This is a genomic window from Pseudomonas sp. MIS38 (assembly GCF_019891575.1).
Taxonomy (GTDB): Bacteria; Pseudomonadota; Gammaproteobacteria; order Pseudomonadales; family Pseudomonadaceae; genus Aquipseudomonas; species Aquipseudomonas putida_A.
Window position 1 is genome coordinate 230,012 of record NZ_JAFLXF010000002.1, and the last position, 115,343, is coordinate 345,354.

A 115,343-nucleotide genomic window follows, 5' to 3' on the forward strand; every position below is an offset into this window, starting at 1 on the left:
GAGTACCGCCATGCGTCGGTCGACACTGTTGATCGGACGTCCCGGCCCCTTCAGGCGGCTGACGGAGGCGTCATCGTTGATCGCCACGATCAGACGGTCGCCCTGGGCGCGCGCCTGCTCGAGGTAGGTCACGTGCCCGGCATGCAGAATGTCAAAGCAGCCGTTGGTGAAGACGATGCGCTCGTTATGCGCACGGGCATCGGCCACTGCCAGCACCAGCTGTTCCAGACCTAGCACCCCACGCTCCGAACCTTCTTCACGCTGAATCGCGCGGCGCAGTTCCGGGGCGCTGATCGCCGCAGTACCGAGTTTGCCGACCACGATGCCCGCCGCCAGATTGGCCAGCGCCACCGCGTGCGGCAGTTCTTCACCGGCAGCGATCGCCGCCGCCAGGGTGGAAATCACCGTGTCGCCGGCACCGGTCACGTCGAACACTTCGCGGGCACGGGCCGGCAAGTGCAGCGCCGGATGCTCCGGACGCAGCAGGGTCATGCCGTGTTCACCACGGGTGACCAGCAGCGCGCCGAGCTCGAGATCGTGCATCAGGGTCGCGCCCTTGCTCACCAGTTCGTGCTCATCGGCGCAACCGCCGACGATGGCTTCGAATTCGCTGAGGTTCGGCGTGATCAGACTGGCGCCACGGTAGATCGAAAAATCCTTGCCCTTGGGATCGGCCAGCACCGGAATGCCTTTGGCACGGGCCGCCTGAATCAGGGCCTGATGGTTCTTCAGCGCGCCTTTGCCGTAGTCCGACAGCACCAGCACCTTGATGCCTTCGAGCAGATCATCGACCTGCGAGGCCAGGGCCAGCGCATCGGTGGCAAACGGTTCTTCAAAGTCGATACGCAGCAACTGCTGGTGCCGGCTCATGACCCGCAGTTTGACGATGGTCGGCTGGTGCGCGATGCGCTGGAACAGGGCACGCACGCCCGCGCCCTTGAGACTGTTGCTCAGGCTGTCGGCGGCTTCATCGTCGCCGGTCACACCGACCAGTGACGCCGGCGCGCCCAGCGCGGCAATGTTCAAGGCAACGTTGGCAGCACCGCCCGGGCGGTCTTCGATTTGCTCGACTTTTACGACCGGTACCGGTGCCTCAGGGGAAATCCGTGAGGTTCCACCATGCCAGTAACGGTCGAGCATGACATCGCCGACCACCAAGACTGGGGCTTGATCGAATCGCGGCATGGACAACTTCATGGAGCAACCCACATACAAAATGAACAGGGGCGCGATATTAACACAGGGTTGGCGCAGGCTTGCGTGCAGCCTGCAACAGGATGAAACAGTCCGTTACTTTGCTCATTTTTTGAGCACCAGTGCCGCCAGTTGTCCACAGGCTTCGGACAATTCCAGCGCCTCGGTGTCGATTTGCCACTCGGCTGCCAATGGCGCTTCGTAAGGACTGTCCACGCCCGTAAAGTGCGTGATCCGGCCTTCCCGTACGGCCTGATACAGACCTTTCGGATCGCGCCGGGCGCAGACTTCCAGCGAAGTGCTGACGTGCACTTCAATGAATTCATCCTGGGCAAACAGCCTGCGCGCGGCGTCGCGTTCGGCGCGGAACGGCGAAATGGCCGCAACGATCACAATCAGCCCGGCGTCGACCATCAACCGCGCCACCTCGGCCATACGCCGGATGTTTTCCCGGCGGCAGAGGTCGCTCATGCCCAGGTCGCGGCACAGGCCATTGCGCACATTGTCGCCATCGAGCAAAAACGTGTGCAGACCCGACGCATGCAGGTGCAGTTCGAGGGCATTGGCCAGGGTTGACTTGCCGGCGCCGGAAAATCCGGTCAACCACAGGCAGCGTGGGTGTTGTGCCTTGAGCGCTGCCCGGGCCTGGTGCGAGAGCGCCAGACCGTAAGGCCGAATGGCGAGCTTCTGTAGCGGCAGTGACAGGGACTCATTCATACCCGAGCAACTCGTAATCACGCTGATAAACCCGACGTACCAGACGCCGGGTGCGCACCGAACAGAACTCGCGCGCCGGCATCGATTGCCGTTCCCGCGAGCCGTTGACGTGAGGCAACTCGCCAGTCAGCCCCAACTGTTCGCAAACCAGACGAAAATCCCGCGTCAAGTGTTCCTGATAACCGATGAAGTCCAGCGCCAGATGCCCCAGCGAGTCCGTCAGAAAGTCGGTCTGCGCCGCAAAGTGCAATTGCCGGGCAATCGTTTCCGGATGCAGCCAGCGCGCGACAAAATCGTCGAAATCCCGGTACTGCCGCACCAGCCGTTGCGCCATATGGTCACGCGCGCTCAACTCGTTGCCACGCAAAAAGGCGTAGGCCGAATAGGCACGTTCCAGCGGGTCGCGAACAAAAGCGAACTTGAAGGCGTTGGCGAACTGCTCGGGAAACTGCTCTTCATACCAATACAGCGGCAAGTGCCCGGGTCGCCAGCCGTCGAACAGCGCCGTGCAAACGCTGCTGCCGGCGCATTTCGGAACATGGATAAACAGGCAGGAGCGCTGCTGGAAGGCCTGAGGAAACGTCAGGTTGGCCGACATCGACTTGTTCACCACCTGCCGATCGACCACCGACAGGCGCCCGAGCAGAAAAGCCCGCTGTGGCTTGGGCAGCAGTTTCCAGAGATAGCGTTGCAGCATGAAAGCACCCGCGCGACGGGGATGGCCCCCTCGATGGAAGTCAGAGTTCGTTGAGGAACCTTAACAAGCGCGGTGCCCGGTTTTATTCCGGTTTGGTCAAGAAGGGTAAAGGTCTGGATACAAACGACTGTGGGAGCGAGCAGGCTCGCTCCCACAGGGCAGGGCCTGGAGTCAGGCGATATCTTCGGCCGGGGCATCGAGGCCCATGGCGTTGAGGCGCGCGTAGTAACCATTTTGCGCCAGCAACTGGTCGTGGGTGCCGCGCTCGACGATGCGCCCCTGATCCATGACCAGAATCAGGTCGGCCTTCTCGATGGTCGACAGACGGTGAGCGATCACCAGCGTGGTACGCCCCTTCATCACCTGATCCAGTGCCGCCTGAATGTGCCGTTCGGACTCGGTGTCGAGTGCCGAGGTGGCCTCGTCGAGAATCAGCAGCGGTGCATTCTTCAGCAACGCACGGGCAATCGCCAGACGCTGGCGCTGGCCACCGGAAAGCAAGACGCCGTTCTCGCCGACCTGAGTGTCCAGGCCTTGCGGCAACTGCGAAATGAAGTCCATCGCGTAGGCATCACGCGCGGCTTTTTCAATGTCTTCACGCGGCGCACCGGCCAGATCGCCATAAGCGATGTTGTTGGCCACGGTGTCACTGAACAAAGTGACGTGCTGAGTCACCTGAGCGATGTGACGACGCAGGTTGAGCAGTTTGTACTGTTCGACTTCCACATCGTCGATGAGGATTTCGCCCTTGTCGTGGTGATAGAAACGCGGAATCAGGTTGGCCAGCGTCGACTTGCCGCTGCCCGAACGCCCGACCAGTGCGACCATCTGCCCTGGCTGGACCGAGAAACTGATGTCGTCCAGCACCTGGCGTTCGGTGCCAGGGTAGGTGAAGCTGAGGTTGCGCACGTCCAGACGGCCACTCACCGCATCGCGCTCGACGGTGCCGGTATCGACTTCCGGCTCGACATCCAGCTGCTCGAAAATGCTCTCGGCACCGGCCACGCCTTTCTGAATGGTCGAGCTGACTTCGGACAATTGACGGATCGGCTTGGGCAGCAGGCCCGCCAGCGTGATGTAGGCGACCATGTCACCGGCCGAGGCGTCACCGCGCAGGTACAGCACCAGGAACATCAGCACGGCCATGGCGGTGTAGATCACCAGTTGCAGCATCGGCGTATAGATCGCACCCGTGCGAGTCATGCGCAGTTGCTTGTCGGTGTTGCCCTGGCTGGCATCGAGGAAGCGCTTTTCTTCATAGGCCTCGCCGCCGAAGCTGCGAACCACGCGATAACCCTGGATGGTTTCCGAGGCCACATGCGTGACATCGCCCATCGCCAGCTGGATCTTCTTGCTCTGCTTGCGGAATTTTTTGCTGGCGGTGCGCACCATTACGGCGATCAGCGGCAGGATCGCCACCATCACCAGGGTCAGCTTCCAGTTCATGAACAACAGCGAGGCAAACAGGAAGATCACCGTCATGCCTTCACGGATTACGACCTTGATCGCATCTGTTGCCGCCCCCGTGACCATCGTCACGTTGAAGGTGATACGCGAAATCAGATGACCGGAGTTATGCTTGTCGAAATAGCGGTTAGGCAGCACCAACAGGTTGTTGAACAACTGCACACGCAAGTCATGCACCAGCCCGAGAGAAACCTTGGCCAGGAAATAGTTGCCCAGATAGGAGCCCAGTCCCTGCCACGCGGCGATCAGGATGATCAACAGCGGCACGGCCTGCAGCAGCTGCAGGTCACGCAGATAGGGCACGGAGGGAAACAGCACCGCTTCAGGGTTGGACAGGCCATCGACAAAGTACTTGAGGATGTAGCCAAGCATCGGTTGCGTCGAGGCGAAAATCAGAAAGCCGACGATGCTGATCAGGAACAGACTGATGTACGGCCGGACATAGCCGAGCAGGCGGAAGTAGATTTTCAAGCTCGATGGGCTTGCGGCGGGACTGGAATCGGTCATATCACGCGAAAGTCGATAAAAAGGACGCTGACTTTAGCACAGCTTCTTCAGGGTTCTGGCAATCGGCGAAAGGCTGTTATTGTTATGCACCTCTTCTGCATCAAATAGCCATCACTCGAATGGTCGATCAACCTCAGGAATGAATCTCACAGCATGCAACTTCGCGGCTTCAGCAGTACGTCCAATCGGATTTTCGATTTCATTAGCCTGTGGATTCTTCCCACCGGTTATTTCCTGCTCCTGTGCGCGCTGTTCTTCTTGCCGGGTCGAAGTCTGCATCACAAGTTGTTCTATGGCCTGTTCAGCATTCCGACACTGATCGCGCTGTGCGTGCGCCCGCGCGAACTCAAGGAGCTGCTGCGCGAGCCGATTTTCATCGCGGTTCTGCTGTTCGCCGCCTGGGCATTGCTCAGCCTCGCCTGGGGGCCGGGCGGGGAGCCGCTCGGCGGAATGTTCAAGCCGCCACTGCATACCTTGCTGCTGTTTGCCGGCTGCTACCTGCTGGTGCGCTACCGCAGCGACATCCTGCAACCCTTGCTGTTCGGCGCCGCGTTGGTCGCGCTGATTGCCACGACCATTTTCCTGTTCATGTTCGCCCGGGTTTATGAGCCGGGCATGCGCCTGATCGGCGGTGGTGCCTTCGATAACCCGTTGCTCAGCTCGCACCTGTTCGGCTTCTTCAGTGCCTACTGGCTGAGCGTGACCATGACCTGCAAACGTCGCCAGATGATGTGGCTCAGCTTGCCGGCGATGGCAATCATGTTCATGGCCGTGATCGGCACCGGTTCCCGGACGCCGTTGGTGGCACTGACCATGGCGGCGCTGTGGCTGTGTTTCATCTGCTGGAACAAGCGCTCGGTGGGGTTACTGATCGCGCTGGTCCTGAGCGGCGTAGCAGTCATTACGCAGTTTTCGCAGATGATCACCGAACGTGGCGACTCCTATCGTCTGGAAATCTGGCAGAAGGTACTGCACATGATTGCCGATCATCCATGGATCGGTCATGGCTACAGCGCCAGCCTTGCCGTAGACCCCGGTAACGGCATCAGCTTTCAGGAGCCGCACAGCTTTATCCTGGGTGTGCTGTATTACGTCGGCATCATCGGCTTGCTGCCCTGGCTGTTCTTTCTGCTGTGGGGCCTGCTGAGCAGTTGGCGCCAGCGTGTGCAGCCACTGCTGATCATTGCCTCGACCTGGCTGGTATTCGGTATCGGCGCCGGGCTGACCGAAGGCGGCGGAATAATCTCGCGGCCCAAGGAGCACTGGTTCCTGTTGTGGATCCCGCTGGCACTGATCGCAGCGTTGAGCATCAATCAACGCGCGCGGCGCCTGTTGACCCAGCCGGTGCAAAAGCTTGCGACCGCTGACCTGGAGCACATGAGCAGCACGGCCCAGATCATTGAAGAAGATGGCCTCGGACCGAAAGTCCTGCGCCTGACCGACGGCAGTTTCCTCAAGCTGTTCCGCCGTCGCCGCTGGTACACCTCCGGCAGTTTCAATCCCTACTCCGAACGTTTCGCGGTCAACAGCGAACAACTGCGTCAGATGGGCATCCCGACCCCGCAAATATTGAATCTGTACCGTCTCGACGATGGCAGCAGCGCTGTGCATTACGCGCCGTTGCCGGGGCACACGCTGCGTCAGGTGCTGCAGAGCATTACGGCTCCGGCGGTGCGCCAGGCGCTGGTGGAGCGCTTTGGCAAATTCATGGCGCAACTGCACGAGAAAGGCGTTTATTTCCGCTCGCTGCACCTGGGCAACGTACTGGTACTGGAAGACGGCGAGTTCGGCTTGATCGATCTGGCCGACCTGCGCATCTACCCTACCCCGCTCAGTCTTTCCCTGCGCCAACGCAATTTGCGTCATATGCAACGTTACACTGTCGACAAACGCTGGCTGTTCGAGGATCACCTCGATGCGTTGCTCCAGGGGTACGCCATGACGGCGTCCAAATCCGCGGTTGAAAATCTGCACAGGCAAGTGCTGGCCGGCAACACCCCGGTCCGGGTTCATTGATGATCGAAACCAATCCGCTTATCGCGCTGGCAGCCTATCTGCTGGCCATCATCACTTCCGCCCTGCTGTTGCGTGCGGTGCCGAAAATCGCTCGGCACCTGCAGCATTCCGGCGAAAGTCGATATGCCAGCATCGACGGCCTGCGTGGCTATCTGGCGTTTGGTGTGTTCGTGCACCACTCGGTCATTACCTGGATCTTCTTGCGCACCGGGGTGATCGACTTTCCGCCGAGCAACTTCTATTCGATGCTCGGTCAGGGCAGCGTCGCGCTGTTCTTCATGATCACCGGTTTTCTGTTCTGGAGCCGCCTGCTCGCGCAGGGACGCAACCATGACTGGCTGGCGTTCGGCGTGTCACGGGTATTTCGCCTGTATCCGCTTTATCTGCCACTGATGCTGCTGGTGTTCGTCTCGATCTTCCACTTGCAGGGCTGGCAAATGAAGGAGCCTGGCCTGGAGCTGTTCAAACAGATCCTCGCCTGGCTGACGTTCGACCGCCCGGACATCAACCAGTACCGCCACTCCGGCATGCTGATATCCAACGTCACCTGGACGCTGGCCTATGAGGTGTTTTTCTACATGGCGCTGCCATTGGCCGGGCTGGTGTTCATCTACCGCGGCAGCTGGTTGCAGGTGGTGCTGTGCCTGATCGGCATCTACACGCTGTACCAGGTCATCGGCTGGGAACATTCGCTGAAGAAACACTTTCTGGCGAGCTTCCTCGGTGGCATCGCCGCCGCCTACTGGATTCGCCGGCCGGCGCTCGTGGCGTGGAGCCAGTCGCGTCTGGCGAGCATCATCGCCGTGCTCGCGCTGTTGATCGCGTTCACCGCGTTCAGTCGGGCGTTCAAGACTGCACCGCTGTTTTTGCTGGGGTTGTTTTTCGTGATCGTGGCGTCCGGCAATAATCTGTTCGGCGCGCTGAAACCACGCAGCATTCGCTGGCTCGGCGAAATTAGCTACAGCACCTATCTGCTGCACGGGTTCGTGCTGTGGCTGATGGTGCAACGGCTGCCGCTATTGCTGAATATCGATGCGCGGGAAACGGCGGTGTACCTGCCCCTGGTGGCCGTCTGCACCTGCTTGCTGATTCTGATCAGCAGCGCGACGTTCCTCTATATCGAGCAGCCGGGCATGGCTGCCGGCAAGAAGGTTGTGCATTGGCTGCGCCAGCGTCAGAAGGGCGAAAAGCGCCTGCCGGAGAAGGTCGCCCGCTGAGCGCGAGCGACCGCTGCCTCAGTCCTTTTCCAGCGGGGAAAAGAGTAAACGCCCCAGTCCGCGCCAGGTCTTCTTGTTCCAGGCCTTGAACGGGATCTGCGCCAGCAGCTCCCTTGCCAGTTTGCGATTGCGGTTGGCGGTCTTGAGGAACATCGAGTTCAGCGCCTTGAAGCGCACTTCGTCGTACAGCGGATGATCGCTGAACAGCGCATAGGTGCGCAGGATGTTCTCGATCATGAAGCGATGATTCTTGTACGAGTTGGTGGCGTGCTTGCGGTAGCGCGCCATCACCACGTTCAAACCGTCGATGAAGTAGCCAGCACGGGTCACCTTGAGCTCGATGTACAGGTCTTCAAGACGAATCGTCGGATCGAACCCTCCCACCTTTTCCAGCGCCTCACGACGGATCATCAACGTCGGTGCTGGCGGATACGGCTTGCGTTCAAGAAACATGTCGTCGAAATCGAGGCGGCGAAACGGCACGTCGCGGCGCTGACGTTTCTCCGGGTAAAGACTGCCGTCGGCGTGCATCAGCTCGATATTGCCGGCACAGATCCCGACTTCAGGCTTGCCGTCCATGTACGCCACCTGGGTGGCAATACGTTCGGGGTACATGATGTCGTCGGAGCCGAACGGCACAATCAGGCTGCCCTTCGAACGGGCGATCGCGCCGTTGAGGGTATTGGTCAGGCCCTGATTCTGCTGCACACGGAAATCGAAGCCGTACTGCGCCTGCAACGCGCTGATGCGCTCGACGCTGTCGTCCTTCGAACCGTCGTCGACCACCAGCAACTCGATGTTCTTGTAGCTCTGGTTGAGGACACTGAGGATGCTTTCCTCAATGTACGGGCCGTGGTTGTACGAGGCGATGATCACGGTGACGAGGGCGTTGGCTTCGCTCATGACTCTTTCTTCGCTCACGGTTTTCTCTTCGCTCACGGCTGCTCCTTGCGGGCCTGCTCCAGGCCGGAATCGATCAGGTCCAGATACTCATGACGGAACACCTCGATGTCGTGCTGTTCCTGCAGATAACGGTAGGCCTGTTCGCCCTTGGCCTTGAGCTCGTCGTCCGACAGCGCCAGATAGTGATCCAGCGCGGCGACCAGACTCGGCACGTCCTTGGGCGTGATCGCCAGACCACCGGCACCTTCGATCAGCGGCAACATCGCCGGCACGTTCGAAGCGATCACCGGCAAATGGCCGCTCATGCCTTCGAGCAAGGCCAGGCCCAGGCCTTCGGCCAGCGACGGCATGGTCCAGATGTCGAACGCACGCACGTATTGCAGAGCGTTTTCCTTGAAGCCCAGCAGGTGCGCGCGACCGCTCAGGCCCAGTTGCTCGATCTCGGCCGCCAGCGGCGCTTGCAGGCGCCCGGCACCGATGATCGCCAACTGGGTGTTCGGGTATTTGTCCTTCAATGCGGCAAAGGCTTGCAGCAGATAGGTGTGGCCCTTGACCGACACCAGCCGCCCCAACGCACCGATCAAACGCACATTCGGATCGAGGCCCAACAACTCGCGAGCTTTTTCGCGGCTGTGCTGCAAGCCCTCGGCCTGCTCGATGTCGATGGCATTGGTAATGGCGTAGGTGTTCTGGTCGGTAAAGCCGCAATCGCAATCGAGCAGGTACTGTTTGACCGCCGGCGACACGCCGACGAAGCGCCAGTGCCGATCGATCAGACGCTGGGTCTGGCGTCGTCGGTAAAAGCGATCGTACTCACCGAAACCATGGGAGATGCCAATGCACAGCGGCACCTTCAACCAGCGGTTGAGCGCGAGCATCATGTTCACCGGCTTGAAGCGGTTGCAGATCACCACGTCGAACTTTTCCCGGCGGCAGAACTTGTACAACTGCCACATCGCCCGCAGGCGCATGCCCTTGAGCGACTTGTCGGAAAACTCGAAGTACACCGAATGGTCGGCGCGGCTCACCGGCTCGCCCGGCCCCGGTTTGCCGCGCAGGAAAGCGGCGGTGATCTCATAGCGCTCGCTCGGCAATGCCTTGACGATCTGCTCGGCGAGGTCGGCAAAGTCATGGGCTTTGACGTTGTAGTCGGGTTGCAGCTGCAACACCTTGAACCGTTGACTCATGACTCTCCCCGCTGGACGCCTGTCTCACCGTGCTTCAGTAGCCAGAACAACTCCTGGCGCCTGACTGCTTTTCGAAAAAATTCGTTTTCGCCGTACACCGACCCAGCCCGCCCGGCGAGCACACGCTGGATAACCCGGCGCAGGCGACGCTTGAACGGTGCCGGCGGCTGCAGGTCATGCATCATGCCCAGCGCCATGGCCTTGTCCCGTTGCAGCTCGATGGACAACGGCAGGCACAGCGGCTGCATCGGCACCGCCGCATCGAAGGCCGGCGGCAAGGCAATGCCCTGCCCGGTGTTGCCCATCGGCCAGCGGTCGTTGTCGTGCAAGTGGTTGGCGTAACCGAGCAGCGTCGGCTGCCAGTCGAGACCCTGGAGCGCCTGCAAAACCGCTTGCTGCGCGCAGATATGGTCAGGGTGGGGATCGAGGGTCGGATGCGGCAGCACGATCACCTCCGGACGCGCGCGCAGCAGCACTTCACGCAGGTCGGCCAGCAGGTTGTTCCAGGTCGGCGCACCATCGGCATCGCCCGGCAGAGTGAACGGATTCAACTGGCGAAACAGTCGCGTGTCGTTCAGGTCGGCTTCGCGCGAGCCCACCGCCTGATTCGGCGCGGCCTGCATCGCCGCCAGTTGCAGGCAAAAGTAACCGAGTTGCACGCAGTGTTCCTGCGGCACACCGGCCCAACGCGGCACGGCGAGGCTGTCCCAGGCGCGCAACCGGCCCTTGAGCCGTGCCGCCTCGACCTTGCTCATGCCCATCTGTTGATAGTGTTCGGGTTCGATCTCGCCAGCGGTCAGGGTGACGATCCAGGCTTCGTCGGCCTGACTGTACAAGCCATAGGCAGCCAACTCGGCATCGTCGGCGTGCGGGGCGATCACCATCACCCGCTGACGGCGGTAGTCCGGCTGCTCCAATGCCCACAGCACCGGCTCGCCGGAGACCCGGCAGAAGCGTCCGCGCAGACGCAACTGGCCTTGCGACAGGGCTTGCGCCTGACCGCTGAGGTTCAGGTAACGCAGGCCATTGACCCCGCGTTCGAAGGTTTGTGCATCAGGATGCGTCCCGCCGAGCAGTTCCACGCGCGGATCGAGAAAACGTCCCAGCCAGGTGCTTTTGACCTTTACCGCGAGGATCAACGTCGCTTCGTCGACCAGCATCACACCCTCGTCCAGGCGCAATTGCTCGCCGCTCAAATGCACCTTCGGCTGCGGCGTGAACGGCGGGAAGCTGTACTGATAATCGTCTTTCGGCGAATAGAACAGGTGATCGGCAAACCACGCTTCATGGGCGACCCAGCCAACCACCGCGAGCACCAGCGGCAACCACCACGCCACCAGGACCCCGAGCACGATCAACACGATCAACACGATCAACAGCGTGATGCGTTTATTGCGACGATGACGCTTGAGCAGTTGCTGTTTGCGGCTCATGGGCTGACTCATACGGTGAACACCGGCACAGGATTGCACCAGCGATCCTTGTATTCACGGTCGGCGCGACCGAAGGAAAACCGCAATGGCTTGTCCAGTGCTCGCGCATGCTCCCAGGCGCTTTGCGTATTGAGGAAGCTCAACACGCTGCCGGGGCTGAACTCGCGGGTTTCGGGATCGACGCCGCCGTTGATGTACTCGACGCTGATCCACTCTGGGGCCTCAACGCGGTACACCAGTTGAATGGCGATTGGCGCGTCGTTGAGGAAAATCACCGAGCCAATCAGCAGTTCGCGCAGCAGCTCGATGACTTCGGCCATGCGCGCCGCGCCGGTGGCCGGGAAGCCCCAGCGGCGCTGGAACAGATCACAGTAGATCGCCGCCAGTTCGGCACTGGAGAACTCGGCAACCGGACGCACCACGCCACCCGCCTCCTCCAGCAGGCGCAGTTCGCGGCGCTGGTTGTAGCGGAACTTCTTCGACAGTTCTTCGGGGGTGCGGGCCATGGCCAGTTGTTCGGTCTGCAACTTGAGGCCGCTGAAGCGGTTTTCGTTGAGCGCCGACAGATAGCGTGCGCGATGGCGCAGGGGTGCCTGGGCATCGACCGCGGCCGGCAGGATCAGCTCGGCATTGCCGAGGTCGAACAGGCCTTTCTTGCCGTTACGCTTGAGCACGTCTTTGGACAGCGCCAGATCGCGGCCCCAGGTCGGGATCGCCGCTTTGACGTCACCGCCCTGCTCCCAGGCCAGATAGCGCACCGGGATGCCGGCCAGATCGGCCAGACGCTCGACCACCATAGGATGCGTCGCGACGCTGCCGCCAAAACGCTGCCAGACGGTGGCATAGGTGGAGGCGTCAACGGGCGACCAGCCACGTTCGCGCCAGCCTTGAAATCGGTTGAGCATCAGCCCCTCGGTGCCAGATCGGTAACTTGCGGCAGACGCCAGAAGGTGTCGCGCACCGCACGGTCGGAGAAACGCTCACGCAGGCGATCGAGCATCAGCTCGGCGCACTGCCGGCGTTGCTGATCATCCATACCGGCCAAATGTTGCAGGCCTTGTGCAAGGTGTTCGGCATCGCCCAGCGGGAACAGAATCCCCACGCCTTCGACCACTTCCTTGGCCCCGCCACAGGCCGTGGCGAGCAACGGCACGCCGGCGGCCATGGCTTCGAGCAGCACCATGCCGAACGGTTCGTGATCGGAGCTCAGGGCAAACACGTCGAAGGCGCGGAAGTAATTGCGCGCGTCCGGCACCTGGCCGAGAAACAGCACCCGGTCACCGATGCCCAGTTCGCGCGCCAGCTCCTTGAGGTCCTGTTCCAGACGGCCCTTGCCGAGAATCACCAGCTGACTGTTGCCCGGCAGACCGGGCAATGCCGCGGCAAAACCGTGCAGCAACGTCGCCTGATCCTTGTCCGGGTGCAGCCGTCCGACGTTGCCGACAATGAACGCATCCGCCGCCAGCCCCAGGGTCTCGCGCGCTTCGCGGGCTGACACCTGACTGGCCTGCAAGGCCGGCACATCGATGCGGTTGTACAAGGTCTGGATGCGAGTGGACGGCCATTTCGGCAGGCAGCGCCGCATGTCGTCGCGCACGGCATCGGAGACACCGAGCAGGCTCAGACGCTTGCGGAAAATATGCGCGAACAGCTTGCGCGTGCCGCGTTTGTAATCGTCAAACGCGTGGTGCACGCCAATCACCGGCAGCGACGTGCCGAGCAAGGCGATGTAGATCGGCTTGAAGCGATGGGCGATGCAAAAACTGAAATTGCGTGAAGCGGCGATCTTGCGCAGATCACCGATGGCGCCCAGCTTCAGGCCACGAATGGCCTTGGAGCTGTATTCCATGAACAACACTTCATCGGAAGCACACGCTGCAGCCACCTCGCTATCGGCGGCCCCGGTCAGAAAGACCGTGGTCACCCGATAACCGGTGCCCGCGAACAGGCTGGCGTACTGCCGTGCGCAGTCGAGGAACGGCCCGTCATAGCCGTGACAGAACTGCAGCACATGGCGTTCAGCCGAGCGAGTCATAAGCGTTTGCGCCCTCTTTGACCACCAGAATGTCTTCCATGATCAGGTACTGCAGATCGGAGCCGAAGAACATGTTCAGGGCGTCGGTCGGCGAGCAGATCATCGGTTCACCACGACGGTTCAGCGAAGTGTTCAGCGACACGCCGTTGCCGGTGAGGTTTTCCAGCGCCTTCATCATGTCGTAGTAGCGCGGGTTGTATTCGCGCTTGAGGACCTGGGCACGGGAAGTGCCGTCTTCGTGGACGACTTCCGGCACGCGGGTCTTCCACTCTTCCGCCACTTCGAAAGTGAAGGTCATGAACGGCGCCGGGTGATCGATCTTGATCATCTGCGGTGCAACGGTGTCGAGCATCGACGGGCAGAAAGGCCTCCAGCGCTCGCGGAACTTGATCTGGTGGTTGATCCGGTCAGCCACACCGGCCACGCTCGGGCAACCGATGATCGAACGACCACCGAGCGCACGCGGACCGAATTCCATGCGGCCCTGGAACCAGGCCACCGGGTTACCATCGACCATGATTTTGGCGATCTGCTCCGGCATGTTGTCGAGCTTGCGCCAGGTCGGCTTGTTCTCGTGACGGGCGCACGCGGCGATCACGTCTTCGTTGCTGTACGACGGGCCGAGGTAGACGTGTTCCATCTTCTCGACCGGCACGCCACGGGCGTGAGACACATAGGCCGCTGCGCCCACCGCGGTGCCGGCATCGCCGGACGCCGGTTGCACGAACAGTTCCTTGATGTCATCGCGGGCGATGATTTTCTGGTTCAGCTTGACGTTCAACGCACAGCCACCGGCGAAGGCCAGCTTGCCGGTTTCCTTGAGCACGTCGCCCAGGTAGTAGTCGATCATCTGCAACGCCAGTTTCTCGAACAGCGCTTGCATGCTCGCGGCGTAGTGGATGTACGGCTCGTCGGCGATGTCGCCCTCACGCTTCGGACCCAGCCACTCGATCAGCTTCGGCGAGAAGTAGAAGCCTTTACCCTTCTCTTTGTAGCGACGCAGGCCGATCACGTTGGCGTAGTCGGTGTTGATCACCAGTTCGCCGTTCTCGAACGAGGCCAGACGCGAGAAGTCATATTTGCTGGCGTCGCCGTACGGCGCCATGCCCATGACCTTGAACTCACCGTCGAGCATCTCGAAACCGAGGAACTCGGTGATCGCGCCGTACAGGCCGCCGAGGGAGTCCGGATCGAAGAATTCCTTGATCTTGTGGATCTTGCCGTTTTCGCCATAACCGAAGAAGGTCGTGGCGTACTCGCCCTTGCCGTCGATGCCGAGGATCGCGGTTTTCTCTTTGAAACCCGAGCAGTGGTAGGCGCTGGAGGCGTGAGCGAGGTGGTGCTCGACCGGCTCGATCTTGATCTTCTTCGGATCAAAACCCAGCTGCTCCAGGCACCAGACGATCTTGTTGCGATAGCGCTTGTAGCGACGGTTGCCCATCAGGATCGCATCGAGGGCGCGATCCGGTGCGTACCAGTAACGCTTGGCATAGTGCCAGCGGGCCTTGCCGAACAGGCTGATCGGGGCGAACGGAATCGCCACCACGTCAACGTCGGACGGCTTGATACCGGCCTGTTCCAGGCAGAACTTCGCCGATTCGTAGGGCATGCGGTTCTTTGCATGCTTATCGCGGACGAAGCGCTCTTCTTCAGCCGCCGCCACCAGCTTGCCGTCGATGTACAAGGCGGCTGAAGGGTCATGGCTAAGGGCGCCGGACAGGCCAAGAATCGTCAATGCCACAGGGTCTAGCCTCTTTAGTCTGCATTCAGGCGCGATGCGCCTCGAAAATTGATGTGCCCTCGCACCGGGCGAGAGACAGCTAAAGGGCGGGATTATAGCGTAAAAGCGCCGACAAGCCTCTAGCGGAACTGGCCGGCCTTTGCGTTGACACTCCCGAGCCTCTCAACATAGACTTCCGTGCAAATGGGCTGGGGGATCCCGGTCGGCGCTAATGCCTCGGTGAGATCACCGGGGCTTTTCGCTTTCTGGGGGAGGGAAAACCTTCAACCCCCAGTTCTCGAAACCTTTCCCAACTTTATTCCGCCCACCGCTGCAATAGAACTTGCGCCTGAGCACATCAAACGCGCGATTTTCCTGACCCACCCTCAAAACACTCATGCCGATCGGCCTTGCAACAAGATCAGCCAGCTGCAATCCGGTGGAATTGACTTGTTTTGTGGCGAAGACGATGTCAAACGGCAGTTGAACCCCCAGTCGGTTAGACCCGCCACAAACCCTGCGAAACTCCAACTCAAGCTCGTTATCCTCCCGCTTGCCTCGCCGCTCGAAAATCACATGCGTTAACACTTTATGTTGATGCTTTTCCTGCAAAAACTCATGCAGCGTTTCCAGACAGAAACCGAGAGCCAAGTGGTAGGGGTTGTCAGCAGATGCCTGCTTTTCACGCAGCAAGACCTTGTCGATGACACAACTGATCAGGACGAAATTGATGGCCTCGATAATGCCGGTCAATTCGTCGAGAAAGGCATGCTTGTGCACTCTCGAAGTGAACAGGCTGGAGAAAGCTCCTTTTTCTTTTCGAATCTCCAGCTCATGCAGCACGATCAGATCGTGCCCCATATGGTTGAACTTGAATTTCTGGACAGCCGGAATGACCTTTTCGCAGTAATGCCTTTTTTGAAAGACGCAAAAAGCAAGCACGAATATCGGGTAATAGGGATCCAGCTTCTGCATCCCTTGATCACCGCTTTCATCAACATAGACGATGTAGTCGCTGTATCTCCCGGACGGATACAAGAGCGCTGCCGCTTCAACAATTGCTTGCGACTCGCTCTGGTTTTCAAACAGAGAAAATTGCAAAAAAAGTTACCCGCGATCTGTTCGCCAATAGATGCCGATATTGCCATCCACGACCTGTTGATAAATCGTATACGGCAACACCACCGTATCCAGCACCCCGGACAACGGCAGGTCCAGCAGCACAAATGGCAGCAGCACACCGGTAGGGTCAGGCGGGGCATTCAGTACGCAGAAATCGAACGCCAGACCGCTGTAGATCCGTGGAATCGATTGGCAGTAGGTTTTCTGTTTGCGCATGTCGCGGGCGACGTCGGCGTCCATTTGCAGGACCGAGGCGGCGGTGCCGCAGCCGGATAAAAGCCATGCGCAGGTGCTGAGTGTTACGGCGTTTTTGATGGTCAAGTCTTGCCCTCCGAAGTGGTCAGGGCAAGCTAGCATCGGGGTTGGAGCGGGCACAGTTCATGGCTTCTGGAGAAGCTGTAGGACAAATCAGTGGAGTTTGTCCGCTATTGCTCATCGGGAGTTTTTTGGGGCTTTAAAGCCCTATCGCGAGCAGGCTCACTCCTACAGGGGAATGCATTTCCATGTAGGGGTGAGCCTGCTGGGGAAGGCGGCTCAGGCCGCGCTGGAGATGTCCTTGGGCAACCGCTGATCGATCACCTGATACAGCGCGCTGCTCTCGGGCCAGTTGCGCATGAACCGTGCCCGATCCCGCGCATAGGCCGCTGCGAAACTTCCGACAGAACTGTGCTGACACATCGAATCCAGGTCGATCAACGCCCAGCGATCCTCCTGCCAGAACAGGTTATGGCCCTTGAAGTCGCCATGGCTGATGCGCTCGGCAATCAATCGTGCGAACAGTTGATCCAGCGCCAGCAATTCGGATTCCGGCGCCGCACCGTTTTCAACATAGGGCGCAAAGCGCTCGATGATGTCCGGCCCCGGCAGGAACTCGGTCACCAGATAAGCACGGCTGCGCAACCATAAAAAACGCTTTTCCAGCACCGCCAGCGGTTTCGGCGTGGCGATGCCGAGGAACGCCAGGCGATTGCCTTCACGCCACGAGTGCCACGCGCGGCTCGGGCGCCAGAAGCGCTTGAGCCAGTGCGCAAAGCCTTTGATGTTGTAGCGCTTGATCACCAGCGTACGCCCGGCCACTTCGACCTTGCCGACGCTCGCCGCGCCGCCGGTCTTGTACAGATGGCCCTGATCGAGCAATGCATCGGCCTGATCCAGCACCGGCAGCATCGCCGCTTCTTCCTCGCGACGGATCGCCCGCAGACCGAACGCACCGCGCTGCACACTGAACAACGTGCACTCGCGGCCCACCTTGATCAGGTAATCCTTCAGGCGCCAGGCGCGCACCTTGGCGATCTGCTTCTGCAAGGCTTCCAGCGGCAACGCGTGTTCGCTGTTGCTCAGCAGGTAATACACCAGCAATTCTTCGGTGAACGGCTCCAGCGACTTGGGCAACTGGGCGAAAAACACCCCGAGGTTTTCCAGCACTTTCTGCCGCGACAACGGCTGGCCAGCGGTCTCGGCGCAGATCCCGGCGCCATCGATCAGGTACAACTGACCGCCCTGGCGCAGCAGGTTGTCGAGGTGCAGATCTTCCTGCCACAGTCCTTTGCCATGCAGTTGGCCAATCGCGCCCAGCGCCTCGGCGAGTACCGCCGATTGCTCGTCCGCCAGCACCGGCAGTGATTCGACTTTCTGCCAGGCATCACCGAGGCTTTCAGCACCTTCGAGGAACTCGAACAGCAGCCAGCCGCCCTCGCCATCCTTCAGGCCATCAGCCAACAACAGCGGCGTGGTCAGACCTTGTTCGGCGAGCAACTTGACGCCCGCCAGTTCGCGCTGAAAATGCCGCGCAGCCTTGCTGCCCACCAGTAATTTGGCCAGCACCGGCCGCCCGCGCCAGACCCCGGCACCGACATAGCGCTGCCCGGGCAACACCCGCAGCAGATTCAGCAGTTGCAGATCCGCTGGGCCTGCCGCATCAGCGAGGCTGATCGTCAGCGGCAGACTCGGCGCACGTCCGGCGTTTTTCAGTTCGGACAAGCGCATCAACGGGTCTCCTTGCGACTGCGCCGTGCAGTCAGGCGCGTCACCCAGCTGTCGACCAGCGAACTGTCGACTGGCTGATCGAGATAGGCCGCGAGCAATTCGCGTAATTGCGCCTCGCTCCATTCCGGGGCGCGACGCAGCAGCGGCTCCAGATCCTTGACCCGGTCGCGCATGCCGAACAGCAGGGGCCGGGTCTTTTCCAGGTCGATCAGTTGCGCCCGATAGGCGTCGCCATCAGCCTGCAAAAAGATGTGTTTCGGATAAAAGCAGCCGTGCACCTGACGCACGCCGTGCAGCCGGCGCGCCAGCTGTCCACAGGCTTTGAGAATGGCCGATTGCTGCGCGGTGCTCAGCTCGGACCAGCGTTGCAGCAACGAGTCGAGATCATCCCAGCCGTCGAGGGCACGGGTCAGCAGGATCGCCCGGACATCGCCCTTGACCTTGCGCTCACCGAAGAACGCCGCTTGCAGCGCCGGGATCCCCAACTTGTTGTAGCGGCTGATGTTGCGAAACTCGCGGGCGAAACTCGGCTCGCCGAACGGCGCATGCAGGGTGCGGGTCAGGTAGTTGCTCTGGCGCTTGAGGTAGTAGGCCTGCCCTTCCAGCTCCAGGCGAAACACGCTGCTCCAGCCACCGCCATCGGTGTTCGGTTCGTCCACGGCTTCGAGCTGTTTGGCCCAGAGCGCGTCGAAAGTGCCGAGGCCATGACGCTCAAGCAGCGCCCGGTCTTCAGCGGCCAGGAAATCAGTCATTCGCGTCCCTCGAAAAATCTCACCACGTGGCGAATCCGTTTCTTGTCGGCGGCATTCAGCCGATCACGTCCGCGGTATTGCAGGTAGAACCGCAGGCGCTGGGTGTTCGACAGGTGATACTTGGCCACCTTGTCGAGACAGGCCAGATCCTTGGTGATCCGGTATTTGAGCCAGAAGCCGCGCCAGAAATCGCCGTTCGGGCAGTCGATCAGAAACAGCTGCGCCTGATCGTCGATCAGCAGATTGCGCCACTTCAGATCGTTATGGGTAAAGCGGTGGTCGTGCATGGTTCGGGTGTAGCCGGCCAACTGCCGGCTGATGCCATCGACCCACAGGCGATCCTTGAGTTTCGGATCGTTGCGTTCGGCCAGCGCCGACAGGTCTTCGGTGCGCGGCAGCTCGCGGGTGATCATCGCCCCACGGGCATAGGCCGCGCCACGTCGCTCCAGACCCCAGGCCACCACTTCGGCGGTGGGAATGCCCCATTTGGCGAAGCGTTTGAGGTTCTGCCACTCCATCTTCACCCGTGGCTTACCCAGGTAACGGCGCAAGCCTTTACCGGCGCCGACGTAGCGTTTGACGTAGTAATTCACGCCGTTGCGCTGCACGCGAATGACTTCGGACAGCGGATCACGGGTCAGACGTTCGCCCTGCAGGGCAAACACCGCTTCGAGGCTGCCGAAATCTTCGGCCAGTTCGCTGTATTGCGGTTCAAGCGTCCAACCCGCCATCAGAGCGCATCCCCGTAACGCTGTTTGCGCGCATAGAGCTTGTTGGCCTTGCCCTCGAGCCAGCTCAGCAACGGCGCTTCTTCGGCGAGGATCTGCCGTAGCGGCTGCTGGAAGTAGCCTTTGAGGAAACGCAGCTTGTCGCGTCGGGTCAGGCCGATGTCCAGTGCCGAGAAATACAGCGCGGCCAGATCCTTGTTGCGCCAGCGTTGAGTGATCCGAGGACGGGTCTGGGCGCGGTGCAGGTCGATCACCGAGAGTTTGAAATCGTCCGGGGTGATCGGCTTGTCGGTGTGCAGCAGAAAGTGGCAGATGTAGCAGTCGCGGTGGTTGACCCCGGCGCGGTGCATCATGCCGGTCATGCGCGCCACTTCAGCGATCAGCGCGCGCTTGAGTTTCGGCTGCGGCGGGTTCTTGACCCAATCGATGCTGAAGTCTTCGAGGCTGATGGTCGGCGCCAGCTCTTCGGTGACGATGAACGAATGCTGATCCGCCGGGTTGCTGCCCTTCTCGCCGTAAGCCACGGCGGTCATGGTCGGCACGCCGACCTCCTGCAGACGCTGGATTGCCTTCCACTCCTGACCTGCGCCAAGCACCGGCAGCTTGGCGGTCAGCAGGTTTTTGAAAATCTCGCCCCAGCCGATGCCCCGGTGAATCTTGACGAAAAATCCGTTGCCGTCGACTTCCGTGCGCAGAGTCCGTCGAGCTTCCAGCTCGCGGTAGACCTCGCCCTGCAAGCCTTCGACTTCGGCGAACGGGTCGCGCCCGGCCCAAAGGCTCTTGAACGGTTCAGCCAGCATCAACTTCATTTAAGCGTGCTCCGCCAGAATCACATCGGCCGCGTGCTGCGGCATGCTGTAGAGGTCGGCCGTCTCGGCAAAGGCCAGACCATTGCGGCTCCAGGCCGCGCGTGCAGCGTCGTCATTCAACATGTCAGTCAGGTACTGCGTCAGTTGCGCCTGATCGAACGGCTCGTCCAGCACTCGCCCGGCGTCCGCCTCGGCGATGTAATGGGCGTAACCGCAGACCGCGCTGACCAGCACCGGCAACCCGGCGACCAGCGCTTCGAGCAATACGGTGCCGGTGTTTTCGTTGTACGCCGGGTGGATCAACAGGTCGGCGCCAAGCAGGAAGCGCGGGATATCGCTGCGACCCTTGAGGAAGGTCACGTTGTCGCCCAGGCCCAAAGTCGTACTCTGCATCTGGAACAATTTGGGGTCATCCTGGCCGATTACAAACAGCCGGGTGCGTTTCTTCAGCTCGGCGGGCAATGCGGCCAGTGCCTTGAGGCTGCGATCGACGCCCTTGGTCTTGAACCCGGAACCGATCTGCACCAGCAGCAGTTCATCGTCCTTGAGGCTGAATTCGGCGCGGAAACCGGCGCGAATCTCGTCGGCATCCGCCGGCCGGCGACGGTCCTGGGCGATACCCGGCGGCAGCAGGTGGAAGCGCTCCAGCGGCGTGTCGTAGTGCTTGATGAACAGCGGCTGCTGCACTTCGGAAATCATCAGCACTTCGGTTTTCGCGTCTTTGGCGAACACCGCGCGCTCGTACTCGGCGAAGTGGCGGTAGCGGCCCCAGCGGCGGTACAACGAATGGCGCAGGTTCTGCGCCTTGTCTTCGAAGCAGCCGTCGGCGGCGTAGTAGACGTCCAGCCCCGGCATCTTGTTGAAGCCGATCAAGCGGTCCACCGGACGCTTGGCCAGATCCGCTTCCATCCACGCCGTGAGTTTCTCGTTGCGCCGATGATTGAAGAACGCCTTGACCGGCGCCACCAGCACTTCGAAACCGGGCGGCACGTCGCCTTCCCAGATCAGCGTATAGACACGGATCTGATGGCCGCGCTTCTGGCATTCGAGGGCGATGCGCATGAAGTCGCGCTGCAAGCCACCGAACGGGAAATATTTGTACAGAACAAAAGCCAATTGCATCAGCGCAGCTCCTCAGCCATTAACAACGTGCTCAGTCGGCTGGCGACACGCTCGGGATTCAGACGCGTGAAGCACAGGGGCTGCTCGCGTTTCAGGTCAAACTGACGGGCATCCTGCGCGGTCGGTTGGTAAGTGCATTTCTTTTGCAGGCAAGGGGCGCAGGGGAAATCACTGGCCATGTGAATCTGCACCTTGCCGTAGGCGCCGGTCAGGCCCGGGTTGGTCGGGCCGAACAGGGAAATCGTCGGCACATCCAGCGCGGCGGCGAGGTGACCGAGACCGGTGTCCACCGCGACGCAAGCCTGGGCGCCGGCCAGCACTTTGCCGACCCCGGCCAGATTCAGCTTCGGCAACACTTCGGCGTGTTTGAAACCGGCGGCAATCCGTTCGGCACGGGCCTTCTCCAGCGGGTTGCCCCACGGCAGTTTGACCCCGACGCCCAGATAGCCGACCCGCTCGGTCAGCTCGCGCCAGTAGGCTTCCGGCCAGTGTTTGGTGTCCCACGTGGTGCCGTGCAGGAACACCACGAACGCGCTCTTGCGCGGCAATTCCACCAGACGCTCGACGTTGAGGCCGTAGTCGCCCAACCCTTTGGGCAGGTCATAACCAAGGGCGATGGCGAACAGCTGACGCACCCGTTCGACCGCATGCTGCCCACGGGCCACCGCCAGTTTGCGGTCATAGAAACGTGCAGCGATCGGCTCGCGCGCCGAGCCTTTGTCGAGGCCGGCCACCGGGGCCTTGACGTAGCGCGTCAGCCAGGCGCTTTTCAGCAGGCCCTGAGCGTCGATCACCAGATCGTATTGGCTGGCACGCACGCTTTGCTTGAAGCGCTTCCACTCGCCACTCTTGATGGTCTGCCAGAGGTTCTTGCGCCAGCGACGGATCGCCACGGGAATCACCTTGCCGACGGCCGGGTGCCAGGTCGGGATCTCGGCGAAGCCTTCTTCCACCACCCAGTCGAACTTGATCCCGGGGATGGCCCGGGCCGCGTCGGTCAGCGCCGGCAACGCGTGAATCACGTCGCCCAGCGATGAAGTCTTGATCAGCAATACCCGCAACTTAATGAACCTCGACCACGGAGCCCTGCAGTTTCTGCAAGGCATCGTTGACCGCGTCCGGCATCAGCTGGCGCAGGCAGTTGTAATGGCCGAACCGGCAGGTACGGTCGAAGCACGGGCTGCAATCGAGGCCCAGACGCACGACTTCGACGTGTTCGGCCAACGGCGGCGTGAAGCCCGGCGAGGTCGAGCCATACACCGCCACCAACGGGCGATTCAGCGCAGCGGCGACGTGCATCAGACCAGAGTCGTTGGACACCACCGAATCGGCGCACGACAGCAGGTCGATGGCTTCGGCCAGCGAGGTGCCGCCGCTGAGGTTGACCGATTCTTCACGCAGGCCGGGAATCAGCCGTGCGCGAATGTCTTCGCCTACCGCGTGGTCGTTTTTCGAGCCGAACAGCCACACCTGCCAGCCTTCGCGAATCCGCGCTTCGGCGACCTTGGCGTAGTGCTCGGACGGCCAGCGCTTGGATTCGCCGAACTCGGCGCCGGGACACAGGGCCAACACCGGACGGTCCAGAGTCAGGCCGAACTTGGCCAGCGCCGCTTCGCGGGTCACCGGATCGATTTGCAGGCTCGGACGCGGATAAGGCGTTGGCAGCTCGGCGTTCGGCTCGTAAGCCAGCGCCATGAAGCGCTCGATCATCAGCGGATAACGTTCTTTATCCAGCGTGCGCACGTCATTGAGCAGGCCGTAGCGGAATTCGCCACGCCAGCCGGTACGCTGCTTGATGCCGGCGAAAAACGGCACCAGCGCCGATTTCAGCGAGTTCGGCAGCAGGATCGCCTGATCGTACTGGCCGGCCAGGGACTTGCCGATCCGCCGACGCGTCGCCAGTTCCAGCGCGCCATGGCCGAGCGGAAAGCTCAAGGCCTTGCGCACTTCAGGCATGCGCTCAAGGATCGGCCGGCTCCACTCGGGGGCCAGCACGTCGATTTCGCATTGCGGGTGGCGCTGCTTGAGACACTGAAACAGTGTCTGCGCCATCACCATGTCACCGACCCAACTGGGCCCAACGATCAGAATATTCATGTGGTTTCCATAAACGAACCGGGGAGGCATTTACGCCTCCCCGCCTCGAGAATTCTACAAACACTGTAGATCTGCTGTGGAAGCGCGCTTGCTCGCGAAAGGGTCTTCACATCCAACATTATTGTCGTCTGATACTCCGCTATCGCGAGCAGGCTCGCTCCCACAGGGTTTTGCATCCGGCCCTTAATCTGCAATCAACGCAAATCCAATGTGGGAGCGGGCTTGCTCGCGAAGGGGCCGTCACATCCTGCATCGAAGGTGACTGACACTGCGCATTCGCGAGCAAGCTCGCTCCCACAAGGTAATCGGTGCTTCAAATATCCGGTTTCAGCTTAGCCCCAACTCTTTCCAGATCCGCAATACCTGCCGGCGCTCCTCGACAAACTGGTCGCCTGCAATCACCCCGGCGTCCTTCTGCAAGGCCTGTCGGTGGGCGGCGGAGCGGTAGGCTTTATAGGCCTCGCGCAGCAGGCTGGCATCTTCGGCAGGCATCAGCCCTTCGTGTTCCAGCTCTTCCAGAATGCGGATGTTATCGGTCCAGCGCAGCAATGGCGGGTGGCTTTGCGACCACGCCAGGGCCGCGTATTGCACCATAAATTCAATATCGACGATACCTCCGGCGTCCTGCTTGAGGTCGAACGGCGCCGTGGCCTCGAAGGCATTTGCCGCGGTACCGGCCGCCGTGCTCTTGCTGCCGAGGTTATCGCGCATCTTGGCGCGCATCTCGCTGACTTCCTGTTGCAGCTTCGCCAGATCCCGCGCCTTGCCCAAAACCTGCGCGCGGACTTTCTCGAAGGCCTGGCCGACATCCTGACTGCCGACCAGCACCCGCGCCCGCACCAGGGCCTGATGCTCCCAGGTCCAGGCTTCATTTTCCTGATAGCGCTCAAACGCCCCGAGCGAGCTGACCAACAGCCCCGACGCGCCGGACGGGCGCAAACGCATGTCCACTTCATACAGCTGGCCGGAGTTGGTCTGCGCCGTCAGCAAGTGAATGATCCGCTGCCCCAGCCGGGTGAAGAACTGCGCGCCATCGATGGGCTTCGGCCCGTCGGTTTCCGCCTGCGGATCGCCGTCATGGATGAACACCAAGTCCAGGTCCGAACCATGCCCCAGTTCCAGCCCGCCGACTTTGCCATAACCGACAATAATGAAGCCGGGATCGCACAAACTGCCGTCAGTGCGCAGCGGCGTGCCGTATTTGGCCACCGTCTGACGCCAGGCCAGCGCCAGCACTTGCTCGAGAATCGCTTCGGCGAGCCAGGTCAGGTAATCACTGACTTTCATCAGCGGCAGGCTGCCGGCGATTTCCGAGGCAGCGACGCGCAAACGGTGAGCCAGTTTGAAGTGGCGCAGCGCTTCCATCTGCTGTTCGAGGTCGTCTTCGGGGATCCGCGTCAGGCGCTCGCGCAATTCGGCGGCCAGTTCCGGCGCCAGTGGCGGCTTGAACAGCCGGCCTTCGTTGAGCAATTCATCGAGCAGCAGCGGGAAACGGGTGATCTGCTCGGCGATCCACGGACTGGCCGCACACAGCGTCAGCAAGCGCCGCAGGGCGCCGGGGTTTTCCGTCAGCAACACTAAATAAGCCGAACGTCGCGCCACGGCTTCGACCAGTGGCAGCACCCGCTCCAGCACCAGATCCGGGTTGTCATGCTCCACCGCCTGGGCCAGCAGACGCGGGATAAACGCATCAAGACGCTCGCGACCCAGCCGCTGCATCGCGCGCAATTGCGGACTGCCACGCAGGCTCGCCAGCGCTTTCAGGGCCTTGGTCGCATCGGCGAAGCCGCCCTCTTCGAGCTGCCGGCAAGCGGCCTCTTCATCCTGCGCCTCTTCCCACAGCGGCAACCACTCACCGCCGACCACCACTTCGCAGTCGGCGCCCTCTTCTTCATCGGGATCGGCGATCACCTGCGCGAAGTGCCAGGCCACGCGACCGCGCCAGAACATCAGTTTTTCGTGGAAAGCTGCCCAATCGGCAAAACCGAGCATGAACGCGATACGCGCCTGATCCTGAGCGCCGTCCGGCAACATCTGGGTCTGGCGGTCGGCAATCGCCTGGATCGCGTGCTCGGTGTAGCGCAGGAATTCATAGCCTTCGCGCAGCTCGCTGATCACCGCCGGTGGCAGGTAGCCCTGCCCTTCCAGCGTGCTCAGCACCTTTAATAGAGGACGCTGTTGCAGGCTGAGGTCGCGCCCGCCGTGGATCAACTGGAAGGCCTGGGCGATGAACTCGACCTCGCGGATCCCGCCAGAGCCGAGCTTGATGTTGTCGGCCATGCCCTTGCGCCGCACTTCCTGCTGGATCAGCTGCTTCATGGTGCGCAGCGCTTCGATCGCCGAGAAATCCAGATAACGCCGGTAGACGAACGGCCGCAGCATATCGAGCAACTGCGCGCCAGCCGCTTGATCGCCAGCCACCACCCGCGCCTTGATCATCGCGTAGCGTTCCCAGTCGCGGCCCTGATCCTGGTAATACTGTTCCAGCGCATTGAAGCTCAGCACCAGCGCGCCGGATGAACCGTACGGACGCAGGCGCATGTCGACGCGGAACACGAAGCCGTCGACGGTCATCGGATCGAGGGCCTTGATCAGGCGCTGACCGAGACGAATGAAGAATTCCTGATTATCCAGCGCGCGTTTCACGCCGACGGTTTCGCCGCCCTCGGGGTAGGCGAAGATCAGGTCGATGTCCGACGACAGGTTCAGCTCGACCGCGCCGAGCTTGCCCATGCCGAGGATGACCATCTGCTGCGGCAAGCCGCTGCGCCGGCCGGTCGGCGTACCGAACTGCTGGCAATGGCGGCTGTACAGCCATTGGTAGGCTTGGTCGATGGTGGCGTCGGCCATGTCCGACAGGTCGCGACAGGTCTGTACCAGATCAGCCTGGCGGTTCAGGTCACGCCAGATGATCCGCACTTGATGGCGGGCACGCTGGCGACGCAGGACGCGACCGAGTTCGTCTTCGCTTTGCGCGGCAGCCACCGCTGCGGCAATCTGCGCGCAGAGTTCACCCGGCGCGAACGGCCGGTCGAGTTCACCGGACTGCACCAGTGACAACAACATCAAAGGGTCACGAACGCTCTGTTCAATGACGAAATCGCTGGCGGCACTGACGCGGGCGAATTGCGCCCAGCGTTCCGGCGTCCAGTTGGAGAAGCCATGATCGTCTTCCAGCGCGGCGACGGCCGTACGGAACGACTGCTCGGATCGAGTGACCAACGGCAGGAGAATGGCGGGGAGTTCAGCGAGCACGGGCAGGGTCATGGTCTATCCTTGATCGGCGTGTAAATGGCCGCTTGTAGTGTTTGATGAAAACCCGCTACGCGAAGGACTGTCGAACAAAAGTTAGAAATAGCTGAAATTTCTTCTTCTTTGGCATCCAGCATCAAACTTTCACCTTTTTCGGATGGTAATCGACCAACCTTAACGATTATTCTCACAACGCAGTCGGAGGCCACAAGCCTTTCCTCTGTAGTTTTACTACTCGTCTATACAGGCGAAAGGCTGAAATGCTCAAAGATTTGTAGTAAAACTACACGCCGCCGGAACAACCTGTCGGCAATCCAAGAATTTTAAATCGTCTGCCCACAAGGCCAGTCGCAAACTCAGGCAACCGATTCTGGAAGCCTTTCCGCCCTGGAGCAAGCCATGCAAGACCTCGATCCCGTCGAAACCCAGGAATGGCTGGACGCCCTGGAATCGGTTCTCGACAAAGAAGGCGAAGACCGTGCTCACTATCTGATGACCCGTATGGGTGAACTGGCGACCCGCAGCGGTTCGCAGCTCCCTTACGCCATCACCACGCCTTACCGCAACACCATCCCGGTAACCCACGAAGCACGCATGCCTGGCGACCTGTTCATGGAACGCCGCATTCGCTCGCTGGTGCGCTGGAACGCGATGGCCATGGTAATGCGTACGAACCTGAAAGATTCTGACCTGGGTGGTCACATCTCCAGCTTCGCTTCCAGCGCGACCCTGTATGACATCGGCTTCAACTACTTCTTCCAGGCCCCGACCGACGAACACGGCGGCGACCTGATCTACTTCCAGGGCCACACCTCGCCAGGCGTTTACGCCCGTGCATTCATGGAAGGCCGCATCACCGAAGACCAGATGAACAACTTCCGCCAGGAAGTCGACGGTCAGGGCCTGTCGTCCTACCCGCACCCTTGGCTGATGCCTGACTTCTGGCAGTTCCCGACCGTATCCATGGGTCTGGGTCCGATCCAGGCGATCTACCAGGCACGCTTCATGAAGTACCTGGAACACCGCGGTTTCATTCAGCCGGGCAAACAGAAAGTCTGGTGCTTCCTGGGCGACGGCGAGTGCGACGAGCCGGAATCCCTCGGTGCGATCTCCCTGGCCGGCCGCGAGAAGCTGGACAACCTGATCTTCGTCATCAACTGCAACCTGCAGCGCCTCGACGGCCCGGTTCGCGGCAACGGCAAGATCATCCAGGAACTCGAAGGCGTGTTCCGCGGTGCACAGTGGAACGTGACCAAAGTCATCTGGGGCCGTTTCTGGGACCCACTGCTGGCCAAAGACGTCGACGGCATCCTGCAACGTCGCATGGACGAAGTCATCGACGGCGAGTACCAGAACTACAAAGCCAAAGACGGCGCGTTCGTTCGCGAGCACTTCTTCAACACGCCTGAACTCAAGGCGATGGTTGCCGACCTGTCCGACGACGAGATCTGGAAACTCAACCGTGGCGGCCACGACCCGTACAAGGTCTATGCGGCGTACCACGAAGCGGTCAACCACAAAGAACAACCAACCGTCATCCTCGCCAAGACCATCAAGGGTTATGGCACCGGTGCCGGCGAAGCGAAAAACACTGCGCACAACACCAAGAAAGTCGACGTCGACAGCCTGAAGTTGTTCCGCGACCGCTTCGACATCCCGGTCAAGGACGAAGAGCTGGAGAACCTGCCGTTCTTCAAGCCAGAGCCAAACAGCGCCGAAGCCCGCTACCTGAGCGAGCGCCGTGCCGCACTGGGCGGTTTCGTACCGCAGCGCCGCGCGCAGAGCTTCAGCGTACCGACCCCGGACCTGGACACCCTGAAAGCCATCCTCGATGGTTCGGGCGACCGTGAAATTTCCACCACCATGGCCTTCGTGCGGATCCTCGCGCAACTGGTCAAGGACAAGGAAATCGGCCCGCGCATCGTGCCGATCATCCCGGACGAAGCCCGTACCTTCGGTATGGAAGGCATGTTCCGTCAGCTGGGCATCTACTCCTCCGTCGGCCAGCTCTACGAGCCAGTCGATAAAGACCAGGTGATGTTCTACAAGGAAGACCAGAAAGGTCAGATCCTTGAAGAAGGCATCAACGAAGCAGGCGCCATGAGTTCCTTCATCGCTGCCGGTACTTCGTACTCCAGCCACAACCAGCCGATGCTGCCGTTCTACATCTTCTACTCGATGTTCGGCTTCCAGCGTATCGGTGACCTGGCCTGGGCCGCTGGCGACAGCCGTACCCGTGGCTTCCTGATCGGCGGCACCGCCGGCCGTACCACCCTGAACGGTGAAGGTCTGCAGCACGAAGACGGTCACAGCCACCTGCTGGCCGCGACCATCCCGAACTGCCGCACCTACGATCCGACCTACGGCTACGAGCTGGCGGTGATCATTCAGGACGGCATGAAGAAGATGACCGAAGAGCAACAGGACATCTTCTACTACATCACCGTGATGAACGAGTCGTACCAGCAGCCAGCCATGCCGGCCGGTGCCGAAGAAGGCATCAAGAAAGGCATGTACCTGCTCGAAGAAGACACCCGCGATGCGGCGCATCACGTACAACTGATGGGCTCCGGCACCATCCTGCGTGAAGTGCGTGAAGCGGCGAAGATCCTGCGTGAAGAGTTCAACATCGGCGCCGACGTATGGAGCGTCACCAGCTTCAACGAACTGCGTCGCGACGGCCTGGCCGTAGAGCGCAGCAACCGTCTGAAGCCTGGCCAGAAGCCTAAGCAGAGCTACGTTGAAGAGTGCCTGAGCGGCCGTAAAGGTCCGGTCATCGCTTCTACCGACTACATGAAGCTGTTCGCCGAGCAGATCCGTCAGTGGGTACCGTCCAAGGAATTCAAAGTCCTGGGCACCGACGGTTTCGGCCGCAGCGACAGCCGCAAGAAACTGCGTCATTTCTTCGAAGTCGACCGTCATTTCGTGGTGTTGGCAGCCCTGGAAGCACTGGCTGACCGTGGTGATATCGAACCTAAAGTGGTGGCCGAGGCCATCGTCAAGTTCGGCATCGACCCGGAAAAACGCAACCCACTGGACTGCTGAGGAGACATTTTGTGAGCGAACTCATTCGCGTACCTGACATCGGCAGCGGTGAAGGTGAAGTAATTGAACTGTTTGTGAAGGTCGGCGACCGTATCGAAGCCGACCAGAGCATCCTGACCCTGGAATCGGACAAGGCCAGCATGGAAGTGCCGGCCCCGAAAGCCGGCGTCATCAAGAGCCTGAAAGTCAAGCTGGGCGACCGTCTGAAAGAAGGCGACGAGCTGCTTGAGCTGGAAGTCGAGGGCGCCGCGCAAGCGGCCCCTGCACCTGCTGCTGCACCGGCTGCAAAAGCTGAAGCCAAACCGGCTGCCGCTCCTGCTGCTGCGGCGCCAGCCGCTGCCCCTGCTGCCGCTTCGGTGCAGCAAGTGCACGTGCCGGACATCGGTTCGTCGGGCAAGGCGCAGATCATCGAGATCCAGGTCAAGGTCGGCGACACCGTCGAGGCTGATCAATCTTTGATCACCCTGGAATCCGACAAGGCCAGCATGGAAATCCCGTCGCCTGCCGCGGGCGTGGTCAAGGCCATCAGCGTCAAACTCAACGACGAAGTCGGCACGGGCGACCTGATTCTGGATCTGGAAGTGGCGGGTGCTGCGGCCCCTGCTGCGGCCGCTCCGGCTCAGGCCGCTGCGCCAGCCGCTGCTGCTGCGCCTGCTCCGGCTGCCGCCCCGGCTGCTCCGGTTGCCGACAGCGTTCAGGACATCCACGTTCCGGACATTGGTTCGGCCGGCAAGGCCAAGATCATCGAAGTCCTGGTCAAGGCTGGTGACAGCGTTGAAGCCGACCAGTCGCTGATCACCCTCGAATCCGACAAGGCAAGCATGGAAATCCCATCGCCTGCCGCTGGCGTGGTGGAAAGCATTTCCATCAAGCTGGACGACGAAGTCGGCACCGGCGACCTGATCCTCAAGCTGAAAGTCAAAGGCGCAGCCCCTGCTGCTGCCCCGGCTCCAGCTGCCGCCGCTGCGCCAAGCGCTCCGGCACCGGCCGCTGCTGCTCCGGCTGCCGCTGCACCTGCTGCTGCCGCTCCGGTTGCTGCTCCGGCCAAGCCTGGTGCCAAAGTTCACGCCGGCCCGGCCGTGCGTCAACTGGCCCGCGAGTTCGGCGTCGAGCTGAGCGCCGTTGGCGCCAGCGGTCCGCACGGTCGCATCCTCAAGGAAGACGTGCAGGTTTACGTCAAGGCGATGATGCAGAAGGCCAAGGAAGCACCGGCCGCTGGCGGCGCAACCGGTGGCGCGGGCATCCCGCCGATCCCGGTCGTGGACTTCAGCCGCTTCGGTGAAATCGAAGAAGTGCCGATGACCCGCCTGATGCAGGTCGGCGCTGCCAACCTGCACCGCAGCTGGCTGAACGTGCCGCACGTGACGCAATTCGACTCGGCGGATATCACCGAGCTGGAAGCCTTCCGCGTTGCGCAAAAAGCCGTCGCCGAGAAGGCCGGCGTCAAGCTGACCATCCTGCCGCTGCTGCTCAAGACCTGCGCGCACCTGCTCAAGGAGCTGCCGGACTTCAACAGTTCGCTGGCGCCAAGCGGCAAGGCGATCATTCGCAAGAAGTACGTCAACATCGGTTTCGCGGTCGACACTCCAGATGGCCTGCTGGTACCGGTCATCAAGAACGTCGACCAGAAGAGCCTGCTGCAACTGGCTGCAGAAGCTGCTTCGCTGGCTGAAAAAGCCCGCACCAAGAAGCTCTCTTCGGACGAGATGCAAGGCGCCTGCTTCACCATTTCCAGCCTCGGCCACATTGGCGGCACCGGCTTCACGCCGATCGTCAACGCGCCGGAAGTGGCGATCCTCGGTGTTTCCAAGGCAACCATCCAGCCAGTCTGGGACGGCAAAGCCTTCCAGCCGAAACTGATGCTGCCACTGTCGCTGTCCTACGATCACCGTGTGATCAACGGCGCCGCCGCTGCACGCTTCACCCAGCGTCTGGGCAGCCTGCTGGGCGACATCCGCACCATCCTGCTGTAAAGCGTTCGGCCCTCCGGCAACGGAGGGCCGATTGCGTCCCACGTTTTCGAGCGCCACACGCTCGTACCTCAACCCCGTCAGTTTGACGGGGCTTTTTTTGCCCGAAGAAAAGTCACAACGCTTTTATTCCTACAACTTCGGTCTACTTAAGCCACGAGTCCAGTCCACTTCGCGCCGATATTTTTTATCCGCCGACAACTAACCTTGGCGGCACAAGTTAAACGAATAACTTGCTAAACACTGACCGTTATTCAAGTATCAATTCGAACGGATTCGAACATGTTAAAACCAACTGTCGGCCCGATTATTGGCCATACAACAACTAATCACGCACGCATCTTCATGCGCGGCGACTTGCAAAACAACGCCACCACATTTGCCGGCCTGCGTTATCGAAAGCGCGACAGCAATCAATGGTCAAATAGCCTTTTTTCCCGTTTAAGTGCTTTGCGCGATTTTTGCCAGGTCTTTTCATTGAATGACCTGGAGAGCCATTGCGAATACGAATACCAGACGGGCTGGTTCAGCCCCATGAGCCCGGTGCATACCGTCGAAAGCATCGCCGAATTGCCTTTGCAATGGCCGCGCGAGATCTACCGCTTTAGCACCCGTGCCAGCGACGCCGCGCAGCCACGCGCTTATATCATCGGCTCCTGTCGCTACTTGCGCATGACCGCCGGCATTGCTTCCCTGCCCCAAATTGGCGACCGTATATTCGCCTCGATCAATCAGTTGATCGAAGGCGCCGAGCCGCCGATCAGCGCCACCCTGATGACCGGAGACCAGATCTATGTCGACGACCTCAACCTGATTGCCCCGGATCGCGAATACAAGGACATCCTCGATAAATATCGCGCGGCGTTCTCGCAACCGAATATTCAGCGGCTGATGTCCGGCACTTCGACTTACATGATCCTCGACGATCACGAAATTGAAGACAACTGGCCGGCGAACGCCAGCAAGTCCGATCATGAGTTATATCGCAATGCAATGGCGGCGTATGAGTTGTATCAAGCCAGTCATAGTCCGGCGCATGAACTAACAGTTGATGGCGAGATTGATCATTCAAAACTGGCGCATTACTGGTATCAGTTCAGCGATGGCGATATTGAATGGTTTGTCACTGATAGCCGCACTCGGCGCAACCTGGCTGCTGATGATCGACGCATCCTGGACAGCGAGCAGGAACAGGCCCTGGTCGCCTGGCTGAGCAACAGCAAGGCACGGGTCAAATTCGTGGTCACCAGCGTGATGTTCTATCCGGATCGCAAACTGCACGGCGACGATGCCTGGAAAGCCTTCCCGGAGCAGCGCCTGCGCCTGCTGGAAACCATCCGCACCCGACAGATCAGGAATGTCGTATTCGTCTCAGGCGATGTGCACGGCTCGCTGACCTCGCGCCTGACCCACAGCGAAGACCCGGAATTCGAAGTCCACACCATCGTTTCCTCGCCGCTGTGCAACAGCAAGCTGTTGCCCTATGCCAAGGCGTCGACGTTCATCCTCGATCAACCGCTGGCGCGCACGGCGGCGGGCGATTATCGGCATGAATTGACCAGCGCGGTGGTCAGTGAGGACAACTTCGCCCATGTGGTGGTCGAGGCTGATCAGATTTTGATCAATTACCATGATCGGGATGGCAAGAAGCTGCAATCGATCAGCATTAAATTGCGTTGAATTCTGAAAAGATCGCAGCCTGCGGCAGCTCCTGTAGGACTTCGTATTCCCTGTAGGAGTTGCCGCAAGCTGCGATCTTTTGCTCTTTTCAACCACCCACTGGAGAAATGCCCCGAGCGGCCGACACATTCTTATAGCACTTGGCCTTCATCTCTCTTGTCAGTCGGTGCCGCAATGATGCAACCTTGCCGCAGGCAACAGTAAAGAGGGCGCGAGCCCGGCGCGTTCAGCATATTTCCAAGCGAGTTCCTTCATGAAGAGCCAACCCGATGCCGCCAGCCGTATGGCGGCCGAGGTAGTGACGCAGTTGCCTGTGCCCTCGCGGCTCGGCATGCTGCGTTTCGAGCGCTTGAATGAAGCCAGTTGGGCGATGCTGTTTCTCGACCCCAATTGCGAACGTCAATTCGGCCAGCCGGCCGTTGAGCTCTGTGCACTGGTCGGTTCACCGTATGCCAGCCTGATGGAGCCTGAAGCGCGTTATCAGTTGCACGATGCGATCCAGCAGCAACTGCGCGACAGCCCGCATTATCTGGTGCGCTACACCCTGCACACCGCTGCGGGCGTGCTGAGCATCCTCGAACTGGGCGAAGCCTATAAACAGCACAATCGACACTTGCTGCGCGGTTATTTGCTGGCGGTCGATGACGTGTTCGACGAAGCGCCAACGCTGCCCTCCGTTGACCTCGAAACCCAGAACTCCCGCCTGCAGATCGCCCTCGAACTCAACCAGCGCGCCCAGCAGGAACAACTGCAGCACCTTGATCGGGTGCGCGCCCAGCAGGATCTGATTCTGCTGCTCGCCCGCCAGCGCTACAGCAGCCACAACTCGCTGCAGGAAGCCGCCGAACTGATCACCCGCTGCGCCTGCGATATCTATGAAATCGACTGCGCCAGCCTGTGGAACCTCGAAGGCAATCTGCTGGTGCCGATTTCGGCGTATCACCGCGCGACGCAGGAATACATTCTGCCGGAGGTGATCGACATCAGCGGCTTCCCCGACTACATGGAAGCGCTGCACGGCAGCCGCGCCATCGATGCGCATAATGCGATGCGCGACCCACGAACCCGTGAGATGGCCGAAGCCCTGCGTCCGCGCGACGTTAACGCGATGCTCGACGCCAGCATCCGGGTCGACGGCCAGGTGGTCGGCGTGCTCTGCCTGGAGCAGACCGGCGTCACCCGCGCCTGGCAGTCCGACGAAATCGCCTTTGCCGGTGAGCTGGCCGACCAGTTCGCCCAGGTCATCAACAACCACAACCGCCGCACCGCCACCAGCGCCCTGCACCTGTTCCAGCGTGCGGTCGAGCAAAGTGCCAACGCCTTTCTGCTGGTCAATTGCGACGGCGTGGTCGAGTACGTCAACCCGAGCTTCACCGCGATTACCCAGTACTCCACCGAGGAAGTCCACGGCCAGCGCCTGTCGGAGCTGCCGGCGCTGGAAAACCTCAGCGAGCTGCTGTTCGACGCACCCTCGGCGCTGGCCAAGAGCAACAGCTGGCAGGGCGAATTCAAGAGCCGGCGCAAAAACCTCGAACCGTACTGGGGCCAGTTGTCGATCTCCAAGGTGTATGGCGACAACCGTGAGCTGACGCACTACATCGGCATCTACGAAGACATCACCCAGACCAAACTGGCGCAGCAGCGCATCGAACGTCTGGCCTACACCGACAACCTGACGAACCTTGGCAACCGCCCGGCGTTTATCCGCAATCTGGACGAACGCTTCGCCCGCGACAGCGACACGCCGATCAGTCTGCTGCTGGTGGATATCGACAACTTCAAACGGATCAACGACAGCCTCGGCCACCAGACCGGCGACAAACTGCTGATCAGCCTCGCCCGGCGCCTGCGCAACAGCCTGAGCCCCAGCGGCAGCCTCGCCCGCTTCGCCAGTAACGAATTCGCCGTGCTGCTCGACGACACCGACCTCGCCACCGGCCAGCAGATCGCCAACCAGTTGCTGGCGACCCTCGACAAGCCGATGTTCGTCGACAACCAGTTGATCAGCGTCACCGGCTCGGTGGGCCTGGCCTGCGCGCCGCTGCACGGGCGCGATCCGCAGACCCTGATGCGCAACGCCGGCCTCGCCCTGCACAAGGCCAAGGCCAACGGCAAACACCAGGTGCAGGTCTTCACCGAAGCGCTGAACGCCGAGGCCAGCTACAAGCTGTTCGTCGAGAACAACCTGCGCCGCGCCCTGACCCAGAACGAGCTGGACGTGTTCTACCAGCCCAAGCTGTGCCTGCGCAGCGGTCGCCTGCTGGGCATGGAAGCGCTGCTGCGCTGGAATCACCCGGAACGCGGCATGATCCGCCCGGACCAGTTCATCAGCGTTGCCGAAGAGACCGGCCTGATCATCCCGATCGGCAAGTGGATTGCGCGTCAGGCCTGCCGCATGAGCAAGGCGCTGACCGCCGCCGGCCTGGGTAACCTGCAAGTGGCGATCAACCTTTCGCCGAAGCAGTTCTCCGACCCGGATCTGGTTGCCTCAATCGCCAATATCCTCAAGGAAGAAGCCCTGCCGGCCAATCTGCTCGAACTGGAGCTGACCGAAGGCCTGCTGCTGGAAGCCACCGAAGACACTCACTTGCAGCTCGATCAGCTCAAGCGTCTGGGCCTGACCCTGGCCATGGACGACTTCGGCACCGGTTACTCGTCGCTCAGCTACCTGAAGAAATTCCCGATCGACATCATCAAGATCGATCGCAGCTTCATCCACGAAATTCCCGACAATCAGGACGACATGGAAATCACCTCCGCGGTAATCGCCATGGCGCACAACCTGAAACTCAAAGTCGTGGCCGAAGGCATTGAGACCGCCGAACAACTGGCGTTCCTGCGTCGCCACCGCTGCGACGTCGGCCAGGGCTACCTGTTCGACCGGCCGATCCCCGGCGCCGAGCTGATCCAGGCGCTCAAGCGCTACCCGCGCGGCCCGCTCTGCCTCTAGCCCCCACCGATGTCCCTGTCGATGAACTCCCCTTGTGGGAGCGGGCTTGCTCGCGAATGCGGTTTGTCAGGCAATGTTGATGTCGACTGACACACCGCATTCGCGAGCAAGCCCGCTCCCACATTTGAATAGTGCGAAATCCGGCATCATTCGGCACACTGACGGTCTGACTTTTTACATCCCATCCTGACTGAGAGGAACGATCATGGTTCTGCGCTCGGAAATTCTGGTGAACAAAAACGTGCTACCGACCAAAGATCAAGCTCTGCCCGGCCGCGAAACCGCGATGACCCTGCCTGAAAAGCATTTCGTCTTCGAAGAAACTCCGCTGCTCGGCCCGTTTTTCCAGGACGTCGACTTTGCGATCTTCGGTCTGGGTTGCTTCTGGGGGGCGGAGCGCCGCTTCTGGCAGCGCGAAGGCGTGGTCAGCACCGTGGTCGGCTACGCCGGCGGCTACACGCCGAACCCGACCTACGAAGAAGTCTGCTCGGGCCTGACCGGCCACGCCGAAGTAGTGCTGGTGGTGTATGACAAAGCCAAGGTCAGCTACGAAGAGCTGCTGGCGATGTTCTGGGAGCTGCACAACCCGACGCAGGGCATGCGACAGGGCAACGACATCGGCACCCAGTACCGTTCGGTGATCTACGCCACCTCGCCAGAGCAACTGGACGCTGCGCTGAAGAGCAAAGCGGTGTATCAGGCTGAACTGTCGAAGGCGGGTCTGGGCGACATCAGCACCGAGATCGAGCAGGCGCCGACCGTGTACTTCGCCGAGGCGTATCACCAGCAATATCTGGCGAAGAACCCTGAGGGCTATTGCGGGATTGGCGGCACCGGCGTGTGCATGCCACCGAGCCTGGCGGGTAACTAAACCCCAAAGCATCGCGGGCAAGCCCGCTCCCACAGGTTTAGCGCCGACTTCAAAATGGCGCAGTACTTTGTGGGAGCGGGCTTGCCCGCGAAGGCGTCCGTTCAGACACCGCTAAAACAGTTGATCAGCTTTCAGCAATCAACCAATCCATCTGCCACCCACCCTGAGTCTGCCCAAGCTTCTTCGACAACCACGGCAGCAGCTCACGCAATTCTTCCTCCAGCCCCCACGGCGGATTGGCAATCGCCATCCCCGAGCCGTTGAGGCTGTTCGGCGTATCCAGCGGATGCACCAGCAGTTCCACGCGCAGCAACTTCGGCGCACCGGTACCAGCCAGATCCTGATAGAAACGTCGCAGCGCACGCTGGTCCTTTACCGGGTACCAGATCGCCGCCACGGTTTGGCGCATCCGGCCAATCGCTTCTTTCAGCGACGCCGCACACTTTTGCATCTCGTCGAGCTGCTCGAACGGCGGATCGATCAACATCACCGCACGCTTCTCCTGCACCGGCAGCATCGCCCGCGCCACATGCCAGCCCTCGCCCAGATGCACTTTCACCCGACGGTCACCGGCCATGTTCTCTTTGAGCTGCACGCCGTCTTCCGGGTGTTTCTCGTTGAGCATCACCCGATCCTGCGGCCGGGTCAGACGCCGCGCCAACTCCGGCGAACCCGGGTAGTAGCGCAACTGGCCATCCGGGTTCATCTCGTGCAGCACCTTCATGTAGTCGGCGGTCAGCGCCGGCAGATCCGGCTGATCCCACAAACGCGCAATGCCTTCCAGGTACTCGCCGGTACGGTTGGCCTGATCACCCTGCAAGTCATACAAACCGATACCGGCGTGCGTGTCGAGATAGGCAAACGGCTGCTCCTTGCGCGACATCAGCGCGATGAGGCGGGTCAAGGTCAGGTGTTTGAACACATCGGCGTGATTGCCGGCATGGAAGGCGTGACGATAATTCATGGCTGCTCCTGCGAAGGGCGCAAAGTTTACCTTTTACCGGGCGGCAAGTCAGGGGTTGGCGGCCGAGCGGACAAAAGCCGGCCCTCACCCTAACCCTCTCCCGGAGGCAGAGGGGACTGACGGTGGTGATCTTGCGAGTTACATCGACCTGAATGATCAGCGTGATCTCAGGCTTGGCCAACTGACGTTCACCACCGAAGGCGCAGGTCGGCGTACATCACCCAGACAACTCGGTCAGTCCCCTCTCCCTCTGGGAGAGGGCTAGGGTGAGGGGCTTTGCTTTTATGGCGTTAAACTGGCGAACCATGAACGACAGGAAGTCAAAAACTCATGCAATATCTGATCATCTGCTTATTCAGCCTGCTTAGCCCATACCTCGCCCTTGCCGACGAAACTCACATTGAACAGGCACGCCAGTCACTAAAAAACTACGGACTGAGCCACTGCATTCTGAAGCCATTCAACGAACGCTCCGCGCTGGAAAAAGACATCGCACTGTCCGCCAATGCCTATTCGTTCATGGGCAAAGGCATGCATACCATTTTGCAAAATGAAGACACGCTCCAGGTGCTGCACGATCCCTACAAAGAAACCCGAAACTACGTGTTGGCGGCTTACGAGCAGAAACCTTCAAACAGTAAATACTCGAATGAAAAAGTAGTGTTTTTTGGGTGCATGAAGGTCTACAACTCCGAGGCGTTCGACCGCTTTATCAAAACTCAGGATGCGTATATCGCTGATTGAGCCAAAGTCCAAAGATCGCAGCCGTCACGCAGCTCCTACACAGGATTGGCGCTCCCCCCTGTAGGAGCTGCCGAAGGCTGCGATCTTTTGCTCTTTTTTCAGGCCGGCAACGCGCTCAAACGTTTGCCGATGACATCCAGCACATCGCAGCCGTCACGCAGTGGAATGGCGCAGAGCATGACGAAGTCGCTGAGGATGATTGAGTCGCACTCGACCGAGCCGCGCATGCACATGTTTTCCAGCACTTGAATCACGGCGCGGATGCGGTGGTTGGCGGCGTCCATGAGGATATCGAGGGGGACTTGGGTGTCGATGAACAGGGTGGGCATGTCGCTGCAGTTGCCGGTCAGGGCCATGAAGCGGTTATCGGGATGGGGGATGATTTTTTCGTAGGGTGGGTCGGGTTTAAGCATCGTCATATTTTCTACCATGGATGTGAAAATGAACTGCCTCGCTCCTTCCTACGGGATCGGGTGGCAGCTGTGCACGGGAGTAGGAACCGACCCATGGAATTCGGCCACGCCAAAGCGTGCCCCGCACACAGCCGCCGCTAAAGATATTGCTGGCACAAGTTACATGTCGCAATTAAATCAACAGCGCTGATGCACCATAGGTAACGGGTTCCTACACCCTGTCACCACTCTCGCGGTGACAACGAAAAGACTATCCCCGCAACCCACCGCCCACCAGTTCATGAAATCCGCCGCAACTCGCGGGAAATTTCCGAAGCCTTCGCCCGGAAATTTCATTCTGCTTCGTCCTGCAAATACGCTAACAGCACCGATGGCGACGATTCTTCCGACGCCGAAACCTGAAAAAACTGCTGAACCTTGCAGCGCAACACAGCCTGCGGAAACGCCTCGTACAGCGCCGGATGCTCCTCGCTCAGCCACTGCAGCGCATTCCCGATCCGGACTGAATTCCCTGCTGAAGCCAGCACTGACTCAGGCACTTTCCACCAGGGAAACACCCGCCCTGAAACCTGCGCCCTGCCCCCGATATCCACGGCCTGTCCATTGATCAAGCCGCGCGAGATCACCGGTATCAACTGCGCCGATTGCACTTCATCGGACTGCAGGATCGGCAACAGAAACCGCCCATCCCAAAACCGGAAAAACACCGCTGTGCCGTCCGGCATCAGCACTTGAGTCAAACTGCGAAAATGCTCAACTACCACCTCAAGGCTCGCGGAAGACACCGCCAACCACCCCCAGTCGCGAGACTCGGTACTCGCCACCCAGTCGAGAAACTCACTGTCCTCCGCGACAATTCCCACGAAGGGCATCACCGCGTCCCACTCGGCGTAGATCGTCTCTGCCCAGATCGGGCTCGGTGCAACCAGTGGAGGCCTGGCGTCGCTAGCGTTACTGAAAATCGCGAACAGTTGCTCCGAAGGTTTCAGCGGCTCACGCGCCAGCCACGCTGAAGGCGTCAGGCACTCAGGCTGCACAGACACCGTCCTTGCAACGCTCGCATTCTTCGCAGAATGGTGCATCACCTTTAAAGCTCATGATTTGCGCAGCAGTGAGCATGGCCGCTGGTGCTGCTGCGAGTTTTACCGGCAACCCCGGCACACTCGGCGCCGCGCTCATCGCCGCCATTGGCGCCCCACCCACGACAATCGGCACGCTACTGAAAATCCCGCCGGGGCCGATGTTGATCCATTGCCCGCCGGCCTGAATCGTCGCGCTCGCGCCACCGTCGATCACCACTTGTTGCCCGGCACTGACGTGAATTTGTGCGCTCGCACTGGTTGCCTGACTACTCACCCGAATATGCCGATCACCAATAACCGTGAGGTGATCGTCCTGTTTCACTTCGGTCTGGCGCTGGCCGTGGGTGATGCGCTGCTCGTCAGCCTTGAGTTCATGGCTGGCAAGGCCAGTGACGACAATGCTGCGCTGGTTGTCGACCTGCACCTGCTGGTCGTGCAGGACATGCTGCGTCCAGTTGCGCTGGGCGCGCAGGTAGATTTCTTCGGCGCCCTTTTTGTCCTCGATGCGCAGCTCGTTGTAACCGCCACCACCGGGGCTGCTCTGGCTGCGGAAGATGCTGCGGGTCTGGTCGGCGGGCAGGTCCAGCGGCAGCGGAGTTGCGGCGTTTGGCAGGCAACCCATCACCAACGGTTTGTCGGCATCGGCATCGATGAAACCGACCAGCACTTCCATGCCGACCCGCGGGATCAGCACGCTGCCGTAATGATCATGCGCCCAACCCGTGGCAACGCGCAGCCAGCAACTGGAATGCTCGTTGAGCTCGCCGTCACGATCCCAGGCCAGTTGCACCTTGACCCGGCCGTACTCGTCGCAATGGATTTCCGTGTCTTGCGGCCCGGTGACCACGGCCGGTTGATAACCGGGCATGCGCGGTTTTTCCGGCCCCAACGCCGGACGAAAGAACACCTCCCACGGCGTGGCAAGAAAGGTATTACGGTAACCCTGGAATGTTTCCCCATCGCTGGTCACCGATTCCTCCAGCACTTGCGGCTGTCGGCCATGATGCTCGATGGCGGTGAGCAGCCACAGGTCATTCCAGTCCTGGCGCGGATGCTCGCTCAGTTGCAGGAAATGTCCGCAAACCAGTGCGGATACGTCGCTGATGCCCTCAGCCTGACGGTAGTCGGCGACATGCCTCTCCAGCGTACGTTGCGCCAGTTGCCTGCCGGTTTCTCGATCGTTGAATTGGCCGGGAAAGTGATAGTCCTCGAGCACAGGGCGCTGCTCACTGTCGCTGCGGCTGTGCAGTTGCAGTCGCGGCTTTTCGAAGTTGTAGTCGCGCCGGGTGACCACGCTGGTGCGAGTCTCCACCCGGACGTTGAAGCGCTTGATGGCCGGCGCTGTCGACGCCATGCCGCTGCCCGGCAGATACAGCGTCGGCTCGGCCAGGCGCGGAAACACCGTTTGATCGTCGCCGAACACCAACAGATGGCCTTCGGGACTGTGCTGAAAGTGGTAATGAATGCCGACCTCGGCACACAGGCGCTGGATGAACGCCAGATCGCTCTCGGCGTATTGCACGCAATATTCCCGCACCGGGTAATCGCTGCCGAGGCGGAACTCGAAGGCATCGCGCAGGATTGCGTGATCCTTGAGGATCTGCGCGACGATCTGCGGAACCGTCTGATGCTGAAAAATCCGCTGGTTGATGCGGTGACCGAGGTAGGTCAGACGCGACACCAGGCTCAGGTGATAGCGCGTCAGACGTTTCCCGGAATCGCCCTGCCCGACCTGATAAATCTGACCATGAATGCCGCTGCCATCTGCATCGAAGCCAAGAAACGCCTGACAGTGCAGCAGGCTTTCGAGATCCAGATCGGGGCGCTCACTGACCAGTTCCAGCTCGAAACGAAAGGGTTGGCTGATGGCTTCCTTGCCCGTGAACTCAAGGACTTTGAGATCAACTTGGGCGCCTTCGAGGGTCAACGTGAAACGCGGTTGATTGGCAGGCGCGAACATCCGATGTCTCTCTGCAGATTGAGGGCGGGCGATTCTGCATGAGGGGCAAGAGGTGTTGGGTGGGTGACGGGAAAATCAGATTTGCCCTACTTTTCCTGTCGAAAAAGCCTTCGAAAATCGGCGCATGCGACTACAGACAACCCTCTCAAACTCACCACCGATCTCCTGTGGGAGCGGGCTTGCTCGCGAATGCGGTGGGTCAAATGAAATCAATGTCGACTGGCACGACCCTTTCGCGAGCAAGCCCGCTCCCACAGGGGATCTATGCTGACTCAGGGATATTGCAGGCATAAAAAAACGGCCCGCCTCCTGTAGGAAGCGGGCCGTTTTCTGGTGAGCCGAAGCTCAATGCATCACTTGTTCAGGTGGAAATCTTTTTCCGCCGCTTCAAAGCGCTGCACCATGCCTTTGGTTGGCTCACCCATTTTGCTGACGATGTAGATGGCCAGACTGGCGAAGATGAAGCCCGGGATGATTTCGTACAGACCCAGCAGTTCGAAATGCTTCCAGACCACTACCGTGATCGCGCCGACCAGGATGCCGGCCAGTGCGCCGTTGCGGGTCATGTCCTTCCAGATCACCGAGATCAGCACCACCGGACCGAACGCGGCACCGAAACCGGCCCAGGCGTAGGACACCAGGCCCAGTACGCGGTTTTCCGGGTTGGCGGCCATGGCGATAGCGATCAGCGCCACCAGCAACACCATCGCGCGACCGACCCACACCAGTTCCACCTGGGAAGCGGATTTGCGCAGGAAGGTTTTGTAGAAGTCCTCGGTCAGAGCGCTCGAGCAAACCAGCAGCTGGCAGCTCAGGGTGCTCATCACAGCGGCGAGAATCGCCGACAGCAGGACACCGGCAACCCACGGGTTGAAAAGAATTTTTGCCAGCTCGATGAACACCCGCTCGTGGTTCTCGGTGACTGGACCGGCCACTTCCGGGTGCGCCGAGAAGTAGGCGATACCGAAGAAACCCACGGCGACGGTGCCGCCCAGGCACAGGATCATCCAGGTCATGGAGATGCGACGGGCGTTGGCAATCGACTTCACCGAGTCAGCGGCCATGAAACGCGCGAGGATGTGCGGCTGACCGAAGTAACCCAGACCCCAGCCCATCAGCGAGATGATGCCGATGAAGGTGGTGCCCTTGAGCATGTCGAAGTTGCTCGGGTCCTGGGCTTCGATGGCGAGGAACGTGGTATCGACGCCGCCGGTGGCCAGCAGCACGATGATCGGCGTCAGCAGCAGGGCGAAGATCATCAGCGTGGCTTGTACGGTGTCAGTCCAGCTCACCGCGAGGAAACCGCCGACGAAGGTGTAGGCAATCGTCGCCGCAGCACCGGCCCACAGCGCCGTCTCGTAGGACATGCCGAAGGTGCTTTCGAACAGACGGGCGCCGGCCACGATGCCGGAAGCGCAGTAAATGGTGAAGAACACCAGAATCACCACCGCCGAGATGATGCGCAGCAGGCCGCTTTTGTCTTCGAAACGGCTGGAGAAGTAGTCCGGCAGGGTCAGGGCATCGCCGTTGTGCTCGGTCTGCACGCGCAGACGGCCGGCGACGAACAGCCAGTTCAGGTAGGCGCCGACGATCAGGCCGATGGCGATCCAGCTTTCGGACAGACCGGACATGTAGATGGCACCCGGCAGGCCCATCAACAACCAGCCGCTCATGTCGGAAGCACCGGCAGACAGAGCCGTAACGACGCTGCCGAGGCTGCGGCCACCAAGAATGTAGTCGGAAAGGTTGTTGGTGGAGCGATAGGCCATGAAGCCGATCAGCACCATTGCTGCGATGTAGATCACGAACGTGATCAGTGTTGGATTGCTTACGCTCATTAAGTTACGCCCTGGCTTTGTTTTTATGTTGCAGCGGTGATTGATCGTCCACAAACGACGACGTTTGGCAGACGAAACGGGATCCCGCGCATTTAGGACTGATGTTTCCCCAGGAAAGCCACCAGCCGATGCACCGGGTATTCCCGGTTGCACCTTGGGCGCGAATGCTATGCAACAAAGTAAAAAAGGTGCAACCAGTTTCTGGCGATTAAGTTGCACCTAGTCGGATATACCGATAAATATGCCGTTTTTGCTCCTTTTTAGCGCAGTCACGGCGCTCCGCTAGAAGTAAAAGCACCAAGCAGGAGCGGCACTTCAGTACCAGAAAATAATTCCTGACGAAGCGTTTATTTTTCCGACAAAAAAAGGGTTGCACCCGGTTGCACCTCTTCCGGCGCACGGCTAATCTTGCCGCCAGCTGATGCCACGCAACTGTGGCAACCATGAGGATAAAAATATGGCTACCACCACCCTTGGGGTCAAACTCGATGACCCGACCCGCGAGCGCCTGAAGGCTGCCGCGACCTCGATTGATCGCACACCGCACTGGCTGATCAAGCAGGCAATTTTCAATTACCTGGAAAAACTCGAGGGTGGTGCAACCCTGACCGAGCTGAACGGTTTGACCGCCAAGGACAGCGATGACGCTGGCGAAGTGCAGACCGATCACGCCCACCAGTGCTTCCTCGAATTCGCTGAAAGCATCCTGCCGCAATCGGTACTGCGCGCATCGATCACCGCTGCTTACCGTCGCCCTGAGCCGGAAGTGGTGCCGATGCTGATCGAGCAGGCGCGCCTGCCGGCACCGATGGCCGAAGCCACCAACAAACTCGCTGCGACCATCGCGGAAAAACTGCGTAACCAGAAAAGTGCCGGCGGTCGTGCAGGCATTGTTCAGGGCCTGCTGCAGGAATTTTCCCTGTCGTCCCAGGAAGGCGTGGCCCTGATGTGCCTGGCCGAAGCACTGCTGCGTATCCCGGACAAAGGCACTCGCGATGCGCTGATCCGCGACAAGATCAGCACCGGCAACTGGCAGCCGCACCTGGGCAACAGCCCGTCGCTGTTCGTCAACGCCGCCACCTGGGGTCTGCTGCTGACAGGCAAACTGGTGTCGACCCACAACGAAGCCGGGCTGACTTCGTCGCTGAGCCGGATCATCGGCAAGAGCGGCGAGCCGATGATCCGCAAGGGCGTCGACATGGCCATGCGTCTGATGGGCGAGCAGTTCGTCACCGGCGAAACCATCGCCGAAGCGCTGGCCAACGCGAGCAAGTTCGAAGCCAAGGGCTTCCGCTATTCCTACGACATGCTCGGTGAAGCGGCACTCACCGAACACGACGCGCAGAAGTACCTGGCGTCGTACGAACAAGCCATTCACTCGATCGGCAAAGCCTCCCACGGCCGTGGGATTTATGAAGGCCCGGGCATTTCCATCAAGCTCTCGGCGCTGCACCCGCGTTACAGCCGTGCGCAGTACGAGCGGGTGATGGACGAGCTGTACCCGCGCCTGCTGTCGCTGACCCTGCTGGCCAAGCAATACGACATCGGCCTGAACATCGACGCCGAAGAAGCCGACCGCCTGGAGCTGTCGCTGGATCTGCTCGAGCGCCTGTGCTTCGAACCGCAACTGACCGGCTGGAACGGCATCGGCTTCGTGATTCAGGCTTACCAGAAGCGTTGCCCATACGTGATCGACTACGTGATCGATCTGGCCCGTCGCAGCCGTCATCGCCTGATGATCCGCCTGGTGAAAGGCGCGTACTGGGACAGCGAAATCAAGCGCGCCCAGGTCGAAGGCCTGGAAGGCTATCCGGTCTACACCCGCAAGGTGTACACCGACGTGTCCTACATCGCCTGCGCCCGCAAACTGCTGTCGGTGCCGGAAGTCATCTACCCGCAGTTCGCCACGCACAACGCCCACACCCTGTCGGCCATTTACCACATTGCCGGTCAGAACTATTACCCGGGCCAGTACGAATTCCAGTGCCTGCACGGCATGGGCGAACCGCTTTACGAGCAGGTTGTCGGCAAAGTGTCCGAAGGCAAGCTGAACCGTCCGTGCCGCGTGTACGCACCGGTCGGTACCCACGAAACCCTGCTGGCGTACCTCGTGCGTCGTCTGCTGGAAAACGGCGCCAACACTTCGTTCGTCAACCGCATTGCCGACCAGTCGATTTCGATTCAGGAACTGGTGGCCGATCCGGTGGCCCAGATCGAGCAGATGGCGACCGTGGAAGGTGGTTTCGGCCTGCCGCACCCACGCATTCCGCTGCCGCGTGACCTGTATGGCTCCGAGCGCGCCAACTCCGCCGGCATCGACATGGCCAACGAACATCGTCTGGCCTCGCTGTCCTGCGCCCTGCTCGCCACTGCGCACAACAACTGGAAAGCCGCACCGATGCTCGGTTGCGCTTCCAGCAACGAAGCCCCGGCGCCAGTGCTGAACCCGGCGGATCACCGCGATGTGGTCGGTCACGTGCAGGAAGCCACCGTCGAAGACGTCGACAACGCGATCCAGTGCGCCCTGAATGCTGCGCCAATCTGGCAGGCTACTCCGCCAGCCGAGCGCGCGGCGATTCTGGAGCGTGCCGCCGACCTGATGGAAGGCGAGATCCAGCCACTGATGGGCCTGCTGGCCCGTGAAGCCGGCAAGACCTTCGCCAACGCCATTGCCGAAGTGCGCGAAGCGGTCGACTTCCTGCGTTACTACGCGGTGCAGGCGCGCAACGATTTCAGCAATGACGCCCACCGCCCACTGGGCCCGGTGGTGTGCATCAGCCCGTGGAACTTCCCGCTGGCCATCTTCAGTGGCCAGGTCGCTGCCGCACTGGCCGCCGGTAACCCGGTACTGGCCAAACCGGCTGAGCAGACTCCGTTGGTTGCCGCGCAAGCCGTGCGCTTGCTGCTGGAAGCCGGGATTCCCGAAGGCGTGCTGCAACTGCTGCCGGGTCGCGGTGAAACCGTCGGCGCCGGTCTGGTCGGTGATGAGCGCGTCAAAGGCGTGATGTTCACCGGTTCCACCGAAGTGGCGCGCCTGCTGCAACGCAACATCGCAGGTCGTCTCGACAGCCAGGGCCGTCCGATTCCGCTGATCGCCGAAACCGGCGGGCAGAACGCGATGATCGTTGACTCCTCGGCGCTGACCGAACAAGTGGTGATCGACGTGGTGTCCTCGGCCTTCGACAGTGCCGGTCAGCGTTGCTCGGCCCTGCGCGTGCTGTGCCTGCAGGAAGACTCCGCCGACCGTGTCATCGAAATGCTCAAAGGCGCGATGGCTGAAAGCCGCCTCGGCAACCCTGAGCGTCTGTCCGTGGACATTGGCCCGGTGATCGACGCCGAAGCCAAGGCCGGCATCGACAAGCACATCCAGGGCATGCGCGATAAAGGTCGCAGCGTGTACCAGGTGGCTATCGCCGACAGCGAAGAAGTCAAACGCGGCACCTTCGTCATGCCGACCCTGATCGAATTGGAAAGCTTCGATGAACTGCAACGCGAGATCTTCGGCCCGGTGCTGCACGTGGTGCGCTACAAGCGCAAGGACATCGACCAGTTGATCGGCCAGATCAATGCCTCCGGTTATGGCCTGACCCTCGGCGTACACACCCGCATCGACGAGACCATCGCCAAGGTGATCGACAACGTCAACGCCGGTAACGTCTACGTCAACCGCAACATCGTCGGTGCCGTGGTCGGCGTGCAGCCATTCGGCGGCGAAGGCCTGTCGGGGACTGGCCCGAAAGCCGGTGGTCCGCTGTACCTGTACCGCCTGCTGTCGACCCGTCCTACTGACGCGATCGAACAATCCTTCGCTCGCGGTGATGCAGCCGTCGCCCCGGACGTGCGTCTGCGTGATGCCATGAGCAAACCGCTGAACGCCTTCAAGGCCTGGGCCGAGAGCAACCAGTACGCCGAACTGAGCACCCTGTGCGTGCAGTACGCCGCGCAATCGCAAAGCGGCATCACCCGCGTGCTGGCCGGCCCGACCGGCGAGAAGAACAGCTACGCGATCCTGCCGCGTGAACACGTGCTGTGCCTGGCCGACGTCGAAGGCGATCTGCTGACTCAACTGGCGGCGGTCTTGGCGGTCGGCGGTTCGGCGGTATGGCCGGAATCCGACATCAGCAAGGCATTGTTCACACGCCTGCCGAAGGACGTTCAGGCGCGGATCAAACGGGTTGCCGACTGGCACAAGGATGAAGTGGTGTTTGATGCCGTGCTGCATCACGGCCATTCCGACCAGTTGCGTGGTGTCTGCCAGCAGATTGCCAAGCGTGCCGGTGCGATCGTTGGCGTTCAGGGATTGTCCCAGGGCGAGACCAACATCGCGCTGGAGCGTCTGGTGATTGAGCGGGCATTGAGCGTTAACACCGCGGCGGCGGGGGGTAATGCCAGCCTGATGACCATCGGTTAAACCCGAGAAGTCAGGCAACCGCGATGGTTGCCTGACAATCAAATCCCATGTGGGAGCGGGCTTGCTCGCGAAGGCGTTGTGTCAGTCGACATCTCCAGTGACTGATCCACCGCATTCGCGAGCAAGCCCGCTCCCACAGTTGTTTCGGGGTGTTTGTTAAGTCGGTGCTCGGCCCTGACATCACCGTTATCAATCATCGTATTCAGCCTTTATCAGCAAGCCTAGACTCGGCCCAATCCCAATGTTCAGGTAGGCCGCCATGTCCGAGACGCTGCTCAGTTCCCGTAATCTGGCTTTCGAGCTGTACGAAGTCCTCGATGCCGAGGGCCTGACCCGGCGTGAGCGCTTCGCCGAACACAACCGCGAGACCTTCGACGCGGCCATCGGCACCGCGCGCAGCATCGCCGAGAAATACTTCGCACCGCACAACCGCAAGGGCGACGAGAACGAGCCGCGTTATGAGAACGGTCAGGCGATGCTGATTCCCGAAGTCAAACCGGCGGTGGACGCGTTCCTCGAGGCGGGCTTCCTCAATGCCGCGCGCAGCTTCGAAGCCGGCGGCATGCAACTGCCGACGCTGCTGTCGCAAGCCTGCTTTGCGCACTTTCAAGCGGCGAACGCGGCGACCACTTCCTACCCGTTCCTGACCATGGGCGCGGCCAATCTGATCGAAAGCTTCGGCACCGACGAGCAGAAACAGCGCTTCCTGCAACCGATGATCGACGGGCGCTTCTTCGGCACCATGGCCCTGACCGAACCGCACGCCGGCTCGTCGCTGTCGGATATTCGTACCCGCGCCGAGCCGGCGTCTGACGGCACTTATCGGCTCAAGGGCAACAAGATCTTCATTTCCGGCGGCGATCACCCGCTGTCGGAAAACATCGTGCACATGGTCCTGGCCAAGCTGCCGGACGCGCCGCCGGGGGTGAAGGGTATTTCGCTGTTCATCGTGCCGAAATTTCTGGTCAACGATGACGGCAGCCTCGGCGAGCGCAACGATGTGCTGCTGGCCGGGCTGTTCCACAAGATGGGCTGGCGCGGCACCACTTCCACCGCGCTGAACTTCGGCGATAACGGCGAATGCGTCGGCTATCTGGTGGGCAAGCCGCACCATGGTTTGAGCTACATGTTCCAGATGATGAACGAGGCGCGGATTGGCGTCGGCATGGGCGCGGTGATGCTCGGCTACGCCGGTTACCTGTACTCGCTGGAATACGCCCGCGAACGCCCGCAAGGCCGAGTCCCGGACAGCAAGGATCCGAGCACCGCGCCAGTGGCGATCATTCAGCACGCCGATGTAAGACGCATGCTGCTGACGCAAAAATCCTACGTCGAAGGGGCCTTTGACCTCGGTCTGTACGCGGCGCGGCTGTTCGATGACACCACCACGCTGGAAACCGAAGCAGAGCGCAAACAGGCCCACGAGCTGCTGGACTTGCTGACGCCGATCGTCAAATCCTGGCCGTCGGAGTTCTGCCTGAAGGCCAACGAACTGGCGATCCAGATTCTCGGCGGTCACGGTTACACCCGCGAATACCCGGTGGAACAGTACTACCGCGACAACCGCCTGAACCCGATCCACGAAGGCACCCACGGCATTCAGTCGCTGGACTTGCTCGGGCGCAAACTGGCGCAGAACGGCGGCGCTGGGCTCAAGCAACTGATCCGCCTGATCGCCAACACTGCCGAGCGCGCGACCGCGTACGAATCGTTGACCGCACTGCGTGAGCCACTGGAGCAATTGGTGGCTCGCCTGCAAACAGTCACCATCGGCCTGCTGACCGATCTGGCGCAGGGCAAGGTCAACAGCAGCCTGGCGAATTCGGCGCTGTACCTGAAGGTGTTCGGGCACACGGTGATTGGCTGGCGCTGGCTGGAGCAGGCGATTCGGGCTGAGGAAGGCTTGGCCAAAGGCAATGCGGCGGATGCTGACTTCTATAAGGGCAAGCTACAGGCGGCGCGGTATTTCCTGACGTGGGAAGTGCCGGGCTGTCACCATGAGCTGGCGTTGCTGGAGGCGCGGGATGATGCGTGCCTGGCGATGCAGGATGGGTGGTTCTGAGAGCCAACCCTCACCCCAGCCCTCTCCCGGAGGGAGAGGGGGCCGAACAGGGTATGCTTGAATACTCCATCGACCTGAAAGAGGTCTACCGAATCCATAATCGACTGGCGTTTTCAGGTCGATGTATAGCGAGAGACGGCTCGGTCAGTCCCCTCTCCCTCCGGGAGAGGGCTAGGGTGAGGGGCTTTCAGACTCAGCACTCAGCTCAACTTGAACCCACCCATCTGCCTTGCCAGATCATCCGCCAACCGCTGCAACATCTGACAATCCTCGCGACACGCCCTCACCTCTCCGGCCGTGGCCCGGGCCAGATCGGAAATTCCCTGCACGTTGCGGTTGATCTCTTCAGTCACCGCCGATTGCTCTTCGGTCGCCGTCGCAACCTGATGGTTCATGTCGCTGATGCGCTCGACCTGCCCAGTAATCGCGGTCAACGACGCGCCAGTACGCTGGCTCGACTCAACCCCGGTGCCGGTCGCCGCCTGCCCGGTGCGCATCGATGACACGGCATTCTCTGCGCCTTGTTTGAGGCTGCCGATCATTTGCTGGATTTCGTCGGTAGACGCCTGAGTCCTGCGCGCCAAGGTGCGCACTTCATCCGCCACCACGGCAAACCCGCGCCCCATATCTCCGGCGCGCGCCGCTTCAATCGCCGCGTTGAGCGCCAGCAAGTTGGTCTGCTCGGACACGCCGCGAATCACCGCCAGTACCGAATCGATCGACGCCACCTGATGCGCCAGCTCACCCACCGCGCCCGCCGCCACACCAATCTCATCGGACATGCTTTCGATATGACGGATCGAGCCACCGACCACTTCCCGCGCCTGCAGCGCTTCATCGCGAGCAGTTTGTGAAGCCAGCGCGGCGTTGCCGGCGTTCTGCGCGATTTCCTGCACGGTCAGGCCCATCTCATGCACCGCCGTGGCGACCATGTCGGTCATTTCCTGCTGGCGCCCGGAGCGTTCGGCGGTGTTTTCCACCACTTTCGCCACTTGGCCGACTGCTGTGCGCAGACGCTCGCTGGTGGTCAGCACTTCGCCGATCAGCCCGCGCTGGCTGTCGAGAAAGCGGTTGAAGCCGCGCGCGAGATCGCCCAGCTCATCGGCGCGGCTGGAATCTAACCGATGGGTCAAATCTCCACCGCCGCTACCGATCGCTACCAGCGCGGCTGTTACCTGACGAATCGGTCGCACCAGCCCTTGGGCCAGCCACACCACCAGCGCCAGGCACACCAGTGCCACCGCCAGACCGATGCCGCCGCTCATCCACATCGCCTTGCGGGCTTCGGCGTAGATCTGCGATTGCGGCACTTCGGCCACCAGCGTCCAGCCCAGATCGCGCAGCGGCAGGCTGAAGGCGAGGAAGTCTTCGCCATCGCGCTGGAAGGAACTGTTGGTGGCAACTTTTTGACCCATGACCGCTTGCGCCGCCGACGCACCGATCTGCTCCGTGAGGGTGCGCTTGCCACTGAACTGCGCTTCGGGATGAACCTGGATCAAACCGTCGGAACGCACGAGATAGACCTTGCCGCGCTCGCCAAAGCTGAAGTTGTGGATCAACTCCGACAGCTCTTTCATGCTTAGGCCGAGTCCCGCGACGCCGACAACTTTGCCGGCCTGCTCGACCTTCAAGTCGATGAACAGTGCCAATTCTCCGGTGGCGCCATCGTTGTCGATGTTCAGGGTGCGCGGCTGATGGCTGTCGAGGAAGGAATAAAACCAGGCATCGGCCGGTTTGGTCCGACTGAGGGTGCGATCCAGGCCCTTTTCGGTGATGTAGTGATTGGAGTCGGTGCCGATGATCAACGCGGTGAAAGCTTTATGTTCGGCGCGGATGCCTTCCAGATACTGCGCGAAGGCCGCCGTTTTGCTGCTGTCTTCACCCGAGGCCAGCCAATCGCGCACCATGCTGTTGCTGGCGATGTCTTTGGCGGCGGTCAGCGGCTGGACGAGGATGCGTTCGATGTCGTTGCGCGTCGCTTCGATGCTCGACGGCAGCGCTTGTTCGACCAGATAGCTCTGGGCGAGGCGGTTGACCACCAGGGTATAAATGCCAACCACGATCAGGATGCTGACCAGCAGGGCGGTGCCCATGCTGAGAATCAGCTGCCATTGAATACTGCGTCGCCACAACTGCATGGAGCACCCCCAAAGAATAAGTGGCCGAAACAATGCAACAGCCGTGCCGATTGTATACAACCTGATCGACAATTTATTCTTTGGTTGTGCGCAACCCCATCAGCCCTGATTGATGGTCTTGGCGATGGTGTCGACCGTGGCGCTGACTTGCTCTTGGTAACGGTCGAGTTCTGCCTGATGCTGCTTCTTCATTTCGATCTGCTGCGAGCACAGGTTCATCGCTGCCAGCACCAGCAAGCGGTCACCGATCAGCGTCGGGTATTTGCGTTTGGTGTCGGCCAGGGCGGCCTTGAGCATCAGTGCGGCGTCCAGCAGGGTCTGTTCTTCCCCGGCCGGTGCCTTGATCGAATAGTCCTCCCCGAGAATGGAGATGACTTTTACCCCTGCGGTGCCGTGGTTCATGCGCTGACAGGGCCTGCGTTGACGCGATCAACCAGAGCCTGGATGCGCGCTGCGGTGGCGCCGTGCTTCTCTTCCTGTTCCATCAGGCTCAGTTGCAGGCTTTCGTTTTCATCCTTGGCCTGGGCCAGTTCCGTGGACAGGGTCTGGTTGGTTTGCGTGAGGGTCTGGTTCTGTTGCACCAGGTCGCTGACGAGCTGTTCCAATTGGCTGAGGGATGCTTCCAACATTTTGATCTTCCAGGCGTTTTTCAAAGGGCGCGTACGATAAAGAAAAGTCACTGCGGATGCCAGGGTTATACCGGCGCAAGGCCTTGATTTTCCTGGCGGCCGACCGTTCTCGCGAGTTTAAAAGACTGTGATCTGCCGATCTGGTTCCTGCACTTCGTCGCTCAGGCCCATATGCGACAAATACGCACAGTGCCTCAAGACTTTAGTCGTATGACCGATAAGTCATCCATACAGCAGTCTCAGCCCGCATGGATGCGGCCCTTTTTGGTATCCGCACCATGTCCCTTCGCAATATGAATATCGCCCCCCGGGCGTTCACCGGCTTCGCCCTGATCGGCGGCCTGATGCTGATTCTAGGCGTGTTCGCCCTGAACCAGATGAGCAAAATCCGCGGCGCTGCCGAGGACATCACCAACAGCAGCGTGCCGAGCATCAAGAACCTCGACGAGTTCACCCAACTGACCTTGCGCCTGCGGGTGCTGTCCTACCGCTTGCTGGTCAATCGCGAGCCGGACGTACAGCAGAAGACCATGGAACTGCTGGACACCCGCAACCAGCAGATCCGCGCTGCCCAATCGGCCTATGAGCCGTTGATCAGCGGCCCGCAGGAACGCGCGGCCTACGATCAATATGTGCAGTTGCTCGGCCAGTACCGTCAGATCGAAGACCGGATGAAGAGCCTGTCGCGCAACAATCAGGTGGACGAGTTGCGCAACCTGCTCAACACCGAGTTGCTGAACAACTCCGAAGCGATGAACACCGTGCTCAACCGCCTGATGCAGATCAACGGCGAGCAGATCAGCCAGACCAATCAAGAGGCGGTCGACCAGTATTCCTCGGCGTTCAATCTGGTGGTCACCCTGCTGGTCGTGGCGACCGGCCTGACCTTCCTGTTCGCCTGGCTGCTGACCATCAGCATCACCAAGCCGATTTCCAAAGCGCTGGACGCGGCGGAAACCATCGCCGAAGGTAACTTGACCCAACCGATCCACGTCGACGGCACCGACGAAGCCGGGCGTCTGCTGGCTGCCATGGCCAAGATGCAATCGAGGTTGCGCGACACCTTGCAGCGCATTTCCGGCTCGGCCACCCAACTGGCTTCCGCCGCTGAAGAACTGAACAGCGTCACCGACGAAAGCGCCCGCGGCCTGACCCAGCAGAACAACGAAATCGAACAGGCCGCCACCGCGGTCAACGAGATGACCAGCGCCGTGGAAGAAGTCGCGCGCAATGCGGTGAGCACTTCGGAAGCCTCGAAGAACGCCACCACTTCGGCCGGCGACGGCCGTGACCTGGTACAGGAAACCGTCAGCGCCATCGAACGCATGAGCGCCGACGTACAGAGCACCGCGACCCTGATCGGCGATCTGGCGAATGAATCCCGTGACATCGGCAAGGTGCTGGACGTGATTCGTGGCCTGGCGGATCAGACCAACCTGTTGGCCCTGAACGCGGCGATTGAAGCGGCCCGTGCCGGTGAAGCCGGTCGCGGTTTTGCTGTGGTGGCGGACGAGGTTCGTGCCTTGGCCCATCGCACCCAGCAGTCGACCAGCGAAATCGAACGCATGATCGGCAGCATCCAGAGCGGCACCGAACACGCCGTGGATTCGATGCGCAACAGCACCGAGCGCGCCGAATCGACGCTGAACATCGCGCGGGGTGCCGGGATGTCGCTGGACACCATCAATACCGCGATCGTCGAGATCAACGAGCGCAATCTGGTGATCGCCAGCGCCGCTGAAGAACAGGCACAAGTGGCCCGCGAAGTGGATCGCAACCTGGTGAACATCCGCGACCTGTCGGTGCAATCGGCTACCGGCGCGAATCAGACCAGTGCGGCGAGCAACGAGCTGTCGCGCCTGGCGCTGGATCTGAACAACATGGTTGGGCGGTTCAGCCTATAAATTTTCAGATCAAGGTCAAAAGCCCCTCACCCCAGCCCTCTCCCAGAGGGAGAGGGGGAAAGGGAGCACATTGGGAGCTTTGCAGATTTTGAGTTCGGCTCGATATTGCAGGTCGGTGTAACTTGAACAAACCCCGCGGTCGGTCCCCTCTCCCTCCGGGAGAGGGCTAGGGTGAGGGTAGCGATCCCCAGCCGAACCCATACCTCAAATCCCATAGCGTAAAAAGCTTTTTGACAGCATCACATTTCAACAGGTTAGAATCGCTGGCACGCAGACTGCATGGTCAGTTTGTGCCCGTCTTTACGCTTCTGGAGTACTGCCTTTGAATGCGACGACCATCAACAGCCTGTTCTTGATCGGCGCGTTGCTGGTAGGTGCGAGCATTCTTGTCAGCTCACTTTCCTCCCGTCTCGGCATCCCGATTCTGGTCATTATTCTTGCGGTCGGCATGGCCGCCGGGGTCGATGGCGGCGGGATCATTTTCGATAACTACCCGACGGCCTATCTGGTCGGCAACCTCGCACTGGCGGTGATCCTCCTCGACGGCGGCTTGCGCACGCGGGTCTCGAGTTTCCGCGTGGCCCTGTGGCCGGCGCTGTCGCTGGCGACGGTCGGGGTGTTGATCACCACCGGGCTGACCGGTATGGCCGCGGCATGGCTGTTCGACCTGAACCTGATCCAGGGCCTGCTGATCGGCGCCATCGTCGGCTCCACGGACGCCGCCGCAGTGTTCTCGCTGCTCGGCGGCAAGGGCCTCAACGAACGGGTGACCGCCAGCCTGGAAATCGAATCCGGCAGCAACGACCCGATGGCGGTGTTTCTCACCGTGACCCTGATCGACATGCTCGCCAGCGGCCAGACCGGCCTGCACTGGAGCCTGTTGACCCACCTGATCCGCGAATTCGGTATCGGTGGCGTGATCGGTCTGGGCGGTGGCTGGCTGATGCTGCAACTGGTCAACCGGATCAACCTCGCTACCGGCCTGTACCCGATTCTGGTGATCGCCGGCGGCCTGGTGGTGTTCGCCCTGACCAACGCCCTGCACGGCAGCGGCTTCCTCGCGGTGTACCTGTGCGGTCTGGTGATCGGCAACCGCCCGGTGCGCAGCCGTCACGGCATTCTGCACATGCTCGACGGCATGGCGTGGCTGGCGCAGATCGGCATGTTCCTGGTGCTGGGGCTGCTGGTCACTCCGCATGACTTGCTGCCGATCGCCTTGCCGGCGCTGGGTCTGGCGCTATGGATGATTCTGTTCGCCCGGCCGCTGTCGGTACTGGTCGGCCTGCTGCCGTTCAAGGCGTTCCACGGCCGCGAGAAAGCGTTTATTTCCTGGGTCGGGTTGCGCGGCGCGGTACCGATCATTCTCGCGGTGTTCCCGCTGATGGCCGGGTTGCCGAATGCGCAGCTGTACTTCAACCTCGCGTTCTTCATTGTGCTGGTGTCGCTGCTGGTGCAGGGCACGAGCCTGCCGTGGGTGGCCAAACTGTTGAAGGTGACGGTCCCGCCGGAGCCGGCGCCGATTTCCCGTTCGGCACTGGAAGTGCACATCACCAGCGAGTGGGAGCTGTTCGTTTACAAGCTCGGCGCCGAGAAATGGTGCATCGGTTCGCCCCTGCGCGAGCTGAAAATGCCCGAAGGCACACGTATCGCCGCCCTGTTTCGTGGCCAGCAACTGCTCCATCCGTCGGGTAGTACGGTGCTGGAAGTCGATGATTTGCTGTGTGTTATCGGCCATGAACACAACTTGCCAGCGCTCGGAAAACTGTTCAGCCAGGCGCCGCAACGCGGCCTCGATCTGCGCTTCTTCGGCGACTTCGTGCTCGAAGGAGACGCCCAGCTTAAAGCGGTTGCCGCGCTGTATGGCCTACCGGCCGAAGGCATCGATCCGGACATGACCCTGGGTGCGTTCATTGCCCATAAGGTCGGGGGTGCACCGATCGTTGGCGACCAGGTGGAGTGGAACAACACTCACTGGACGGTCGCGGTCATGGACGGGAACAAGATCGGCAAAGTGGGCGTCAGATTCCCCGAAGGAAGTCGCCCGGGCCCCGGTCTCTTCCTCTAAACTGCGTCCACTCTCACTTGCTTGACCGGTCTCTATGCCTACCCTGCGCTCTTTCTTTTTCGCGGCCCTGCTGGGCCTGAGTCTTTCCGTCGGCCCGCTCTACGCCGCCGAACCGCCGTCCAGCGAAGCCGTGCAGGCCAGCCTCGACAAACTGGCCGACAGCAAACTGCCGGATGCCGACAAAAAGAGCCTGCAGACGGTCCTGCAAACTACGCTCAATCAACTCAACAGCCGGCGTGATTACGACCAGAAGCTGATCGACCTCAAGCAGCAACTGGCCTCCGCCCCTCGGCAGACCATCGAGAACACTCGCGAACTGACGCGCCTCAAGGCCACGCCAGTGGTGCCGGTGGCGCAGCGCTTCACCAAAGAGTCGATCCAGCAGCTGGAGCAGATCCTCACCGATCGCTCGACCCAGCAAAGCGACCTGCAAAAGGCCCTGGCCGATGCCAACAGCCTGATCATCACTGCCCAGACCCGTCCCGAGCGTGCGCAGGCGGAAATCTCTGCCAGCCAGACGCGCATCCAGCAGATCAACAACATCCTCAAGTCCGGCAAGGATGCGGGCAAGACCGTCAGCGCCGAGCAGCGCGACCAGTTGAACGCCGAGCTCGCCGCGTTGAACTCACTGATTCCGCTGCGCCGCCAGGAACTGGCGGGCAACAGCCAGCTGCAGGATCTGGGCAACAGTCAGCACGACCTGCTCTCGGAGAAATCCGACCGTCTCGATCGCGAGATCCAGGAACTGCAGACTCTGATCAACCAGAAGCGTCTGGCGCAATCTCAGGAAACTGTCACTCAGCAGTCGATCGAGGCGCAGAAGGCCGGCGGCAGCAGCCTGCTCGCCACCGAAAGTGCAGCCAACCTCAAGCTCTCCGACTACCTGCTCAAAAGCACTGACCGCCTCAACGAAGTCACCCAGCAGAACCTGCAGACCAAACAGCAACTCGACAGCCTGACCCAGAGCGATTCGGCCCTCGACGAGCAGATCAACGTGCTCAAGGGCAGTCTGCTGCTGTCGAAGATTCTCTATAAGCAGAAACAGGCGCTGCCCCGGCTCAAGGTCGACCGCGATCTGGCGGACCAGATCGCCGACATTCGCCTGTATCAGTTCGAAGTCAGCCAGCAGCGCGAACTCCTGAGCAATCCGGCGACCTACGTCGACAACCTGCTTTCCACCCAGCCGCCGGAACAAGTCACCCCGCAGTTGCGCAAGAGCCTGATGGAACTGGCCAACACCCGCGCCGACCTGCTGGAGCGCCTGAACCGCGAACTGAGCGCGGTGCTCAACGAATCGATCACCCTGCAACTCAACCAGAAACAACTGCTGAGCACCGCGCAAAGCCTGCGTGCGACTCTCGACGAGCAGATGTTCTGGATCCCCAGCAACAAGCCGCTGGACGCGGAATGGATTCGCGGCGTGCCAGAGCGGCTCAAGCGCCAGATCGACACCTTGCCGCTGGCATCGAGCCTGAGCGAGCTGACCGACGGCCTGACCCAGCGCCCGTTGCTATTCCTGCCGCTGGCCTTGCTGATCGGCGCTCTACTGTGGCGGCGCAAGGCGCTGTACGCACGCCTGAACAAGGTTCACCAGGACATCGGGCACTTCAAGCGTGACAGCCAGTGGCATACGCCCCAGGCGATTCTGATCAACATTTTGCTGGCGATGCCGGTAGCGCTGGGCCTGGGCCTGTGCGGTCTGGCCTTGCAGATCGATGCCCGCGGGCAAAACGCCAACATGGGCGCGGCGTTGCTGCAAATGGGCCAGGCGTGGCTGGTGTTCTACACCGCTTACCGGATTCTCTCGCCGGGCGGTGTGGCGGAGTTGCACTTCCGCTGGGACAAACCGCAGGTCGAATTCCTTCAGGGCTGGATCCGTCGTCTCGGGCTGGTGGTGATGGCGCTGGTGACCGTGGTGGCGGTGGCCGAATTGCAACCGGCAGCGCTGGCTGACGACGTGCTCGGCATGCCGGTGGTATTGACCTGCTACGCCCTGATGGCATGGCTGCTCAGCCGTCTGCTGATCAGCAGTCCGGCCCACGAAAACACCTCATTGTTCCGCAGGGCCGTGGGCGTGATGTTCACCCTGCTGCCAATCGCCCTGTTCGTCGCGGTGTGCTTCGGCTACTACTACACCGCGCTGAAACTCAGCGACCGGTTGATCAACACCCTGTACCTGCTGATGTTCTGGCTGGTGATCGAGGCTACCTTCGTCCGTGGTCTGGCGGTCGCCGCACGCCGCCTGGCCTACCAGCGCGCCCTGGCCAAGCGCCAGGCCGCGAAAGAGGCCGGCGACGGCGAAGCGGTGATCGAAGAGCCGACCCTGGACATCGAAAAGGTCAACGAACAGTCGCTGCGCCTGATCCGTCTGGCACTGCTCGGCGGTTTCATCGCCGCGCTGTACTGGGTCTGGGCCGACCTGATCTCGGTGTTCTCGTACCTCGACAACATCACCCTCTACGAATACACCAGCGGCACTGGCGCGAACATGAGCATGGTGCCGATCAGCATCGGCGACATGCTCGGCGCGCTGATCATCATCGGCATCACCTTCGCCCTCGCCCGCAACCTGCCGGGTCTGCTCGAAGTGTTCGTGCTGTCGAAACTCAATCTGGCGCAGGGCAGCGCCTATGCGACCACGACGCTGCTGTCTTACGTGATCGCCGGTGTCGGTTTTGTCTCGACCCTGTCGACCCTCGGCGTCAGCTGGGACAAGTTGCAATGGCTGGTGGCGGCGCTGTCGGTCGGCCTCGGTTTCGGTATGCAGGAGATCTTCGCCAACTTCATCTCCGGCATCATGATCCTGTTCGAGCGTCCGGTGCGGATCGGCGACACCATCACCATCGGCAACCTGTCGGGCACGGTGAGCAAGATCCGCATCCGCGCCACGACCATCACCGACTTCGACCGCAAGGACATCATTGTCCCGAACAAGACGTTCATCACCGGGCAACTGATCAACTGGTCGCTGACCGACACCATCACCCGCGTCACCCTGAAACTCGGCGTGGACTACGGCTCCGACCTGGATCTGGTCAAGGAACTGTTGCTCAAGGCCGCCCGGGAAAACCCGCGCGTGCTCAAAGAGCCCGAGCCGCACGTGTACTTCCTCAACTTCGGCGAAAGCACCCTCGACCACGAATTGCGCATGCATGTGCGCGACCTCGGTGACCGCAACCCGGTGATCGACGAAGTGAACCGCTTCATCAACCGCGAGTTCAAGAAGCAGCACATCAACATCTCGTTCCGCCAGATGGAGGTGTACCTGAAGAACCTCCACGGTCAGGAATACAAGTTGGTGCCCATCGAGGACGAGAACAAAACCATCGTTCCGATCGACGCCGAGCAAAAGCCGCTGCAAGAGCCGCCGCCGGCCAAACTCGACTAACCGGTCTGATCCCAGCAGAATGCTCGGACATTCTGCTGGAGCCGGCCCTTGAAAGCCCTCGACGAACTGACCTTCGACAATCGCTTCGCCCGCCTCGGCGATTCGTTCTCCGCCCATGTGCTGCCCGAGCCGATCGACAACCCGCGCCTGGTCGTCGCCAGCCCTGCGGCCCTGGCCTTGCTCGATCTCGACCCGGCAACCGCTGAGACTCAGGAATTCGCTGAACTGTTCGGCGGCCACAAGTTATGGGCGGATGCCGAGCCACGGGCGATGGTCTATTCCGGGCATCAGTTCGGCGGCTACACGCCACAACTGGGCGATGGTCGCGGGTTGTTGCTCGGCGAGGTCTACAACAACGCCGGTGAACACTGGGACCTGCATCTGAAGGGCGCCGGGCAGACGCCGTTTTCGCGCATGGGCGATGGCCGCGCGGTGCTGCGTTCGTCGATTCGTGAGTTTCTCGCCTCCGAGGCGCTGCACGCGCTGAACATCCCGTCTTCACGTGCCGCCTGCGTGATTGGCTCCGACACTCCGGTGTGGCGCGAAAAGCAGGAACGCGCGGCGATGGTGCTGCGTCTGGCGCCAAGCCATGTGCGCTTCGGCCACTTCGAATACTTCTACTACACCAAGCGTCCCGAGCAGCAGAAGTTGCTCGGCGAACACGTATTGGCGATGCACTATCCCGAGTGCCTGGAGCAACCGGAACCGTATCTGGCGATGTTCCGCGAGATCGTCGAGCGCAATGCCGAACTGATCGCCAAGTGGCAGGCCTACGGCTTCTGTCACGGGGTGATGAACACCGACAACATGTCGATCCTCGGCATCACCTTCGACTTCGGCCCGTTCGCCTTCCTCGACGACTTTGACGCCAACTTCATCTGCAACCACTCGGATGATCAGGGCCGCTACTCGTTCAGCAACCAGGTGCCGATCGGCCAGTGGAACCTCAGCGCTCTAGCCCAGGCCCTGACGCCGTTCATCAGCGTCGAAGCCCTGCGCGAAACCCTCGGTTTGTACCTGCCGTTGTTCCAGGCGCACTACCTCGACCTGATGCGCCGCCGCCTCGGTTTCACCAGCGCCGAGGATGACGACCAGAAACTGCTCGAAGACCTGTTGCAACTGATGCAGAACAGCGGCGTCGATTACACGCTGTTCTTCCGCCATCTCGGCGAAGAGTCCGCAGAGCAGGCTGTCGCCCGCTTGCGCGATGACTTCGTCGACATCAAAGGCTTCGATGCCTGGGCCGAGCGTTACGTGGCGCGCGTTGCCCGCGATGGCGACAGCGATCAGCAGCAACGCCGGGCGCGGATGCACGCGGTCAATCCGCTGTACATCCTGCGCAACTACTTGGCGCAGAAGGCTATCGATGCCGCCGAGCAAGGCGACTACTCAGAAGTGCGCCGGCTGCATGCGGTGCTGAGCACGCCGTTCGACGAGCAGCCGGGGATGGAAGGTTATGCCGAGCGGCCGCCGGAGTGGGGCAAGCATCTGGAGATCAGTTGTTCGTCTTGAGGCTCCGGATTCAACCTTGATAAACGCCTCGTACGACTCCAGATCAGTCGTACGAGATATCAACTTAAACCGAGCCCGTCATGACCACTCCACTCCTCATCCCCTGCCCCGCCTGCAACGGCCTCAACCGCATCCCCGCCGAACGCCTCGCCGACCAGCCAAAATGCGGGCGCTGCAAATCCGCGGTGCTGCTGAGCAAGCCGTTCGAACTCAAGCAAGGCGATTACGCCAGCCAGATCAAAGGGGATCTGCCGTTGTTGGTGGATGTGTGGGCGGACTGGTGTGGGCCGTGCAAGTCCTTTGCGCCGGTATTCGAGCAGGCGGCCGCGCAGTTGGCGGGCAAGTGCCGCTTGGCCAAGCTCGACAGCGAGGCCAATCAGCAGTTGTCGGCGCAGTTGGGGATCCGTTCGATTCCGAGCCTGATTCTGTTCAAGAACGGGCGGGAGGTGGCGCGCCAGAGCGGGGCGTTTCCGTTGCCACAGTTGATGGCGTGGCTGCGTAGCCAGGGCATCTGACCCAACACAAATTCAATTGTAGGAGTGAGCCTGCTCGCGATGGCGTCTTTTCAGGCAACTCAGATGCTCGCAGACAGGACGCCATCGCGAGCAGGCTCACTCCTACAGGTGATCTGAGTAGCTCAGGGATCAATGGTCTTCGAGCAGGTTGTGCAGTTCGACAAATTGCTGCGTCAGTTTATGCCTCGGGTCGAGGTGGATCAGCGGGGTGCTGGCCTGGTGCGACTCGCGCATGCGCACCGAGCTGCTCAAGTACACCGGCAGCACCGGCAAACCTTCAGCGATCAACTCATCAAGCATCTGCTGCGGCAGGCTGGCCCGGGCCTGGAACTGGTTGACCACGATGCCTTCGACTTCCAGACCTTCGTTGTGGTCCTCCTTCAACTCTCCGATCTCCGCCAGCAGGCCGTACAGCGCCTGCCGCGAGAAGCTGTCGCAATCGAAGGGAATCAGCACACGATCGGCGGCAATCAATGCCGACACTGCATAAAAATTCAGCGCCGGCGGCGTGTCGAGGTAGATCCGGTCGTAATCTTCCGACAACTCGTCCAGCAACTTACGCAGCTTGTTGATCTTGTGTTTGGCCTCAAGCTTGGGCTGCAGGTCGGCCAGCTCAGCGGTAGCGGTGATGATGTGCAGGTTTTCGAACGGGGTTTCGTAGATGTCGGCCTGGTTTTTCTTCGAGAACGGCCCAGATGACAAGGTTTGCTTGAAGAAATCGGCAATGCCCATCGGTATGTCATCGCCGGTGAGCCCCGTCAGGTACTGAGTGGAGTTGGCCTGGGCATCGAGGTCGACCAACAGCGTGCGATAGCCCTCGCTGGCACTCACCGCTGCCAGATTGCAGGCAATGCTGGATTTGCCCACGCCACCTTTCTGATTGAACACCACGCGCCGCATGACAAAACCTCCGTGTATCAAAGAATGACCGAGTGTAGTTGCCTGTGCGTGCGCTTCGCTACCTTCAACGAAGCGGACTACAGAGTCAGGCGCAAAAATCAGCGGGCACGGCGGGTAAAAACCTCCCGAGTGCGCTGATATGCCCGACAGACAAATCCCGCACGATCCGGATAATGGCCAAATGACATTTTTTCCACGAACCACTCGGTACATTTCGTTGCGTAAAACGTAACCAACATTTGCTACACACTCGTCGCACCGGGATAATGCGCGCCACCCGGCGCCATGCGCCACCTCAGGTCAGCCGCGGCCCTGGCGACTCAAAGCGTCATAAAAGCCCGCAGGGGCGGGATGAACATCCGTGATCAACTTCAACATCGCCCAATGGCGCGCGTGGGCCCCGGGGCTCGACAGCGTGGACGCGTGGCAGGCCTGGAGCCGACAACCGGTCGTACTCCCGAGCAGCGATGCCGCGCCCGATGTGTCGTTTCTGCCAGCCATGCAGCGCCGACGCCTCAGCCGTCTGGCGCGGATGGCGTTCAGTGTCGGCTGGCCGCTGGCCGACGGACGGGAAAACCTGCCGCTGGTGTTTGTTTCACGACACGGCGAAACCCCGCGCACCTTCGAGATCCTCAGTGATCTGGCCAAGGACGAGCCGTTGTCGCCGACCCAGTTCAGCCTGTCGGTGCACAACGCGATCATTGGTCTGTGGTCGATCATGCGCGGTGAAAACAGCGAAATGACTGCACTGGCGGCCGCAGGCGATGGCCTGGAACACGGCATCATCGAAGCCTCCGCCCTGCTCGCTGAAGGCGCTCCCGCGGTGCTGCTGATCATCACCGAAGAACAGCCGCCCGAGGCCTATTCGCAGTGGGTCGACGACGTGCCGTTCCCTTATGCGCTGGGTCTGCTGCTCACCCCCGGTACCGACTGGCGGCTGACCCTGAACAGCGGCCAGGAAACAGTGTCCAAAGCGCACTGGCCCCACGCGCTGAATCTGTTGCGCGCCCTGCTCGGTCAGCAAACCCATTGCCAACATGCCTGGAAAAATCGTGTATGGACCTGGCAACGCAACCCGTGACCGAGAAGAACCGCGACGCCTATTACTGGCGCTTGCTGGCCACCGCCGCCAGTTTCACCCTGTTCGGGCTCGGCGGGCTGTGCCTACGCTTGCTGGTATTTCCGCTGCTCGGCTGTTTGCCGGGTGACGCGCTCAGGCATCGTCAGCGCGCACGGCAAACCGTCAGTCGGCTGTTCTGGTTTTTCGTGCGGTTCATGGCCCGCACCGGTGTGCTGACTTATGACATTCAAGGGGCCGAACGCCTCGGGCGTCCAGGGCAGATGATCATCGCCAACCACCCGTCGCTGATCGACGTGGTGTTCCTGATCGGCCTGGTGCGCCAGGCCAATTGCGTGGTGAAGAAAAGCCTGTGGGAAAACCCCTTCACCCGCGGCCCGCTGCGCAGTACCGAATACATCAGCAACGACGGCAGCATGGACATGCTCGACGCTGCCGCCGAGTCCCTGCAAAACGGCCAGACCCTGATCATTTTCCCCGAGGGCACGCGCACTCAACCTGGTCAGGCGCCAGCCTTTCATCGGGGGGCTGCAGCGATTGCCCTGCGCGGTGCGAAAATCCTTACGCCAGTGGTCATCAAGGTCAATCCGACCACCCTGACCAAGGCCGAACCCTGGTATCGCATCCCCCACCGCCGCGTGCACTTCAGTTTTCGTGTCGGGGCCGATATAGATCCACAGACTTTCGCCACGCAAGGCCCGGCACCGCAGGCCTCGCGCAAGCTCAATGATTATTTGCACTCTTACTACATTAAGGAGCTCGCCGAAGATGAGCGATCTGCACCGTGAAATAAAACTGCTGATCATCGACGCCCTGGGCCTCGAAGACATCAGCGTCGACGACATCGGCGACGAGCAGACGCTGTTCGGCGAAGGCCTGGGCCTGGATTCGGTCGACGCACTGGAACTGGGTCTGGCGATCCAGAAAAAGTACGGTATCAAGATCGACGCCGACGCCAAAGACACCCGTAACCACTTCACCAATGTGGCGAGCCTTGCGGCGTTCGTCACGGCAAAACAGGCAGCTTGAGACCGGACCATGCAAACTCGTGACGACATTTTCAACACCCTGCGCGATGCCTTGGTCGAGCTGTTCGAACTGGATCCGGCGCGGATCAGCCTGGAGTCCAACCTGTATCAGGATCTGGAGATCGACAGCATCGACGCGGTCGACCTGATCGATCACATCAAACGCCAGACCGGCAAGAAAATCGCCGCCGAAGAATTCAAATCGGTGCGCACCGTCGGTGACGTGGTCGAGGCGGTCTACCGTCTGGTTCAACCGGCCGCATGAGCCGATTGATCGGCCTCGGCCTGCTGCTGGCGGGGCTGCTGTACCCCTTTGCGGTGTATTTCGGCATGGAGCACTTTGCCCCGTGGCAGTTCGGACTGCTGCTGGGCGGGCTGTGGCTGGCGCGCGCGCTGACCGGCGAACGCAAGCCCGGCAGCCGCTGGATGGCCTGCGTGGCGATCGGGTTCTGCCTGCTGCTGGCGCTGTTCGACAGTCCGCTGTTGCTGCGCTGGTATCCGGTGCTGATCAGCGGCTTCATGCTGGTGCTGTTCAGCCTGAGCCTGAAATACGGGCCGCCGATGGTCGAGCGCCTGGCGCGACTGCGCGAGCCGCACCTGCCGCCCGAGGCGATCCGCTACACCCGCCAGGTCACCGTGGCCTGGAGCGTGTTTTTCTTCTGCAACGGTTTGTGCGCCGCGCTCCTGACCCTGTGGGCGCCGCTGCATTGGTGGATGTTGTACACCGGCCTGATCTCCTACGGATTGATCGGCCTGATGTTTGCCATTGAATGGCTGATACGACAACGGGTAAGAGGCCGTAAATGAACTGGATAAAACTTGAGCAACTGTTGCTCAAGGCCCTGCCGGAGCGCGCGATCAGCGCCGCCCCGGCGCTCGACCACACGCAACTGCGCGAGCAGGCGCTGAGCGTTGCCGCCGGCCTGCAGGCACGCGGCGTGCAGCGCATGGCGGTGCATCTCGAAGATGCCGCCGACCTCGCCATCGCCCTGCTCGGCGCCTGGCGCGCGGGCGTCGCCGTCCTGCTGCCCTCCGACCTGCAAGCGCAGACCCGCCAGCGCTGGTCGAGTGAGGTCGATCTGTGGTTGAGCGATCACCCCGATGATGCTCACTTGAGCGATCTGCTGCAGCCGGCCCTGCCCGGTGCTGAACTCGACCTCGAGCAGTGCCGCCTGAGCCTGTGCACCTCCGGCTCCAGCGGCGAGCCCAAGCGTATCGACAAGACTCTGCGCCAACTGGCCAACGAGGTCGAAGCACTGGAGCAACTGTGGGGCGCGGATCTGGGAGAAGCCTGGATCATCGGCAGCGTCGCCACCCAGCACATCTACGGTTTGTTGTTCCGGGTGCTGTGGCCGCTGTGCGCCGGACGGCCGTTCGTGCGCAGGCAACTGGCGTTCCCGGAAGACCTGCAGCGCGCCAGCCGCGAACACCCGGCCTTCGCCTGGGTCGGCAGCCCGGCACTGCTCAAACGCATGGGCGACAACCTCGACTGGCCGGCCCTGAGCGCCGTGCGCCGGGTGTTTTCCTCCGGCGGCGCTTTACCCGCAGACGCGGCACAGAGCCTGCAGCAACGCCTGCAACAGTGGCCGACCGAAATCCTCGGCAGCTCGGAAACCGGCGGTATCGCCTGGCGTCAGGGCGCCAGTCTGTGGCAGCCCTTCGCCGGGGTTGAGCTAAGCCAGGACAGCGACGGCGCCCTGCTGATCGCCTCGCCCTACCTGCCGGCCGGGCATGTCGAGCACACCGCCGACGCCGCGCGTATCGCTGCCGACGGGCGTTTCGAACTGCTCGGGCGGCTGGACCGTATCGTCAAACTCGAAGAGAAGCGCATCTCCCTGCCGATGCTCGAACAGGCACTGGTCGCCCACGAGTGGGTCGCCGAAGCACGGCTGGGCGTGGTTCAGGAAAACCGCGCGGTACTTGGCGCCTTGCTGGTGCTCAGCGACGCCGGCCTGTTTGCCTTGCGCGAACACGGTCGTCGCAGCCTGACCGAAGCCCTGCGCAAACACCTGAGCCAGCATTGCGAGGCGCTGGCCTTGCCCCGGCGCTGGCGTCTGGTGCGGCAACTGCCGCTGAACAGCCAGGGCAAGCTGCCGCAGGCCGACATCGAAGCCCTGCTGCTGGCGCCACGGCCGAAAACTCCGGAAGTGCTGGAGCAGGTCGAAACCGACGGCGAGTGGAGCCTGCAATTGAGTGTTCCGCCGGACCTGGCCTACTTCAGCGGCCACTTCCCCAAGGCCCCGGTGCTGCCCGGTGTGGTACAGGTCGAATGGGCGCTGAACCTTGGCCGACAACTGCTGAACCTGGCCGGCAAATTTGCCGGCATGGAAGTGCTGAAATTCCAGCAACTGGTGCGCCCTGGCGATGAAATCCAGCTGCACCTGCGTTTCGATCCCGAGCGCGGCAAACTGTATTTCGCCTACCGCAACGACACCGCGACCTGCTCCAGCGGACGAATCCTGCTAGGAGCCGCCGATGCATAACCTGTGGCGAGGGAGCTTGCTCCCGCTGGGCTGCGAAGCGGCCCCAAACTCGGTTCACGCAAAACTGCGAGCGAGTGCTGCGCACTCGAGCGGGAGCAAGCTCCCTCGCCACAGTGGGGATGTCGTCAATGCATAACCCTTGCGCCGTGATTCCGGTCTACAACCATGAAACCGCGATCGGCACCGTGGTCGACGCGCTGCTCGCCCAAGGGCTGCCGTGCATTCTGGTGGACGACGCCAGCACCCCGTCCTGCGCGCGAGTGCTGGATGCGCTGGCCGAACGCGAAAGCGTGCATCTGGTGCGCCTGACCCTCAATCAGGGCAAGGGCGGCGCGGTGATGACCGGCCTGCGCGAAGCTGCTCGTCTGGGCTTCACCCATGCCCTGCAAGTTGACGCCGACGGCCAGCACGACCTGCACGACGTCGCCCGTTTCGTCGAGGAATCCCGCGCCCACCCGGAGGCGATGATCTGCGGTTATCCGCTGTTCGACGAGAGCGTGCCCAAGGGCCGTTTGTACGCACGTTATCTGACCCACGTGATGGTCTGGATCAACACGCTGTCGCTGCAGATTCGCGATTCGATGTGCGGCTTTCGCGTCTATCCGCTGGCCCCGACGCTGGCGGTGATCGACTCGGCGCGGGTCGGCAAGCGCATGGATTTCGACTCGGACATCCTCGTGCGTCTGGCGTGGCGCAACCAGCCGATGCGCTGGCTGCAGACCAGCGTGCATTACCCGCTGGACGGCGTCTCGCACTTCCGTCTGTTCCATGACAACGCGCTGATTTCCAGCATGCATACCCGGTTGTTCTTCGGCATGCTGCTGCGCCTGCCCGTCATCCTCTGGCGCCGGTGGCGCACATGAGCGTCGAGACCGACAAGAAGCACTGGGCCGACCGCGAAGAACGCGGCAGCTTCCTGCTGATGAAATTCACCGCGTTCGCCGCCAAGGTGCTTGGCCGGCGTCTGCTCAGTCCGCTGCTGTACGGCATCGTCCTGTACTTCTTCCTGTTCGGCCGTACCGCGCGCAACAGTGCCTGGCAATACCAGCAACGGTTGGCCGACTGGAGCAACCGCGGCGAATTGCGACCGAGTTACTGGCGGGTGTTCCGCCAGTTCATGGCGTTCGCCGATTCACTGCTCGACAAGCTCGACGTGTGGAACGGCAAGCTGCGCATCGAGCAGATCGAAATCATCGACCCGGCATTGCTGCGCAATCAGTTGCGCGGCAGTCGCGGGCAACTGCTGGTCGGCGCGCACCTGGGCAACCTCGAGGTGTGCCGGGCGCTGGCGGAGATTGGCGAAAAGGTCACCATGAACGTATTGGTGCACACCAAGCACGCCGAGCAGTTCAATCGCTTGCTGGGCGAGGCCGGGGCGACCAATCTGCGCCTGATTCAGGTCAGCGAACTGGACCCGGTAATCATGCTGCAACTGCACGAACGCCTGGAGCGCGGCGAGTGGCTGGCGATTGCTGGCGACCGCGTGCCGTTGCACGGCGGGCGCAGCGTCAGCGTGGATTTTCTCGGCCACCCGGCAGCGTTTCCGCAAGGTCCGTGGCTGCTGGCCGGTTTGCTCAAGTGTCCGGTCAATCTGCTGATGTGCCTGAAACAACCGGACGGCCATTATCGCCTGACCCTCGAGCCGTTCGCCGACAGCGTGACCTGGACGCGCCGCGAGCGCGAGCAGGTCATTCATCAGTGGGCCACCCGCTACGCGCAGCGCCTGAGTCACTATTGCCTCGAAGCCCCGCACCAATGGTTCAACTTTTACCCTTTCTGGAAGACCGATGACGACGCCAACCCATGAGCCGGTAACCTTCGGCGAACGCCCTTTGCGCATCGAAGACGTGCTGGCCCTGGCCAACCGTCAGGCGCCCGTGCAGTTGCAGAGCGACGCCGCTTACCGCGAGCGCATCGCCAAAGGCGCACGGTTCCTCGACTCGCTGCTGGACAAGGAAGGCGTGATCTACGGCGTGACCACCGGTTACGGCGATTCCTGCGTGGTCGCGGTGCCGCTGCATCACGTCGAGGCACTGCCGCGTCATCTCTACACCTTCCACGGTTGCGGACTCGGCAAACTGCTCGACGCGCAAGCCACCCGCGCCGTGCTGGCGGCGCGTTTGCAGTCGCTGTGTCACGGCGTATCCGGGGTGCGCATCGAACTGCTGGAGCGCCTGCACGCCTTCCTCGAACACGACATCCTGCCGCTGATCCCCGAGGAAGGTTCGGTCGGGGCCAGCGGCGATCTGACGCCGCTGTCCTATGTTGCCGCCACCCTGTCCGGCGAGCGCGAAGTGCTGTTCCGTGGCGAACGCCGGCAAGCGGCCGACGTGCATCGCGAACTGGGCTGGACGCCATTGGTGCTCCGTCCGAAAGAAGCGCTGGCCTTGATGAACGGCACGGCGGTGATGACCGGTCTTGCGTGCCTGGCTTTCGCCCGCGCCGACTATCTGCTGCAACTGGCCACGCGCATCACCGCGCTCAACGTGGTCGCGCTGCAAGGCAATCCGGAACACTTCGACGAGCGTCTGTTCGCCGCCAAGCCGCATCCGGGGCAGATGCAAGTCGCCGCGTGGCTGCGCAAGGATCTGGCGATCGACGCGCCGACCGCGCCGCTGCATCGCCTGCAGGATCGCTACTCGCTGCGCTGCGCCCCGCACGTGCTCGGGGTGCTGGCCGACAGCCTGAACTGGCTGCGCTCATTCATCGAGACCGAACTCAACAGCGCCAACGACAACCCGATCATCGACGCCGAAGCCGAACGCGTGCTGCACGGCGGGCACTTCTACGGCGGGCACATCGCGTTCGCCATGGACAGCCTGAAAAATCTGGTGGCCAACGTCGCCGACCTGCTCGACCGGCAGCTCGCGCTGCTGGTCGACGAGCGCTACAACCACGGTTTGCCGAGCAACCTGTCCGGCGCCCCGGCGGATCGCGCCATGATCAATCACGGCTTCAAGGCCGTGCAGATCGGCACCAGCGCCTGGACCGCCGAAGCGCTGAAAAACACCATGCCGGCCAGCGTGTTCTCACGCTCCACCGAGTGTCACAACCAGGACAAGGTGAGCATGGGCACCATCGCCGCCCGTGACGCGATCCGCGTACTGGAACTGACCGAGCAGGTCGCCGCCGCCACGTTGCTCGCGGCCAATCAGGGCGTCTGGCTGCGTGGTCGCGATGAAGACGCACGCGCGCTGCCACCTTCGCTGGCCGCCATGCACGAAGAGCTGGCCAAGGACTTCCCGCCGGTCATCGAAGACCGTGCACTCGAAGGCGAATTGCGCCTGTGTCTGCAACGCATTGCCGAGCAACACTGGAGGCTGCATGCGTAGCGCCGGAGTGCTGCACGCCGACACGGAAATCCTCGTACCGTTTTTCGACGTCGACACCATGCACGTGGTCTGGCACGGGCATTACGTCAAATACCTGGAAGTGGCGCGCTGCGCGCTGCTCGACAAGATCGGCCACAACTACACGCAGATGTCCGAGTCCGGTTACGCGTGGCCGATCATCGACCTGCAACTGCGTTATGTGCGCGGCGCGGTGTTCGGCCAGCGCGTGAACGTGCGCGCCAGTCTGGTGGAGTGGGAGAACCGCTTGAAGATCAATTATCTGATCACCGACCTGCAGACCGGCGAACGCCTGACCCGTGCCAGCTCGGTGCAGGTGGCGGTCGAGATCAGCAGCCGCGAGATGCAACTGGCCTCACCCAAAGTGTTCACCGAAGCGGTGGAAAGGATGCTGCGATGAACCTGTTCTGCAAATGCCTTGGCGCGATGGCGCTGATCGCCGTGTCGACGCTGGCCAACGCCTTCGACCTGCAACAGCTCAGCGAACAACTGGCGAAACCGGAAGTGATCCACGGCCAGTTCATTCAGGAAAAACACCTGCGCGCGCTGCCTCAGCCGTTGATCAGCAAGGGCAACTTTGTTCTGGCGAAAAACCACGGCCTGCTCTGGCTGCTCAAGACCCCGCTGCAACAGGATTACCGCATCACCGCCAACGGCATCGCCCGTCGTGACGGCAACGCTTGGCAGTTGCTGCCGAACAAGAGCGCCGGGGCCGAACAGAACCGTTTGTTCCTCGCCGTGCTGCAAGGCGACAGCAGCGGCTTGCAGCGGGATTTCGAACTGGCCCTGAGCGGCGACGCACAGCAGTGGAAACTCACCCTGACCCCGCGCTCGGTGCTGCTCAAGCAAGTGTTCAATCAGATCAATATCGACGGCGGTGAGCTGGTACAGACCATCGAACTGCTGGAAACCCAGGGCGACAGCACCGTGCTGCGCATGAAAGACAGCAGCGCCGGTCAACCGTTGAGCGAAGCGGAGCAACATGACTTTGCCGAGTGAAAGCAGGCTGCCGTGGCTGTTCCTGATCCTGCTGCTGGCGGTCGTCGCGCTGGCCGGGTGGCAGTGGCGCGACGGTGCGCCGCTGTCGGCCAACCTCATGGAGCTGGTGCCCGGGACCAACCCTGACGCCCTCGAACTGCGCGCCGAACAGCGCATGCAGGAGCCGCTCAATCGGGAAATGCTGGTGTTGGTCGGTCACACTGATCGCCAGCAAGCGGTGGCCATGGCGCAAACCCTCGGCGAGCAATGGCAGGCCAGCGGTCTGTTCGAAAAGGTTCAGTGGAACCTGCAGGCGGATCTGCCGGCGCTGCGCACGCAACTGCTGCAAGGGCGACTGGCGATGCTCTCGGCGGATGACCGGCAACTACTGACCGAGCATCCCGATGCGTTCATTCAGCAACGGGTGCAGGCGCTGTTCGACCCGTTCAACGGTTTCACCCTGGTACCGAGCCAGGACGACTGGCTGGGCCTGACCGGACGCATCCAGAACAGCCAGCCGAAACACGGCGCGGTGCAACTGGACATCGGCAGCGGCGCACTGATCGCCGATGCCGACGGCAAGCGCTGGGTGCTGCTGCGCGCGCGCACCACCGGCGATGCCTTCGACATGAACCTGCCGCTGAAAGTCGCTGATCTGCTGCAGCACAGTCGCGAGCAAGCGGCGAGAGCCGACGTGCAACTGTTGGCCGCCAGCGGTCTGCTGTACGCCGCCAACGGTCAGCAGCAAGCCACCCGCGAAATGACCTGGGTCGGCGGCGGCGCCACTCTCGGGATTCTGTTGTTGCTGCTGTTGGCGTTTCGCCGCTGGCGGGTGCTGCTGGCGTTCGTGCCGGTGCTGGTGGGCATGCTGTTCGGCGCGGTGGCCTGCGTGGCGCTGTTCGGCCACATGCACGTGATGACCTTGGTACTCGGCTCCAGCCTGATCGGCGTGGCGGTGGATTACCCGCTGCACTATCTGTCGAAAAGCTGGAGCCTCAAGCCGTGGCGCAGCTGGCCGGCGCTGCGCCTGACACTCTCCGGGCTGACGCTGAGCCTGATCACCAGCGCCATCGGTTATCTGGCGCTGGCCTGGACGCCCTTCCCGGCGCTGACACAAATCGCGGTGTTCTCTGCCGCAGGATTGCTCGGTGCCTATCTGTCGGCGGTGTGCCTGCTGCCGGCCCTGCTGAACAACGTTGAGCTGCAACCGGCGCAATGGCCGCTGCGTCTGGCCGAGCGCTTGGTGCAACTGCGCGAAAACCTGCTCGAACACGTGCGCACCCCGGTGCTGCTGGCGCTGCTGATCGCGTTCTGCGCTGGCGGTCTGGTGCAGCTGCAAAGCAAGAATGACATCCGCCAGTGGGTCGGTGCGCCACAACGCCTGACCGATGAAGCGCAGACCATCGCGCGCATCACCGGCTATCAGCCGACCAGCCAGTTCTTCCTCGTACGCGGCGCCAATCAGCAGCAACTGCTGGAGCGTCAGGCCGCGTTGAGCGAGCGTCTGCAGCAACTGGTCAACCTCGACAAACTGCAAGGCTATCTGGCCCTCGATCAACTGCTCAGTCCGCCGAGCCAGCAACAGCAGGTTCGCGAAGCGCTGAGCAAACTGCCGCAATACTGGCAGCCACTGCTCGAGCTCGGCGTACCGCTCGCGGCGTTGCAAACCGAGTTGCAGCAGTTGCAGAACCTGCCTGCCGAAGACATCGACGCGGCACTGGCCGGGCCGTTAGGCGAGCCTTACCGTACGCTGTGGCTCGGCCCGACCGCTGACGGCGTGGCGGCGATGACCAGCCTGCAAGGCCTGAACAATCCGTCACTGCTGCGGGTGCAGGCGCTGGACTTGCCGGGGGTGATGCTGGTGGATCGTCTCGGCGAATTGAACAACGTATTCGCCGCGACCCAGATCAGCGCCGCCGAACTGAAACTCGCCTCCTGCGTATTGATCGTGCTGGTGCTGATCGTGCCGTTCGGTTTCGGTGGCGCCTTGCGCATCGTCGCCCTGCCGCTGCTGGCAGCGCTGTGCAGCCTTGCCAGCCTCGGTTGGCTCGGTCAGCCGCTGACCCTGTTCAGCCTGTTCGGCCTGCTGCTGGTAACGGCGATCAGCGTCGATTACGCGATCCTCATGCGTGAGCAGGTCGGCGGTGCGGCTGTCAGCTTGCTGGGCACCTTGCTGGCGGCGCTGACGACCTGGCTGTCGTTCGGTTTGCTGGCAGTGTCGAGCACGCCGGCGGTAAGCAATTTCGGCCTGGCGGTGAGCCTGGGGCTGGCGTTCAGCTTCATTCTGGCGCCGTGGGCCGGACGTCACGTCCACCGCGCCGCCGTCGTGGAGCCGGCAGCGTGATGGTCGTCAGCTTCTGGCTGATGGCCTTGGCGCTGTTCGCTGTGGCGACCCGTATCGGTCGGCATTTCGGCCTGATCCCGATCGTCAGCCAGTTGCTGCTGGCCAGCTTCGGTTTGCCGCTGCTGATGTATTTCTGGATCGAACCGGGCTGGCAGCTCAGCGGTGCCGAACTGATTGCGCCGGTGTGGCTGAAAGACCTCTACAGCCTGAGTTTCGCGCTGTTGCTCGGGCACATTCTCAGTGATGTGATCGACCTGCGACTGGACCGCCAGAGCGTGAAAATCGCCGTGCCGAGTTTTGCCGTGCCATTTGCCTCCGGTCTGGCGGCCGCCGCTTGGTTGCTGCCAGCGCAACCGTGGTTGAACTCGCTGGCCATTGGGCTGGTGTTCGCGATCACGGCGATTCCGGTGCTGTATCTGTATTTGCGTCACATCGACTACCCGCCCGCCGCCACCCGGCGTCTGGTGCAGACCGCCATCCTCATCGACCTGACCTGCTGGACGCTGTTCGGTGTCGCTCAGGGCAGTCTGCATCTGAGCAGTCTGTTGCTGCCGCTGGGACTGGCCTGCGTGCCGCTGCTGTTGCATCTGTTGCGCGTGCGTCGGCCGCTGACCTACAGCCTCGGCTTCTTTGCGCTGCTGGTGCTGGCCGAGCACTACAAACTCAACGCGCTGATTTTCGGCATCGGTTATCTGCTGTGCATGGCCTTGCTGAAAGTGCCGCTGGTGCTGCCATTGCCGGCGCGGTGGATGAGCCGCTTGCAGACATGGATCGCGATCCCGCTGATCCTCACCTTCGGTATCGTGCAGATTGACGTGCACAGCGCCCTCGCCAGTCTCGGCGCGGCGCAATGGGCGGCGCTGCTGCTGTTGCCGATCGCCAGTAAACTGCTCGGCAACTGGCTCGGGCTGGGCTGGGCCGGTGCGTCGTTCGAAGGCGCCAGCCGCTGGCGTGAAAGCGTGCTGCTGAACATTCGCGGGCTGAGTGAAATCGTCTTTCTCAACCTGCTGCTGCAACAACAGCTCATCAGCCCGGCGCTGTACTTCGCGCTGATGCTGATGGGCCTGATCGCGACGCTGTTGCCGGCCCTGATCGGCCTGCACCGCGCGCCCCTGAAAACCACCGCCACTGCGCCCGGGAGTTCACGTGCCAACCGTTGAAATGCAACGTCGTCAGGTAGTGATCATCGGTGCCGGCCCGTCCGGCGCCATCGCCGCCGCGCTGCTCACGCGCAAGGGCCACGATGTGCTGGTGCTCGAGCGCCAGCACTTCCCGAGGTTTTCCATTGGTGAAAGCCTGCTGTGCCACTGCCTGGACTTCGTCGAAGAAGCCGGCATGCTCGACGCCGTCAACGCCGCCGGCTTCCAGCGCAAGACCGGCGCCGCATTCGCCTGGGGCGAGCGCTACAGCGCGTTCGATTTCGGCGACACCTTCACTGCAGGTAAACCCACCACGTTTCAGGTGCAGCGCGCCGATTTCGACAAGCTGCTGGCCGATCAGGCTGCACTGCAAGGTGCCGAGATCCGTTACGGCGATGCCATCGTCCGCGTTGATTTCGACCGGGCCAGACCGCAGCTCGACGTGCTGCGCGAAGACGGCAGCGAATACCGTATCGAAGCGGATTTTGTGTTGGACGCCAGCGGTTATGGGCGCGTGCTGTCGCGTTTGCTCGATCTGGAAGCACCCTCGAATTTCCCGGTGCGCCAGGCGGTGTTCACCCACGTTGAAGATCACATCGACAACCCGGCCTTCGACCGCGAGAAGATCCTCGTCACCACCCACCCGGAGCACCGCGACATCTGGTTCTGGACGATCCCGTTCAGCAACGGGCGCTGCTCGGTGGGCGTGGTGGCTGCCGCCGAACACTTCAAGGGTCGCGACAGCGATCTGGACGCCTGCCTGCGCGGCTTCATCGCCGAAACCCCAAGCCTCGCCGGCGTGCTGAACAACGCGGTGTGGGACACCCCGGCGCGCACCCTCGGTGGTTATGCGGCGAATGTGAAAACCCTGCATGGCCCCGGCTTCGCCCTGCTCGGCAACGCCGCGGAATTTCTCGACCCGGTGTTCTCCTCCGGCGTGACCATCGCCATGCGTTCGGCGAGCATGGCCGCCGCCGTCCTGCACCGGCAGTTGCAGGGCGAAACCGTCGACTGGCAGCGCGAGTTCGCCGAACCGCTCAAACGTGGGGTCGACACCTTCCGCTGCTACGTCGAAGGCTGGTATGCCGGCACCTTTCAGGACGTGATTTTTTATCAAGACAGTCAGGCGGACATTCGCCGAATGATCTGCTCGATCCTCGCCGGCTACGCCTGGGATGAACGCAACCCGTTCGTCAGCGAAGCGCGCCGCCGGTTGAAGATGATTTCCGAACTCTGTGCAAAGGACGCCCCATGAATTACTTGAGCGACAGCTACGTCGAGGAAACCCGCTTCGGTTTCTGGTTCCTGCGCAGTCACACCTGGCAGCACCACGTGTTGCGCGTGGCGATCAACGATTTGCGCGGGCTGTTCAGCGAGTCGCTGCCGGCCAGTCCGGTGTTGCTGGATGCCGGTTGTGGTCAGGGCAAGTCGTTCCGGCATTTGCGCCAGACCTTCGCCCCGCAGCGCTTGATCGGTGTCGATGCCGATCCGCACAGCCTTGAATTGAGCGCCGAAGAAGCGGCGCGTCAGGGCTTCGACGTGGAGCTGATCGGCAGTGACTGCGCGACGCTCAACGTGGCGGACGCCAGTGTCGATCTGCTGTTCTGCCACCAGACCTTTCATCATCTGGTCGAACAGGAAAAAGCCCTCGCCGAGTTCTACCGCGTACTGAAGCCGGGCGGTTATCTGCTGTTCGCCGAGTCCACCGAGGCTTACATTGATACCTGGGTGATTCGCTGGCTGTTCCGCCATCCGATGCATGTGCAGAAGAGCGCGGCGCAGTACCTGGAGATGATTCGCCAGCAGGGTTTCGAGTTTGGCGAACGCAATGTCTCGTACCCGTATTTGTGGTGGAGTCGTTCGAAGGATTTCGGCTTGCTGGAGCGGTTCGGGTTGCGCCGGCCGAAGCCGTTTGGCGAGCGTGAGGAAACGTTGGTGAATGTCGTTGCCCGAAAACCATTGGCAGGGGCTTGCTGATGCAACACTTAACCTGTGGGAGCGGGCTTGCTCGCGAAAGCGGTGGGTCAGTTGGCATTGATGTCGGATGTGCCGACGCCTTCGCGAGCAAGCCCGCTCCCACAGGGGTTGTGGTGTGGCTGGTATTGTTGCTAACGGCCCTGCTAAGTGGATGCGCCAACCAGGCGCCGCTGCCCGCGAGCAACCCGACGCTGCCGTTACCGCTGCAATTGCACATCGAACGTAATCAGGCCAATCAACGTCAGGACTGGCTGCTGGTGATCCAGCGCGAAGGCTCCGGCATCCGCTGGTCGATGATGGATCCGCTAGGCATCCCCCAGGCGCGTCAGCAACTGATCGACGGTCGCTGGCTGGCCGACGGGCTGCTGCCGCCCAATCCGGAGGCCCGGGAGCTGTTTGCCGCGTTGCTGTTCGCCCTGACCCCCTCCGGCGAACTGGCGCGCAATTATCCCGCCGCGCAGCAGCAGGGCGAGCAACGCACGCTGGCGCCGCGCTGGACGATCCGTTATGCACAACCGTTGAGTTTCCAATTGAATCTGCCCCAAGGCCCGCACTATCGGGTTTCTCCTCTCGGTGAACCGACGCCATGACTGCCTACCTCAATGCCCTCGGCGTGATCTGCGCGTTGGGCCGCGACAAGCACCAGGTCGCGCACAACCTGTTTGCCGGTGACTGCTCGGGCATGCGCCGCGAGTCCGGCTGGGTGGCCGGGCGTGAGTTGCCGGTGGCGGCGGTGCACGGTGAGCTGGCGGCGATTCCGGCCGAACTGGCCGATCAGAGCAGCCGCAACAATCAACTGCTGCTGGAAGCCGCGCTGCAGATTCGCGAGGACATCGACCGGGCGATCCAGACCTATGGTCGCGCGCGCATCGGCGTGGTGCTCGGCACCAGCACCTCGGGGATCGACGAAGCCAGTCGCGGGTTGGCGCACTACCTTCGTGAGCGGCAGTTCCCGGCCGAGTACGACTATCGGCAACAGGAACTCGGCGCCCCGGCGAATTTTCTCGCCGACTGGCTGCAACTCAGCGGCCCGACCTACGTGATTTCCACCGCCTGCACGTCCAGTGCGCGGGCGTTGATGAGCGCGCAGCGCTTGCTCGATCTGGGCCTGTGCGACGCGGTGCTGTGCGGCGGGGTCGACAGCCTGTGCAAACTCACGCTCAACGGTTTCAGCGCGCTGGAAGCGGTGTCCGACGAGCGCTGCAATCCGTTCTCGGCCAACCGCAACGGCATCAACATCGGCGAAGCGGCGGTGCTGTTCCTGATGAGCAAGCAGCGCAGCGACGGCCCGGCCATTGCCCTGCTCGGCAGCGGCGCCAGCTCCGACGCGCATCATATTTCCGCGCCGGAACCGAGCGGCCGCGGCGCCCTGCAAGCGATGCAGAAAGCCTTGAGCCGCGCACAGCTGAAAGCGGCGCAAATCAGCTACCTGAACCTGCACGGCACCGCGACCCAGCACAACGATGCGATGGAAAGTCTGGCGGTCGCCACGCTGTTCCCCGACGGCGTGGCCTGCTCGTCGACCAAGCCGATGACCGGCCACACCCTCGGCGCTGCCGGCGCCCTCGAAGCGGCGTTCTGCTGGCTGAGCCTGAGCGCCGACAACCCGCAGCACGCCCTGCCGCCACACGTCTGGGACGACCAGCCCGACCCCGACTTGCCGGCGCTGAAGTGGGTGACCGCGAGCGAACGCCTGTCGTCCATTGCACCCCGCTACCTGATGAGCAACTCGTTTGCCTTCGGCGGCAACAACGTCAGCCTGATTATCGGAGACGCCCCATGAACGACTGGCCGCTCGCCGAACTGCTGCCCCACGCTGGCGACATGATTCTGCTCGACCGCATCCTCAGCTTCGACGAGGAGCAGATCCGCACCCGCCTCACGGTCAAGCCCGATGGCTTGTTCAACCTGCCCGACGGCAGCCTGCCGGCGTGGGTCGGCATCGAGTTGATGGCGCAGAGCGTCGCCGCGTTCGCCGGTTGCCATGCACGGCAGAAGGGCAACCCGGTGGAGCTGGGCTTCCTCCTCGGCACGCGCAAATTCGAGTGCAACGTCGAGGCGTTTCCGGCCGGCAGCGAACTGACCATCCACGGCATCCGTTCGCTGGAAGACGACAACGGCATGGGTGTTTTCGAATGCCACATCAACGCCCCCGGCATCGAGGCCAGCGCCCGCTTGAACGTGTTCCGCCCGCCGCAGCCCAGCCAATACCTTGAACAAAACAGAGAGTCGAACGATGACTGAATCCGTACTGGTCACCGGCTCCAGCCGTGGCATCGGCCGCGCCATTGCCTTGCGTCTGGCGCAGGCCGGGCACGACATCGTCCTGCATTGCCGCAGCGGCGTGGCTGAAGCCCAAGCGGTGAAGGCCGAAGTCGAAGCGCTGGGCCGCAACGCGCGCATCCTGCAATTCGACGTCGCCGACCGCGAAACCTGCAAAACCATTCTCGAAGCCGACGTCGAAACCCACGGTGCCTATTACGGCGTGGTGCTCAACGCCGGCCTGACCCGCGATGGCGCGTTTCCGGCGCTGAGCGATGACGATTGGGACGTGGTGCTGCGCACCAATCTCGACGGTTTCTACAACGTCCTGCACCCGGTGATGATGCCGATGATCCGCCGCCGCGCCGCCGGTCGGATCGTCTGCATCACTTCGGTGTCGGGTTTGATCGGCAACCGTGGCCAGGTCAACTACAGCGCCTCCAAGGCCGGGGTGATCGGTGCGGCGAAAGCGTTGGCGATTGAACTGGGCAAGCGCAAAATCACGGTTAACTGCGTCGCGCCGGGCCTGATCGACACGGCGATGCTCGACGAAAACGTGCCGGTGGAAGAGCTGATGAAAATGATCCCCGCACAACGCATGGGCACCCCGGAAGAGGTCGCTGCTGCGGTGAATTTCCTGATGTCGGCGGAAGCCTCGTACATCACCCGCCAGGTCTTGGCGGTCAACGGAGGCTTGTGCTGATGAAGCGCGTTGTCGTCACCGGCATGGCCGGCATCACCTCGCTGGGCAGCGACTGGCAGACCATCGCCGGCAACTTCGCGGCCAACCGCAGCGGCATCCGCCGCATGGACGAGTGGGACCGCTTCAGCGAACTCAACACCCGCCTGGCCGGGCCGATCGATGATTTTGTCGTACCGCCGCACTGGACCCGCAAGCAACTGCGCAGCATGGGCCGGGTGTCACGGCTGGCGGTGGGTGCGGCGGAACAGGCGCTGGCTGACGCCGGCCTGCTCGGTGACGAATCGATCAAGGACGGACGCATGGGTGTGGCCTGCGGCTCATCCACCGGCAGCACCGACGAGATCAAGGCGTTCGGCAACATGCTGCTCAACTCGGTGGCCGAAGGCCTCAACGCCAACTCCTACGTGCGGATGATGCCGCACACCACCGCGGCCAACATCAGCATCTTCTTCGGCCTCACCGGGCGCCTGATCCCGACGTCCAGCGCCTGCACCAGCGGCAGTCAGGGCATCGGCTACGCGTATGAAGCGATCAAGTTCGGACGGCTGCCACTGATGCTCGCCGGCGGTGCCGAAGAGCTGTGCCCGACCGAAGCCATGGTCTTCGACGCGCTGTACGCCACCAGCCTGAAAAACGACGCGCCACAGACCAGCCCACGTCCGTACGACAAGGGCCGCGACGGTCTGGTGATCGGCGAAGGTGGCGGCATGCTGGTGCTTGAAGAGCTGGAGCATGCGCTGGCGCGCGGGGCGCGGATCCACGCCGAGATCGTCGGTTTCGGCAGCAACGCCGATGGTCAGCACACCACTCGCCCCGAGCAGATCACCATGCGCCGCGCCATGGAACTGGCGCTGGAAGACGCCGGGCTGTCGCCGGATGCCATCGGTTACGTCAATGGTCACGGCACCGCTACAGAACAGGGCGACATTGCCGAAACACTGGCGACCAGCAGTCTGTTCGGCGAACACATGCCGATCAGCTCGCAGAAGAGTTTCCTCGGCCACACGCTGGGGGCCTGCGGGGCGCTGGAGTCATGGTTCAGCATCGAGATGATGAATCGCGACCTGTATGTGCACACGCTCAACCTCGACGAGGTCGACCCGCACTGCGGCAAGCTCGATTACCTGCGCGGCGAATTCCGCCAGATGCATCACGAGTACGTGATGAACAACAATTTCGCTTTTGGTGGCGTCAACACCTCGTTGATTTTCCGCCGCTGGCACTGACCGCAACACGTTTGGAGTGAAGGGAATGACTCAGTTTCACCGCATCGCCGCCCTGCTGGCCCTGGCCTTTGTGCTCGGCGGTTGCACCAGCAAACCGGTTTACAACGCCAAGGAAGAGTTCTCGCCCAACCTCGGCTTCACCCAGCAACAGATGAGCCGCGCCATCGTCACCGCGCTCAATGATCGCCAGTGGGTCGTGCAGTCGGTGCGTCCGGGCATGATCAAAGCGGCGATTACCGTACGCGGCCGTCACCACGCCGAAGTCGACATCCCGTTCAGCCCGACCTCGTTTGAAATCGACTACCGCAGCAGCTACGGCCTCGACGCCAAGGACGGCAAGATCCACGGCAACTACAATCGCTGGGTCAACCGCCTGCGCGACAACGTGCTCAAGGAACTGTCGATCAACCCGGACATCGAGTTCGTCAACGACTTGGGCATCGTCAAGCAAGGCGCCGACGAACCGACCTACCTGAGCTTTCGCGAGGGCGTCAAACGCGCCACCGACGCCGGCCTGCTCGACGGCAGCGTGAAGTTCTACCTGGCCGGCGAAACCCTGCCAAAACAGGTGCGCAAACTCGACACCGTCAGCAGCAGCCGCAAAACCAATGGTTCGAACAAATCCGACACCGACGCCTGCTTCTGGGCCCTGCAGTCGGCCCTTGCCACCCTGCAGAACGCCGCGAAAAAAGCCGACGCCAACGCCGTGATCAACATCGCCAGCGTCGACCAGCGCGACCTGTACAAAGACACCGAGAAATTCCAGTGCCGCGCCGGCCTGGTGGTGTCGAGCGTGGCGTTGCGTGGGGATTTGGCGCACGTTGATTGATTGAACTGTAGAAACGACAAAGGGCGCCTTGCGGCGCCCTTTCACAAACAGGTTGGCTTGTCATCGCCCTTCCACCTGTCTGGCTCTGTGATGGCTGGTTGCCCAGGATCCTCAGAGTCTCACAAGCCCCTTTCGGGAACGCCGGCAGTATTGCCTGAAATGTCATTACCAGCAATGGATGGCAATTGGCTTCGATGCACCCTCTCAACGGCTACTACACGCCCAAGGCCTTTCTAACCGCAGTCTTGATGGCGTAAAACTCGTCTGTTGCAAGATGTGAAATCAAGTAAACACGCTTTCCGTGACGGTCTTTACTTCTGATCCTGTCCAGTCGCGCAAGACTGACCGTCGCTACCATGTCGCATTTTGCCCAGCAGGTTGAACTGGCACCTTGAAGATGGCTGGCGAGCTCCAGATGATGCTCCAGCACACAATCCGGCGCAGTTGTACTCAATGGCACCACAGTCACCAACAAACTGTTGGATCGGTGCTTGCGTATCACCACCACGGGCCTGATTTTGACCATCTCCGGTACTTCAAAACCTCTGAAATCACAGATCAGAACACTGCCCTCCTTGGGCTGATAGAGAAGTGGCATCCATGGCACTCACTAAAAAGAACTGATTTTGCGCATTTACCGCAACTTTCCCTAAAGCAGTTCCGTTACCAGAAATGTAAAGGGCTGACTCCTCTCATCACCTGAACGACAACTACACTCGTCCTGCGGGTCTCAACCATCGCCAGCCAGAACGGCGAGCCCATTGTTCGAGCACTCGCGGTTCTCTTTCACCGTCAAGGAGATGACCATGCAAGTGAAAGCCCTGATCGCCGCCGCGCTCCTCGGGCTATTGCCCAGCGCCAGCCACGCCACCAATCTGATGTACATGCCGTTCGAGACCGTGCTCTCGGACGCGATTCGCGCCGGGCGGCTGGATGGCAGTGTGAAGTTCTATCTGATCGGCAACGGGCCGCAGGGCACGCAGCAGTTGTTACGCCGGGATGTGATCAGTGATTTGCGCACCAACGGTTTCAACAAGAGCGATCACGATTCCTGCGAGTGGGTGCTGCAGTCGAACCTGATCAAGTTACAGGCCGACGCCAAGCGGGTCGGGGCGAATGCGGTGGTCAATATCGTCAGTTATTACGACCAGCATGTGCGCAAGGATTTGAATACTTATGAGTGCCGGGCCGGGGTGTTTGTGACGCGGGTGGCGTTGAAGGGGGATCTGGTGCGGTTGCCCTGAGAGGTGTGGTGTTTGGGCGAGCGCCTTCGCGAGCAAGCCCGCTCCCACAGGGGAACGTATTCCAGGGTGGGAGCGGGCTTGCTCGCGAAGAGGCCGGTAGGCATCACACTGATGAAGGTTCGACCTTGCGCGTCAGCAGCTCGACGAACGCCTTGGCCATCGGCGATTTCTGATCCTTGCGCTGCACCAGCCACACCGCCGACACCGCCTCCGGATCGAGCAGTGGTCGATAGACCACACCGTCAATGCGCATCCGCTGATACGACGCCGGCAACACCGAAACCCCCAGCCCCGCTGCGACCAGTCCGATGATGGTCATCGCCTCACCGGCCTCCTGGGCGAAGTGCGGACTGAATCCGGCATCGCGGGCCAGACTGAGCAGTTGCGCATACAGCCCGCTGCCGTAGCTGCGCGGAAAGAACACGAACGGCTCCAGCGCCAGCGCCGAGAGGAACAGCCCTTCCTCGCTGCCTTGCGCCAACGGATGTTTGGAGCCGAGCACCGCCACCAGCGGCTCACGCATCAGCTCCACCACACTCAGCGAATCCGGTAGACCCAGCGGACGCATGATGCCGACTTCGATCGACTCATCCACCAGCGCGTCCGCGACCATGGTGCTGCTCATCTCCCGCAGGTTCAGATGCACTGCCGGGAAACGCTGGCGAAAAGCAAAAATCGCCTGGGGAATGGTCGAGTTGAACGGCGCCGACGAGGTGAAGCCAATCTTCAATTCGCCCAGTTCGCCGAGTTGCGCACGCCGGGCAACGTCCGCCGCTTTGTCGACCTGCGCCAGCACCAGTCGCGCCTCCTGCAGAAACAATCGGCCGGCCTCGCTCAGCTCGACCCGACGATTGGTGCGCTCGAACAACCGCGCGCCGACCTCTTGCTCCAACGCCTGAATCTGCTGACTCAGTGGTGGCTGAGAGATCCCCAGCACCTGTGCGGCGCGGCCGAAATGCAGTTCTTCGGCGACGGCGATGAAGTAGCGCAGATGACGCAATTCCATGGAAACCCCATTAGGTCGTTAAAGCTATCAAACAGGTCGAACAATATATTGGATAGAAACATTAGCCAGCTATATGATTTTTTCATTGCCTGCCTGGCCGTGCCCTCCGAGGTCTGATGTGAAAACCGCCGCCGCCCCTCTTGCCCATGAAGTTCCGCCTGCCGCGACGGACGATGTCATCGCCGAGCTGCAGGAGATCTACATCGAAAAAGGTACACCGATGTTCATGCGCACGGTGCTGGCGCTGTTCAGCGGCGGCTTCGCGACCTTCGCCCTGCTGTACTGCGTGCAGCCGATGATGCCGCTGCTGTCCCACGAATATTCGATCAACGCCGCGCAGAGCAGCCTGATTCTGTCGGTGGCGACCGGCATGCTGGCCTTCGGTCTGCTGATCACCGGGCCGATCTCCGACCGGGTCGGACGCAAACCGGTGATGGTCGCGGCACTGTTCGCCGCCGCGTTGTGCACCATCGCCAGCTCGATGATGCCGAGCTGGCACGGCGTGCTGATCATGCGTGCGCTGATCGGCCTGTCACTGAGCGGCCTGGCGGCCGTGGCGATGACTTACCTGAGTGAGGAAATCCACCCGCAGCACATCGGTCTGGCGATGGGCCTGTACATCGGCGGTAACGCGATTGGCGGGATGAGCGGACGCTTGATCACCGGAGTGTTGATCGACTTCGTCAGCTGGCACACGGCGATGCTGGTGATTGGCGGTCTGGCGCTGGTCGCAGCGGCGGTGTTCTGGAAGATCCTTCCCGAATCGCGCAACTTCCGCTCACGCTCACTGCATCCACGCAGCCTGCTTGATGGCTTCACCATGCACTTTCGCGACGCCGGCCTGCCGCTGCTGTTTCTTGAAGCGTTCGTGCTGATGGGCGCCTTCGTCACCCTGTTCAACTACATCGGTTATCGCCTGCTGGCCGCGCCGTACAACCTCGATCAGGTGTTCGTCGGTTTGCTGTCGGTGGTGTACCTGTCGGGCATCTACAGTTCGGCGAAAATCGGTTCGCTGGCGGACAAACTGGGGCGGCGCAAAGTGCTGTGGGCAACCATCGCACTGATGTTCGCCGGCCTTGCACTGACTATGTTCACGCCGCTGTTGCTGGTGATCGTCGGCATGCTGATCTTCACCTTCGGCTTCTTCGGCGCGCACTCGGTGGCGAGCAGCTGGATCGGCCGGCGTGCGACCAAGGCCAAGGGCCAGGCGTCGTCGTTGTACCTATTCAGTTATTACGCCGGGTCGAGTATTGCCGGCACGGCTGGCGGGGTGTTCTGGCATCTCGGCGGGTGGAATGGCATCGGCCTGTTTATTGGCGCCCTGTTGATGATCGCGCTGTTGGTGGCGTTGAAACTGGCGAAGTTGCCGCCCCTCGGTGGCAGCGCTCCCGCTTGAGTCAGAACACCATTTTTTTCAGGATTCGGCGCCCACACATTTCGTGTTTGATAACGGCTGCGATGTGTAGCGCTACTTGAACCAGTAACATCACGCACGCCCAAATATGGATGACGAAGAACCGATCAATCCACTGTAGATCGTTCAGCGGCGCCGGAATAAGAACCAGATCAAATATATTGATCGGTCGATCCATCATTAATATTCCTGTGAGCAAGACAACCGCCGTCATCAGATAAATAGACTTATGCATCCAGCTCGCCAGACACTCCATAAAGGGCTTGGCCACCTCGCGAGAGGTATGAGAGCCTCTGACAGAAATATACAATCTCAGTATAAATACCGGAACAAATAAAGCCGTCACCGAAACATTTATAAATCCGACTATCGATTTCGTTTCCGGTGCAACTTTAATGACTGACACATAGAAGCCAGACAATAGAGCCCATAAAATTACTGCCGCAGATATCCAGTGCAAAGCAATCTGGAGACGCGAATATCCAACCCTTTTCATTGCAACCATCCTGATAAACAAGTGGCGCCATTACAAGGCTCTGAATTATCAGCGTCAACGAGAAAACCATTAACAGAAACTGCACAAAGTAAACAATCTTTACGAGCAAGGTTTATTGCACTTTCAACTTAAACATAGAAAAATCAATTACCGCCCGAACATTGCATTCGGGCGGTAGTGTCAAAATCTTACTCGTGATACTGCGCCGACAGTTCATGTACCGCGCGCAGGAACGCACCGGCGTGCTCTGGGTCTACTTCCGGAGTGATGCCGTGACCCAGGTTGAACACGTGGCCACTGCCTTTGCCATAGCTGGCCAGAATGCGCCCGACTTCAGTGCGGATCGCTTCCGGTTTGGCGTAGAGCACGGTCGGGTCCATGTTGCCTTGCAGCGCGACCTTGTCGCCGACACGGGCGCGAGCGCTGCCGATGTCGCAGGTCCAGTCCAGGCCCAGTGCGTCGGCGCCAGCGTCGGCGATACTTTCCAGCCACAGGCCGCCGTTCTTGGTGAAGAGGATCACCGGCACCTTGCGACCGTCGTGCTCGCGGATCAGGCCGCTGACGATTTTCTTCATGTAGGCCAGGGAGAACTCCTGATACGCCGCGGCCGACAGGTTGCCGCCCCAGGTATCGAAGATCTGCACCGCTTGCGCGCCGGCCTGGATCTGGCCGTTGAGGTACGAGGTCACCGACTGCGCCAGCTTGTCCAGCAGCAGGTGCATGGCTTGCGGGTTGTCGTAGAGCATCGCCTTGGTCTTGCGGAAGTCCTTCGACGAACCGCCTTCAACCATGTAGGTGGCGAGGGTCCACGGGCTGCCGGAGAAGCCGATCAGCGGCACACGACCATTCAGCTCGCGGCGGATGGTGCTGACCGCGTCCATCACGTAGCCGAGGTCTTTGTGTGGATCAGGGATCGGCAACGCTTCGATGTCGGCCAGGGTGCTGACGACTTTCTTGAAGCGCGGGCCTTCACCGGTCTCGAAGTACAGACCCTGGCCCATGGCATCGGGGATGGTGAGGATGTCGGAGAACAGGATCGCCGCGTCCAGTTGCGGGTAGCGGTCGAGCGGTTGCAACGTAACTTCGCAAGCGAATTCCGGATTCATGCACAGGCTCATGAAATCACCGGCCTGGGCACGGCTGGCGCGGTATTCCGGCAGGTAGCGGCCGGCCTGGCGCATCATCCACACCGGGGTGACGTCTACAGGTTGCTTGAGCAGGGCGCGGAGGAAACGGTCGTTCTTCAGGGCAGTCATGTCGGCATCCGGAAAAAAAGTGCGGGCATTTTCTCAGAGCGCGACGCAAAAGGCACGGATGCAGGTCAGCCTTTTGTCTATCGGGTCAATTTATTGCGTTGTATTGAGCGCACAGAAACCAATGTGGGAGCGGGCTTGCTCGCGAAAGCGGTGTGTCAGTCAATACATCGGGTGACTGATACAAAGCCTTCGCGAGCAAGCCCGCTCCCACATTTTTGATCGCATTTCAGGCTGAAATGTAATCAGACGCCCAGGTAATCGAGGATCCCTTCAGCCGCATTGCGGCCTTCGAAGATTGCCGTTACCACCAGGTCGGAACCGCGCACCATGTCGCCACCGGCGAAGATTTTCGGGTTGCTGGTCTGGTGCTTGTACTGACCGTGCTCAGGCGCGACGACGCGGCCCTGGCTGTCGGTCTGGATTTCGAACTGTTCGAACCACGGTGCCGGGCTCGGGCGGAAACCGAACGCGATGACCACGGCGTCGGCCGGGATGATCTCTTCGGAGCCCGGGATCGGCTCGGGGCTGCGACGGCCACGGGCATCCGGTTCGCCGAGACGGGTCTCGACCACTTTCACGCCTTCAACCTTGTCTTCGCCAACGATGGCGATCGGCTGGCGGTTGTAGAGGAATTTCACGCCTTCTTCCTTGGCGTTCTTCACCTCTTTGCGCGAGCCGGGCATGTTCGCTTCGTCACGACGATAGGCGCAGGTCACCGACTTGGCGCCCTGACGGATCGAAGTGCGGTTGCAGTCCATCGCCGTGTCGCCACCACCGAGTACCACGACCTTCTTGCCTTTCATGTCGACGAAATCTTCCGGCGACTTTTCAAAGCCCAGGTTGCGGTTGACGTTGGCGATCAGGAAATCCAGCGCGTCATAGACGCCCGGCAGATCCTCACCGGCAAAACCACCCTTCATGTAGGTGTAGGTGCCCATGCCCATGAATACCGCATCGTATTCGGCGAGCAGTTGCTCCATGGTCACGTCCTTGCCGACCTCAGTGTTGAGGCGGAACTCGATGCCCATGCCGGTGAAGACTTCGCGACGATTGCTCAGCACGGTCTTCTCAAGCTTGAACTCGGGAATGCCGAAGGTCAGCAGACCGCCGATTTCCGGGTTCTTGTCGAACACCACCGGGGTCACGCCGCCACGCACCAGCACGTCGGCACAGCCCAGACCCGCCGGGCCCGCACCGATGATCGCGACACGTTTGCCGGTCGGTTTGACCTTGGACATGTCCGGGCGCCAGCCCATGGCGAATGCGGTGTCGGTGATGTACTTCTCGACCGAACCGATGGTCACCGCACCGAAACCGTCGTTGAGGGTGCAGGCACCCTCGCACAGCCGATCCTGCGGGCACACCCGGCCACAGACTTCCGGCAGGGTGTTGGTCTGGTGCGACAGCTCGGCCGCCTGGAGGATGTTGCCCTCGGCCACCAATTTGAGCCAGTTTGGAATGAAGTTGTGCACCGGGCACTTCCATTCGCAATACGGGTTGCCGCAACCCAGGCAGCGGTGGGCCTGATCGGCCGACTGCTGGGGTTTGAACGGTTCGTAGATCTCGACGAACTCTTTCTTGCGTTGACGCAACAGTTTCTTCTTCGGATCCTTGCGCCCGACATCGATGAACTGGAAGTCGTTATTCAGACGTTCAGCCATTGTTAAAACCTCATCAAACTCTTCAGGCGCATATCACTGCGGGTTGGCACGAGTGCTGGAAAGCAACGATTTCAGGTTGGCAGCCTTAGGCTTGACCAGCCAGAAACGGCGCAGGTAGTCATCAAGGTTTTCGGCGAGTTCACGACCCCACTCGCTCTCGGTTTCCTTGACGTACTCGTTCAGCACGTTCTGCAGGTGGCTGCGGTAGGCTTCCATCGCCTCGCCGCTGATCCGCTGGATTTCCACCAGTTCGTGGTTGACCCGGTCAACGAAGGTGTTGTCCTGATCGAGCACGTAGGCGAAACCACCGGTCATGCCAGAGCCGAAGTTGTAACCGGTCTTGCCCAGGACGCAGACAAAACCACCGGTCATGTACTCGCAGCAGTGATCGCCAGTGCCCTCCACGACCGTGTGGGCACCGGAGTTACGCACAGCGAAACGCTCGCCCGCGGTGCCGGCGGCGAACAACTTGCCGCCGGTGGCGCCGTACAGGCAGGTGTTGCCGATGATGGCGCTGTTTTGAGTCTGATAGACGCTACCCTTCGGCGGCACAATGACCAGCTTGCCGCCCGTCATGCCTTTGCCGACGTAGTCGTTGGCGTCGCCTTCCAGGTACATGTGCAGACCACCAGCGTTCCACACGCCGAAGCTCTGACCGGCCGTGCCTTTGAAGCGGAAGGTGATCGGCGCGTTGGACATGCCCTGATTGCCGTGCTTGCGTGCGATTTCGCCGGAGATCCGCGCACCGATCGAACGGTCGCAGTTGCAGATGTCCAGTTCGAACTCGGCGCCGCTGAGGTCGTTGATCGCCGACGTCGCCATGTCGACCATTTTCTCGGCCAGCAGGCCCTGATCGAACGGCGGGTTGCGCTCAACGCCGCAGAATTGCGGTTTGTCCGCCGGGATGTGATCGCTGCCCAGCAGCGGAGTCAGATCCAGATGGTGTTGCTTGGCGGTCTGGCCTTCGAGGATTTCCAGCAGATCGGTGCGGCCGATCAGCTCTTCGAGGGAGCGCACGCCGAGCTTGGCCAGCCACTCACGGGTTTCTTCGGCGACGTAGGTGAAGAAGTTCACCACCATGTCGACGGTACCGATGTAGTGATCCTTGCGCAGCTTCTCGTTCTGCGTCGCAACACCGGTGGCGCAGTTGTTCAGGTGGCAGATGCGCAGGTATTTGCAGCCCAGGGCGATCATCGGTGCCGTACCGAAGCCGAAGCTTTCGGCGCCGAGGATCGCAGCCTTGATCACGTCGAGGCCGGTTTTCAGGCCACCGTCGGTCTGCACCCGGACCTTGCCGCGCAGGTCGTTGCCGCGCAGGGTCTGGTGGGTTTCGGCCAAGCCGAGCTCCCACGGCGCGCCGGCGTATTTGATCGAGGTCAGCGGCGAAGCACCGGTGCCGCCGTCGTAACCGGAGATGGTGATCAAGTCCGCATAGGCCTTGGCCACACCGGCGGCGATGGTGCCGACGCCCGCTTCCGCGACCAGTTTCACCGAAACCAGTGCCTTCGGGTTGACCTGTTTCAGGTCGAAGATCAGTTGCGACAAGTCTTCGATCGAGTAGATGTCGTGGTGCGGCGGTGGCGAAATCAGGGTCACGCCCGGCACTGCGTAACGCAGCTTGGCGATCAGCCCGTTGACCTTGCCGCCCGGCAGTTGCCCGCCCTCGCCCGGTTTGGCGCCCTGAGCGACCTTGATCTGCAGCACTTCGGCGTTGACCAGGTATTCCGGGGTGACACCGAAACGGCCGGTCGCGACCTGCTTGATTTTCGAGCTCTTGATGGTGCCGTAGCGCGCCGGGTCTTCGCCGCCTTCGCCGGAGTTGGAACGCGCACCGAGGCGGTTCATGGCTTCGGCCAGGGCTTCGTGGGCTTCCGGCGACAGTGCGCCCAGCGAGATACCGGCGGAGTCGAAGCGCTTGAGCACCGATTCCAGCGGTTCGACTTCACTGATGTCCAGCGGCTTGTCGAGGGTCTTGACCTTGAACAGGTCGCGAATCATCGACACCGGACGGTTGTCCACCAGCGAGGTGTATTCCTTGAACTTGGCATAGTCGCCCTGCTGCACGGCGGCTTGCAGGGTGTTGACCACGTCCGGGTTGTACGCGTGGTATTCGCCGCCGTGGACGAACTTCAGCAGACCGCCCTGCTGGATCGGTTTGCGCGGGCTCCAGGCTTCGGTAGCGAGGGCTTTCTGCTCGGCTTCGATGTCGACGAAACGCGCACCCTTGATGCGGCTCGGCACGCCACGGAAGCTCAGCTCGCACACTTCTTCGGACAGGCCGATGGCTTCGAACAGCTGCGCACCGCGGTACGAGGCGATGGTCGAGATGCCCATCTTCGACAGGATCTTCAACAGGCCTTTGGTGATGCCTTTGCGGTAGTTCTTGAACACCTCATAGAGGTCGCCCAGCACTTCACCGGTGCGGATCAGGTCGCCCAGCACTTCGTAGGCCAGGAACGGATAGACCGCCGAGGCGCCGAAACCGATCAGCACCGCAAAGTGGTGCGGATCGCGCGCGGTGGCGGTTTCCACGAGGATGTTGGAATCGCAGCGCAGGCCTTTTTCGGTCAGACGATGGTGCACTGCACCGGTGGCCAGCGAAGCGTGGATCGGCAGCTTGCCCGGGGCGATATGGCGGTCACTCAGAACGATCTGGGTACGCCCGGCACGCACGGCTTCTTCAGCCTGATCGGCAACGTTGCGGATCGCCGCTTCGAGGCCGACGCTTTCGTCGTAGTTGAGGTCGATGATCTGCCGCTCGAAACCCGGGCGGTCGAGGTTCATCAACGAGCGCCACTTGGCCGGCGAGATCACTGGCGAGCTGAGGATCACGCGCGAGGCGTGCTCCGGCGATTCCTGGAAGATGTTGCGCTCGGCCCCGAGGCAGATTTCCAGCGACATCACGATCGCTTCACGCAGCGGGTCGATCGGCGGGTTGGTGACCTGCGCGAACTGCTGGCGGAAATAGTCGTACGGCGTGCGCACGCGCTGCGACAGCACGGCCATCGGCGTGTCGTCGCCCATCGAGCCAACGGCTTCGTAGCCTTGTTCGCCAAGCGGACGCAGTACCTGATCGCGCTCTTCAAACGTGACCTGATACATCTTCATGTATTGCTTGAGCTGATCGACATCGTAGAACGCCGAACCGTGGTCGTTGTCTTCCATGGTCGCCTGGATGCGCAGGGCGTTCTTGCGCAGCCATTGCTTGTACGGATGACGGGACTTCAGACGGTTGTCGATCGCGTCGGTGTCGAGGATCTGCCCGGTCTCGGTGTCCACGGCGAGGATCTGCCCCGGACCGACACGGCCCTTGGCGATCACGTCTTGCGGCTGGTAGTTCCAGACGCCGATTTCCGACGCAACGGTGATGAAACCGTTGGTGGTGGTGACCCAGCGCGCCGGACGCAGACCGTTACGGTCGAGCAGGCACACCGCGTAACGACCATCGGTCATTACCACGCCGGCTGGGCCGTCCCACGGTTCCATGTGCATCGAGTTGTACTCGTAGAACGCACGCAGATCCGGGTCCATGGTTTCAACGTTCTGCCACGCAGGCGGAATGATCATCCGCACGCCACGGAACAGGTCGATGCCACCGGTGACCATCAGTTCGAGCATGTTGTCCATGCTCGAGGAGTCGGAACCGACACGGTTGACCAGCGGGCCGAGCTCCTCCAGATCCATCAGATCGTTGGTGAACTTGGTCCGACGGGCCTGTGCCCAGTTACGGTTACCAGTGATGGTGTTGATCTCACCGTTGTGGGCGAGGAAGCGGAATGGCTGGGCCAGCGGCCATTTCGGCAAGGTGTTGGTGGAGAAGCGCTGGTGGAACACGCAGATCGCGGTTTGCAGGCGCTGGTCACCCAGGTCCGGATAGAACGCGGCCAGGTCGGCCGGCATCATCAGGCCTTTATAGATGATGGTCTTGTGCGAAAAGCTGCAGATGTAGTGGTCGGTGTCGGCGGCGTTGGCCACCGACGAGCGACGACGGGCGCTGAACAGCTTGACCGCCATGTCCTGATCGCTCAGGCCTTCACCGCCGATGTACACCTGCTCGATCTGCGGCAGGCGCTCGAGGGCCAGTCGGCCGAGGACGCTGGTGTCGATCGGCACTTTGCGCCAGCCGATCAGTTGCAGGCCTTCAGCGAGGATCTCGCGGTTCATGTTCTCGCGAGCGGCTTCGGCCTTGGCCGGATCCTGGTTGAAGAAAACCATGCCCACGGCATATTGCTTGGGCAGTTCGACGCTGAAGTTTTCCTGGGCCATCGCCCGCAGGAACGCGTCAGGCTTTTGAATCAGCAGACCGCAACCGTCACCGGTCTTGCCGTCGGCATTAATCCCACCGCGGTGGGTCATGCAGGTCAGGGCCTCGATGGCCGTTTGCAAAAGGGTATGACTGGGCTCGCCCTGCATATGGGCTATCAGGCCGAAACCGCAGTTATCCTTGAATTCATCTGGTTGGTACAGACCTGCTTTCATAGACACTTTCTCACCAGGCTGCCTCTTTTCGAGGCAAATTTCTTTTCAATTCAACCACTTGCTTGCCGCGCCGAACGTACGCCGGCTTTGCGGGGGCAAAAGGGTGGTCATTGTACACAGCGACACAGACGCTCACAAATTTGACGACGAAATGTCGCAAATCTATGTCGCATTTGTGAAAGGTTTAAAGCGATCTGCTGTGCTAGTCAAAACTTTTTTAATTCTGACTGCAACGACTCAAAGACTACTGTGACGCAGACACCACAAGGCACGCGGTCTGTAGAGACGGCGCGCACTCGTAGAAATTTTGAGGTGCTTGGAGAGGCGGCCTGGGTAAGGCCGCCGAATCTTCAGCGAGTTGTTGCCAGTTCCTGTTGGACGCTGGCGACAGTGCGAGGCCAAGGTTTACCAGCCTGAACCTTCGCTGGCAAGGCCTTGATGGCAGAAACGGCTGCATCACGATTGGCGAAGTTGCCGTAGGTGATCACGTAAAGCGGCTTGCCGTTGAGGACTTTCTTGAAATAACGGTACTCGCCGCCCTGCTCCTTGACGAAGTTCTGCGCGGTCGCTTCGGAGCTGGTGCCGAGGATCTGCACCACGTAGTTGCTGGTCGGCTGACCGGCGTACCAGTTGCCACCGGCAGCCTTGGCCACGGTAACCGGCTTCTCGGCCGGTTTGGCGGCAGCAACAGGCTTGGCCGGAGCCGGAGTCGGTTTGGCCGCTGGCGCTGCCGGAGCAGGCTTGGCGGTGGCGACCTGAGTCGGTGCCGGGGTCGGCTTGGCCGCCGGAACAGGTACTGGCGTCGGAGCCGGGCCGGCCGGAACACCTGCCGGTGGTGCGGAAGTCGTGACGGTCGGCGGCGTTGCGCTGGAGCCTTCGACAGGCACGCCGTCGTCACCTTCGGTGATACCGCCAGCAGCCTCAGCCAACGGGCCGCGCATCACCGGTTGCGAGTTGCCGACCAGCGGCAACGGCATCGGCTGGGTATTGCCGGCGAACTCGACATTCGGTGCGCCACCCTTGGCGCCCTGACCCAATGGCAGTTGTGCCTGTTCGTTGGCGGGTGCGCCGGTGGTTGGCGCCTTGTTGCGACCCGGCATCAGCCAGGCGGCGGCGACCGCGACCACGACGACGGCGGATATCGCCAATACGTGTTTCTTCGGCATGTTGAACCCCATACTTGGACGCTTGACCGCAGAGCGGCTGGCAATCATGACTTCGATCAGTGCATCGCGAGCGACCTGGTTGATGTTGCCAGGCCAACCCTCGGCGCTTTCGTGAATCTCAGAGATCTGATCCGCGGTGAAAAGTTCGACACCCCGGCCCGCACCTTCCAGCCGTTGGTCGAGATATTCGCGGGTCTCTTCTTCGGTATACGGCTGCAGTTCGATGACGTGGAAGCGCTCTTCCTCGAGGTGCAAGGCCTCCAGTTGCGCGATCAGCGACGACTCACCGAACAGGAACACATGCGGGCGACCTTCCGGTGCCCCGGCACCCAGCGCCATCAGCGCTTCGAGGGCGGATTCGTCGAGCTGCTCGGCGTCATCCACCAGCAGATAGACCTCCTGGCCGGTAAGCGCGAGTTGCACTACCTGATCCAGAATCGCGCCAACTTCGGCCTGAGCCACGTTCAGTGCCTGAGCCACCTGACGCAGCACGCCGGCAGCATCGCCAGCCCCACGGGCCGACACGACAACGCTTTGCACCGATTGCTTGTTGGTGCTGGCCACCAGCGCCTGGCGCAGCAGGGTCTTGCCGCTGCCTTGCGGGCCGGTGACCACCAGCAGCAACTGGCTGTAACGCGCCAGGTGGTGCAATTGCCCCAGCACCGGTTTGCGCTGGGCCGGGAAAAATTTGAAGCCCGGCACCCGCGGCGCGAAAGGGTCGTGACTTAACTGGAAATGGCCGAGGAACGCCTCGTCGGCATGCAAACTAGTCATCGGAATCTTATTAACCTTTAAGCTGAGCCAGAGCGCGGTAATCCGCTCCCAGCGTGGCCTGTAGAACCTCTTTCGGATAATCGGCGGTCACCACCGCTTCGCCCATCCGGCGCAGCAGCACCAGGCGCAGACGACCGTCGATCACTTTTTTATCAATTGCCATATGTTCGAGAAAATCGGCTTCGGTCATTTCTTCCGGCGGAATAACCGGCAGACCGGCACGCTGGAACAGACGGATGCCGCGATCACGCTCCTGCTCGCTGATCCAGCCCAGACGCGCGGACATTTCCAGCGCCATCACGGTGCCAGCGGCCACCGCCTCACCATGCAACCAGACACCATAGCCCATGTGGGTCTCGATGGCGTGGCCGAAGGTGTGGCCGAGATTGAGCGTGGCGCGCACGCCGGTTTCCTTCTCATCGGCACCGACCACTGCAGCCTTGGCCGCGCAGGAGCGCTCGATGGCATAGGTCAGGGCCTTCTGGTCCAGCACGCGCAGGGCGTCGACGTTGTCTTCGAGCCAGGTCAAGAACGGCTCGTCGCAGATCAGACCGTACTTGATGACTTCGGCCAGACCGGCGGACAGTTCACGCTCCGGCAGGGTTTTCAGCGATGCAGTATCGATCAGCACCACGTTCGGCTGATAGAACGCGCCGACCATGTTCTTGCCCAGCGGATGGTTGATACCGGTCTTGCCGCCCACCGACGAATCGACCTGGGACAGCAGCGTGGTAGGAATCTGGATGAAATCGACACCGCGCTGGTAGCAGGCGGCGGCAAAACCGGCCATGTCACCAATGACACCGCCGCCGAGGGCGATGATCGTGGTGCGGCGGTCGTGACGGGCAGTCAGCAGGCCGTCGAAGATCAGTTGCAGGGTTTCCCAGTTCTTGAAGGCTTCGCCGTCCGGCAGCACCACCGAGATCACCGAGAACTGCGCAAGGCTGCGGGTCAGACGTTCGAGATAGAGCGGCGCAACGGTCTCGTTGGAGATGATTGCCACTTGCCGCCCATGGATATGCGGCGCCAGCAACTCGGGCTGATCCAACAAACCTTCGCCAATATGAATCGGGTAGCTGCGCTCACCTAGATCGACCTTGAGTGTCTGCATGTGTCCCCACAGTGAAGATGGAAGCAGGCGTCCTGCCCTGAATTATTGGTTGTCTGCGGCCTATAGCGAATCTGACGCCGCTCGCACGCCATCCGCCACAACCTCGGCGGCTGTGACAGGACGCCGAGGATAGCGCATTTCCAGCGGCGCTTTAACGGGGTGGCAGCTGCGCCAGACGGTCGAGAATGTCGAGCACCACCATGCGCGGTGGCCGTTCGTCGGTTTCAACCACCAGATCGGCGATCTCTCGATAGAGCGGATCGCGGATCTCGAGCAGGTCTCGCAGGGTTTTCGCCGGATCGGCGGTGCGCAGCAAAGGACGATTGCGATCGCGCGACGTACGCCCGACCTGCTGCTCGACGGAGGCATGCAGATACACCACCCGCCCGCCCGCGTGCAGGGCCTTGCGGTTGGCATCGCGCATTACCGCACCGCCGCCGGTCGCCAGTACCACGCCGTCGAACGCGCACAGCTCGGCGATCATCGCCTGCTCACGGTCACGAAAGCCGGGCTCGCCTTCCTTGTCGAAGATCCACGGGATATTGGCGCCCGTGCGCAGTTCAATTTCCTTGTCGGAATCTTTGAACGGCAGGCGCAGCTCTTTGGCCAGCAACCGGCCGATGGTGCTTTTTCCAGCGCCCATCGGTCCTACAAGAATCAAATTTCGCACAGAATCAACGACTCACAGCAATCGCCTGGTTATTCATGATACGCGGAGTGAGAAATACCAGCAGCTCGGATTTTTTCTCCGAAACCACATCACGCCGGAAAAGGCGGCCAAGATACGGCACATCGCCAAGAAATGGCACCTTATCTACGACCTTGCTTTGAGTATTTGAGAAAACGCCCCCAATCACGATGGTCTCGCCGTCGTTCACCAGCACCTTGGCGTTGACCTCGTTCTTCTTGATCGGCGGTACATCCTGCACTTTGTTCAGGTAGTCCGGTTCGTCCTTGGTGACCTTGACCTCCATGATGATGCGGTTGTCGGGGGTGATCTGCGGCGTCACTTCCAGCGACAGCGAAGCCTCCTTGAAAGACACCGACGTCGCGCCGCTGGAGCTGGCTTCCTGATACGGAATCTCGGTGCCCTTGAGGATCTTCGCCGTCTCTTTGTCGGAGGTGACCACTTTGGGCTGCGAGACGATCTCACCGTTGCCGGTCTTCTCCATGGCGGTCAGCTCAAGATCGAGCAGCACATTGTCGGTGATGAAGGCGATGCCGATCCCCGAGGTATTACCCACCGTGCCCATGTCGACGAACGGCGAGTTGGTACTGGTACTGCCCGGTGTGCCGATGGTGGTCGACGAGCCATTGCTGACCCCCGAGGTGTTCCAGTTGCCCTTGTTCTGGATCGAACCGCCCCAGCGCACGCCCAGACTCTTGTCGTAATCGACGTTGGCCTCGACGATCCGCGCCTCGATCATCACCTGACGCACCGGAATATCCAGTTGCGCCACGATCCGCCGCAGTTCGTCGAGGCGATCCTGGGTCTGGTAGGCAATGATGTTGTTGGTGCGCTCATCGACAGTGATCGAGCCACGCTCGTCGATTTTCGCCTCGGCGCTGGTCACCGACTGGAACAGCTTGGCGATGTCCGCGGCCTTGGCGTAATTCACTTGCAGCAGCTCGCGGCGCAGCGGCGCCAGTTCGGCGATCTGTTTCTGTGACTCCAGTTCCTGGCGTTCGCGGGCGGCGATTTCGTCGGCCGGCGCCACCAGCAACACGTTGCCGATCTTGCGTTTATCCAGCCCCTTGGTTTTCAGCACCAGGTCCAGCGCCTGATCCCACGGCACGTTTTGCAGACGCAAGGTGATCCCGCCCTGCACGGTATCGCTGGCCACCAGATTGAGGTTGGTGAAATCGGCGATCAGTTGCAGCACCGAGCGCACGTCGATGTCCTGGAAATTCAGCGAAAGCTTTTCGCCGCTGTAGCTGTTGCGGTCAGCGTTGCGCTTTTGCAGGTCATCGACCGTCATCGGGCGAATGCTGACGGTCAGTTTGTTGTCGGTCTGGTAGGTGGAATAGTCGAACGTGCCGCTGGGTTCGACGGTGATGACCGCACGATCACCGGTGGCGGCAGCGTTGACGAACTGCACCGGCGTGGCGAAGTCCTTGACGTCGAGGCGCACCCGCAGCCTGTCGGGCAACTGCGTGCGAGCAAAGCTCAGGATGATCTTGCCGTCATGCTCCTGGATGTCCGGGGCGATGGTCGGGTCCGAAAGGTCAATGACCACGTTGCCCTCCCCCGCAGTGCCGCGCTGGAAGTCGACACCACGAATGGTTTTGGCGACGGGGGTATAAGCCTTCGCCGGCGCTGGAGCCGCGACCGGTCGTGGCGCAACAGCGGCTGGCCGTGGCGCAGCAGGCTTGGCGCCCTGCCCGACCACTACGAACAGATTGTTGCCCTCGACCCGCGAGGTGTAGGACGTCAGTTGCGTCAGGCTGATGATCAGGCGCGTGCGGTCGTTGGCTTCCACCACTGTGGCGGTTCGCGCGTTACCGCTGCCCAGATCGCGGGTCTTGCTCGTCAGTTGGCTGGCGACACCCGGCAGATCCAGGGCGATTCGCGCCGGCGATTCGGTGGTGTAGCCCTTGGGTTGCGGTGGCGGGCTGTCGAACGACAGCTTCAACTCGATGCGATCACCCGGTAACGCCGCGACATCCAGCGTCTTGAGGCTGGCCGCCTGAACCATCGGTGAAAGCAGCGCTATCCATAGCGAAAAACCGAGGGTGGAGAAAATCCTGTTCATTGTTCGACTTCCACTATGAGTGCTCTTTCAAAGGAATGGTGCGCGGACGTTCCAGCCAGGCGCCTTCGCCGTCGGGCACGATCTCGACCACATCGACCTGAGTGGCGCTGATGGCGACAATGCGCCCGTCGTTGCGCCCCAGGTAGTCGCCGACTTTCAACCGATGCACTGCACCCGCCCCGCGCAGCAAGGCAAAGGAGCCGCTGGCATTGGAGATCGTGCCAACCATTTCAAACTGCTCGATGTTGAAACCTTCGAGGTATTGCTTGACCCGGTTGGGGTCGGGTTTGACGTTGCGCGAGCCACGCTGCTGCCCGGCCAGATCGACGCGCACCTGGCGCGAGAACGGGCTACGCAGGTTGGCCGCGCTGTAGGTAAAGGTAGGATAGGAATGAAAGGTCGGCGTCGGCTCGATCTTGCCGGCCGGGCGCAGACGCACTTCGTTCATGTAGGCGTCGAGGTCGCTGAATTCGTCACTGCTGCCGCAACCACTGAGGCCGAGCACCAGCACTGACAAAGCGAAATAACGGATCGGGGTCATTTGTCCAACCCCTTGTCGTTATAGCGGTAGGTCTTGGCGAGAATGCTCATGCGCAGCTTCGTCCCGCCGTCGGGATTGGCCGGTGCCAGTTCGAAATCGTGCAAGGTGACGATCCGTGGCAACCCGGCGACGCCACTGACGAAGGTCGCGAGGTCGTGGTAAGCCCCGGTGACAGTGATCTGGATCGGCAGCTCGATGTAGAACGGCTGGGTCACCTCCGGCAGCAGCTTGATCTCTTCGAATTCAAGACCGCTGCCCAGCCCGGTACGGGTAATGTCCTCGAGCAATCCCGGGACCTCGGTGTCGCTGGGCAACTGCCGCAGGAGCACGCCGAAGGAGGTCTCCATCTCCTTCATCTGCTGGGTGTAGAGCTCCAGGTTGGCAGCCATGTGCGCCTTGCTGGCGAACTGCTCCTTCAAGGTGTCCTCTTCCTGACGCTTGGCTTCCAGCTGGTTTTCCATGTCGCTGATGAAAAAGTTATAGCCAAGCGCCAACACCAGCACCGCAAGCAATGCTCCCGCGATAGTTTTCACCGCGGCCGGCCAGGAGCCGATATTGCTGGTGTCCAGATCGTTGAAGTCGATGTTGCGCAGACTTTGCAGCCATTCGGACGGCTTCATTTTTCGCCCTCCGTCACGGCTGGCTGGGTCTGACGCACAGTCAGCTGAAAGACGTTGGCCTGATCCACCTGACCGGCGGTCGTCGCTTTCACCTCGTTCAAGCTGGGCGCATCGAACCAGTCGGAAGCGTCCAGATTGCGCATCAGCTCCGAGACGCGATTGTTCGACTCCGCCGCGCCACTGATCGACAGCGTCTTGCCGAGCAATTTCACGCTGGTGAAATACACCCCGTCCGGCAGCGTGCGCGCCAGTTGATCGAAGATTCGTCCGCTGATCTGCCGGTTGCCCTGCAAGTCCTGGATGATGCGCATGCGCTCGACCAGTTGCTGGCGCCGTGCCTTGAGTTCGCTGATCTGCTTGATCCGTTCGTCGACCACGGCGATCTGTTTGCCAATGTAGTCATTGCGTGCTGCCTGCCGCTCGATGGCGGTACTGAAGATCTGATCGGCGATGAACACTGCGCCCACCGAACCGACGAACACCCCGATCAGGATCAGCAGAAAGCGTTTGCGCCGCTCTTCGCGGCGTTCCTCACGCCAGGGGAGAAGGTTGATCCGCGCCATCAGTCGAAACTCCTGAGCGCGAGCCCGCAGGCAATCATCAGGGCCGGCGCGTCACTGGCCAGGGCTCCGGCGTTGACCTTGCTGCTCAAGGCCATGTCGGAAAACGGGTTGGCGACCTGGGTCGGGGTGCCCAGACGCTGTTCGATCAGCCGATCCAGCCCCGGCACCGAGGCGGTGCCGCCGGCCAGCAGAATGTGATCGACCGCGTTGTACTGCCCGGAGGCAAAGAAGAACTGCAACGAGCGCGAGACCTGCTGCACCAGAGCATCACGGAACGGCTGCAATACCTCGCTGACATAGTCGTCCGGCAGACCGCCCTGCTTTTTCGCCAGCCCGGCCTGCTCGACAGTCAGGCCGTAGCGGCGCTGGATTTCCTCGGTCAGTTGCCGGCCACCGAACAGTTGCTCGCGGGTATAGATGATGCGGCCGTTATGCAGGACGCTGAGGGTAGTCATGGTCGCGCCGATGTCCACCACCGCCACGGTCAGGCGTTCCTGCGAGGCTGCCAGTTGAGTGGCGAGCAGACCGAACGAGCGCTCCAGCGCATAGGCCTCGACATCGACCACGCGCGCGGTCAGGCCGGCCAGCGCCAGCGCCGCTTCGCGGACTTCGACGTTTTCCTTGCGACAGGCGGCCAGCAGCACGCTGACCCGCTCCGGGTTGCGCGGCGACACGCCCTGGACTTCGAAATCGATGGCGACTTCGTCCAGTGGATAGGGAATGTATTGGTCGGCTTCGATCTTCAGCTGGTTTTCCAGCTCGTCATCGGTCAGCCCGGCGTCCATCTCGATGATCTTGGTGATCACCGCAGAACCGGCCACCGCCACCGCCACGCTCTTGAGCCCGGTGCGTGCCTTGACCAGCACCCGGGACAAGGCATGGCCCACGCCTTCGAGCTCGGCGATGTTCTTTTCGACCACGGCATTGGGCGGCAGCGGCTCGACCGCGTAGGCTTCGACCCGGTAGCGGTCGCCCTGACGGCTCAACTCCAGCAGCTTCACCGAAGTGGAGCTGATGTCGATCCCCAGTAACGTATTGGTCTTTTTCTTGAAGAGTCCCAGCACTACCAATTCCCTATGACTTTCCGTGAGTTACGGACTCTGTAATACGCATTGCGTTCCTTCACCCCGTCTTGACAGAAGCGCAAATGACGCCCCCAGCAGAAAAGTGCTTATAATGCCCAGCGTTTTTTTCCGCTTTTTACTGCCGGCCCAGGCTGTTCTGTGTGTTACCGGAACCCTGTCGCCCAATTCATTCTTTGCCCTGGATGTTCAAAAGCCTTGATTCGTCTGCTGAAATTTTTCGGTTGGTCCATCGTCGCCGTTTTCTGCGGACTGCTTTTAGGTCTCAGCGGCGCGTTTCTTTACCTTAGTCCGGGTTTGCCGTCTGTGGAGGCGCTGAGAAGCATTCAGTTGCAGATTCCGCTCCGGGTCTACAGCAGCGACAACAAGTTGATCGCAGAATTTGGCGAAATGCGCCGTACTCCGATCCGTTTCGCCGACATTCCACCCAATTTCATTAATGCGTTACTAAGTGCTGAAGACGACAATTTCGCCAACCATTATGGCGTCGATCCGAGCAGCCTGATGCGCGCCGCGACCCAACTGGTCAAAAGCGGGCACATTCAGTCCGGCGGCAGCACCATCACCATGCAGGTGGCGAAGAACTTCTTCCTGACCAGCGAACGCAGCTTCTCGCGCAAAACCACCGAGATTCTTCTGGCCCTGCAGATCGAACGGCAGTTGACCAAGGACGAGATCCTCGAGCTGTACGTGAACAAGATTTATCTGGGTAACCGCGCCTACGGCATCGAGGCGGCGGCGCAGGTGTATTACGGCAAGTCGATCCGCGACGTCAGCCTGGCGCAGATGGCGATGATCGCCGGCCTGCCGAAAGCCCCGTCGCGCTTCAACCCGCTGGCCAACCCGGCGCGCAGCAAGGAGCGCCGCGACTGGATTCTCGGACGCATGTACAAGCTCGGAAAGATTTCCGAGGCTGACTACACCGCCGCGATCAACGAGCCGCTGAACGCCAGCTATCACGTGCCGACCCCGGAAGTGAACGCACCGTACATCGCCGAAATGGCCCGTGCCGAAATGGTCGGTCGCTATGGCAGCGACGCTTACACCGAAGGTTTCCGCGTCACCACCACGGTGCCGAGCAACCTGCAGGAAATGGCCAACACCGCGCTGCACGAAGGCTTGATGACCTACGATCAGCGCCATGGCTACCGCGGACCCGAGTCGCGCCTGCCGGGCAAGACTCACGAAGCCTGGGCGACCGAGCTGACCAAGCAGCGCACCATCAGCAGCCTGGAGCCGGCCATCGTTACTCAGGTCGACAAGAATGGCTTGCAGGTGCTGACCCGTACCGGCGAAGAACACGTCGCCTGGGACACCATGAAATGGGCGCGGCCGTTCCTCAACACCAACAGCATGGGCGCCGCACCGCGCCAGCCGTCGGATGTGGCGCAGGTCGGCGATCTGATTCGCGTGCAGCGTCAGCCGAACAATTCGCTGAAATTCAGCCAGATCCCGCAGGCGCAAGGCGCGCTGGTATCGCTGGATCCGCAGAACGGCGCGATCCGCTCGCTGGTCGGCGGCTTTGCGTTCGAGCAGAGCAACTACAACCGCGCCCTGCAGGCCAAGCGTCAGCCGGGTTCGAGCTTCAAGCCGTTCGTCTACAGTGCTGCACTGGACAGCGGTTATACCGCCGCGACGCTGGTCAACGATGCGCCGATCGTGTTCGTCGACGAGTACCTGGACAAGGTCTGGCGGCCGAAGAACGACACCAACACCTTCCTCGGCCCGATCCGTCTGCGCGAGGCGCTGTACAAGTCACGTAACCTGGTGTCGATCCGATTGTTGCAGGCGATGGGCGTCGGCAAGACGATCGACTACATCACCCGTTTCGGCTTCAACAAGCAGGACCTGCCGCCGAACCTGTCGCTGGCGCTGGGCACCGCGACCCTGACGCCGATGGAGATCGCTACCGGCTGGAGCACCTTCGCCAACGGCGGTTACAAGATCACCCCGTACATCATCGACAAGATCGAAAGCCGCAACGGCGACACGCTGTTCGTCGCCAACCCGCCGACCGTGCCACAGGGTGGCTCGGCGACCGATGGCCTTGCCGCGCCGGAGTCTCAGCCGATCACCGTCAACGCCGCACCGGTTCCGGGTGAAGCCCCGGGCGTTGCCGCAGCACCACAAGCGCCGGCCGTGGCCGAGCGGATCGTCGATGGACGTACCACGTACATCCTCAACAGCATGCTGCAGGACGTGATCAAGCTCGGCACCGGACGCCGCGCACTGGCCATGGGTCGCAGCGACATCGCCGGCAAGACCGGTACCACCAACGAATCGAAGGATGCGTGGTTCTCCGGTTACAACGCCGATTACGTGACCACCGTGTGGACCGGCTTTGACCAGCCGGAAAGCCTTGGTCGCCGCGAGTTTGGTGGCACCGTGGCGTTGCCGATCTGGATGAACTACATGTCGGCCGCGCTCAAGGACAAGCCGCCGCACGTACAGCCTGAGCCGGAAGGCATTCTCAGCCTGCGGGTGGATCCGGTCAGCGGTCGTGCGGCAACGCCGAGCACGCCGGGCGCCTACTTCGAGCTGTTCAAGTCCGAAGACACGCCGCCCTCGGTGAATGAGCTGGGCAACGGCGCCGTACCGGGCAGTCCGCTGCCGGCGGATGAGCAGGCGCCGATCGATCTGTTCTGATCAATGCGCCCCAAAAAGCCCCGCCTTCGAAAGAAGTGCGGGGCTTTTTTATGCCTGAAAATCAAGAGCCCCCTCACCCTAGCCCTCTCCCGGAGGGAGAGGGGACTGATTGGGGGATGCTCGGGCGTTGCGCCGACCTGAACGTGCTGTGCCGAATCCATAATCGACACCACCCTTATAGGTCGGCGTATGAACCCAGACAACTCGGTCAGTCCCCTCTGCCTTTGGGAGAGGGTTAGGGTGAGGGGGCTCTTGATCTTCAGGCACAAAAAAGCCCCGACTCTCACAAGCCGGGGCTTTCGTTGAAGCGCTACAACGGCTTAGCCGTTGAACACGTCATCCACGCTTTTCAGCGGGTAGTTCTTCGGATACGGCAGGGTGGCCACACCGGTCTCGATCGCAGCCTTGGCCACAGCGTCGGAGATCAGGGTGATCAGGCGCTTGTCCATTGGCTTCGGAATGATGTACTCACGACCGAATTCCAGAGGCGCACCACCGTAGGCGTCGCACACGTCCTGTGGCACTGGCAGTTTGGCCAGTTCGCGCAGGGCGTTGGCCGCAGCCACTTTCATTTCTTCGTTGATGCGCTTGGCGCGAACGTCCAGGGCACCACGGAAGATGAACGGGAAGCCCAGAACGTTGTTGACCTGGTTCGGGTAGTCGGAACGACCGGTGGCCATGATCACGTCGCTGCGAGTGGCGTGCGCCAGTTCCGGGGAGATTTCCGGATCCGGGTTCGAGCAGGCGAAGACGATCGGGTTGGCCGCCATCGACAGCAGACCTTCAGCGCTCAGCAGGTTCGGGCCGGACAGACCGACGAACACGTCAGCGCCTTTCAGAGCATCAGCCAGGCTGCGCTTGTCGGTGGCGTGAGCGAACACGGCTTTGTACTGGTTCAGGTCATCACGGCCGGAGTGGATCACGCCGGTACGGTCAACCATGAAGATGTTTTCGATTTTTGCGCCCATGCTCACCAGCAACTTCATGCAGGAGATGGCCGCAGCGCCGGCGCCGAGGCAGACGATTTTGGCTTCCGGCAGGGTTTTGCCGGCGATTTCCAGGGCATTGATCATGCCCGCAGCGGTCACGATCGCGGTGCCGTGCTGGTCATCGTGGAATACCGGAATGTCGCACTGCTCGATCAGAGCACGTTCGATCTCAAAGCACTCAGGCGCCTTGATGTCTTCCAGGTTGATGCCGCCGAAAGTGATGGAGATGCGTTTTACGGTGTCGATGAAGGCTTGCGGGCTTTCGGAGTCGACTTCGATGTCGAATACGTCGATGCCGGCGAAGCGCTTGAACAGTACACCTTTACCTTCCATCACTGGCTTGGAGGCCAGTGGGCCGAGGTTACCCAGGCCCAGAATCGCGGTGCCATCGGAAATGACTGCAACCAGGTTGCCCTTGCCGGTGTATTTGTAGGCCAGTTCAGGATCGCGGGCGATCTCACGCACTGGTTCAGCTACGCCGGGGCTGTAGGCCAGCGACAGGTCGCGGGCGGTAGCAGTGGCCTTGGTGAGCTCGACACTCAGCTTCCCTGGACGAGGATTGGCATGATATTCGAGAGCGGCAGTTTTCAGATCAGACATTTTGGCATTCCGCTTTTTACTGTTGGACAGACTGGTCAGCGAGGATACGCGCCTCGCAAAGTCCCCACAAGACTGAGCGGTCACCCCTGTCAAGCGCCCTGTCCTACGACTTTGGGCCAAGAGCCACGGCGCACAAGGGCTGGACTGTTCACAATCGACAGAAAAAATGTCTACAATTTTTCTTCAGCGCGCGCTTTGCAGCATCGACGGATCGGTCAACGGCAGCAGCCAACGCGGCTGACCCGGTTTCAACCCGCCACGCCGCGAACGGTCGACGACCCAGCCGCGAGCCTCGATCTGTCTGCCCTGCAGCGCCTGCAACCGGGCGTTGTCGAATTGTCCGACCAGATTGGGTGCAACGCGCAGTACAACCGAGTCCTGCAACTCGATCCAGATTCCGCCGCGATTGCGTTGAACCTTGCTCACACGCCCACTGACCACGGCGAAACCCGAAGCGCGGATCTGCTCCGCTTTCAGTACAGGTGACTGGCGCCACAGGCCCCGACCGGCCTGCCGGGCGCTGCGTTCGGCCGCCTGCTGACAGGCCACAAGATCGACATTCGGTGCCACCGCCACCTGAAAACCGAGGCCGTCGGCGAGCATTTGCGCTTCAAGATTGGTGCCGTTGGTGCTGTAGACATGCGCGAGGGTGCGACCGTAATGGTCTTTGGCCTGCTTGCCGGGGAGCAGACCGACCCGACCGCCGCTGTCCGCCACCAGTACTTCAAGGCGTTTGCGCGCCGCCACGGCGAAGGGTTCGTCACTGCGGCCCTGCTTGCCCAGCTCCGGCGTGTTGAGACCGATCATCCGCACACTGCGCCCATCGCTCAGGCGTAGCGTGTCGCCATCGACCACGCGCTGGACGCTGACGCTGCTGAGGCCGGCAGGCGTGGGGCAAAATGCCTGGGCAGCGGACAGCCAAATCGCGGACACAAAAAAGGCGCCCACAAGGGACGCCTTTTTCATCAGCCTGGAGAAACCGTCGAAGTTTTCCAGAATGACCAATCTTACTTCTTGGCGCCGAAGGCACCGAAACGGTCGGCGAACTTCTGAACGCGGCCACCGGTGTCCAGAGTCTTCTGCTTACCGGTGTAGAACGGGTGGCACTCGTTGCAAACGTCGATCGCCAGGGCTTTGCCGAAGGTCGAACGGGTTTCGAACTTGTTGCCGCAGCTGCAGGTTACTGCAACTTCTGGGTAATTCGGGTGGATATCAGCTTTCATGATGTCTTCCTCAGCTAGCGTGCCGCCACCCAACACTATTGTTGAATACCGCACGTAATTAGGCCGCGGATTCTACCAGACAATGTCAATCGCGCAAGCTGTCCCTGAGACCGACCGTCTGCTAGGCTCCCGGGCTTGAACGCACTCCCCTGTGGGAGCGAGCTTGCTCGCGAATGCGTTGTGCCAGTTGATGACTTCGTGCCTGACACACCGCGTTCGCGAGCAAGCTCGCTCCCACAGTTGATCTGCGCCAAGCCTCCTTTTGTGTTGATAGAGATCCCCCCGCGTGCCCGACGCCATTCTGCGCCTCGCCCTGCCTTCGCCCCTGCGCCGCCTGTTCGACTATCGGGCCCCGGCCGGGGTGCTGCGCGCCCAGTTGCAGCCGGGCATGCGCCTGCGGGTGCCGTTCGGGCGGCGGGAGATGATCGGGGTTCTGGTCGAGATCACCGATACCAGCGACGTGCCGCTGGAGAAACTCAAACCGGCGTTGGCCCTGCTCGATGCAAAGCCGCCGCTGCCGCCCGCACTGTTCAAGCTGTGCCTGTGGACGTCGCAGTATTACCAGCACAGCCTCGGCGACACCTTGAGCTGGGCGCTGCCGGTGCTGCTGCGTCAGGGCGAACTGGCCGAGGCGCGACAGGAGCGCTTCTGGTCAGTCGCCCCCGGCGCCAGCCTCGATGATCCGCGCGTCGCCCGCGCGCCACGGCAACGGGAAGCACTGGCAACACTGGCGCAGCACCCGCACGGCGTGGCCCATCAGTTGTTGAGCAAGCTGATGCTGAGCAAGGACAGCCTCGACCTGCTGCTGGCCAAGGGTCTGGTGCAAGTAGAGATTCGTCGGCACGCTCCTGGCGTGCGCCATGAACATTGGTTGGCGCAACCGGAGTTGCCGCTGAACACCGAACAACGCGCCGCTTACGAAGCGATCCGTGCCGGGTTCGACAGTTATCACGCGTTTCTGCTGGCCGGCGTCACGGGCAGCGGCAAGACCGAAGTCTATTTGCAACTGATCCGCGAAACCCTCGAAGCAGGCAAGCAGGCGCTGGTGCTGATCCCGGAGATCAACCTCGGCCCGCAGACCCTGGCGCGTTTCGAACAGCGCTTCAACGCGCGCATCGCCCTGCTGCATTCGGCGGTCAACGACCGTGAGCGCCTCGACGCCTGGCTCGCTGCCCGCGACGGCGAGGCCGACATTATTATCGGCACTCGCTCGGCGCTGTTCACCCCGATGAAGAACCCGGGGCTGATCATCATCGACGAAGAGCACGACGGCTCCTATAAACAGCAGGAAGGCCTGCGCTACCACGCCCGGGATCTGGCACTGGTGCGCGCGCGACAGGAAAACATCCCGATCGTCCTCGGGTCCGCCACGCCTTCACTGGAAAGCCTGCACAACGCCTACACCGGTCGTTATGGCCTGCTGCGCCTCAACGAGCGGGCCGGCGGCGCCAGGCAACCACGTTTCCTGCGGCTGGACGTGAAAAGCCGTCCGCTGGACAGCGGCATTTCCGGGCCGATGCAACAAGCCATTGGCCAGACCCTCGCGGCCGGCCAGCAGGTGCTGGTGTTTCTCAACCGGCGCGGCTTTGCGCCGACGTTGCTGTGCCACGATTGCGGCTGGATGTCCGAGTGCTCACGCTGCGATGCGCGAATGACCGTGCACCAGCGCTACGGCGAACTGCGCTGCCACCACTGTGGCAACGTCGAGCGCACGCCGCGCCAATGCCCCAAGTGCAACAAAGTCGATCTGCGGCCGGTGGGCGCCGGCACCGAACGCGCCGAAGAACGCCTGGCGATTCTGTTCCCGGACTACCCGGTACTGCGCGTCGACCGCGACAGCACCTCGCGCAAGGACGCGATGAATCAGTTGTTCGCGACCATTCAGAAGGGTCAGCCATGCATTCTGGTCGGCACCCAGATGTTGGCCAAGGGGCACCACTTCCCCCGGGTTACGCTGGTGTCGATTCTGGATGCCGACGGCGGACTGTTCTCCGGCGACTTCCGTGCCAGCGAGCGCATGGCGCAATTGATCGTGCAGGTCGCCGGGCGCGCCGGGCGGGCTGAGGAGCCGGGCAAGGTGATCATTCAGACCCACCTGGCCGACCATCCTTTATTGGTGCAACTGACCGAGCAGGGTTACTTCGCTTTCGCCGAGCAGGCCTTGAGCGAGCGCCGGGCTGCCGGACTGCCACCGTTTTCACACTTGGCCCTGTTGCGTGCCGAAGCGCACAAACCGGGGCAGGCCGAAGGTTTTCTCGATGAGGCATGCAGCGCGGCCGAACGCTTGCTGGTCGAGCAGAATCTGAGCGGCATCGAATTGCTCGGGCCGGTGCCGGCGCCGATGGAGCGCCGAGCCGGTCGCTATCGTGCACAGTTGTTGGTGCAGGCGACAGCGCGGGCGCCGCTGCATCGGTTGCTCGCCAGCTGGTTGCTGGAGCTGGAGCAGATGCCGAGCGGGCGGGCGGTGCGCTGGTCGCTGGATGTCGATCCCGTGGATCTGTATTGATCTGAAAATCGCCTTCGCGAGCAAGCTCGCTCCCACATTGGATCTGCGGCGTTCACAGATTATGTGTCTGACACCGATCCCCTGTGGGAGCGGGCTTGCTCGCGAAGAGGCCCGAATTGTCACCACATATCCATAAGCTGCCTGCTAAGGTTGGCAAGCCCGTCTTCGCAACGGATAATGCCCAGTTTTTCCACCCGCGCATCGATGCGCCGCCGCGCTTGCGGTCGAAAGAGAAGACCATGAAAGACACCATTCGCCAGCTGATCCAACAAGCCCTCACCCAACTCGTCAACGAAGGTGTGTTGCCTGAAGGCCTGTCGCCGGCGATTCAGGTGGAGAACGCCCGCGACAAAACCCACGGCGACTTCGCCAGCAACATCGCCATGATGCTGGCCAAGCCTGCGGGCATGAAGCCGCGCGATCTGGCGGAGAAAATCATCGCTGCGCTGCCGGCCGACGAGAACGTCACCAAGGCCGAAATCGCCGGTCCGGGCTTCATCAATTTCTTCCAGAACACCCAGGCCCTCGCCTCGCGCCTCGACGCCGCTCTGGCCGACGCTAACGTTGGTGTGCGCAAGGCCGGCCCGGCGCAGCGCACCGTGGTCGACCTGTCGGCACCGAACCTGGCCAAAGAGATGCACGTCGGCCACTTGCGCTCGACGATCATCGGCGACGGCGTGGCCCGTGTTCTCGAGTTCCTCGGCGACGAAGTGATCCGCCAGAACCACGTGGGCGACTGGGGCACCCAGTTCGGCATGCTGATGGCGTATCTGCAGGAAAACCCGATCACCAGCGACGAGCTGTCCGATCTGGAAAACTTCTACCGCGCCGCCAAGCAGCGTTTCGACGAATCCGAAGAATTCGCCGACCGCGCCCGTGGTCTGGTGGTCAAGCTGCAGGCCGGCGATGCCGAGTGCCTGGCGCTGTGGACCAAGTTCAAGGACATCTCGCTGTCGCACTGCCAGAAGATCTACGAACTGCTCAACGTCAAACTGACCATGGCCGACGTGATGGGCGAAAGCGCCTACAACGACGACCTGATCAACGTGGTCAACGACCTCAAAGCCGCCGGCATGCTGGTCGAGAGCAACGGCGCCCAGTGCGTGTTCCTCGACGAGTTCAAGAACGCCGACGGCGATCCGCTGCCAGTGATCATCGTCAAGGCTGACGGCGGTTACCTGTACGCCACCACTGACCTGGCAGCCGTGCGCTACCGCAGTGGCAAGCTGAAAGCCGACCGCGCGCTGTACTTCGTCGACCAGCGTCAGGCCCTGCACTTCCAGCAAGTGTTCGCCGTGGCGCGCAAGGCCGGTTTCGTGACCCATCCGATGGAGATGGAGCACATGGGCTTCGGCACCATGAACGGCGCCGACGGCCGTCCGTTCAAGACCCGTGATGGCGGCACCGTGAAGCTGATCGATTTGCTGACCGAAGCGCAGGAACGTGCCTACAACCTGGTCAAAGAGAAAAACCCGACACTGGCCGAAGACGAACTGCGCAACATCGCCAAGGTTGTCGGCATCGGTGCGGTGAAATACGCCGACCTGTCCAAGCACCGCACCAGCGACTACAGCTTCAACTTCGACCTGATGCTGAATTTCGAAGGCAACACCGCGCCGTACCTGTTGTACGCCTATACCCGTGTGGCCGGTGTGTTCCGCAAACTGGGCAAGGACTTCAGCGAAGTCGATGGCCAGATCGTCCTCGAAGCGGCGCACGAGCAAGAGCTGGCGGCGAAACTGGCGCAGTTCGGCGAAGTGCTGAACAACGTCGCGGAAAAAGGCACACCGCACATCCTCTGCACCTATCTGTATGACGTCGCCGGTCTGTTCTCCAGCTTCTACGAGAACTGCCCGATCCTCGCCGCCGAGACGCCGGTCCAGATGCAGAGCCGTCTGCGTCTGGCCGCGCTGACCGGTCGTACTCTCAAGCAAGGCCTGGAACTGTTGGGCCTGGAAACTCTGGAGCGCATGTAAGTTGGCTGCCAAGAAAAAACCTGCACCCAAGCGTGGCGCCAGCCGTTACCAAGCTCCTGCAAAGCAACCGATCCCGGGCTGGCTGTGGATGGCCATCGGCCTGACGGTCGGTGCGTTCATCGTGTTCCTGATGAAACTGGAGCCGGGCAAGGGCAGCGACACGGTCAAGCGCGAGAAAGTCGAGCAGGCGCAGCAGCAGAAAGCGTCGAAGATCGCCGAGGCCAACAAGACCCCGCCGAGCCCGACGCAACCGGTGAAGCCGAAGTACGACTTCTACACCTTGCTGCCGGAATCGGAAGTGATCGTGCCGCCGGATGCCGTGCCGGAGAAAACCCTGCCGACGCCACAAGTGCCGACCACGCCGGTCACCCCGGCGGAAGCGGCGAAGATCGACACCGCGCGGGCGCAGGCTGCGCTGTCAGGTATTACCCCGCCGCCAGCGCCACCGGTGGCGAAAGCGGCGCCGGTGACCAAGTTCTTCCTCCAGGCCGGCTCGTTCCGCAAAGAGGCGGACGCGGACAAGGTGCGGGCGCAGATCATTCTGCTGGGCCAGGCTGTTTCGGTTGAGTCGGGCACGGTGAAGGATGAAACCTGGTACCGCGTATTGGTCGGCCCGTTCAGCAATCGCGAGCAACTGACCACCGCACAGAAACAATTGGCCGGCAGCGGCTTCAGCAACCTGTTGTTACAACAACGCCAGAGCCGCTGATTGGCCTGTGGGCACCTCACTCTGAGGTTGCCCACAACCTTGTGGTGAGGGGATTTATCCCCGACCGGCTGCGCAGCAGTCGTAAATCCGGCATTCGCGGTGCGTCAGACCGCTGCAACCGCAGGTTTCAGGGCCGCTTCGCGCCCCATCGGGGATAAATCCCCTCGCCACAGTCATCAAACACCATTCGTCTCCCATTGCCCTCCCCGGTTGAAATCCTCTCCAGCACCCCCATATGAATGGGCATAAGGCATTTTCGCCCCGCTGCGTGGAGACTCTTCCCTTGACCACCATCGTTTCAGTCCGCCGCCACGGCAAAGTCGTCATGGGCGGCGACGGCCAGGTTTCTCTCGGCAACACCGTGATGAAAGGCAACGCGAAGAAAGTTCGTCGCCTGTACCACGGCCAGGTCATCGCCGGTTTCGCCGGTGCCACCGCCGACGCCTTCACCCTGTTCGAACGTTTCGAAGGCCAGCTCGAGAAACATCAGGGCCACCTGATCCGCGCCGCTGTCGAACTCGCCAAAGAATGGCGCACCGACCGCTCCCTGAGCCGCCTCGAAGCCATGCTCGCGGTCGCCAACAAGGACGCGTCCCTGATCATCACCGGTAACGGTGACGTGGTCGAACCCGAGAATGGCCTGATCGCCATGGGTTCCGGCGGTGGCTATGCACAGGCTGCAGCCAGCGCACTGTTGAAAAAGACCGACCTGTCGGCCCGTGAAATCGTCGAAACCGCACTGGGCATCGCTGCAGACATCTGCGTATTCACCAACCACACTCAGACCATTGAGGAGCAGGATCTCGCTGAATAAGCCTGACGCGGCCAAAGTGCCACGGCTTGTTTCTGCTTGAGGACCGTCAATTACTATGTCCATGACTCCCCGCGAAATCGTCCACGAACTCAACCGCCATATCATCGGCCAGGACGATGCCAAGCGCGCCGTCGCGATTGCCCTGCGCAACCGCTGGCGCCGCATGCAGCTGCCTGAAGAGCTGCGCGTTGAAGTGACCCCGAAAAACATTCTGATGATCGGCCCGACCGGTGTCGGTAAAACCGAGATCGCCCGTCGTCTGGCGAAACTGGCCAACGCGCCGTTCATCAAGGTCGAAGCGACCAAATTCACCGA

The 115,343-nt window shown here is 61.4% G+C and carries 90 protein-coding genes and 2 pseudogenes (2 of these 92 running past the window's edge); 45 read left to right on the forward strand and 47 right to left on the reverse strand.

Going from position 1 to position 115,343, the window contains the following annotated elements:
* The 4 genes from hldE to msbA form a co-directional block, all read right to left on the reverse strand.
* Positions 1 to 1,197 carry the 5' portion of a bifunctional D-glycero-beta-D-manno-heptose-7-phosphate kinase/D-glycero-beta-D-manno-heptose 1-phosphate adenylyltransferase HldE gene (gene hldE / locus J1G18_RS04610; protein ID WP_007967376.1) on the reverse strand. It extends 225 nt beyond the left edge of the window, so only the first 1,197 of its 1,422 coding nucleotides appear in the window; the start codon lies at positions 1,195 to 1,197; the stop codon falls past the left edge of the window.
* Between the two features lie 102 nt (positions 1,198 to 1,299).
* A complete protein-coding gene (gene cysC / locus J1G18_RS04615) occupies positions 1,300 to 1,911 on the reverse strand; it encodes an adenylyl-sulfate kinase (protein ID WP_098966904.1) in 612 nt (203 codons plus the stop codon).
* Complete coding sequence (locus J1G18_RS04620; RefSeq protein WP_096794740.1) at positions 1,904 to 2,608, reverse strand: sulfotransferase family 2 domain-containing protein; 705 nt, start codon at positions 2,606 to 2,608, stop codon at positions 1,904 to 1,906. The genes cysC and J1G18_RS04620 overlap by 8 nt, the downstream gene beginning before the upstream one ends.
* A gap of 171 nt (positions 2,609 to 2,779) precedes the next feature.
* Positions 2,780 to 4,582 carry a lipid A export permease/ATP-binding protein MsbA gene (msbA, locus tag J1G18_RS04625; protein ID WP_027611379.1) on the reverse strand — a complete coding sequence of 601 codons (1,803 nt, stop codon included), beginning with the start codon at positions 4,580 to 4,582 and terminating at the stop codon, positions 2,780 to 2,782.
* 153 nt (positions 4,583 to 4,735) lie between these two features.
* Here msbA and J1G18_RS04630 point away from each other — a divergent pair, with 153 nt between their 5' ends.
* Positions 4,736 to 6,598, forward strand: a complete 1,863-nt coding sequence (locus J1G18_RS04630) for a bifunctional O-antigen ligase/aminoglycoside phosphotransferase family protein (RefSeq protein ID WP_223007156.1) — start codon at positions 4,736 to 4,738, stop codon at positions 6,596 to 6,598.
* The gene (locus J1G18_RS04635) at positions 6,598 to 7,815 is read left to right on the forward strand and encodes an acyltransferase family protein (RefSeq protein WP_098966902.1); all 1,218 of its coding nucleotides are present in this window, start codon (positions 6,598 to 6,600) and stop codon (positions 7,813 to 7,815) included. The genes J1G18_RS04630 and J1G18_RS04635 overlap by 1 nt, the downstream gene beginning before the upstream one ends.
* Before the next feature lie 18 nt (positions 7,816 to 7,833).
* Here the strand turns inward: J1G18_RS04635 and J1G18_RS04640 are convergent, their stop codons facing one another.
* The 17 genes from J1G18_RS04640 to J1G18_RS27955 form a co-directional block, all read right to left on the reverse strand.
* Positions 7,834 to 8,718 carry a glycosyltransferase gene (locus J1G18_RS04640; RefSeq protein WP_027611376.1) on the reverse strand — a complete coding sequence of 295 codons (885 nt, stop codon included), beginning with the start codon at positions 8,716 to 8,718 and terminating at the stop codon, positions 7,834 to 7,836.
* Positions 8,719 to 8,750: 32 nt separating this feature from the next.
* Positions 8,751 to 9,905, reverse strand: a complete 1,155-nt coding sequence (locus J1G18_RS04645; protein ID WP_223007157.1) for a glycosyltransferase family 4 protein — start codon at positions 9,903 to 9,905, stop codon at positions 8,751 to 8,753.
* Positions 9,902 to 11,338, reverse strand: a complete 1,437-nt coding sequence (locus tag J1G18_RS04650; RefSeq protein WP_223007194.1) for a PIG-L deacetylase family protein — start codon at positions 11,336 to 11,338, stop codon at positions 9,902 to 9,904. Before J1G18_RS04650 ends, J1G18_RS04645 begins: the two co-directional genes overlap by 4 nt.
* 8 nt (positions 11,339 to 11,346) lie before the next feature.
* Complete coding sequence (locus J1G18_RS04655) at positions 11,347 to 12,243, reverse strand: antimicrobial resistance protein Mig-14 (RefSeq protein WP_223007158.1); 897 nt, start codon at positions 12,241 to 12,243, stop codon at positions 11,347 to 11,349.
* Positions 12,243 to 13,373 carry a glycosyltransferase gene (locus tag J1G18_RS04660; protein ID WP_027611372.1) on the reverse strand — a complete coding sequence of 377 codons (1,131 nt, stop codon included), beginning with the start codon at positions 13,371 to 13,373 and terminating at the stop codon, positions 12,243 to 12,245. Before J1G18_RS04660 ends, J1G18_RS04655 begins: the two co-directional genes overlap by 1 nt.
* Positions 13,357 to 15,114 (reverse strand): carbamoyltransferase, encoded by a 1,758-nt coding sequence (locus tag J1G18_RS04665; RefSeq protein ID WP_007967355.1) that lies wholly within the window; start codon positions 15,112 to 15,114, stop codon positions 13,357 to 13,359. Before J1G18_RS04665 ends, J1G18_RS04660 begins: the two co-directional genes overlap by 17 nt.
* Positions 15,115 to 15,339: 225 nt before the next feature.
* On the reverse strand, positions 15,340 to 16,194 hold the full coding sequence (locus tag J1G18_RS04670; protein ID WP_135294815.1) for a DUF3800 domain-containing protein: 855 nt from the start codon (positions 16,192 to 16,194) through the stop codon (positions 15,340 to 15,342).
* Between the two features lie 6 nt (positions 16,195 to 16,200).
* Positions 16,201 to 16,536, reverse strand: a complete 336-nt coding sequence (locus tag J1G18_RS04675; RefSeq protein ID WP_115985367.1) for a YceK/YidQ family lipoprotein — start codon at positions 16,534 to 16,536, stop codon at positions 16,201 to 16,203.
* Positions 16,537 to 16,749: 213 nt separating this feature from the next.
* On the reverse strand, positions 16,750 to 18,201 hold the full coding sequence (locus J1G18_RS04680; RefSeq protein WP_223007159.1) for a lipopolysaccharide kinase InaA family protein: 1,452 nt from the start codon (positions 18,199 to 18,201) through the stop codon (positions 16,750 to 16,752).
* Positions 18,201 to 18,953 (reverse strand): lipopolysaccharide kinase InaA family protein, encoded by a 753-nt coding sequence (locus J1G18_RS04685; RefSeq protein WP_098966891.1) that lies wholly within the window; start codon positions 18,951 to 18,953, stop codon positions 18,201 to 18,203. The genes J1G18_RS04680 and J1G18_RS04685 overlap by 1 nt, the downstream gene beginning before the upstream one ends.
* A complete protein-coding gene (locus tag J1G18_RS04690) occupies positions 18,950 to 19,684 on the reverse strand; it encodes a lipopolysaccharide kinase InaA family protein (protein ID WP_097087069.1) in 735 nt (244 codons plus the stop codon). The genes J1G18_RS04685 and J1G18_RS04690 overlap by 4 nt, the downstream gene beginning before the upstream one ends.
* On the reverse strand, positions 19,684 to 20,490 hold the full coding sequence (gene rfaP, locus J1G18_RS04695; RefSeq protein ID WP_098966890.1) for a lipopolysaccharide core heptose(I) kinase RfaP: 807 nt from the start codon (positions 20,488 to 20,490) through the stop codon (positions 19,684 to 19,686). The genes J1G18_RS04690 and rfaP overlap by 1 nt, the downstream gene beginning before the upstream one ends.
* Entirely contained in the window at positions 20,491 to 21,612 is a 1,122-nt protein-coding gene (locus tag J1G18_RS04700; protein WP_139053526.1) for a glycosyltransferase family 4 protein, read from the reverse strand. It abuts the gene before it with no gap.
* Positions 21,612 to 22,673, reverse strand: coding sequence for a lipopolysaccharide heptosyltransferase I (gene waaC / locus J1G18_RS04705; RefSeq protein WP_115988354.1), 1,062 nt, complete (start codon positions 22,671 to 22,673; stop codon positions 21,612 to 21,614). Before waaC ends, J1G18_RS04700 begins: the two co-directional genes overlap by 1 nt.
* A 1-nt stretch (position 22,674) precedes the next feature.
* Positions 22,675 to 23,709, reverse strand: coding sequence for a lipopolysaccharide heptosyltransferase II (waaF, locus tag J1G18_RS04710; RefSeq protein ID WP_223007160.1), 1,035 nt, complete (start codon positions 23,707 to 23,709; stop codon positions 22,675 to 22,677).
* Between the two features lie 327 nt (positions 23,710 to 24,036).
* Positions 24,037 to 26,976: a bifunctional [glutamate--ammonia ligase]-adenylyl-L-tyrosine phosphorylase/[glutamate--ammonia-ligase] adenylyltransferase gene (gene glnE / locus J1G18_RS04715; protein ID WP_210556740.1), complete on the reverse strand. Its 2,940-nt coding sequence runs from the start codon at positions 26,974 to 26,976 to the stop codon at positions 24,037 to 24,039.
* On the reverse strand, positions 26,973 to 27,098 hold the full coding sequence (locus tag J1G18_RS27955; protein WP_256198919.1) for a hypothetical protein: 126 nt from the start codon (positions 27,096 to 27,098) through the stop codon (positions 26,973 to 26,975). Before J1G18_RS27955 ends, glnE begins: the two co-directional genes overlap by 4 nt.
* A gap of 262 nt (positions 27,099 to 27,360) precedes the next feature.
* Between J1G18_RS27955 and aceE the strand changes: the two genes are divergently transcribed.
* The 5 genes from aceE (at position 27,361) to msrA (ending at position 37,477) form a co-directional block, all read left to right on the forward strand.
* Positions 27,361 to 30,006 (forward strand): pyruvate dehydrogenase (acetyl-transferring), homodimeric type, encoded by a 2,646-nt coding sequence (gene aceE, locus J1G18_RS04720; protein WP_003220999.1) that lies wholly within the window; start codon positions 27,361 to 27,363, stop codon positions 30,004 to 30,006.
* Positions 30,007 to 30,017: 11 nt separating this feature from the next.
* Positions 30,018 to 31,979, forward strand: a complete 1,962-nt coding sequence (aceF, locus tag J1G18_RS04725) for a dihydrolipoyllysine-residue acetyltransferase (protein WP_135294810.1) — start codon at positions 30,018 to 30,020, stop codon at positions 31,977 to 31,979.
* Positions 31,980 to 32,258: 279 nt separating this feature from the next.
* On the forward strand, positions 32,259 to 33,656 hold the full coding sequence (locus J1G18_RS04730) for an alkaline phosphatase D family protein (RefSeq protein WP_223007161.1): 1,398 nt from the start codon (positions 32,259 to 32,261) through the stop codon (positions 33,654 to 33,656).
* 253 nt (positions 33,657 to 33,909) lie between these two features.
* Entirely contained in the window at positions 33,910 to 36,606 is a 2,697-nt protein-coding gene (locus tag J1G18_RS04735; RefSeq protein WP_097087058.1) for a putative bifunctional diguanylate cyclase/phosphodiesterase, read from the forward strand.
* Positions 36,607 to 36,811: 205 nt separating this feature from the next.
* Entirely contained in the window at positions 36,812 to 37,477 is a 666-nt protein-coding gene (msrA, locus tag J1G18_RS04740; protein WP_007967332.1) for a peptide-methionine (S)-S-oxide reductase MsrA, read from the forward strand.
* Positions 37,478 to 37,601: 124 nt separating this feature from the next.
* Here the strand turns inward: msrA and J1G18_RS04745 are convergent, their stop codons facing one another.
* The gene (locus J1G18_RS04745; RefSeq protein ID WP_003220988.1) at positions 37,602 to 38,441 is read right to left on the reverse strand and encodes a 23S rRNA (adenine(2030)-N(6))-methyltransferase RlmJ; all 840 of its coding nucleotides are present in this window, start codon (positions 38,439 to 38,441) and stop codon (positions 37,602 to 37,604) included.
* 330 nt (positions 38,442 to 38,771) lie between these two features.
* On the opposite strand from J1G18_RS04745, the gene J1G18_RS04750 reads away from it, so the two are divergent.
* On the forward strand, positions 38,772 to 39,185 hold the full coding sequence (locus J1G18_RS04750) for a hypothetical protein (RefSeq protein ID WP_003220987.1): 414 nt from the start codon (positions 38,772 to 38,774) through the stop codon (positions 39,183 to 39,185).
* Between the two features lie 98 nt (positions 39,186 to 39,283).
* Here the strand turns inward: J1G18_RS04750 and J1G18_RS04755 are convergent, their stop codons facing one another.
* From J1G18_RS04755 to putP, 4 genes are all read right to left on the reverse strand, one after another.
* Positions 39,284 to 39,604 carry a hypothetical protein gene (locus J1G18_RS04755; RefSeq protein WP_223007162.1) on the reverse strand — a complete coding sequence of 107 codons (321 nt, stop codon included), beginning with the start codon at positions 39,602 to 39,604 and terminating at the stop codon, positions 39,284 to 39,286.
* Positions 39,605 to 39,930: 326 nt separating this feature from the next.
* Complete coding sequence (locus tag J1G18_RS04760; protein WP_223007195.1) at positions 39,931 to 40,635, reverse strand: DUF4123 domain-containing protein; 705 nt, start codon at positions 40,633 to 40,635, stop codon at positions 39,931 to 39,933.
* Positions 40,625 to 42,640 carry a type VI secretion system tip protein VgrG gene (locus tag J1G18_RS04765; RefSeq protein ID WP_098966875.1) on the reverse strand — a complete coding sequence of 672 codons (2,016 nt, stop codon included), beginning with the start codon at positions 42,638 to 42,640 and terminating at the stop codon, positions 40,625 to 40,627. The genes J1G18_RS04760 and J1G18_RS04765 overlap by 11 nt, the downstream gene beginning before the upstream one ends.
* Before the next feature lie 353 nt (positions 42,641 to 42,993).
* Complete coding sequence (putP, locus tag J1G18_RS04770) at positions 42,994 to 44,478, reverse strand: sodium/proline symporter PutP (protein WP_103368701.1); 1,485 nt, start codon at positions 44,476 to 44,478, stop codon at positions 42,994 to 42,996.
* A gap of 457 nt (positions 44,479 to 44,935) precedes the next feature.
* On the opposite strand from putP, the gene putA reads away from it, so the two are divergent.
* Together putA and J1G18_RS04780 are read left to right on the forward strand one after the other, a co-directional pair.
* Complete coding sequence (putA, locus tag J1G18_RS04775; protein ID WP_223007163.1) at positions 44,936 to 48,889, forward strand: trifunctional transcriptional regulator/proline dehydrogenase/L-glutamate gamma-semialdehyde dehydrogenase; 3,954 nt, start codon at positions 44,936 to 44,938, stop codon at positions 48,887 to 48,889.
* Between the two features lie 259 nt (positions 48,890 to 49,148).
* Positions 49,149 to 50,951: an acyl-CoA dehydrogenase gene (locus J1G18_RS04780; protein WP_223007164.1), complete on the forward strand. Its 1,803-nt coding sequence runs from the start codon at positions 49,149 to 49,151 to the stop codon at positions 50,949 to 50,951.
* A gap of 200 nt (positions 50,952 to 51,151) precedes the next feature.
* On the opposite strand, the gene J1G18_RS04785 is transcribed toward J1G18_RS04780, so the two are convergent.
* The 3 genes from J1G18_RS04785 to J1G18_RS04795 all read right to left on the reverse strand — a co-directional run bounded on the left by J1G18_RS04785 (position 51,152) and on the right by J1G18_RS04795 (position 53,718).
* Entirely contained in the window at positions 51,152 to 53,089 is a 1,938-nt protein-coding gene (locus J1G18_RS04785; RefSeq protein ID WP_210556754.1) for a methyl-accepting chemotaxis protein, read from the reverse strand.
* Between the two features lie 99 nt (positions 53,090 to 53,188).
* Positions 53,189 to 53,491, reverse strand: a complete 303-nt coding sequence (locus J1G18_RS04790; RefSeq protein ID WP_027611351.1) for a cell division protein ZapA — start codon at positions 53,489 to 53,491, stop codon at positions 53,189 to 53,191.
* Complete coding sequence (locus J1G18_RS04795) at positions 53,488 to 53,718, reverse strand: hypothetical protein (RefSeq protein WP_003220969.1); 231 nt, start codon at positions 53,716 to 53,718, stop codon at positions 53,488 to 53,490. Before J1G18_RS04795 ends, J1G18_RS04790 begins: the two co-directional genes overlap by 4 nt.
* 344 nt (positions 53,719 to 54,062) lie before the next feature.
* Between J1G18_RS04795 and J1G18_RS28325 the strand changes: the two are divergent.
* The 6 genes and pseudogenes from J1G18_RS28325 to trxC all read left to right on the forward strand — a co-directional run.
* Positions 54,063 to 54,719, forward strand: a pseudogene (locus tag J1G18_RS28325) (MCP four helix bundle domain-containing protein); the annotation flags it as partial.
* A gap of 303 nt (positions 54,720 to 55,022) precedes the next feature.
* Positions 55,023 to 55,622, forward strand: a pseudogene (locus J1G18_RS28330) (methyl-accepting chemotaxis protein); the annotation flags it as partial.
* A gap of 322 nt (positions 55,623 to 55,944) precedes the next feature.
* Positions 55,945 to 57,687 carry a potassium/proton antiporter gene (locus J1G18_RS04805; protein ID WP_096794715.1) on the forward strand — a complete coding sequence of 581 codons (1,743 nt, stop codon included), beginning with the start codon at positions 55,945 to 55,947 and terminating at the stop codon, positions 57,685 to 57,687.
* Between the two features lie 34 nt (positions 57,688 to 57,721).
* Positions 57,722 to 61,075: a mechanosensitive channel MscK gene (gene mscK / locus J1G18_RS04810; protein WP_134785264.1), complete on the forward strand. Its 3,354-nt coding sequence runs from the start codon at positions 57,722 to 57,724 to the stop codon at positions 61,073 to 61,075.
* Positions 61,076 to 61,123: 48 nt separating this feature from the next.
* Complete coding sequence (gene selO / locus J1G18_RS04815) at positions 61,124 to 62,587, forward strand: protein adenylyltransferase SelO (protein WP_223007165.1); 1,464 nt, start codon at positions 61,124 to 61,126, stop codon at positions 62,585 to 62,587.
* Positions 62,588 to 62,667: 80 nt separating this feature from the next.
* Positions 62,668 to 63,102, forward strand: a complete 435-nt coding sequence (gene trxC, locus J1G18_RS04820; protein ID WP_007967298.1) for a thioredoxin TrxC — start codon at positions 62,668 to 62,670, stop codon at positions 63,100 to 63,102.
* A 129-nt stretch (positions 63,103 to 63,231) separates the two neighbouring features.
* Here the strand turns inward: trxC and J1G18_RS04825 are convergent, their stop codons facing one another.
* Positions 63,232 to 64,002, reverse strand: a complete 771-nt coding sequence (locus J1G18_RS04825) for a ParA family protein (RefSeq protein WP_223007166.1) — start codon at positions 64,000 to 64,002, stop codon at positions 63,232 to 63,234.
* A gap of 361 nt (positions 64,003 to 64,363) precedes the next feature.
* Between J1G18_RS04825 and J1G18_RS04830 the strand changes: the two genes are divergently transcribed.
* From J1G18_RS04830 to J1G18_RS04930, 21 genes are all read left to right on the forward strand, one after another.
* Complete coding sequence (locus tag J1G18_RS04830) at positions 64,364 to 65,083, forward strand: beta-ketoacyl synthase chain length factor (protein ID WP_223007167.1); 720 nt, start codon at positions 64,364 to 64,366, stop codon at positions 65,081 to 65,083.
* Positions 65,059 to 65,868, forward strand: a complete 810-nt coding sequence (locus J1G18_RS04835) for a lysophospholipid acyltransferase family protein (protein WP_027611343.1) — start codon at positions 65,059 to 65,061, stop codon at positions 65,866 to 65,868. Before J1G18_RS04830 ends, J1G18_RS04835 begins: the two co-directional genes overlap by 25 nt.
* Positions 65,849 to 66,109, forward strand: coding sequence for a phosphopantetheine-binding protein (locus tag J1G18_RS04840; protein ID WP_007967290.1), 261 nt, complete (start codon positions 65,849 to 65,851; stop codon positions 66,107 to 66,109). Before J1G18_RS04835 ends, J1G18_RS04840 begins: the two co-directional genes overlap by 20 nt.
* A 9-nt stretch (positions 66,110 to 66,118) precedes the next feature.
* The gene (locus J1G18_RS04845) at positions 66,119 to 66,373 is read left to right on the forward strand and encodes an acyl carrier protein (RefSeq protein WP_003220947.1); all 255 of its coding nucleotides are present in this window, start codon (positions 66,119 to 66,121) and stop codon (positions 66,371 to 66,373) included.
* Entirely contained in the window at positions 66,370 to 66,915 is a 546-nt protein-coding gene (locus J1G18_RS04850) for a hypothetical protein (protein WP_098966858.1), read from the forward strand. The genes J1G18_RS04845 and J1G18_RS04850 overlap by 4 nt, the downstream gene beginning before the upstream one ends.
* Entirely contained in the window at positions 66,912 to 68,591 is a 1,680-nt protein-coding gene (locus tag J1G18_RS04855; RefSeq protein ID WP_135294799.1) for an acyl-CoA synthetase family protein, read from the forward strand. Before J1G18_RS04850 ends, J1G18_RS04855 begins: the two co-directional genes overlap by 4 nt.
* Positions 68,592 to 68,719: 128 nt before the next feature.
* Positions 68,720 to 69,454 carry a glycosyltransferase family 2 protein gene (locus J1G18_RS04860; protein WP_098966854.1) on the forward strand — a complete coding sequence of 245 codons (735 nt, stop codon included), beginning with the start codon at positions 68,720 to 68,722 and terminating at the stop codon, positions 69,452 to 69,454.
* The gene (locus J1G18_RS04865) at positions 69,451 to 70,398 is read left to right on the forward strand and encodes a glycosyl transferase (RefSeq protein WP_134785261.1); all 948 of its coding nucleotides are present in this window, start codon (positions 69,451 to 69,453) and stop codon (positions 70,396 to 70,398) included. The genes J1G18_RS04860 and J1G18_RS04865 overlap by 4 nt, the downstream gene beginning before the upstream one ends.
* The gene (hutH, locus tag J1G18_RS04870) at positions 70,379 to 71,923 is read left to right on the forward strand and encodes a histidine ammonia-lyase (RefSeq protein ID WP_135294798.1); all 1,545 of its coding nucleotides are present in this window, start codon (positions 70,379 to 70,381) and stop codon (positions 71,921 to 71,923) included. The genes J1G18_RS04865 and hutH overlap by 20 nt, the downstream gene beginning before the upstream one ends.
* Positions 71,916 to 72,341 (forward strand): acyl-CoA thioesterase, encoded by a 426-nt coding sequence (locus J1G18_RS04875; RefSeq protein WP_098966848.1) that lies wholly within the window; start codon positions 71,916 to 71,918, stop codon positions 72,339 to 72,341. The genes hutH and J1G18_RS04875 overlap by 8 nt, the downstream gene beginning before the upstream one ends.
* Complete coding sequence (locus tag J1G18_RS04880; protein WP_223007168.1) at positions 72,338 to 72,940, forward strand: outer membrane lipoprotein carrier protein LolA; 603 nt, start codon at positions 72,338 to 72,340, stop codon at positions 72,938 to 72,940. Before J1G18_RS04875 ends, J1G18_RS04880 begins: the two co-directional genes overlap by 4 nt.
* Positions 72,924 to 75,263, forward strand: a complete 2,340-nt coding sequence (locus J1G18_RS04885) for an MMPL family transporter (RefSeq protein ID WP_223007169.1) — start codon at positions 72,924 to 72,926, stop codon at positions 75,261 to 75,263. Before J1G18_RS04880 ends, J1G18_RS04885 begins: the two co-directional genes overlap by 17 nt.
* Positions 75,260 to 76,423 carry a sodium:proton antiporter gene (locus tag J1G18_RS04890; protein WP_223007170.1) on the forward strand — a complete coding sequence of 388 codons (1,164 nt, stop codon included), beginning with the start codon at positions 75,260 to 75,262 and terminating at the stop codon, positions 76,421 to 76,423. The genes J1G18_RS04885 and J1G18_RS04890 overlap by 4 nt, the downstream gene beginning before the upstream one ends.
* Positions 76,410 to 77,657, forward strand: a complete 1,248-nt coding sequence (locus tag J1G18_RS04895) for an NAD(P)/FAD-dependent oxidoreductase (protein ID WP_223007171.1) — start codon at positions 76,410 to 76,412, stop codon at positions 77,655 to 77,657. The genes J1G18_RS04890 and J1G18_RS04895 overlap by 14 nt, the downstream gene beginning before the upstream one ends.
* On the forward strand, positions 77,654 to 78,379 hold the full coding sequence (locus tag J1G18_RS04900; protein ID WP_210556764.1) for a class I SAM-dependent methyltransferase: 726 nt from the start codon (positions 77,654 to 77,656) through the stop codon (positions 78,377 to 78,379). The genes J1G18_RS04895 and J1G18_RS04900 overlap by 4 nt, the downstream gene beginning before the upstream one ends.
* Positions 78,379 to 78,969: a hypothetical protein gene (locus J1G18_RS04905; protein WP_210556766.1), complete on the forward strand. Its 591-nt coding sequence runs from the start codon at positions 78,379 to 78,381 to the stop codon at positions 78,967 to 78,969. Before J1G18_RS04900 ends, J1G18_RS04905 begins: the two co-directional genes overlap by 1 nt.
* A complete protein-coding gene (locus J1G18_RS04910; RefSeq protein WP_223007172.1) occupies positions 78,966 to 80,162 on the forward strand; it encodes a beta-ketoacyl-[acyl-carrier-protein] synthase family protein in 1,197 nt (398 codons plus the stop codon). The genes J1G18_RS04905 and J1G18_RS04910 overlap by 4 nt, the downstream gene beginning before the upstream one ends.
* Complete coding sequence (locus tag J1G18_RS04915; RefSeq protein ID WP_098966833.1) at positions 80,159 to 80,623, forward strand: hotdog family protein; 465 nt, start codon at positions 80,159 to 80,161, stop codon at positions 80,621 to 80,623. Before J1G18_RS04910 ends, J1G18_RS04915 begins: the two co-directional genes overlap by 4 nt.
* Entirely contained in the window at positions 80,616 to 81,344 is a 729-nt protein-coding gene (gene fabG / locus J1G18_RS04920) for a 3-oxoacyl-ACP reductase FabG (protein WP_027611328.1), read from the forward strand. Before J1G18_RS04915 ends, fabG begins: the two co-directional genes overlap by 8 nt.
* On the forward strand, positions 81,344 to 82,570 hold the full coding sequence (locus tag J1G18_RS04925; RefSeq protein WP_210556772.1) for a beta-ketoacyl-ACP synthase: 1,227 nt from the start codon (positions 81,344 to 81,346) through the stop codon (positions 82,568 to 82,570). Before fabG ends, J1G18_RS04925 begins: the two co-directional genes overlap by 1 nt.
* 25 nt (positions 82,571 to 82,595) lie before the next feature.
* A complete protein-coding gene (locus tag J1G18_RS04930; protein WP_007967258.1) occupies positions 82,596 to 83,399 on the forward strand; it encodes a hypothetical protein in 804 nt (267 codons plus the stop codon).
* 214 nt (positions 83,400 to 83,613) lie between these two features.
* Here J1G18_RS04930 and J1G18_RS04935 read toward each other — a convergent pair whose 3' ends face one another.
* On the reverse strand, positions 83,614 to 83,997 hold the full coding sequence (locus J1G18_RS04935) for a type II toxin-antitoxin system PemK/MazF family toxin (RefSeq protein WP_115985328.1): 384 nt from the start codon (positions 83,995 to 83,997) through the stop codon (positions 83,614 to 83,616).
* A 208-nt stretch (positions 83,998 to 84,205) separates the two neighbouring features.
* On the opposite strand from J1G18_RS04935, the gene J1G18_RS04940 reads away from it, so the two are divergent.
* The gene (locus tag J1G18_RS04940; protein ID WP_095138030.1) at positions 84,206 to 84,643 is read left to right on the forward strand and encodes an excinuclease; all 438 of its coding nucleotides are present in this window, start codon (positions 84,206 to 84,208) and stop codon (positions 84,641 to 84,643) included.
* 103 nt (positions 84,644 to 84,746) lie between these two features.
* Here J1G18_RS04940 and J1G18_RS04945 read toward each other — a convergent pair whose 3' ends face one another.
* A complete protein-coding gene (locus tag J1G18_RS04945) occupies positions 84,747 to 85,649 on the reverse strand; it encodes a LysR family transcriptional regulator (protein ID WP_223007173.1) in 903 nt (300 codons plus the stop codon).
* A 118-nt stretch (positions 85,650 to 85,767) separates the two neighbouring features.
* On the opposite strand from J1G18_RS04945, the gene J1G18_RS04950 reads away from it, so the two are divergent.
* A complete protein-coding gene (locus J1G18_RS04950; protein WP_134785250.1) occupies positions 85,768 to 87,045 on the forward strand; it encodes an MFS transporter in 1,278 nt (425 codons plus the stop codon).
* 1 nt (position 87,046) lies between these two features.
* On the opposite strand, the gene J1G18_RS04955 is transcribed toward J1G18_RS04950, so the two are convergent.
* The 12 genes from J1G18_RS04955 to J1G18_RS05010 all read right to left on the reverse strand — a co-directional run bounded on the left by J1G18_RS04955 (position 87,047) and on the right by J1G18_RS05010 (position 103,547).
* Positions 87,047 to 87,559 (reverse strand): cytochrome b, encoded by a 513-nt coding sequence (locus J1G18_RS04955; protein WP_223007174.1) that lies wholly within the window; start codon positions 87,557 to 87,559, stop codon positions 87,047 to 87,049.
* A gap of 188 nt (positions 87,560 to 87,747) precedes the next feature.
* Positions 87,748 to 88,815: a uroporphyrinogen decarboxylase gene (gene hemE / locus J1G18_RS04960; protein WP_223007175.1), complete on the reverse strand. Its 1,068-nt coding sequence runs from the start codon at positions 88,813 to 88,815 to the stop codon at positions 87,748 to 87,750.
* A 242-nt stretch (positions 88,816 to 89,057) separates the two neighbouring features.
* On the reverse strand, positions 89,058 to 90,476 hold the full coding sequence (locus J1G18_RS04965) for an FAD-dependent oxidoreductase (RefSeq protein ID WP_134785249.1): 1,419 nt from the start codon (positions 90,474 to 90,476) through the stop codon (positions 89,058 to 89,060).
* Positions 90,477 to 90,509: 33 nt separating this feature from the next.
* The gene (gene gltB, locus J1G18_RS04970) at positions 90,510 to 94,955 is read right to left on the reverse strand and encodes a glutamate synthase large subunit (RefSeq protein WP_134785248.1); all 4,446 of its coding nucleotides are present in this window, start codon (positions 94,953 to 94,955) and stop codon (positions 90,510 to 90,512) included.
* 350 nt (positions 94,956 to 95,305) lie between these two features.
* Complete coding sequence (locus tag J1G18_RS04975; protein ID WP_223007176.1) at positions 95,306 to 96,895, reverse strand: AAA family ATPase; 1,590 nt, start codon at positions 96,893 to 96,895, stop codon at positions 95,306 to 95,308.
* 10 nt (positions 96,896 to 96,905) lie between these two features.
* Positions 96,906 to 98,006: a 3-dehydroquinate synthase gene (gene aroB, locus J1G18_RS04980; protein ID WP_223007177.1), complete on the reverse strand. Its 1,101-nt coding sequence runs from the start codon at positions 98,004 to 98,006 to the stop codon at positions 96,906 to 96,908.
* Positions 98,007 to 98,157: 151 nt separating this feature from the next.
* The gene (gene aroK / locus J1G18_RS04985) at positions 98,158 to 98,676 is read right to left on the reverse strand and encodes a shikimate kinase AroK (protein ID WP_027611316.1); all 519 of its coding nucleotides are present in this window, start codon (positions 98,674 to 98,676) and stop codon (positions 98,158 to 98,160) included.
* Positions 98,677 to 98,680: 4 nt separating this feature from the next.
* A complete protein-coding gene (gene pilQ, locus J1G18_RS04990; protein ID WP_139053557.1) occupies positions 98,681 to 100,759 on the reverse strand; it encodes a type IV pilus secretin PilQ in 2,079 nt (692 codons plus the stop codon).
* A 13-nt stretch (positions 100,760 to 100,772) separates the two neighbouring features.
* Complete coding sequence (locus tag J1G18_RS04995; protein WP_098966815.1) at positions 100,773 to 101,300, reverse strand: pilus assembly protein PilP; 528 nt, start codon at positions 101,298 to 101,300, stop codon at positions 100,773 to 100,775.
* Positions 101,297 to 101,920 carry a type 4a pilus biogenesis protein PilO gene (gene pilO, locus J1G18_RS05000; RefSeq protein WP_098966813.1) on the reverse strand — a complete coding sequence of 208 codons (624 nt, stop codon included), beginning with the start codon at positions 101,918 to 101,920 and terminating at the stop codon, positions 101,297 to 101,299. Before pilO ends, J1G18_RS04995 begins: the two co-directional genes overlap by 4 nt.
* Positions 101,917 to 102,483 (reverse strand): PilN domain-containing protein, encoded by a 567-nt coding sequence (locus tag J1G18_RS05005; protein WP_134785244.1) that lies wholly within the window; start codon positions 102,481 to 102,483, stop codon positions 101,917 to 101,919. The genes pilO and J1G18_RS05005 overlap by 4 nt, the downstream gene beginning before the upstream one ends.
* Positions 102,483 to 103,547: a pilus assembly protein PilM gene (locus J1G18_RS05010; protein ID WP_096794691.1), complete on the reverse strand. Its 1,065-nt coding sequence runs from the start codon at positions 103,545 to 103,547 to the stop codon at positions 102,483 to 102,485. The genes J1G18_RS05005 and J1G18_RS05010 overlap by 1 nt, the downstream gene beginning before the upstream one ends.
* 219 nt (positions 103,548 to 103,766) lie before the next feature.
* Between J1G18_RS05010 and J1G18_RS05015 the strand changes: the two genes are divergently transcribed.
* The gene (locus J1G18_RS05015) at positions 103,767 to 106,211 is read left to right on the forward strand and encodes a penicillin-binding protein 1A (protein ID WP_410477705.1); all 2,445 of its coding nucleotides are present in this window, start codon (positions 103,767 to 103,769) and stop codon (positions 106,209 to 106,211) included.
* A gap of 320 nt (positions 106,212 to 106,531) precedes the next feature.
* Here J1G18_RS05015 and J1G18_RS05020 read toward each other — a convergent pair whose 3' ends face one another.
* The 3 genes from J1G18_RS05020 to rpmE form a co-directional block, all read right to left on the reverse strand.
* Positions 106,532 to 107,800 (reverse strand): malic enzyme-like NAD(P)-binding protein, encoded by a 1,269-nt coding sequence (locus J1G18_RS05020; protein ID WP_003220889.1) that lies wholly within the window; start codon positions 107,798 to 107,800, stop codon positions 106,532 to 106,534.
* A 183-nt stretch (positions 107,801 to 107,983) separates the two neighbouring features.
* On the reverse strand, positions 107,984 to 108,766 hold the full coding sequence (locus J1G18_RS05025; protein ID WP_098968472.1) for a thermonuclease family protein: 783 nt from the start codon (positions 108,764 to 108,766) through the stop codon (positions 107,984 to 107,986).
* Between the two features lie 41 nt (positions 108,767 to 108,807).
* Entirely contained in the window at positions 108,808 to 109,023 is a 216-nt protein-coding gene (gene rpmE, locus J1G18_RS05030) for a 50S ribosomal protein L31 (protein ID WP_007968345.1), read from the reverse strand.
* 286 nt (positions 109,024 to 109,309) lie between these two features.
* Here rpmE and J1G18_RS05035 point away from each other — a divergent pair, with 286 nt between their 5' ends.
* The 5 genes from J1G18_RS05035 to hslU all read left to right on the forward strand — a co-directional run.
* The gene (locus J1G18_RS05035; protein ID WP_223007179.1) at positions 109,310 to 111,529 is read left to right on the forward strand and encodes a primosomal protein N'; all 2,220 of its coding nucleotides are present in this window, start codon (positions 109,310 to 109,312) and stop codon (positions 111,527 to 111,529) included.
* A 239-nt stretch (positions 111,530 to 111,768) separates the two neighbouring features.
* Positions 111,769 to 113,505, forward strand: a complete 1,737-nt coding sequence (argS, locus tag J1G18_RS05040; protein WP_098966806.1) for an arginine--tRNA ligase — start codon at positions 111,769 to 111,771, stop codon at positions 113,503 to 113,505.
* A gap of 1 nt (position 113,506) precedes the next feature.
* Positions 113,507 to 114,214 (forward strand): SPOR domain-containing protein, encoded by a 708-nt coding sequence (locus J1G18_RS05045; RefSeq protein WP_041074932.1) that lies wholly within the window; start codon positions 113,507 to 113,509, stop codon positions 114,212 to 114,214.
* A gap of 283 nt (positions 114,215 to 114,497) precedes the next feature.
* On the forward strand, positions 114,498 to 115,028 hold the full coding sequence (gene hslV, locus J1G18_RS05050) for an ATP-dependent protease subunit HslV (protein WP_047600831.1): 531 nt from the start codon (positions 114,498 to 114,500) through the stop codon (positions 115,026 to 115,028).
* 55 nt (positions 115,029 to 115,083) lie between these two features.
* On the forward strand, positions 115,084 to 115,343 hold the 5' portion of the coding sequence (gene hslU / locus J1G18_RS05055) for an ATP-dependent protease ATPase subunit HslU (protein ID WP_007968354.1). It continues 1,078 nt past the right edge of the window; 260 of the gene's 1,338 nt are visible here — the first part of the coding sequence; its start codon is at positions 115,084 to 115,086; its stop codon lies off the right edge, out of view.

Coding starts and splice junctions, on each gene's coding strand:
- cysC (WP_098966904.1), bottom strand. CDS start 1,911: ATGAATGAGTCCCTGTCACTGCCGCTACAGAAGCTCGCCATTCGGCCT.
- J1G18_RS04620 (WP_096794740.1), bottom strand. CDS start 2,608: ATGCTGCAACGCTATCTCTGGAAACTGCTGCCCAAGCCACAGCGGGCT.
- msbA (WP_027611379.1), bottom strand. CDS start 4,582: ATGACCGATTCCAGTCCCGCCGCAAGCCCATCGAGCTTGAAAATCTAC.
- J1G18_RS04630 (WP_223007156.1), top strand. CDS start 4,736: ATGCAACTTCGCGGCTTCAGCAGTACGTCCAATCGGATTTTCGATTTC.
- J1G18_RS04635 (WP_098966902.1), top strand. CDS start 6,598: ATGATCGAAACCAATCCGCTTATCGCGCTGGCAGCCTATCTGCTGGCC.
- J1G18_RS04640 (WP_027611376.1), bottom strand. CDS start 8,718: ATGAGCGAAGCCAACGCCCTCGTCACCGTGATCATCGCCTCGTACAAC.
- J1G18_RS04645 (WP_223007157.1), bottom strand. CDS start 9,905: ATGAGTCAACGGTTCAAGGTGTTGCAGCTGCAACCCGACTACAACGTC.
- J1G18_RS04650 (WP_223007194.1), bottom strand. CDS start 11,338: ATGAGCCGCAAACAGCAACTGCTCAAGCGTCATCGTCGCAATAAACGC.
- J1G18_RS04655 (WP_223007158.1), bottom strand. CDS start 12,243: ATGCTCAACCGATTTCAAGGCTGGCGCGAACGTGGCTGGTCGCCCGTT.
- J1G18_RS04660 (WP_027611372.1), bottom strand. CDS start 13,373: ATGACTCGCTCGGCTGAACGCCATGTGCTGCAGTTCTGTCACGGCTAT.
- J1G18_RS04680 (WP_223007159.1), bottom strand. CDS start 18,201: ATGCGCTTGTCCGAACTGAAAAACGCCGGACGTGCGCCGAGTCTGCCG.
- J1G18_RS04685 (WP_098966891.1), bottom strand. CDS start 18,953: ATGACTGATTTCCTGGCCGCTGAAGACCGGGCGCTGCTTGAGCGTCAT.
- J1G18_RS04690 (WP_097087069.1), bottom strand. CDS start 19,684: ATGGCGGGTTGGACGCTTGAACCGCAATACAGCGAACTGGCCGAAGAT.
- rfaP (WP_098966890.1), bottom strand. CDS start 20,490: ATGAAGTTGATGCTGGCTGAACCGTTCAAGAGCCTTTGGGCCGGGCGC.
- J1G18_RS04700 (WP_139053526.1), bottom strand. CDS start 21,612: ATGCAATTGGCTTTTGTTCTGTACAAATATTTCCCGTTCGGTGGCTTG.
- waaF (WP_223007160.1), bottom strand. CDS start 23,709: ATGAATATTCTGATCGTTGGGCCCAGTTGGGTCGGTGACATGGTGATG.
- glnE (WP_210556740.1), bottom strand. CDS start 26,976: ATGACCCTGCCCGTGCTCGCTGAACTCCCCGCCATTCTCCTGCCGTTG.
- J1G18_RS27955 (WP_256198919.1), bottom strand. CDS start 27,098: ATGCTGGATGCCAAAGAAGAAGAAATTTCAGCTATTTCTAACTTTTGT.
- aceE (WP_003220999.1), top strand. CDS start 27,361: ATGCAAGACCTCGATCCCGTCGAAACCCAGGAATGGCTGGACGCCCTG.
- J1G18_RS04730 (WP_223007161.1), top strand. CDS start 32,259: ATGTTAAAACCAACTGTCGGCCCGATTATTGGCCATACAACAACTAAT.
- J1G18_RS04735 (WP_097087058.1), top strand. CDS start 33,910: ATGAAGAGCCAACCCGATGCCGCCAGCCGTATGGCGGCCGAGGTAGTG.
- msrA (WP_007967332.1), top strand. CDS start 36,812: ATGGTTCTGCGCTCGGAAATTCTGGTGAACAAAAACGTGCTACCGACC.
- J1G18_RS04745 (WP_003220988.1), bottom strand. CDS start 38,441: ATGAATTATCGTCACGCCTTCCATGCCGGCAATCACGCCGATGTGTTC.
- J1G18_RS04750 (WP_003220987.1), top strand. CDS start 38,772: ATGCAATATCTGATCATCTGCTTATTCAGCCTGCTTAGCCCATACCTC.
- J1G18_RS04755 (WP_223007162.1), bottom strand. CDS start 39,604: ATGACGATGCTTAAACCCGACCCACCCTACGAAAAAATCATCCCCCAT.
- J1G18_RS04765 (WP_098966875.1), bottom strand. CDS start 42,640: ATGTTCGCGCCTGCCAATCAACCGCGTTTCACGTTGACCCTCGAAGGC.
- putP (WP_103368701.1), bottom strand. CDS start 44,478: ATGAGCGTAAGCAATCCAACACTGATCACGTTCGTGATCTACATCGCA.
- putA (WP_223007163.1), top strand. CDS start 44,936: ATGGCTACCACCACCCTTGGGGTCAAACTCGATGACCCGACCCGCGAG.
- J1G18_RS04780 (WP_223007164.1), top strand. CDS start 49,149: ATGTCCGAGACGCTGCTCAGTTCCCGTAATCTGGCTTTCGAGCTGTAC.
- J1G18_RS04785 (WP_210556754.1), bottom strand. CDS start 53,089: ATGCAGTTGTGGCGACGCAGTATTCAATGGCAGCTGATTCTCAGCATG.
- J1G18_RS04790 (WP_027611351.1), bottom strand. CDS start 53,491: ATGAACCACGGCACCGCAGGGGTAAAAGTCATCTCCATTCTCGGGGAG.
- J1G18_RS04795 (WP_003220969.1), bottom strand. CDS start 53,718: ATGTTGGAAGCATCCCTCAGCCAATTGGAACAGCTCGTCAGCGACCTG.
- mscK (WP_134785264.1), top strand. CDS start 57,722: ATGCCTACCCTGCGCTCTTTCTTTTTCGCGGCCCTGCTGGGCCTGAGT.
- trxC (WP_007967298.1), top strand. CDS start 62,668: ATGACCACTCCACTCCTCATCCCCTGCCCCGCCTGCAACGGCCTCAAC.
- J1G18_RS04825 (WP_223007166.1), bottom strand. CDS start 64,002: ATGCGGCGCGTGGTGTTCAATCAGAAAGGTGGCGTGGGCAAATCCAGC.
- J1G18_RS04835 (WP_027611343.1), top strand. CDS start 65,059: ATGGACCTGGCAACGCAACCCGTGACCGAGAAGAACCGCGACGCCTAT.
- J1G18_RS04840 (WP_007967290.1), top strand. CDS start 65,849: ATGAGCGATCTGCACCGTGAAATAAAACTGCTGATCATCGACGCCCTG.
- J1G18_RS04845 (WP_003220947.1), top strand. CDS start 66,119: ATGCAAACTCGTGACGACATTTTCAACACCCTGCGCGATGCCTTGGTC.
- J1G18_RS04850 (WP_098966858.1), top strand. CDS start 66,370: ATGAGCCGATTGATCGGCCTCGGCCTGCTGCTGGCGGGGCTGCTGTAC.
- J1G18_RS04855 (WP_135294799.1), top strand. CDS start 66,912: ATGAACTGGATAAAACTTGAGCAACTGTTGCTCAAGGCCCTGCCGGAG.
- J1G18_RS04860 (WP_098966854.1), top strand. CDS start 68,720: ATGCATAACCCTTGCGCCGTGATTCCGGTCTACAACCATGAAACCGCG.
- J1G18_RS04865 (WP_134785261.1), top strand. CDS start 69,451: ATGAGCGTCGAGACCGACAAGAAGCACTGGGCCGACCGCGAAGAACGC.
- hutH (WP_135294798.1), top strand. CDS start 70,379: ATGACGACGCCAACCCATGAGCCGGTAACCTTCGGCGAACGCCCTTTG.
- J1G18_RS04875 (WP_098966848.1), top strand. CDS start 71,916: ATGCGTAGCGCCGGAGTGCTGCACGCCGACACGGAAATCCTCGTACCG.
- J1G18_RS04880 (WP_223007168.1), top strand. CDS start 72,338: ATGAACCTGTTCTGCAAATGCCTTGGCGCGATGGCGCTGATCGCCGTG.
- J1G18_RS04885 (WP_223007169.1), top strand. CDS start 72,924: ATGACTTTGCCGAGTGAAAGCAGGCTGCCGTGGCTGTTCCTGATCCTG.
- J1G18_RS04900 (WP_210556764.1), top strand. CDS start 77,654: ATGAATTACTTGAGCGACAGCTACGTCGAGGAAACCCGCTTCGGTTTC.
- J1G18_RS04905 (WP_210556766.1), top strand. CDS start 78,379: ATGCAACACTTAACCTGTGGGAGCGGGCTTGCTCGCGAAAGCGGTGGG.
- J1G18_RS04910 (WP_223007172.1), top strand. CDS start 78,966: ATGACTGCCTACCTCAATGCCCTCGGCGTGATCTGCGCGTTGGGCCGC.
- J1G18_RS04915 (WP_098966833.1), top strand. CDS start 80,159: ATGAACGACTGGCCGCTCGCCGAACTGCTGCCCCACGCTGGCGACATG.
- fabG (WP_027611328.1), top strand. CDS start 80,616: ATGACTGAATCCGTACTGGTCACCGGCTCCAGCCGTGGCATCGGCCGC.
- J1G18_RS04925 (WP_210556772.1), top strand. CDS start 81,344: ATGAAGCGCGTTGTCGTCACCGGCATGGCCGGCATCACCTCGCTGGGC.
- J1G18_RS04930 (WP_007967258.1), top strand. CDS start 82,596: ATGACTCAGTTTCACCGCATCGCCGCCCTGCTGGCCCTGGCCTTTGTG.
- J1G18_RS04935 (WP_115985328.1), bottom strand. CDS start 83,997: ATGCCACTTCTCTATCAGCCCAAGGAGGGCAGTGTTCTGATCTGTGAT.
- J1G18_RS04940 (WP_095138030.1), top strand. CDS start 84,206: ATGCAAGTGAAAGCCCTGATCGCCGCCGCGCTCCTCGGGCTATTGCCC.
- J1G18_RS04945 (WP_223007173.1), bottom strand. CDS start 85,649: ATGGAATTGCGTCATCTGCGCTACTTCATCGCCGTCGCCGAAGAACTG.
- J1G18_RS04955 (WP_223007174.1), bottom strand. CDS start 87,559: ATGAAAAGGGTTGGATATTCGCGTCTCCAGATTGCTTTGCACTGGATA.
- hemE (WP_223007175.1), bottom strand. CDS start 88,815: ATGACTGCCCTGAAGAACGACCGTTTCCTCCGCGCCCTGCTCAAGCAA.
- J1G18_RS04965 (WP_134785249.1), bottom strand. CDS start 90,476: ATGGCTGAACGTCTGAATAACGACTTCCAGTTCATCGATGTCGGGCGC.
- gltB (WP_134785248.1), bottom strand. CDS start 94,955: ATGAAAGCAGGTCTGTACCAACCAGATGAATTCAAGGATAACTGCGGT.
- J1G18_RS04975 (WP_223007176.1), bottom strand. CDS start 96,895: ATGACTAGTTTGCATGCCGACGAGGCGTTCCTCGGCCATTTCCAGTTA.
- aroB (WP_223007177.1), bottom strand. CDS start 98,006: ATGCAGACACTCAAGGTCGATCTAGGTGAGCGCAGCTACCCGATTCAT.
- pilQ (WP_139053557.1), bottom strand. CDS start 100,759: ATGAACAGGATTTTCTCCACCCTCGGTTTTTCGCTATGGATAGCGCTG.
- J1G18_RS04995 (WP_098966815.1), bottom strand. CDS start 101,300: ATGACCCCGATCCGTTATTTCGCTTTGTCAGTGCTGGTGCTCGGCCTC.
- pilO (WP_098966813.1), bottom strand. CDS start 101,920: ATGAAGCCGTCCGAATGGCTGCAAAGTCTGCGCAACATCGACTTCAAC.
- J1G18_RS05005 (WP_134785244.1), bottom strand. CDS start 102,483: ATGGCGCGGATCAACCTTCTCCCCTGGCGTGAGGAACGCCGCGAAGAG.
- J1G18_RS05020 (WP_003220889.1), bottom strand. CDS start 107,800: ATGTCTGATCTGAAAACTGCCGCTCTCGAATATCATGCCAATCCTCGT.
- J1G18_RS05025 (WP_098968472.1), bottom strand. CDS start 108,766: ATGAAAAAGGCGTCCCTTGTGGGCGCCTTTTTTGTGTCCGCGATTTGG.
- rpmE (WP_007968345.1), bottom strand. CDS start 109,023: ATGAAAGCTGATATCCACCCGAATTACCCAGAAGTTGCAGTAACCTGC.
- argS (WP_098966806.1), top strand. CDS start 111,769: ATGAAAGACACCATTCGCCAGCTGATCCAACAAGCCCTCACCCAACTC.